Genomic DNA, 84062 nt, shown 5'->3' with positions numbered 1-84062 from the left:
AAAATTTATTAATCAATCCATAACAAGTCGATACTCTAAATAATTCAAGTCACAGCTAGGCGACAAGTGAATGAGTCACTAGGAGCATACACAAGTATGTGACTAGTGCGAATGAACGCAGTCAACAACGCTGTGGCTTGAAGTATGACGAGTATGATGAGTATAAAAAAACAGCCCTCTACAAAATAAAGGGCTGTTCTAAATCAGGGAGGGAGAAATTATGATTTTTTGTCTGCTTTTGGCTGACTTGGTGAAATCAAGTTAAATATTTCACCTAAACCATAAATGATGCCCATAATCAGTACCATTACAACAGGTACCATCAAGAGAGCAAACCCTAAACTTTTCAATAATTCAAGCATGATAACCTCTTTATCATGGTATATTCGGAAAGCCAGAGTTGGCATTTCTTCACGAATGACGAATAATAACGCTATAGATGTATATATTCTAGAGAATTATCGCTTTGTGTCGGCACAAAAAATGCGATAAACACACAAAAAAAGAAGAAGCCTATCATTATGCAAGCAGAAATATTATTAACTCTTAAACTTCAAGATAAGCTCTTTGCCGATCCTCGCCGCGTTGCGTTGTTAAAACAAATCAAAGCGACGGGTTCAATTAGCCAAGGGGCAAAAATGGCGGGCATTAGTTATAAAAGTGCTTGGGATGCCATTAATGAAATGAATCAACTCGCAGACGAACTTCTTGTTGATAGAGCAACAGGTGGTAAAGGTGGCGGTGGAGCAACTCTCACACATTATTGTGAGCGCTTACTTCAACTTTACGATCTGCTCGGTCAAATTCAGCAAAAAGCCTTTGATGTATTGAAAGATGATTCACTCCCTCTGGATAGTCTTTTAGCCGCTATTTCTCGTTTTTCATTACAGACCAGTGCTAGAAACCAATTTTTTGGTACGATTATTGAGCGTGACAACCTGCAAGTTCAACAACATGTTAATGTGCAACTTGCAGATAGAAAAACGATCATTCGTGCTGCTTTAACAGAGAAAAGCGCTGATCGCCTAGGGCTTAAAAAAGGTAAAGAAGTACTGATTTTAATTAAGGCACCTTGGGTCAATATTGAAAAAGGAACTTCTTTAACACAGCAATATGACAATGCGCTTTCAGGCACACTCACTCAAATTGAGACGGGTAGTGAAAACAGCGAATTAGTGGTGACATTAGAAGGTGGGCAAGAAGTTTGTGCCACATGTTCTAATCAGCATGTTAAAGAGCAAAAACTACATATTAATGACAGCGTAACGGCTTTATTTAATGCTGATCAGGTGATTGTCGCAACACTGTGTTAATCATTAATATGATTACTTTTAAATAAAAAATAAAACCATCACTTAGTTATTATTTTAACAATAATATTAAGTGATGGTTTTTAATTGATAAAATTATAAAAAGTTACCTTACACTTGGTTGATATGAGATGATTTTAATATCCATTTAAACTTTTCGACTAACACAACGCGTAAATGCCTCTTTTATTGAGGCACCTAAAACCTCATCACTACAATTGCTTTTTAACGTAATAATTGCACTATCAGGTATTCCTTCACCAACCCAATGATCCATACGTAAATGGTTTTGAGGCTTAATAATAATTTCATTACCTATAAAGCTTAAACCACATAAGTTCATATTTTCAAATAGAGCTGTTTTATTTTTATAACTATATTCTTTAATTATTTTTTTCACCCACTCTGAATAAGATTTTTTATTATTATATATCTCATTAAATTCTTGTGAGTTACTTTCTATTTTTCTACTATTACTTAAAGAAATTTTTGAATAATGACCTAACTTATCATCAGTGATATTCTTAGATAAAACGTTATATCCATTTTTCAAATCCATAAAGTGGATATAGCACCCCGAGATAGTTACTATAATATAGTAATCATAATTAAAGTAAATATCTGCATATAAATTATAGCCCTTCGATATAATCATTAACCATTCCTCAATTACAGTAATATTAAACCTAATATTCTTTGAAGATGCATTTTTAATTGAATAGCTAATTATTTTCCATTGATTAATTCCTGTCATTCAGTAGTTTATAATCATCTTTACTTCCCTTTTTATAAACAACTTAGATAATTATCGTTAAATAAAAAACTATCACCTAATTGTCATATTAAGCAATAGTTTTTGGATTAAATAATTTTCTCATTAAAATTTAGTAACTAAAATTATTTTGAATACATACGAGTAAAATAATCATTAATCTTATTATTATCGAGTAATCTATCTTTAGTAAAATCAATATTATCAGAGACTACAACATATTTTCTTAAATCTTCAGGAATATCTTCAATCGAAGCATAAATACTAGGGACAATAAAACGAAAATAATCACCAATTTTATTTTCTCCTTCATACCCTACTGGGCGGTACTCATATAATTCATTAAAAACTCAAAAAAGAAAAACCCCTATCAATTCAATTAAAAATCAAATTAAAAACATTTAATTATTTATTGCCTAATAATTCACATATATATTATATTTCAATTATACAAAAATACTCACTTTCATTAAGTTAAAATCTCTTCGTAGTACACCGACTAAATGCAAGCCGAATACCCAAACCTATCTCATCAGATGAGCTATCTAGCGATAAAATAACCTTATGGGATGCCCCTATTCCTTCCCATCCTTCAAGACTTGAATGGTGAGAAGGTGAAATTAATATTTTGTTATTAGAAAGATAAACAGAACAATTTAGCATATTAGCTAAAAGTTGACGTTTTGAGCGATAGTTATATTTATACTGTAATAATTCTAGCCATGAATCCCAGTTTTTTTTTATATTTTCCTTTTTAAAGAGTTTGTCATATTCCTCATCTTTGAGCTGAGTTCGACTATTCTCTAAAACTTTAATTAAACTTTCGCCAAGCTCCTTATTTGAACATGTTAAAGAAAGTATAATTGATGAAAAATTAGGATCGAGTGTCATTAGCCCATAGCCAGATTCCGTATTTAAGCAAAAAAATTTATCTGTCATTACTATCAAAGCACAATACTCATTATCGTTAATAAACGTCATCATTTTACCTGCGTTATTTTTACTTCAATATTCATACTTTCTCCATAAGCTACCGCACGATTAATTTCAATCCATTGGGCCTTTGTTGTCGATTGTGGTACAGCAAGCCAAATTTCTCGTTTTGCTATCATTTCTGAATGTAAATTAACTCCTGACAATCTATAACCTTCAAATTTTGCAGCATCATCTATATTACTTTTAATTGTATTATAAATTTGTTTTGGTCGATTAAGTTTACTCATCGTTTGAGTATCTAGGCTTTTTGCACTTATTGCTACTTTATCTTTAGCAATATAAAAATCAAATGTTTTAAAATTTTTTGGCAATCTAGTGTGAACAGGTAAGCTTTTCGCAATAGAGTTTTCCCATGACATTCCTTGTGTATTTATATTTCCTCCCCCAGAAGACCATTTCATACCAATTTCAGAAGCAGAAATTGTTTTACTTGCTGAATTTCTACCAAAATATCTAATAGCAAAATCGCTTAATTCTTTAACTAAAAAACCAGCACTAACAAGAAAAAACTGGTTATCTGGCTCTGAGATCCACGATGAAAACTTTAACCAAGAAGGAGTGTTTACATCTATTTTATCTAAATCTTGCGAATTCCAATATTGAACATATTGTTTAGCTATCTCAGTTTGCATTGTATCAGCACCAAGATAGCTAGCCCAATATGGTCTTTTAGTTAATTCAAGTGCATTTTCAATTCTTTTTTTCTTGATCTCTATAACTGCTAACGGATTAGTATTTAATTCAACATCTAGTTTTAAACTATTTTCATTGCTAAAAACTGTATATTTGTCGATTATCTTTGATAGGCATTCAGCATTAGACCCACATTTATGTATTTCTCGATCGAAATCCATCGAAATATCATGAAATAAATGGTTGAAACGGAATATATTCTCAGCTGAACTAGCACCACTATATACACCACCTGGCTCACCAGTAAAAACACCACCGGCAATACCACCAAATAATCTAACAAATTGCGCTTGTGATTCTGATTTTCTCTGCCATTCCTCAGCCTTAATAGTGTTATCACCCAATGAAATAGCAGCAATTTCAGCAGCTAAGCTACCTATAACTGCACCATTAATATTTCCTCCACTAATTTGGGCAGATAAACCAGATAATGTTGCATGGCTTAAAACCTTTCCTGCATGCCCTAATACCGCGCCATTATCACCAATTAAATTGGCGCCTTCGGCATGAAGCTGACTACCAATATTGCTTAATAGCGCCGTTTTAAAATTATCAATAAAACTGCCACCTTGAATGGCAGTGCCCAATGTTGAACTGACGACTGAATGCGAGGCAACGCGTTGTGCAACTTGATTCCATGTTGCGCTATCGGTCGCAAGTAACTTGCCTGTTGAAGGTAATGTTCCACCTTGGATTGCCTGATCCCAACCCATAAATTGGTCAAGACCCTGAAGTGCCCCTGCAACCACCATACTCGTCACCACAGACTTGACCGTGTCGCTACGCCCCAGTGATTCAAGTGTTTTAGAGATGTTGCCTTGGTTTTCAGCTAAAGAGACCGCCGCTTGCGAAACTAAAGAGGCAAAACCTGCTTGTGCTGCAACCGATGCTGTTGAAGCCACGCTTGCTGAAGCACCCGCAGCAATGGTTGCTTTACTTGCCATTCCACCAATAGTTGCCGCGGTTGCTGTACCGTAAGTGGCAACTCCCACTGCAATAGCGATAACCGCACCAACAACAGGATTTAATTGTTTTGTTTCATCATCCCAATCAGAATAGGTATCTTTAACTAAATTCCAATTGACGTTTTGATGGTGTTGAAGATCTTTAAGCCATGCATATTCTGGAGTGTTACCTAAAACTGTTAATGCTTGTTCTAGTGATTGTCCTTTTTGAGCTTTAATATCAGCAGATATTCCTTTAGGCGCATCAATAGTCAGTTTTCCACCAATATAAAGTGTCGGTAATGCCCAACTCTCTTTTATATATCCCTGATTGCGCTGAGTAATATAAATATCTTTTGAATTAGTAATAACTTGCTTAAATGCTGTATTTTTAACTGCTTTAAAATTAACTTTTCCTGTTTTACTGGTTAATTTTGCATTCTTCGCTGTTTCTAGTTTGCTCGCTTCTAAGGTAATATCATCTTTAGCAAATAAATTAATATCGCCATTAGCGATAAACTCGGTAACTTTATTATTTGTATTATGACGTTTTTTCGTGTATTTCTTTTTGGTAATACATAAAGTCCATCGATTACATTTTTTATTCTCTTCTTCGTAATAACTCGATTCTTCCATCGCTTGTGCGTAAAGAAATCCACCTTTAGCTGCAATATCTATCTTTTTATTGGCAGTCAAATTTGATGCCTGAAATAAAATACTGCCTTCAGATAATAGAGTTAAATTATTGCCACTATTAATTTCAGTACTGACTTGTTTGTGAATTTCTTCTAACTTAGAGCCCGACTCTTTACGAAAATGTGTTTTTACTGATCCCAATTGAATATTACCACCACTGGATATCGTAATGTCACCATCTGATTTGAGTGAGCTTCCTTCTGTTATTAACGCACCTGATGACGCAATAGAAATGCCTTTATTTCCTGTAATAGCCGCTGTGCTATACTGAATATCTTGAGCATCTTCGTGGGGATCTTTGATGGCAGAATAAGCATTTGCACCCAGTTTTATATTCCTACCAGCTAATACAATGACTTTATCTTTTGAATTTAATACTGTTGAACTTAAATCAATATCACGCGCTGCATTTAAGATAAGGTTATTGTCTGAAAATAATTTAGATTGTAATTGAGGATAATAAATATCACTAAAGAAAGGATCGGCTTCTTTTATTGATTTTGAGGCAAGGAAAATATCCTGTCCTGCATTAAAGGTTATAGCTTTATCGCTGTGATATTTTATTCCTTGACTAATAATATCTTTACCTGAAGTAAAAGCTATATTATTACTTTCCCAAAACCCCATATTAATTAAAAATGCTGGAATATATCCACTATCTCTAATAAATGGTACTAAATTAAAAAGAAAAGATTCATCACGATTTATTTTAATATCTTCTAGAGAAGATAAATTTAATTCGTTGGATTTATTAATTATTACATTTGAAATATAAATATTCTTTCCAGAATTAAAATTTATTTTTTCAGAAATATTAATATATGGTGATTTAATACCTTTTAGAGTATAAAAGGTGGTAGGATTAAATAAATGACTAATATCTCCCTTTTTAGTTATAGCAGAAAAATATTTTGCTGTTGCATCTATATTCTCAAATTGTATAGTATCTATTGCTGTCAAACTTATATTTTCATCAGCTAGTAATTTTGAATTGTTTATATTTATATTTTTATCAGCAATAATAGATAAAGAATCGTTTGCTGTTAAATTTAAAGAAACATTCACATTATTAGCATTTAATAATATATTTTTAGCTAATATAGTATTTTCAAAATCAGATAACCCTCTGAATTTTTTTATTTCTTTTTCTGTAAATGGAAGTTTACGCTCTAAATCTATACTATTTTTAAAATCTAATACTAAATTATTACCTGCTTTTATTATATAATCAGAGACATCATTTACAGAAAATTCATAATGGCTACCCGTTTTCACAAAAGGAATAAAATGACTTACCTTATTAAACTTAGCTTCATCAAGCTTATATTTTATTATATCATCCCGATAATAAAAATGAGCATTATCATTATAATAATGATCCCATTTATTAAGATATGCAGAACGATAATAATATAATCTTGCGCTACTTCCTGTTGCAATTAAATTATTATCTGCAATAATTCTAGATTGGTTATTAATAAAATCATTAGATTGTATATATAAATTATTTCCTGAAGAAATAATACTTGGAACATATTTATTACTTTTTTCAAAATATGAACATTCTACATTAACTCCTCCATTATTTTTTAAATCTAAAATATCAAACCATTTTTTATAAGAGAAATTTTTTAACTCAGGAAATACAATAACTAAAAGAAAATCATCAGTAGGACTTCTAGATGGAAGGAGGAGGTGATTACCGATATTTATAGAGAGTTTAGAATCAGGCTCTTGTTTTATCTCTTTAAATAAAGGTGTTATAGATTCATTAACTAATTTCTTAGTTCGAATAATCAAGTCACCCTTTTCTGTTTTTATCGTGGCTGATTGATTTTCAATTAAAGTGCTTGGATCACCCTGCGCATTTCTCTGTATCCATAAATTATCTTTCGCTTGAATAAGTGCCTTTTCACCTTTGTTAGTGAGTTTATCTGCAAATAAACGCATATCTTTCTCTGAGATAACTTCACTATGATTAATCAGCGTATTAGTTGCTAAAGTAATATCTCTTTTTGCTTTTAACTTTGTATTACTATTAATTTGTAGTTCTTTACTACTAACATTAATATCTTGTTCAGATTGAATATTGCCATTAAAGGTAATTTTTCCATCAACAGTTATATTCACACTGTTTTGATTTGTCTGAATATTACTTAAATTAACACCAATACCTTTTTCTGTACTGACTAGACGGATTTGATTGGCATACATTCCACCTAGCGCTTTAGTATCAATAGAAAGTATGGGTTTAACACCTTCACCATTAATGCTATTTACTGTACCTTTATCAAAATCGATACGGTTATTTCCTTGCATTAAAGAAAGGTTTTTAGCGTTAATTTTTCCATTTAACTCAATACTACGGCTGATAATGTCGGCATAATCCTGAGCTTGGAGATCTATACCTTGCGTGCCAATAACAACACCGCCTTTTTTCACTTCTATTGCCGAATAGGCGCCTTGAGGATTAAAAAGAGGTTTTCCTGTTGTGAGCGTAATTGCTGGGGTATTTATAAACGAACAACCATCACACGTAATACCATTTGGATTAGCAATAACAACTTTCGCTTGTTCTCCTGCAACTTCCAATTTTCCTTGTAATTGTGAGCGCCCATTTCCCACCACTTCATTAATAATTAAATGAGCAGCACTTCCTTTTAAATTAGTATTGGCATTCACTTGTTTGGCTAATTGTGTATTAACAGAAGTTGTCGCATTATTAATTACAACACCTTGCTTGCTAACATTGAACGAATGAAACTTATTATGAGAAATACCAAGATTATTAGGTGTTGAAATATTAATAATAGGAACAGTATTTTGCTGATTGACTTTAATCGTTTTATCGGAGGGTGTAATTGCTGAGCTCCAAGCTGGATGTAATGGATAAATAGCAATTACATAAGCGATGCTATAACTTATTAAACGTTGTTTCCAAGAAATATCCTTTTCACACATAAAAACTCCTAACATTTAAATAGAAAGAGAAATAGACCAATAAAAAGACCAGCAATCTGGCTTTAATGATTTTGGATAAAACATAGGTTTATTAATTAATATCTGAGAAGAAAAAGTGGAATGATAGAAAGAAGCACCTATTGCACTTCCAATTATTTTATTCTTTTCTGTTTCATATTGATCTGAATGGGCGACACCATAATCAAGTGCAAAAATAAAATTCCACTTACTTAAAAATGAAGTTATTGGTGATATATTTATTTCATTGCGCCAATAAAACCCACTATTAGCATTAAAATTTATTTCTTTATATCCACGAACAGCCTTTATTCCATCTATTGCTATTTTTTCCGAGCCATAAAGATTATCAGGCGTATATTGACTATGAAATGAAGTGAGATAGGAAAACTGATCAGTCAATAAATATTGATAGCTTAAATTTAAACTCAATTTTCGATAATGACTTCGAGGTGAATTATCAGCAATATCATCAGGTGTCGCACCAAAAAGAGAGATCCCAAACTCAGCAGTTGGATTAATGATTAAATATCCATTATGTAAACTTAAGGTATATTCAGGGCTAAATGATAAAGAAGTCAATGTGGGACTATTTATTAATAATTTTTGTTGTGCTAACTGCGTTTTTGCTTTCTTATGCTTTAACGTTCCCTTTAGTGTTACTCGTTGTTTATTATCTCGATAGACTAAACGACTAATATCAAATTGCTGATCTTTATTTTTGTTTTTATAAATATATTTGTGATTATTTTGGAAGGAATAAGATGAACGACTATCAGATAACTGGTATTGATAAAACCAATAACCATAAGGGATATTCACACTTGCAGTATAAGCACGAGAATAGTGAGCATGAGGGAAATCTGTATTTGTTTTTAGTGAAAAAATCCACTGCTCACCCAAGCCAAACAAAGAATCTATTGTTGTTGTATTAGTAAGTAAGATCTTTCCTGTTGTTTCTGTTCCCGAATTATCAATTGTTAATCGATTCTTTAAAGGAAGTTTTTTAGCTTTTCGATTAATGGTTACAGATGAATATCCCACACTATCGCTTGGTTGAATATCCAAGGTATATTGCGCTGTTGTTAATCGATTAAGCTGTTCTAATCCATGTTCTAAATCTCGTAGATTTAAAATTTTCTCTTTCAAAGAAGGAAAAACAATATCAATTAATCTAGATGAAACACCATTGATAGAAATATCTTTTATTCTACCTTCAATAATCTTTATTACTAACTTATGATTAGAAAGATCTTGCTCTGGAATAATAGCTTGAGAGGTAACATAACCTTTTTCAATATAATTATTAGTAATTGATTTAGCGACCTCATGCATATCATTTAATGTTAGACATTTTTGTAGATACGGTGAAATTAATTTAGATTTCTTTCTATAATCTAATAAAGTATTTCCTGTAAGATCAACTTTATCAATAAGAAAACAATTACTATTTACATTTTTATTATTCAAAGAAAAACTATTTTTGCTAATGAGTAAAAATATAAAAAAGAATAAGTTTATTTTTTTAAATTTATGCATATATAAGTCATCCTTAAAGAGATGTTTATATATTTACATAGGAAACGCATTTTAAAGGTTATCATTAAATAGTAGGTGTATAAGACTTTTGGAAAAAGTTCTTTCAGCAAATATTGACAAGTTTCTATTAACCCTATATTGCTAGATACTTAACTTGCACTTAGCTTACATTAAAAAAATAAGGCTAATAATAATGAAACACTTACAACTCAACAAAACACAATTCCGCTTAAGCGATAAACTTTGTTTACAAATCGACAATTTAGCCATAAATGAAGGTGAGAGTTGGGCATTTGTAGGCAGTAATGGAAGCGGCAAAACCGCCTTAGCAAATGCATTATGCCAAGAAGGTATTTTGCTCTCTGGTGAATTTATCAGCACATTTTCTCGTTCAATTAGTCTCTCTTTTGAAAAACTGCAAAAAATGATTGAAGAAGAGTGGCGTCGGAATAACACAGATTTATTAAGTGAAGGTGAAGAAGATACTGGCTTAACCGTTGCTCAAGTTATTCAAATGCAGGTTAAAGATGATGACAGATGCTTTTTACTAGCAAAGCAATTTGGTGTTGAATACCTTTTATCAAGACGTTTTAAATATCTATCTACCGGTGAGTCTCGAAAAATATTGCTTATTCAACTTTTAATGAATAAACCTGATTTAATTATTTTAGATGAGCCTTTTGATGGATTAGATGTTGATTCTCGCCGTGCTTTAAATGAATTATTAACACTATTACATCAACAAAATCTGACTATCGTACTCATTCTAAATCGTTTTAATGATATTCCTGATTTTATTCAGTATGCAGGTCTACTCATTAATTGCGAATTAGTCGCCAACGGTGAGAAAGAACAGGTTTTATCTGACTCTGTTATTGGGCAATTATCTCACAGTGAAACTCTTGAAAATCTCACATTACCTGAACAAGATTCGCCTGATGCCATTCCTCAATTATCACCGACACTTTCCCCTATCGTGCTAAAAGATGGAGTAGTGAGCTATAACGATAAACCTGTTCTTCACCATTTAAGCTGGGAGGTAAAACCTCAGCAACATTGGCAGATTTTAGGCCCTAATGGTGCAGGAAAATCGACATTATTAAGTTTAATTACGGGCGATCACCCTCAAGGCTACAGCAATGACTTAACGCTATTTGGTCGTAAAAGAGGAAGTGGTGAAACAGTATGGGAAATTAAACGCCATATTGGTTATGTCAGTAATGCCTTACATCAGAGTTACCGTGTTTCTTCAACGGTAAAAAATGTCATTATTTCAGGTTTTCATGACTCTATTGGCATTTATCAAGCGATTACAGATAAACAGCTTAAACTTGCTGATGAATGGTTAGCATTAATTGGTTTAACCTCACATGCTAATCATCCATTTCATGCCTTATCTTGGGGTCAGCAACGCTTAGTGTTAATTGTTAGAGCATTAGTTAAACACCCTACCTTACTTATTCTTGATGAGCCATTGCAAGGATTAGACACAACGAACCGGCTCTTAGTACAGCGTTTTATTGATATCATGATAAGCCACAGTAATACGCAACTTTTGTTTGTGAGCCACCATCAAGAAGATGCGCCATCGTGTATTACTCATCGATTGACTTTTATTAAAGAAGGCGAAATTTATCGTTACCAGCAAGAAATTTGTTAAATGTTCATTTTTACTGTCATAATCAGGGCAATGATTTTAGAAATTAACGCTAAACTTAGGTCTGAATTTTTATTTAAATCGACATTTTCTTGCTTATTATTTGAACAATAATAAATAAAGAATGTGTCGTTTTTACAGGCGCTATTTTCGTCTATTTTTTATACAAAACGGATATTTTGTTTTTTTACGCCGATCCCGCTAGATTAATAGCTTGAACGATTAAGCAAAAGGTGTGACAACTGTACAATAATTCATCGAACAAACGACATTTTTGACTTAATCCCCCTTGTTTTGTCACTTATGTTTGGCGTTCTTGTCGATGATCCATATAATGATTGAAGTGCTAATTTTAAACTTATATTAAGAAAGTAATTATAGGAGTCTAAACTATGGCAGTAACTAAGCTTGTGCTAGTTCGACACGGTGAAAGTGTATGGAACAAAGAAAACCGTTTTACAGGCTGGACTGACGTTGAGCTGTCCGAAAAAGGCCGTAATGAAGCGCAAGAAGCAGGTAAACTGCTGAAAGCTGAAGGTTTCGTTTTTGACTATGCATATACTTCTGTTCTGAAACGCGCAATTCACACCCTGTGGAACATTCTTGATCAAGTTGATCAACAATGGCTGCCAGTTGAAAAATGCTGGAAATTAAACGAACGTCATTACGGTGCTCTGCAAGGCTTAAACAAAGCTGAAACTGCTGAAAAATACGGTGACGAGCAAGTTAAACAATGGCGTCGTGGTTTTGCTATCACTCCACCAGAATTAACTAAAGACGATGAACGTTTCCCAGGTAAAGATCCTCGTTATGCATCTTTAACTGCGGCAGAACTGCCATTAACAGAAAGCCTAGCATTAACTATCGACCGTGTAACACCATACTGGGAAGAAGTTATCAAACCACGTGTTGCTTCTGGTGAGAAAGTTATTATTGCAGCTCACGGTAACTCACTGCGTGCTCTGGTTAAATACCTAGACAACATGAGCGAAGACGAAATTCTTGAGCTGAATATCCCAACAGCTGTACCTTTAGTTTACGAATTTGATGAAAACATGAAACCAATCAAACGTTACTACTTAGGTAATGCTGACGAAATCGCAGCAAAAGCAGCCGCTGTTGCTAACCAAGGTAAAGCAAAATAATTTTGCGTTAAATCTATTAATTTAGGTTTATATGATAAATACCGCTAGAAATAGCGGTATTTTTTTATATTAAATTTCTAAATTTCAATTTTTCATATTATTTTTTATTTTATATAAAAAATATAATATTTAACTCGATAGCCTTAATTAAATAATATTAAATTATCACTTACAGTTATTAAATATATTGTCACCATTGGATTTTAAGTCATTTAATTATTTATAAATATAAAACGCTTATAACAAACGCATACTAAAATAGGGATATTAATATGAAATTAAAAATAGCTACCATTCTATTTATTATTATTATGTTTATAATAATGTTTGTTTTATTTCCGTTTAAGGAGGATAAAATAAATGTTCCTTCTCCCTCTCTATTTAAACAAAGCCTTTCACATTATCAGCTTTACTTAGGCGATATTTATTTTGATAAGAATGATAAAAACAAAGCCCGCAAATTTTATTTATTATCTGCTTATAACGAGAATGCGGAGGCTCAAGCAAAAATAGGTTCTTTCTACATTAATGGAAATTTATATTTCCCTAAAGATTATGAATTGGCCATGAAGTGGCTACTAAAATCGTCTAGTAAAAATAATCCTACTGCACAGTTTTATATAGGATATATGTATGATGATGGTTTAGGTGTTATACAAAATTACTATATAGCAATTGAATGGTATTTAAAATCTGCAGAGCAGAATTTTAGTAGAGCACAGAATAATCTAGGTCTTTTATATTTAGATGGTCTTGGTACTAAACAAGACTACGAAAAAGCAATGGAGTGGTATTTAAAAGCAGTTAGTAATGGGCATATCAAAACAAACAATAATATTGCTTATTCATATCAACATGGCTTAGGAGTTGATCAGGATTATCAGAAGGCAATGACCTTCTATTTAAAGGCGGCTGAAGATAATGATCCCTCAGCTATTTATAATATCGGTTATTTATATGAAAAAGGACTGGGTGTCATTGTTGACAAAGAAAAAGCATGTGAATGGTATCAAAAGTCATATGAGCTTGGATTTAAACCCGCTAAATTCAGACTTGATCTATTAAAAATACATGACTAACTTACTTTCTTTTCCATAAAAAATACCGTTGATTAATTATCAACGGTATTACAGTTTATGTATTAAGATAATATCAGTTAACCGCGACGAGCAACAACCGCATCTGCTAGTTGGCGTAACAGTATTTCAGTATCATCCCAACCAATACAAGCATCGGTGATACTTTTACCGTAAACCAATGGTTCACTGCTTTCTAATGACTGGCTACCTTCCACTAAATGACTCTCAATCATAACGCCGATTAATGCTTTTTCACCTGAGCTAATTTGTTGGCAAATATCAGCACCAACTTCCATTTGTTTCTCAAATTTCTTGCAACTATTGGCGTGACTGAAGTCAACCATCACGTTTTGTGGTAAACCTGCTTTTTTAAGCCCTTCTTTTACCGCTGCTACATGTTCAGCGCTGTAATTTGGTTCTTTACCACCACGTAAAATAATGTGGCAATCACCATTACCTGCTGTGCGCACAATGGCTGAATGGCCCCATTTAGTGACAGAAAGAAAACAGTGTGGCGATCCCGCAGCATTGATTGCATCAATAGCAACTTTAATAGTTCCATCTGTGCCATTTTTAAAACCAACAGGACAAGACAAACCAGACGAAAGCTCACGGTGTACTTGAGATTCTGTAGTACGAGCACCAATTGCACCCCAACTCATTAAATCAGCAACATATTGAGGCGTTATCATATCTAAAAACTCGCCAGCTGTTGGCAAGCCACTATCGTTGATGGTTAATAAAAGATTACGAGCAATACGTAAACCTTCATTAATATCAAAGGTATGATCCATATGAGGATCATTAATTAAACCTTTCCAGCCTACTGTTGTACGTGGTTTTTCAAAATAAACACGCATAACAATTTCAAGTTTATCTTTAAGCTCTTCTCTAATAAGACTTAAACGTTGCGCATACTCCAACGCAGCTTTTGGATCATGAATAGAACAAGGTCCAATTACCACTAATAGACGATCATCTTTTCCTGCTAGGATTTGATGAATAGCTTCACGGGCATGACGAACTGTAAAAGCCGCATTATCAGTTGCTGGAAACTTTTCCAATAAAGCAACTGGCGGTAAGAGTTCATTAATTTGTGTTATTTTAAGGTCATCATTTTGATAATTCATTCCCGTGTATCCACTCTATGTTATCTAGTCAATGTTATTATTGCTTTTCCAATCTAACCATTCATTTTCTATCTGTAAACACCCTTTCAACCTAAAGCACCTATAGTCATCTTTCTAAAAATTTCAATATAAAGGGAAATAGCGCACTTAAGCAAAATAATGATTCAAAATTGCGTTAAGGATAAGAATAAAAATAATGAATAGTAAGGCTGGAGAGAAAGATAACTCTGCCAGCCTTTTTTATTAGGAGAGATAATTATTTCTGCTAGAGCGTTTTGCTGTTTTGATCCACAAACGAGAACCATTAATAGCGATAGCCAGTAAGATAATATATTCAACAGACATTGCATAAACGCCTTGTTTGTAGAATATAACAATACTAATCACATTAATAACTGACCAAACTAGCCAGTTTTCAACTAATTTCCGCGTCATTAAGATCATCGCTACAATAGAAAGAACCGTCATTGTAGAGTCCCAGAATGGGTAAGCATCAGGTTCAAGAACTGGTGTCGCCAAACTTGCGCCAAAGACATTTAATATATCAACAGCAACAACGGCTAAATAACCAAATACAGTATCAATATTAAAAGTAAGAGCAGCAATAGCCGCTATCGAAACAACGATTAAGAAGAGACGATGACTCGATTTCAACCAACGTATTCTCAGCGTAGCTTGTTCAAAGTCATTCACTCTGCTCCATGCATACCATCCATAAATATTAGCGGCAAAGAAAAATATTTGAAGGAGTAAGCTTGCGTATAGCTGAATTTGGAAAAAAATAATGGCAAACAAGGTGACATTAATCAGTCCAAATAAATAGTTGATAATTTTTTCCTGGCTTGCAAGCCAAATACACAATAGACCAGCGATGGTGCCAACAGCTTCAATCCATGAGAGTGGATATCCACCGTCTCCGAGTGGGATATTGACTAAAATATTATTGATACTAAACCAACTCATCACATCCATTTTTACAACCCCGACTTAATCATAGAAAAAAACAAAGAAAATATGGGTTATTGCGACATCTTTGCAAAGTAGTAAAGATATATTATAAATTCATATTTATAATGGTACTTAGTTTTTAATATTAAACATTATGTTTCTGATTTAGAAAAATAACAAACAAATGTTTTATATACTAAACAAATTATTCTAATTTTACTTTTTAAACAATAAAAACGACAAATAACTTTATTACATTTTACTTATTAGAGAGAAATATGGAGCCAACAACACGTTTAATCGATCGCATGCTATCTTTTGCTCTCCTCGATCCTAGAATTGAGGCTGTAGTACTAACAGGATCGTTAGGACGCAATAGAAAGATAGACAGTTATTCTGATATTGATATAGAGCTTATCGGTTATGGTGCGACAGAGCTCGCAAAAAACCAACATTGGTTATCACAATTCGGTGATGCTCTTGTCAGCTTACAGTTGGAGTGTGAAGATCCCAAAAGTAAGTTTTGGCCTATTTATTTACATGTTTTAGCTCAAGGTCGCAAAATGGACATTATGATGGCAGAGCCTGAGCGTATTTTTAACATGAAAACTGAGGGACTTAGCCCAGTTTACCAGCGTGGATATCAAATCTTACTTGATAAAACGAGTTTATGTGACGGGCTTCCTGAAATTAGCACTATAACGCCTCCTACGCTTTCAAAAGAGCAGGCATGTAACAATGCTCAAGAATTCTGGTTTGAGGCGACACAAGTCGCTATAGCCATTCTACGTCATGAATTTTGGTCTGCTAATTATCGTATGAATGATATGCGTGAATGGCTGATGGCATTACTTGAACAAGTTGCGCTGCTCGATACCCCAACACAAGATGTTTGGTATCAAGGGAAAAACTTAAAAGAATGGCTACCTAAATTTTATTCATTGCGTTTATTGGAAAGTACTCTTGCAATGAGTACTCCCTATGAAGCGGCAGCAACACTTTCAATTATGATGGCATTTTTTCTTGATGCATCTAAACGCCTCAATCACCCTATTGATGTAGCAATAAAAACGCAAGAATTAGTCAGTGATTGGTTAATCGATAATGAATTTTTGACTGAAAATGAATACACCCAAATCACGTCATCAATTATTTGTCATTACTGATTTGAATGTCATTTTAGATTAGGGCTAGGTAGTTTTTTCAATTTTGAGAAAACTATCTTCATTGTTTAATAAAGCAATGAATTTCACTATGAAAAGAGAAAAAAGTTACTAAAAATTTATTTATTGTTTAAAGGATGGTAGATATACAGGGAGAGGTTTGAAATGGTGGGTCGTGGGCGATTCGAACGCCCGACCAATTGATTAAAAGTCAACTGCTCTACCGACTGAGCTAACGACCCATTTCAATAAAAACGGATTAGTATTCGAAAATGGTGGGTCGTGGGCGATTCGAACGCCCGACCAATTGATTAAAAGTCAACTGCTCTACCGACTGAGCTAACGACCCTTTTTCGAACTCGCCACATTCTCTGTGGCAACGGCGGGTAATAATACTGATTTAATGTTTTTGTGCAACGTTTTTTTTCAAAAAAAAGTTCAACCGTTGAAAAAACAATCATTTAACCCCGAAAATGCAACATTTTACATTACGGGGTCAATAATTAGAGTGTTCCTAGCTGCTTTTGCGCTAATTTAGCGCCAGCGCTATTTGGATATTGCTTAATCACTTGTTGGTAAACAGCTTTAGCATTATCCTTTTGCCCTTTCTCTTGCATGATCAAACCAATTTTATAAAAGGCTTCACTTGCTTTTTGAGATTTTGGATAGTTTTTAACAACGATAGCAAATGTGCTTGCAGCCTGATCCTTATTACCTTTTAGATAATACATCTGACCCAACCAAAATTGTGCATTTGATTGATAGCTAGACTTTGGATAGTTATTGATAAAGTTGTTTAATTCAACAATTGCCTTATCGTAATCTTTAGAATTCAATACGATATCAATTGCTGCATTATAATCGGCCTTCTCATCACCTTGTCCTGAGCTAGTTGCAGCAGGTGGTGTTGAAGAAGCAGTATTATCAGGTTGAGTGGCTTCTGTTGATGTTGAAGCTCCGCCACCAAGGCTATCTAACTGTTGATAGATATTACGTTGGCGTTCAACAACTTGATTTAACTGATATTGATTTTCCTGAATTTGACCACGTAACATATCAATATCACGCTGAGAATCAGCGAGTTGTTGCTGTAATTGGGTCAAAAGCTGGCTGTGAGCATTTGAAAAACGCTCAAGTTGGGCGAGTCGTTCATCGGTCGAACCTGAACCGATATTACTGATTGGCGCTTGGGCAATAGCGGCTACTGGAGCCGCTACGCCAACCAGTAACAACAGACTCATCAAGAAAGGTCTGAAGTTACTGTTGTTCATGCCGTTCTCTTAGTAATCCAGTACTGCACGACGGTTTTTCGCGTAAGCGGCTTCGTCATGACCCAGTACAGCTGGTTTTTCTTTACCGTAAGAAACGATTGACAGTTGATCAGCTGATACGCCTTTACCTTGCAGGTACATTTTCACAGCGTTAGCACGACGTTCGCCCAGAGCGATGTTGTATTCTGGAGTACCGCGTTCGTCAGCATGACCTTCTACAGTGATACGTACTGATGGATTTGCACGCAGGAATGCAGCGTGTGCGTCTAACAGGTTAGCGTAGTCTGAGCTAATGTCATATTTGTCAAAACCGAAGTAAACGATGTTTTGTTGTTTCAGTTGTTCTAATTGCTGACGTGCTAATTCTTCAGCAGTAGGACCTTGTTCAACAACTGGTACATTGTTTGTATCAGCTTGATCGTCGTTTTTGTTTGAGCTACATGCTGCAACAGCAACGAGTGGTAATGCTAACATCAACCCTTTAAACACTTTGTTTAATTGCATCTCTATTTGTTCCTTTATTTGTTTGCCATACATAATTTTTATGCATCACATAAACGGTGACCAGGCAGGTGATTTAACCTGACCATCAGTCGCCGGAAGACGCGCTTTGAAACGTCCATCAGTCGATACTAGCTGCAAAATGGTGCCTAAGCCTTGTGTAGAGCTATAAATAACCATTGTGCCGTTAGGCGCGATGCTTGGCGTTTCATCCAGAAACGTATCTGTTAGATATTGTACGGAATTCGTTTCCAGATCCTGCTTAGCGATATGTTGCCTACCGCTTTCAGAACTCACCATAACTAAGAAACTACCATCTGGGCTTACTGCTGGGTTTTGGTTTTGTTTACCTTCCCAAGTAATACGCTCTGGTGTTCCACCGTTAATATTAACCTTGTAAATTTGTGGACGTCCACCTTGATCTGAAGTATAGACTAAGGTTTGTCCATCTGGCATCCAATTTGGCTCGGTATTATTACTTCTACCATTGGTTACCTGTGTCATATTCCCACTCGCTAAATCCATAACATACAGATTTAAGCTACCGCTCTTAGAGAGAGCAAATGCAAGTTTAGAACCATCAGGTGAAAACGAAGGTGCGCCATTATGTCTTGGGAATGATGCAATTTGACGAATTTCACCTGTTGCTAATGTTTGTACTACTAAAGCAGATTGACCACTTTCAAAAGTTACATATGCTAGTTTAGCACCATCTGGCGACCATGCTGGTGACATTAATGGCTGTGATGAACGATAAACACGATCTTGGTTAAATCCATCATAATCTGAAACGCGCAATTCATAAGGATATGCGCCACCATTTGTCACAACAACATAAGCAATACGTGTACGGAATGCACCACGAATACCTGTCAGTTTTTCAAAAACTTCATCACTAGCGGTATGTGCAGAGTAACGTAACCATTTAGATGGCACTTTAAACTCACTTTGAGATAAAACTGCACCTGGTGAGCCAGCAACATCCACTAACTGATAGCTAACTAAATATTGACCATCTGCTGATGGTTGCACACGTCCCACAACAACAGAGTCAATACCTAATGCAGTCCAAAGTGCAGGTTGGACTTCAGAAGCAGTAACCGGTTGTTGAGGTATACGAGATACATCAATCGGATTGAATTTTCCGCTATTTCGTAAATCAGCTGCAATGATACCAGCAACATCTTCTGGCATTTGACCAGTACCTTCCCATTTAAAAGGAACGACACCGATAGGGCGTGCAGTATTCACCCCTTGTGTAATTTCAATTCGAACTTCAGCGTTAGCCAGAGTGGTTACGCATAAAATTAAAAGTCCGAAAATAACATTTAATGCCTGCTTCATCATGTCTCCCTTTTATTATTGCGGTTATTACGCAATAACGCACAGAATAGTAACAAACGCTTTTCAACAACACCATACAACGCATCAATAACATTCTAAAATAGCTATAAATTAGTGTATGTTTTCCTACAATCAGACAGTTTTATGGTTTAAACTCAATTACTGATGATTTTACTTGCTCGTAAACATCTTTCGGTGGCTTAGGTAATTTAGCGGTATTCGCTGCTCTTAATGCCACTTGACATAAAGAAGGATCGCCCCCTACAACCTTCGCACTGATTAACAAGCCATCAGGTGCAATACTGACTTTTAGTTCACAAGTTCGCCCTTTATACAACTCAGGGTCAATAAACTTCTGTTCAATAGCCGTTTTCACTTGTCCAATATAAGTAGCAACACCTGCATTATTGGCACCAGTGCGATTTCCACCGCCTTGACCAGCTGCAGCTGCACCGCTTTGTTTGTTACCATCAGCCATTAAACCATCAAGTAAACTATCTACTGCTTTACTTTGCTGTTGTGCTGCCGCTTTTGCTTTAGCCTCTGCTGCGGCTTTGGCTTTTGCCTCTGCAGCTGCTTTTGCTTTTGCATCCGCTTCAGCTTTCGCTTTTGCATCGGCCTCTGCTTTGGCTTTAGCATCTGCTTCAGCTTTAGCTTTCGCCTCTTCCGCTTTTTGTTTCGCTGCTAAATCGGCTTGTTTTTTTGCTTCAGCTTCAGCTTGTTGTTTAGCATCAGCTTGTTCTTTTAAGATGCGATCACGCTCTGCTTTCGCTTGCGCGGCCGCTTCTTCTGCAACTTTTTGTTCTTCTTTTGCTTTCGCAGCAGCTAATGCAGCTTCACGTTTTTGAGCTTCTGCCGCCTCTTTCGCTTGTAAACGTTCAACTTCTAACGTTTTCAAACGTTCTTGTTCTTTCATTTGTTGCTGACGCAACTCTTCTTCTTGTTGCTCTGCACGCTCTTTACGCACTTGCTCGGCTTTTTGGACATTAGCTTGTTGTGCTTTCTGCTGGTTATACTGTTGCACCACAGCATTAGGATCGACCATAATAGCATCAATAACTTGCCCGTCTTCTCCACCGCCACCACCTAAATCCCATTTCTGAGTTAATGACCCCCAGATAAGCAATGCGATAACGAGTAAATGCAAGGCGGTAGACAAGATAACTGAACCGCTCAATTTACTTCGGATTGGTTTCGTCTTCTTTCCCACGCTATCATCCAAACTTATTTCAACCTAATTACATAGGTTGAGTCATTAAACCTACAGATTTAACACCTGCTTGACGTAACATGTTGAGCGCTTTAATTATCTCATCATAAGGAACATCTTTAGCACCGCCAATAAGAAATACAACTTTCGGATTTTTTTCCAATTGTCGTTTGGCTTCAGCCATAATCTGTTCTTGTGGTAATAATTCTAATACTTCCTGATCAACACGAATGTTGTATTGCCCAACACCTGCAACTTCGACAATCACAGGAGGGTTATCGCTACTTGAAACAGTTTGTGTCTCTGTTGCTTCAGGAAGATCAACCTCAACACTTTGCGAGATAATAGGTGCCGTTGCCATAAAAATAAGTAACAGCACTAATAATACGTCTAGCAAAGGAACAATGTTAATCTCTGATTTTACGCCTCGGCGGCTACTGCGACCCCGTGCCATCAGCTCTCTCCTTCTGCGTTAACTATTTCTTTTCTGCGGAGGCAAAAGCTTGGCGATGTAAAATCGTCAGGAACTCTTCCATAAAGTTATCGTAACTTTGTTCCAGTTTATTTACACGCTGCGTAAACCGGTTATAAGCCATAACTGCGGGGATTGCCGCAAATAAACCGATAGCTGTTGCAATCAGAGCTTCAGCAATGCCGGGTGCGACCATTTGTAATGTTGCTTGTTTAACACTACCTAATGCAATAAATGCGTGCATGATCCCCCAGACTGTACCGAACAGACCAATATATGGGCTGATAGAACCGACAGTACCAAGGAAAGGAATATGATTTTCTAAAGATTCTAATTCACGATTGAAAGAGACACGCATTGCCCTTGATGCACCATTAACTACTGCATCAGGCGCATGAACGCTTGCTTGATGCAAACGTGCAAACTCTTTAAAGCCAGAATGAAAAATCTGCTCTGAGCCAGATAACTCATCACGACGAGCTTGGCTATCTTTATATAAACGTGCCAAATCAGTACCTGACCAGAATTTATCTTCAAAATCTGCAGCTTCACGATCGGCGGCATTCAGAACTTTAGTTCGCTGAATAATAATCGCCCAAGATGCAATAGAAAATCCGATTAAAAGCAACATGATCAACTTGACTAAAAGCCCCGCTTTTAGGAAGAGATCGATAACATTCATGTCAGCCACTACTTAAACTCCGCGATAATGGACTTAGGAAGCGCTACTGGCTTCATTTTTGATGAATCTACGCAGACAACGAGCACTTCTGCGCTACACAATACACAACCATCTTCATTAATAATCTTTTGAGAAAATGTCATTGAAGCACCACGCAATGTGGTAATTTCACTTTCTACTTGCAAAAGATTATCAAGTCGAGCTGGCGCAATATATTCTATTGATAATTTACGTACAACAAATACAACATGATCATACTCCCGTAAATCATGCTGATGAAAACCTTTTTCTCTGAGTAGTTCAGTTCTAGCACGTTCAAAATATTTCAGATAACTGGCATGATAAACAACACCACCGGCATCAGTATCTTCATAATAAACACGAACAGGCCAAAGAAACTGCATATTACCTCCCTTACATTTCCCGAGTTAAGTCCATAAATAATGTAGTTATAAGTTACCTAACTATACTTAAGAGGTCGCTCTAAGGGAATCGTAGTAACGTAAAGAATAGAAAACGCAGTTTTCAGCCGCCAATCATAAACTCTTCTTTGCAACACGCAATATGCTTTGTGCTCTGAATAGAAAAAATATTTTTATTAAGACAGCATAAAAATGCTTGCTAATTAGAAATTCATAGATTGTCTTATTTAGTAGTATTATTTTTAATGACAGAAAAAAACCAGTTAAAAAACTGGTTTTTCATATAAATCAATCAATTATTTGAGATTGGAGTTTCATGAAGATAGTGCCACTGCCAACACTCATCATGAGAATTACGTCTCAATAACACCACAGATTCGCGCATAAGAATTTTCTTATTTTCACTGTGTGTTTCTTGATATCTGACAAGCGCCAAACAATCAGACTGATAAATTATTTTATAATCGTCCGTTTTTATTTTCAGACCACTTCTTTTTCCTGCATTTTGTCTGAACATCGCGATAACGTCATCATAACTCACTGCTTTTCCACTGATCCCTACCATTGAAAATTCTTGAGATAAAAGATTTTCTATTTTTGTAATGGCATCGACTGATAGGGGATATTGCGTAAAAACCGTTTCAATCTCATCATGCAAAGATTTAATGCTTTCTATAATTGAGTCAGTATTAAAATTCATCTTGTATTTCCTGTGTAATAACTTTTTTCTTTAGTGTAAATAATAAAGTAAGAGGTAATATGCCTATCAATGCACATATTAAAAAAGTCATGCTATAAGCTGTTTGTGGTAAACAAAAAAGAGAAAGAATATTAAATAACATAGCAACCATAGTTGCCCCGACACTAAAAACAACTTGTCTATTAATATTCCAAATAACACTTGCTTGAACTAATTTTTGTGCACCGAAATCATACAACGCCGTGGTTTGTGCGGTGTTAGCGCCAATCCCACCACCTACGCCGATAATTAGATAAGCAATAATAAGTAATGGAATATCGCTACTGCTATTTACAAATGTTAATAAAGAAATACCAATACTGTGTAATAGCAATGCAATAATAAATAAACGTTTCATCCCTAATTTATTATAAAGCGCACCACTTATTGTCATTGAAATAAAAGCACCTAGTGCATACAACAACATAAAAATACCTGTACCTTGACCTGTAAATTTTAAATATTGTTGTAAATAGAAAATAGCGAGAATATTTACTCCAGTAAAAACACCGGGAATACAGTAATAAATAAAAATAGAGAGTGATAGATTTCTATTTTTTAGTAATGCTAAATTAATAACTGGTGATGAATGGTGTCGATAATGGTAATAGTAAAGTACAGCAAAAATTATTGAGAATACGGCAATCGCTAAAGCGAGTAATGTTGAGTGGTATTCGCCATAAGCAGATAACGCGAATAACCCAGATACAATGATCAGACTAATAAGAATGATACCTTTAATATCAGGCATAGCGTTTTCTTTAGGTAAAGGCTCTTTTACCCAGATAAAAGCTAGAAATGCGGTTAATAATGAGAATGGAATATTGCTATAAAAAACCCAACGCCACGAAACAACATCAACAATAAATCCACCTAATGTCGGCGATATTGCAGGTGCAATTAAGGCTATTGCCATAATCAGTGTAGAGATTTTACTTCTCTCATGCCCTTGAAAATATTGAAAGGTTAATGCTTGCCCAATTGGGATTAACAATCCACCACTCACGCCTTGAATAAAGCGCCAAAAAATAAGCTCATTAAAAGAGTGAGAGTATCCCACTAATGCAACGGATAAACTAAACATCAACATTGACGTTACCATCAATGCTTTAATTCCAAAACGTTGAGATAGCCAGTGACTCAATGGAATAATTAACGTTAATCCCAAAATATAACTATTTGAAACCCATGTAACAGAAACGATAGAGATCTGCATATCATCGGCAATTGCAGGTAATGCAATGGCTGACATAAAAATATTAATACAATCTATAAAGAAACCCAGCAGAAATATAGATGCAATTCGATAGCGGTAAGTCATAAAAATCCTCCGCACATAGAGTACGGAAGATTGACGAATTTCGTCTATCTGACAAAATAGAATTTATTGTTTAATCAGAGTAAACAATCATGCAAAACCAAATTGATCGAATTCGCTCTTTTATTGCTGTTGTTGATACCGGATCATTTACTCAAGCCGCAAAATATTTACGCCTTAGTAAATCGATGGTAAGTATTCATATCAAAGCGTTAGAAACAGAATTGGATGTGTCATTACTCAATCGTAATACTAGACGATTCTCACTCACTGAAACAGGTGAAATGCTTTATCAAGATTTCCGCCTCGTGTTAAGTCAGTTAGAACAAACATTAGATAAGGCACGATTAGGACAACAAGAATTACAGGGATCGTTGCGATTAAGTTCGACTGCGGAATTTGGTGAACACTATATTTTGCCGTTACTTAATCAATTTATGCAATTACACCCAAAGCTAAAAGTACAGTATGCGTTTAATTCTTCTATTGAAGATTTAATAAATCATAAACTTGATCTCGCGATCCGCCTCGGCACATTGAAAGACAGTAATTACCGATCTACAAAGCTGGCTGATTATGAGATAAGTTTAGTTATCTCTCCTGATTTATTGCAGAAGTTCTCAATAAAAACTATCGACGACTTGAGTGCTATTCCTTATTTAGCAAATAGTAATTTACGTCAAAGTAAACTTTCATCATCTTCAGAATTTAATACCCTACTCTCTCAGTTAGCTCAAGATGCTTATTTTGAAACCAATACCATTGCAGCATTAAAAAAAATGGTACTCGCGCACTCTGGGATGACTATTTTGCCTCATTGGTACATTCAGCAAGAGTTATTAGAAAAAAAATTAGTTGTGCTATTCCCTGAAGTTTCCCTGTTAACGCAATCCGTTAATATTATTTTCCCTTATAGCGAATATATCCCAAGAAAAACACGTCTTTTTATTGATTACTTAAAAGAAAATATCCAGCTATAACGCTAGATGTGTGAAGGAATTTAGAAGAGAAATTTAGAAGAAATAGTTAGAAGATAAAATACCTTATTTCTTTCTCATACACTGAGCAGAAATAAGGTATTTTCTTAGAAGAAAAAGTAACTTAGCCCAACAACTAAAATAATAATTGCAGGGATTGGATGTAATAAACATTTTGCTACAACATGTTTAGGGCGAAATGCTAGACCAAAAGTTGCGCCAGCACACACAGACCAAATAAGAAGGATGCCTTGCCAAATTGCAAGTGAACTAGTGTTCGCTGCAAATCGGCTAGGGTCCCACATGACACAAAATGCCATTACCAACGCCATGATTAAAACAAGAGCCCTAATAGGGCCCTTGTCTAGTAGTTGGTAGCTTTTATCCAACATTATTCTTCACTTGCTGAAGTTTTTTTCGCTTCAGCGTGCTCGAAAGCCAGTCCTGCGATCACCGCAATACTACAAGCGAAGAGCGTTCCGAGAAGCCATGCAAAATACCACATTCTCTATGCTCCTTAGTACAGAGTATGATTATTGCCTTCGATAAATTTCTTATCGAGGCGACCATGCATTTTCCAATAACACCAGATAGTGTAAAGGAGAACGATAGGTACGAAGATAATCGCAACAACTGTCATTACCTGAAGAGTAAACAGGCTAGAAGTTGCATCCCACATTGTTAAGCTCACATCTGGGAAAGTGCTTGAAGGCATCACAAATGGGAACATAGTCACACCACAAGTTAAGATGACACAAGCAATTGTCAGTGAAGTGAACAGGAATGCCCAACCACCTTTATTTGCTTTAGTAGCAACAATCGCTAGTAATGGAGATAACAGGCCTAAGGCCGGCAATGCCCATAATACTGGATAGTTGTTGTAATTAGTCATCCAAGCACCCGCTTCATGAGAAACGGTTTTCAGTAGTGGAGATGATGGACCTGCTGTATCAATAGCGCTTGTAATAATAAAGCCATCGATACCATAGATTAACCACACACCTGCTAATGCGAATGCGATGAAAGTAATTAATGAGGTAATGTAAGTTGTTTTACGAGTACGCTCATGTAATTCACCAGTAGTACGCATTTGAAGATAACTTGCACCATGTGCAACAATCATCATTAAGCTAACCACACCTGCTAGTAAACCATATGGGTTTAACAGACTTAACAGGTTAATCAGCGCATTAGTCGTGCCGTTATAAGATACACGTTGCATGCTATCGACTTCTAATGGAACACCTTGTAACAGGTTACCAAAAGCAACACCGATAACTAATGGTGGAACGAAGCTACCAATAAAGATACCCCAATCCCACATACCACGCCATTTTGGAGATTCTAGTTTAGAACGGTAGTCAAAACCTACTGGACGGAAGAATAATGCCGCCAATACGAAGATCATACCAAAATAGAAACCAGAGAATGCCGCAGCATAAACCATTGGCCATGCAGCGAATAATGCACCACCTGCTGTGATTAACCAGACTTGGTTACCATCCCAGTGAGGTGCAACAGAGTTAATCAAAATACGGCGCTCAGTGTCATCTTTCGCGATAACGCGCAATAACACACCGACACCCATATCAAAACCGTCAGTGACTGCAAAGCCAATCAGTAAGATACCAATCAGTAGCCACCAAACAAATCGCAATACTTCATAATCAAACATAGTGGACTCCTGTGTTACTTACTTTGTGCAGAAGAAGCGTTCTTCTGTTCAAAGTGATAGCGACCCGTCTTCAGGCTACTCGGCCCAAGGCGACCAAATTTGAACATCAGGAACATTTCGGCAACTAAGAACAGAGTATACAGACCACAGATAAGACCCATAGATACTAGGATATCAGCCTGTGTCAGTGAAGAAGTTGCTACAGCCGTAGGCAGGATTTCACCAATCGCCCATGGTTGACGTCCATATTCTGCAACAAACCAACCTGCTTCAACTGCGATCCATGGTAGTGGAATACTAAACAGTGCAGCACGCAGTAACCATTTGTAGTTACCAATACGGTTAGACAGAACAGTCCAGAAGGAAATCGCAACAACCAGTAACATCAAGAAGCCAGCGGCAACCATGATACGGAATGACCAGAACAGTGGCGCGACATTAGGAATAGTATCTTTTGCAGCAGATTTGATTTGCTCTTCTGTTGCATCAACAACCTTATCAGTATAACGCTTCAGTAATAAGCCATAGCCTAAATCTTGTTTAGCGTCATTAAATGCAGCACGAATAGCAGGATCAGTATTACCTGAACGCAGTTCGCTTAATAATTCGTAAGCTTTCATACCGTTACGAATACGAACTTCATGCTGACTCATCAGATCATTAAGACCTAATACAGGCGTATCGAAAGAACGCGTTGCAATAATCCCCATCACATAAGGAATTTGTAATGCAAACGAGTTTTCCATTTTTTCTTGATTAGGGAATGCAATCAGATTAAATGCAGCTGGAGCCGCTTCTGTATGCCATTCACCTTCAATTGCAGCCAGTTTGGTTTTTTGTACGTCACCCATTTCGTAACCAGATTCATCACCCAGCACGATAACAGATAATACAGCTGCGATACCAAAAGTAGCGGCAACTGCGAAAGAACGTTTTGCAAAACCGATGTCACGACCTTTGAGCAGGTAGTAAGAGCTGATACCCAGAACAAAGAATGCACCAGTACAGTAACCAGCAGCGACGGTGTGAACAAATTTAACTTGAGCGACAGGGTTTAAAACCAGATCAGCAAAACTCAACATTTCCATTCGCATGGTTTCAAAGTTGAAGTCTGCAGCGACAGGGTTTTGCATCCAACCATTCGCAACAAGGATCCACAGTGCAGAGAAGTTAGAACCGAAAGCAACTAACCAAGTTACCATCAAGTGCTGCTTCTTACCTAAGCGATCCCAGCCAAAGAAGAACAATCCGACGAAAGTTGATTCTAAGAAGAACGCCATCAGACCTTCGATTGCTAAAGGCGCACCGAAGATATCACCGACGTAATGAGAGAAATATGACCAGTTAGTACCAAATTGGAACTCCATGGTCAACCCAGTTGCGACACCCAGAGCAAAGTTAATACCGAATAACTTACCCCAGAACTTTGTCATATCTTTGTAAACTTGTTTACCCGACAGGACATATATCGTTTCCATGATTGCCAGCATAAACGCCATACCTAACGTTAACGGGACAAACAGGAAGTGATACATCGCTGTTAAGGCAAACTGTAACCGTGACAGTTCGACAATATCAAACATCTTGACTCCTTGCTCCTAGCAGGAAGACACCGACTTGCGGCAACCCGACTTTATTAAATTATAAAGCCTCATAACTACCAGCAATAAATGCCTCTAAAAACAACAACGAATATTAAAGACCAAAAACACAATACCTTACAAATAGTACGCTTATATTTACATATAATAAATATATTTTGCGTGACCCAGATTTGAATTCTGAGCTTAGGTCAACAATACGACTTTTAGGTTTGTAACAGCATATTTGATCGTGTGCCAATTTAAGCATATTCAGAAATTTTTGCCACAATTAATAACTTGACCCACATCAAAAAAACACTTTAATGTTAACTAGTTGCGAATAAATTACCCAATAGTTACCATTGTGTTAATGCAATGTTGTTTTTATTTTTAAGTGTAATTTACCTCCTTATATTTTCCATAATAAAATTAACTTTTTATTTTCATAAAAGACTTAAAAATAAACACTTTTAATTGTGTTTTATTAATTTTAATATTAATTCCATTTTTTTGCAGGTAAATAATAAATATTTTAAAAAAATAATCTATTAATTAATAAGTTGAAATTTACAAAAATGTAAATATAAAAAAACACTCTTAATTATTTTATCCAATAAAGATACATTAAAAGTCTAATCTTGATTATCAACTTCTAATATTATTTATTTTTTTATTTCTTTTTTATTCTAGATAAATGAAGTGAAATAAATCTGTATTTAACAAATAAAACGTAAATCCATTATTAACATAAAAAATATATTATCATTAAATTCAATAAGATAACAAAAAAAGAATAAATCATTTATTGAATACAGCAAGAAAAAGTAACAAAATTTTTTATTGAATTTTTGTATTTAAGCAAAGTGTTTTTCAAGATACTACCCAACTTCTTATTATCAATTCTTACAGTGATAAGGAGATCATAATTCCCCTTTAATCGTCATTTTGATGTTCTAACATAATAAAAAGATATATTTTACTATCAAAGCGCTTCCCTCCCCTCTTTTTAACGCATCCATTAACATGTTTAAAAGTCTATCTCCTTAGTAAAAATCAGTGTTACAGCGTGATCCTTGTATAAATTTAAAGCTAATTATTACGATATTTATAGAAGTACCTATATTGAAAACCGTACAAAATAAGTGTTCATTTTTTCTTGTTAACACTCTTTTTTACTAAAAACATGCATTTAAAATATTATTTTTAACAATTCAGGGTATCTATTCATAGCTTATATCATTACATTTAGACGCCACAAGAAAGTTAATAAATAGAAAAATGATGTTTCGTATACAGATCAATTTTCAAAAAAGGCAATATAAAACAGCTTGTTAGAATAAATTTAGGTGGGGTATTAATGCGTTAATGACAATAATAGCTATTGATATAGCTTTTTAAATGAAACTAGAAATAAAAAATGCCAGCTCCTTTTTTAGAAACTGGCATTCTAGATAGTATCAATCCGAAATTATTAACAGAATTGTTACTTACTTGATCAGTGATTTAATCGCTTCACCGATATCTGCTAAGCTACGGACCGTTTTAACACCTGCAGCTTCAAGGGCAGCGAATTTCTCATCCGCTGTACCTTTACCACCAGCAATAATTGCACCCGCATGTCCCATACGTTTGCCTTTAGGCGCTGTTACACCAGCGATATAACCGACTACAGGCTTAGTGACATGATCCTTGATATAAGCAGCCGCTTCTTCTTCTGCTGTGCCACCAATTTCACCGATCATCACAATCGCTTCTGTTTGTGGATCTTCTTGGAATAACTTCAGAATATCAATAAAGTTAGAACCCGGAATTGGGTCACCACCAATACCAACACAGGTTGATTGACCTAAACCAACATCTGTTGTTTGCTTAACAGCTTCATAAGTTAATGTACCTGAACGAGATACAATACCTACTTTACCCGGTAAGTGAATATGACCAGGCATAATACCAATCTTACATTCACCCGGAGTGATAACACCTGGACAGTTAGGTCCAATCATACGCACGCCAGCTTCATCTAATTTAACTTTAACAGTCAGCATATCCAGTGTAGGAATACCTTCTGTAATAGTAATAATTAGTTTAATGCCTGCATCAATCGCTTCTAAGATTGAATCTTTACAAAATGGTGCAGGTACATAGATAACTGTCGCCGTTGCACCTGTTGCTTCAACGGCTTCACGTACCGTATTGAATACAGGTAAACCTAAGTGCGTAGTACCGCCTTTACCCGGCGTAACACCACCAACCATTTGCGTACCGTAAGCAATAGCTTGCTCAGAGTGGAATGTTCCTTGGCTACCCGTAAAGCCTTGGCAAATTACTTTGGTGTTTTTATCAATTAAAATAGACATTATTTTGCCTCCGCTGCTGCAACAACTTGTTTCGCGGCATCCGTTAAGCTTTTAGCAGCAATAATATTTAATCCACTATCTGCTAATTTTTTGGTGCCTAACTCTGCATTGTTTCCTTCCAGACGAACAACCACAGGAACATTAACGCCAACTTCTTCAACTGCGCCAATAATACCATCTGCGATTAAGTCACAACGAACAATACCGCCGAAAATATTGACTAATACAGCACTGACATTTTCATCTGACAAAATAATCTTAAATGCTTCAGTTACGCGCTCTTTTGTTGCACCACCACCTACATCGAGGAAGTTTGCAGGCTCGCCACCGTGAAGTTTAACGATATCCATTGTACCCATCGCTAAACCAGCACCATTAACCATACAGCCAATGTTGCCATCTAATGCAACGTAGTTCAGTTCCCATTGTGCCGCTTGTGCTTCACGAGGATCTTCTTGTGATGGATCGTGCATTTCACGCATTTCTGGCTGACGATACAACGCGTTGCTATCTACGCCTAATTTGCCATCAAGACAAATCAGATCGTCTTCTTTAGTAATAACCAGTGGGTTAATTTCGATTAAAGCGAGATCACGCTCTAAGAAAATAGAGGCTAATCCCATAAAGATTTTAGCGAATTGACTAACTTGCTTGCCTTTTAAACCCAGTTTAAATGCTAATTCTCTTCCCTGATAAGGCATTGGGCCTGTCAGTGGATCAATAATTGCGCGATGAATAAGTTCTGGCGTTTCTTCAGCTACTTTCTCAATTTCAACGCCGCCTTCTGTTGATGCCATAAAGACAACACGACGGGTACCACGGTCAACAACCGCACCAAGATAAAGCTCTTTAGCGATATCGGTTGCTGCTTCGACCAAAATCTGTGTAACAGGCTGACCATTAGCGTCTGTTTGATAAGTGACTAAACGTTTGCCTAACCATTGTTCAGCAAATGCGCGGATCTCTTCTTTAGATTTAACGACTTTTACGCCGCCCGCTTTACCACGTCCACCCGCGTGAACCTGACATTTCACGACCCAAGGGCCTTGACCGATTTTTGATGCAGCTTCTTCTGCCTCGCGCGGTGTGGAGCAGGCGAAACCAGCAGGTGCTGGTAATCCATACCGTGTGAAAAGCTGTTTTGCCTGATACTCGTGTAAATTCATGATGTTCTATCCATAATCTTGTTGAAAGTCGGGCTTTCTTATTTTTTTGACTATAAGCCAGAGAAATCTGGCTTCACGAACACACTGTACTTCTTTGATGCTTGTGTCTGTTGCTAAGTAGGCAGGAGGAGCATCTCCTGCCTAAAAGCGATATTTATTACCTATACATCCAGTAATAAACGAGCTGGATCTTCTAGCATCTCTTTAACGGTTACTAAGAAACCGACAGACTCACGACCATCAATTAAACGGTGGTCATAAGACAGAGCCAGATACATCATTGGTAGAATAACAACCTGACCGTCTACTGCCATTGGGCGATCTTTAATTGCATGCATCCCTAAAATGGCACTTTGTGGTGGGTTGATAATCGGAGTTGACATTAATGAACCGAAAACACCGCCGTTTGTGATAGTGAAGTTACCGCCAGTTAAGTCTTCAACAGTTAACTTACCATCACGACCTTTTACAGCTAACGCTTTGATGTTTTTCTCAATATCCGCCATGCTCATTGCATCTGCATCACGTAATACTGGTGTTACCAGACCACGAGGTGTTGATACTGCAATACTGATATCGAAGTAGTTGTGATAAACCACATCAGTGCCATCAATAGAAGCATTCACTTCTGGATAGCGTTTCAGTGCTTCAACAACCGCTTTAATGTAGAAAGACATAAAGCCTAAACGTACACCGTGGCGTTTTTCGAATGCTTCACCATACTGAGCACGTAAATCTTTGATTGGTTGCATGTTGATTTCGTTAAATGTTGTCAACATTGCAGTGGTGTTTTTTGCTTCTAGTAAGCGCTCTGCTACACGTTTACGTAAACGTGTCATTGGTACACGTTTTTCGCTACGGTGCGATAACAGAGCTTGAGGAACTTCTGCTACCGGTTGTGTAGTTGATTTATTCGCAACATGACCTTCGATATCTTGGCGAGTTAAACGTCCGCCTACACCACTGCCTTTCACATCCGCAGGGTTAATATCGTGTTCAGCCACTAAGCGACGAGCCGTTGGACTTAATGCATCGTTATTGCCTTTTTCAGCAATATCAGCACTTTGACGCTGTGCTGGAGTGCTATCTTGAGCAGGTTTCACATCAGCAGGAATGCCTGTGCTATCACCTAAACGAATGCGACCTAGTAATTGGCGTGAACCAACAGTAGCGCCTTCTTCTTCAAGAATACTTTCTAAAACACCTGCTTCACTTGCAGGTACTTCTAAAACAACTTTATCTGTTTCGATTTCAACCAGCACTTCATCGCGTTGAATGCTATCACCAGGTTTTTTATGCCAAGTTGCGACCGATGCGTCAGCAACTGATTCAGGGAGATCCGGTACTAGAATATCTACACTACTCATTTTCTATCCTTATTTATTCAACTTTCAGTGCGTCTTCAACCAGAGCTTTTTGTTGCTCCTGATGAACAGAGGTATAACCAACTGCTGGAGAGGCTGATGCAGGGCGTCCTGCATAACGTAATGTTGCGCCAGCTGGAATAGCATCACGGAAGTTATGCTGACTACAATACCAAGCACCTTGATTCAGAGGCTCTTCTTGACACCAAATAAACTCTTTTACATGAGCATAAGGTGCGAGAATTTGCGCAATATCTTCGTGTGGGAATGGATACAGTTGTTCAATACGAATAATGGCAACGTTGTTTTGCTCATTAGCACGACGCTGTTCTAATAAATCGTAGTAAACCTTACCGGAACACATCACAACACGTTTCACATCAGCAGGTTTTAAATCATCCATTTCACCAATGACAGGTAAGAATTTACCATTTGCTAATTCATCCAATTCAGAAACCGCTAATGGATGACGTAACAGTGACTTCGGTGACATTACGATAAGTGGGCGACGCATACCACGTAACGCTTGACGGCGTAACATATGGTAAACCTGAGCCGGAGTTGATGGCACACAAACCTGCATATTTTGTTCTGCACACAGTTGCAGATAACGTTCTAAACGTGCAGAGGAGTGCTCTGGGCCTTGACCTTCATAACCGTGTGGTAACAGCATAACTAAACCACACATACGACCCCATTTTTGCTCACCAGAGCTAATAAATTGGTCGATAACGACTTGAGCAACGTTTGCGAAGTCACCAAATTGTGCTTCCCAAATTGTTAACCCACGAGGTTCCGTTGTGGCATAACCATATTCAAATGCAAGTACGGCTTCTTCTGTTAATACAGAATCCCAGACATTAAATTGTCCTTGAGCATTATGAACATTGGCTAATGGTACATAAACAGAACCATTTGTTTGGTTATGAATAACTGCATGACGATGGAAGAATGTACCACGTCCCGCATCTTCGCCAGAAAGACGAATGGTGATACCTTGGTCAACTAAAGTCGCATACGCTAATGTTTCTGCCGCACCCCAATCGAGTAGTTTCTCACCTTCAGCCATAACAGCACGGTCAGCATAAATTTTCTCAACACGAGATTGCATCACGATTTCTGAAGGAACGGTACTCACACGACGCGCTAAATCTTGTAAACGCGCTTTTTCTACTTTATGTGGGTACTCTTCATTCCATTCATGATTCAAATACGGTTCCCATGTGTAAGAATGCAGACCCATAGGGCGGTATTCTTCAACAACACAATCACCACGATCCAGCGCATCACGATAAAGATTAACCAGTTCAGTCACATCATTGGCATCAAGTAGTGATTGAGCAACCAGTTTATCCGCATAAATTTTACGTGGTGTTGGATGTTTTTTGATTTTTTGATACATCAGAGGCTGAGTCGCATTTGGCTCATCCGCTTCGTTGTGACCATGACGACGGTAACAAACGAGATCAATCATAACATCGCGTTTAAAGGTATTACGGAAATCCAATGCTAAGCGAGTCACAAAAGCTACCGCTTCAGGATCATCTGCATTAACGTGGAAAATTGGTGCCTGAACCATTTTCACAATATCAGTACAATATTGTGTTGAACGGGCATCTTTTGGATTTGAAGTTGTAAAACCAACTTGGTTATTGATAACAATACGAACTGTACCACCTACTTCATAACCACGTGCTTGAGACATGTTCAAGGTTTCTTGTACAACACCTTGACCTGTCACTGCCGCATCACCATGAATAGTGATAGGAAGAACCATATTGCTACGCGCTTCATCTAAGCGATCACGACGAGCACGAACAGAACCAATTACAACTGGGCTAACAATCTCTAGGTGAGATGGGTTAAAGGCTAATGCGAGATGGACTTGAGCCCCTTCAGTCGCAAAATCAGATGAGAAGCCTTGGTGATATTTAACGTCACCGGTTCCCAAATGTTCTTTGTGAATGCCTGCAAATTCATCAAATAAATCAGCCGGTTTTTTACCTAGGATATTAACTAGAACGTTTAAACGCCCGCGGTGCGCCATACCAAGAACCACTTCACGAGTGTCTTGTTTACCTGCATGGCGAATTAAATCTTTTAACATCGGAACTAATGCATCACCACCTTCTAAAGAGAAGCGTTTTGCACCCGGGAATTTCGCACCTAAATAGCGCTCTAAACCTTCAGCTGCTGTTAGCTCTGTCAGGAAGCGTAACTTTTCTTCTTTAGTAAATTGATCTGCAACATTTACTGATTCTAAACGTTGTTGTAGCCAGCGTTTTTCTTCAGTATTAGTGATATGCATATATTCAGCACCGATTGAACCACAGTAAATGCGTTTCAGTGCTTCATATAACTCACCTAATTTCATCGTTTCTTTGCCAATAGCAAAAGAACCGACGTTGAAGGTTTCTTCAAAGTCTTCTTTAGTTAGATTATGGAAAGCAGGATCTAAATCTGGAACAGATTCTTGTTTCCATAAACCAAGCGGGTCGAGATTAGCATTTTGATGACCACGAAAACGGAAGGCATTGATGAGCTGCAAAACTTTAACTTGTTTTGAGTCCATTGCCGGATCGCTTACCGAGGTATGATATCGAGTGGATTCTTTTGCGAGGCGTCTGAAGTAGTCGCGGGTTTGAGAATGCGACTGTTCTATGCCTTGACTTGCGGGCAGTTGTTGAAAAATCTCTCTCCAACTTTCGTCAACAGAGTTTGGGTCAGTTAGGTAATCTTCATAGATATCTTCTATGTAAGACTGATTCTCTCCTGCTAGAAAAGTTGATTCTAGCCAGTCCTTCATTGCGCCGTTCTGCATTATGATCCCTTAAGCTATACAGCTTTAGTTCGCCGTGGATAACTAATACCGTGATTAAACGGTGTCGATTGCAAGGTTCTCTTATGACCCGCTATCTCGCAGGTTCTTTAAATATGGAGCTTTAGCTCTCAAGGAACCTTTAAGCACTGTCTAACAGTGTTTAAAGGTGCCTTACTATTTTTACCGCAAACGTCTAACTTAGTTTTTCCATTAACCGCCCTAACTATTTTAGGGCGGTTATTATTTTATGCACTACGTTTTAACAACATTGACTTAATATGACCAATCGCTTTTGTCGGATTGAGTCCTTTAGGACATACGCTGACACAGTTCATGATGCCATGACAACGGAACACACTGAACGCATCGTTAAGATCATCAAGACGAGATTCAGTCTCTGTATCACGACTATCAATCAAGAAACGATAAGCCGCTAACAATCCAGCTGGCCCGATAAACTTATCTGGATTCCACCAGAATGACGGGCAAGAGGTTGAACAACAAGCACAAAGGATACAATCGTAAAGTCCATCAAGCTTTTCACGCTGTTCTGGTGACTGTAAGTTCTCACGAGCAGGAGGATTTTTGCCATTATTAATTAAATACGGACGAATTTTCTCATACTGTGTATAGAACTGAGTCATATCCACTATTAAATCACGAATTACTGGTAAACCGGGTAACGGTCTGATCACAATTTTCTTACTTCCTTTCTGTAAAGATGAAATAGGTGTGATACAAGCCAAACCATTTTTACCATTCATGTTCACGCCATCAGAGCCGCAAACACCTTCACGACAAGAACGACGGAACGATAAGGTAGGATCTTTTTCCTTTAATTGAATTAATGCATCCAATAGCATCATGTCACGCCCTTCAGGAACTTCGAGGGTGTAATCTTGCATATGCGGCGCATTATCAACGTCGGGATTGTAACGATAAATCGAAAATTCAAGTTTCATATTTAAGTCTCCGCAACTTCAATAACACCGCTAATTAATATGTACGCACTTTTGGTGGGAAGGCTTCACGCAGTTTCGGCTGCATATTGACTTCACGTCGTGTCATTGTTTCGGTTTGCGGTTGATATAATGTATGGCATAACCAGTTCGCATCATCACGCTCTGGGAAATCGAAACGGCTATGAGCTCCACGACTTTCTGTACGGAAGTTAGCAGACACCGCAGTGGCATAAGCAGTTTCCATCAGGTTGTCTAATTCTAAGCATTCAATACGCTGTGTATTAAACTCACTTGAATTATCATCCAGTCGTGCATTTTGTAAGCGCTCACGAATAACTTTCAGTTCTTCTAAGCCTTTTGCCATTGCATCGCCTTCACGGAATACCGAGAAGTTATGTTGCATACAAGATTGCAGAGCTTTACGGATTTCAACTGGATCTTCACCAGAACGGTTGTTTTCCCAGCGATTTAAGCGTGTCAATGCTGCTTCAACATCAGAATCGCTCGCATCACGCATAGTGCCTTGTTCCATCAGTGACTCTTTTAAGTGAACCCCTGCTGAACGACCAAATACAACGAGGTCTAACAATGAGTTACCACCTAAACGGTTTGCACCATGAACAGATACACAAGCAATTTCACCGACTGCGAACAATCCAGGAATAACAACATCTTCGCCTTTCTCGTTCACACGAATAGCTTGACCCGTTACTTTTGTTGGAATACCCCCCATCATATAGTGACAAGTAGGTATAACAGGAATTGGTTCTTTAACTGGGTCAACGTGTGCGAAAGTACGAGAAAGATCAAGAATACCCGGTAAACGAGACTCAAGAACCTCTTTACCCAGATGGTCTAGTTTCAATTTCGCATGAGGACCCCAAGGGCCATCACAACCACGACCTTCACGAATTTCAATCATGATTGAACGTGCAACCACATCACGACCAGCAAGGTCTTTGGCGTTTGGTGCATAACGTTCCATAAAGCGTTCACCGTCTTTATTCAACAGATATCCGCCTTCACCACGACAACCTTCGGTCACTAACACGCCCGCACCCGCAATACCTGTTGGGTGGAATTGCCACATTTCCATATCTTGCAGAGGAACACCTGCGCGAACCGCCATACCTACACCATCACCGGTGTTGATATGCGCATTTGTGGTTGACTGGTAAATACGACCTGCACCACCAGTCGCTAAAATTGTCGCGTTTGCTTTGAAATAAACGACTTCACCCGTTTCGATGCAAATTGCAGTACAACCGACAATATCGCCATCTTGATTTTTCACTAGATCCAGTGAATACCACTCTGAAAAGATGGTTGTGTGATTTTTTAAATTTTGCTGATAGAGGGTATGTAACAATGCATGCCCAGTACGGTCAGCAGCGGCAGCTGTACGTGCGGCTTGTTCACCACCAAAGTTTTTTGACTGACCACCAAATGGACGTTGATAAATACGGCCATCATCTAGACGAGAAAATGGAAGTCCCATATGTTCCAGCTCTAAAATTGCTTCAGGGCCGGTTTTACACATATATTCGATAGCGTCTTGGTCACCAATATAGTCGGAACCTTTTACCGTATCGTACATGTGCCATTCCCAGTTATCCTCATGGGTATTACCTAGTGCAACAGTAATACCACCTTGAGCGGAAACAGTATGAGAACGAGTAGGAAAAACTTTAGAAATCAGTGCACAAGACAGACCCATTTGAGAAATCTGTAAAGCGGCACGCATACCTGCACCACCCGCACCAATAACAACAGCATCAAACTCTCTTACTGGCAGATTCATTACACACCCCACACCACAATTGTTCCATAAATAAGATAAACCAACAGCGCAACAACAATAATCAGTTGTAAAGTCAGGCGTAATGCCAGCGGTTTAATATAATCCGTTAACACTTGCCACATTCCGATCCACGCGTGAATAAGAATCGAAAGCAAGGTCAAGATGGTGAACACTTTGGTTAAGGATGAGCTAAAGAATCCGCGCCATACCTCATAGGTTATTTCTGTTGTAGCAATAAATCCCACAAGATAAAGAACATATAAAACGATAATAATGGCTGAGGCACGAAGGAATAACCAATCCTGGATGCCAGTACGGCCTAAAGTAGAAGAATTACTTACCATACTAATACCCCCGCCAATATTGATAAAATCACGGTAATAACCATTGATGCAGCCGCTGAATTGCGACCTACAATCAAGGTTTCATCAATAAAGCCGAAGTCCATTAGCATATGACGAATACCACCACAAATGTGATACGCCAATGCCGTTAGGATGCCCCACAAAATAAATTTTGCGAAGAAGCCAGTCATAATTTCAGCAGCTTGCTGAAATCCTTCAGGAGAGGAGAGAGAGGTGCCAAGTAACCACAGTAAGATGCCTACTGCGACTAACATGATAACCCCAGAGACACGATGCAAAATCGATGCGATAGCAGGGAGTGGAAACTGTATCGTCTGTAAATCCAGATTGACAGGTCTTTGTTTTTTCACAATTTATGCCCACACAGCTTTTATAATTTTTCCTTCCTCCGGACCTGGATGGAAATCAAACAGCGAATGGGGTACAAAGGCACATTTTAAGTAAAATGTTAAATCCGTCTATTTTACAAAAAGTGTGGATTCGTTACGCTGGTTCTCCATACAACAACGGTTCCGGAGACCTGCGCGCAGTATAAGTGCTTCACAAACTTATTACAATTACCACACAACTTGTGTGCCCGACATTTGCCTCGAACAGTGAGAGGGATCACTATTTAATACATCTGATGCAAAAATGATTATCATTTTTGACACATACACAACATTTTTCTTACATTTACTGCATTATTTTAATGTTTATGTTTTTTTTGTGCGCAAACACGCTTCCAGAAACCTCAAACTTATGTAAAAGTGATAGCAGTACTAATTCTAAGTGCATTGCATAAAAAAGCACCTAAAAAAACATAACATCAAAAGCTCCTTAACATAAGTGACACACTATAGACCTAGACATTACGGGCATTAAATAAAACTCGGCTGGGTACCTTACATCAACTATAGTTTCACTATCGAAGTGCATCTTTATGAAGATACCCTCGACTTTGTTAGGAGACATATAAGCGCTAAGGAGATTATAAATGGCTGATAACAAAGCTAAGCTAACGATTGCTGAAACATCTGTAGACTTGGACGTTCTATCCCCTACACTCGGTTCCAAAGTTATTGATATTCGTACTCTCGGCTCCAAAGGTTATTACACCTATGATCCCGGCTTTACCTCAACCGCCTCTTGTGAGTCAAAAATCACTTTTATTGATGGTGATAACGGTATCTTACTTCACCGTGGTTTCCCTATCGGGCAATTAGCGACTGAATCAACATACTTGGAAGTCTGTTATATCCTGCTGTACGGTGAAGCACCGACCCAAGAACAATACGACAATTTTAAAACCACAGTAACTCGTCACACCATGATCCATGAACAAATTACCCGACTGTTCAATGGCTTCCGTCGTGACTCACACCCAATGGCAGTACTGTGTGGTGTTACAGGGGCTTTAGCTGCGTTCTATCACGATGCATTGGATGTTAGTAATCCTGTTCACCGCGATATCACGGCATATCGCCTACTATCAAAAATGCCAACAGTGGCAGCGATGTGTTACAAATACTCGATTGGTCAACCTTTCGTTTACCCAAGAAATGACCTCTCCTATGCAGGTAACTTCTTGCATATGATGTTTGCAACACCATGTGAAGAGTATGTCGTTAATCCAGTCCTTGAACGCGCAATGGATAGAATTTTCATCCTTCACGCTGATCACGAACAAAATGCGTCAACCTCAACGGTGCGTACTGCGGGCTCTTCTGGTGCAAACCCATTTGCCTGTATCGCAGCAGGTATCGCGTCACTTTGGGGACCAGCTCACGGTGGTGCTAACGAAGCTTGTCTACGTATGCTGGAAGAGATCAAAACGGTTGAACACATTCCTGAATTTATTAAACGTGCAAAAGATAAAAATGATTCCTTCCGTTTAATGGGCTTTGGTCACCGTGTTTACAAAAACTACGATCCTCGTGCAACGGTAATGCGTGAAACCTGTCATGAAGTGTTAAAAGAATTAAACCTCAATGACAGCCTGCTTGAAGTGGCAATGGAATTAGAACGTATTGCTCTAAATGACCCGTACTTTATTGAGAAAAAACTGTACCCTAACGTTGACTTCTACTCTGGTATTATCCTGAAAGCGTTAGGTATTCCGTCCAATATGTTTACTGTTATTTTTGCTATTGCACGTACAATTGGCTGGATTGCTCACTGGAATGAAATGCACGAAGATGGCCTGAAAATTGCGCGTCCTCGTCAGCTTTATACCGGTTATGATGCACGCGATTTTAAAAGTGAAATTAAAAAGAAATAATTGAATTTTATTAATTATTTATCTTACTAAGCCCCGTTTAAATCGGGGCTTTATGTTTTAAAATTATCGATAAAATTCAATCAGCTTTTCAAATATTCTTGCGGTGTTTGCCCTGTCATTTTTTTGAAAAAGGTAATAAAGGCACTGTCACTGGCAAATCCTAATATCTGGCTAATATCAATATAGCGATGATGGGTAGCTAATAATTCAATGGCTTTCATTAATCGCCACTGTTGACGCCATTGTTGATAACTCAGTCCCGTCTCTTTGTAAAATAAGCGTGTGATCGTTTTTTCACTCGCCCCTACATGCTTTGCCATTTCTTGTAATGCTGGCGGTAAATCATCAAAGGATAAACGACTTAACCGTCTATCTTTAGGCATAAATAAATGATTGGTTTGCCGCGGTGCTTGGGCGATTTCATCAAAAAAAACGGCCAATAAATTTGCGTAGCGCCCTTCATCCCATTGAGTATTAAAATCAGCAATAGAAATTCGTTCTAATATTTCTCGTAAAAGAGGTGAAATCGTTAAGATCTCGCTCTCACTTGGAAAATTATCATGGAATTTATCACTAATATAAACAGAACGATATCCAACAGAGGCATACATTTCGACTCGATGTTCAAGTCTTGGAGGGATCCACGCAATCCTCATGGGAGGTAATACAGAAACACGGGAAGCCAAAGTAATTCGCATACACCCTGACTGCGTAAATAATAGCTGCCCTCTATCATGAGAATGAAACCCTGAGTCGTGCTTTCCCATTTCTGCTGCAATACCAACGACTGATGCAAGATGCTCTTCTGGCACAAAGTGGTCGTATTGATTAAGCCAAGCCATCACTTGTCCTATTTGAAAAATAATATGTCTTTATGTTTATAACAAGACATTCATTATCTCTGTATTCTGTTCATCAAGATTTAAGGATGTAGGAAAAAAAAGATGAACAAAAAACTCTCTTTATGGTTAGCAATTGCGTTAATGATGTTTCCACAAATTGCAGAAACCATTTATAGCCCAGCACTTACTGATATTGCAAACGGCTTTCATGTCAGTGCAAATAAAGCTGGGCAAACACTTTCGCTCTATTTCTTTGCGTTTGCATTGGGCGTCATTATATGGGGTCGATTATGTGATGTCATTGGTCGTCGTCCGACAATGTTAGCTGGATTGCTTATTTATGCTGTTGCTTGTCTTGGCGTTTTTATGACACAAGATTTTTCAGTATTACTTGGATTGCGTATGCTTTCTGCTTTTGGTGCGGCGGTAGGCTCAGTAGGCACACAAACCATTATGCGTGATGTATATAGTGGCGATGAACTGGCTAAAGTTTTCTCAGTGATGGGAGCGGCTATCGCCCTAAGCCCAGCAATTGGTATGTTAAGTGGCTCATTATTAGTGAGTTATGCTGGTTATCAAGGTGTGTTTAGTGGGCTTGCCCTTCTTGCTGTGATTTTACTGTTATGGAGTACTTTTGCTTTACCTGAAAGTCGCCCTGAAACAATAAAAACAGCACCATTAGGAGAAACTGCAATAAAAATGCTTAAGGATAAGCAAATTGCCAAAACAGTATTATTAATAGCCTTTTTTAATATCAGCCTTTTTGCCTATTATCAGTTAGCACCTTTTATGTTTGATAAACAAGGTTATAGTGCAAGTACCTTTGGTTATAGCGGTATTGTATTAGCAATAGGTGTCGGTATTGGCTCTTATATTAATAAAGCACTATTAAACCATCATTGGCAATGTGGAAAACTCGTTTTACTCGCAAGTTTTATTGCACTAGTTAGCGCTGTGGGTGTTTATTTATTACGTAACCACATTAGCTTTATTATTCCAATGATGACGAGTGTTGTTGCTTATGGCGTTGCTATTCCAAATATCTTAGCCACAGCATTAGCACAATATAAAGACAGATTAGGTACTGCGGGTGCATTATTAGGCTTGTTCTACTATTTGTTAATTGGTGGTGGGCTTGCACTTGCAGGATGGGGACAAAGCTTAGCAATTACTTTACTAATTTGTAGTCTAGGTTCATTGCTACTCTCTTTTTCTCGTCAAACGACAAAATAATAAACCGAAAAGAGCTCCTTATGTTTAATGTGAGCTCTTTTTATTTTGCTCTTTTTATATAAAATCAGGAGGTGTAGAGTTAAAAAATGAAAAATAAATAAGGATAAAATATGTCAAATGGAATAAGTGCTGCTCAAAAAAATCTTGAAAAAAAATTAGCCCTATATAATAACGAAAATAATCATTATCCACTTGAATTGCCTAAATTAACTCAACTTAAAGACACTCTCTTACCTGATAATATTTATGAGCACATTGTTCACTCATATAAAGAATTATTAAAAGAGATGAAGCAAAAGGCAATTAATGAGAAAAATTGGAATAAGCACTCTTCATTTGTTCATAAAAAAGCACAAGAGTCTTATGAAGAATTGTCTCAATACAATGAAATCAGCCTGAAAAATATTTTAAATCAGCTTAATTCGCCTAAAGGCTCACTCAATGAATTAGATCGTGAAATTATTAAGTATGAAAATATTATTACAAACTTACCTGAATTCACGATTTTTCATCTTATTCGCTCAATAGATGATTATCTTAAACCTCAATATATGTCGAGTTATGCGATTAATCACTATAACACCAAGCATATTTTCGAGCATATTGAATTACGTCATATTGAAGAGATCTTAATTCAGCGAAATTATTCTGATCCAGCACGCATTATCGCTAGTTTTTTTCTTGGACAATATGGTATTGAGGATTTATCAAAACCAGAGCAAATCTGGCCTTTTTATTACCAACATCCCGAATATCTCGCAGAAGCCTTACAACTTATTCCTAGTCAAAGTAATACTAATAATGACTTTTTTAGCCTTGATAATGCAATTCGTGTATTAAAAACCTACCCTGTTATTCCATCACAATTTATTCCTAAAATATTACAACTCGCTTTAGGTGATATACAAATTTATCGCTTTGATGCACAAGAGCTTATTGAAAAACTTCCTGAGCCTCACTTATTTATTCAAGAAGGTCTGACATCAAAGAAAAAGAATGCTCGAGTGATTGCAATAAATTGGCTAACTGAACTCAATAATCATGATGCTGTTCCAGCACTAATCACCTTATTAAAAACAGAAAATGACGAAGTTGTTCGCACACTTTTAATTACTGCTCTAGAACATTTTGGTGAAGATATTTCAGACTTTCTCGATCCTCTTACCTTACTTGCAGAAGCTGAAATTGGCTTAAAAAATAAGATCCCAGATAATTTATCTTGGTTTGATTTTAATGCTGTACCTCAACTCACTTGGAAAAATGATAAAGTCGTTGAACCCAGAATTATTCAATGGTGGATAGTGTTAGCGGTAAAATTAAAACTTCCGGCAGGTAACACACTATTACATCGTTATATCAGTTTGCTTTCTCTAAAAAGCCAACAAGATCTTGCCCAATTTTTGTTAATTAAATTTATTACTCAAGATGTTGATACACCATCAGAAGACAAAGTTTATCTAAGTTCAGGATTATCTTATTCTGCTCCTATGTCAGCCATTAAAGAAAAAGGCATGTTAGGGCTTATTTTTGCTATTGAAGGTTATATTGCTGTACCTTTATTGCGAAATTATATGCGAGACCACTACGAGCGCCGAGCACAAATAGAAGCAATGATTGATGCTATTGGTGGAAGTAATGACCCACTTATTATTCAATTTTTACTCTCTATTTCACGTCGTTATCGTGCCGCATCTATTCAAGCTAAAGCACGACAATTAATTACCCAGATAGCGCAACGTAATAATTGGACTGAAGATGAACTGGCAGATAGAACCATACCAACAGCAGGACTTGATGATTCAGGCGTACTGACTTTAGATTATGGTGAACGCTCATTCACTGCAAAAATTAACGATAAACTGCAATTTGTCTTATTTAATACCGAGGGCAAAGTAATAAAAGCATTACCAGCACCTCGTGTTAATGATGACAGCACACTGATTAAAGAGACCAAAAAATACTTCACATCAAGTAAAAAAGAGTTAAAGCAGATTATTGAATCTCAGACATTACGCTTATACGAAGCGATGTGTGTTCAACGCCAATGGTTAAGTGCTGACTGGCAAGAATTTCTTCAAACTAATCCGATTATGCATAAATTAATGGAGCGATTAATTTGGCAAGAAATTAAAGATGACAAAGTCATTAATACATTTCGCCCTTCAAATGATGGTGCTTTATTAAATATCGAAGATGAAGAAATTACCTTACAAAGTAATTCATCTCTTCGCTTAGCACACCGCGTACTTTTAAATGAAGATGAAAAACATGCTTGGCTAACACATTTTAAAGATTACAAAATGGCGTTTTTATTTTCCCAGATAGAGCATGACACACCAATCTTAGAAGACAAGCAAACTCAGATCGCAGAGAAAAAAGGTTGGTTAACGGATGCCTATACCTTGAGAGGTGCCATGACAAAATTAGGCTATCAACGTGGTTCGGTAGAAGATGCTGGATTTTATAACTGTTATTACAAATATTTTTCTGGCTTAGATCTCAGTGTCATTATCAACTTCAGTGGTAATTGTGTGCCAGAAGACAATATTACTGTCGCGCTATTAGAGTTAGTTTTTGAAAAAGGTCGCCAAAGTGGATTAGATAGACATAAATTAGCGATTAAAAATATCCCACCGATTTTATTGGCAGAAAGCTACGCTGAATACCTAAAAATTGCAGATGCCTGTGCTGGTTTTTCTCCTGATTGGGAAAAGAAATTACCTTGGTAGACACTATTCACTGATGATTTTCTTATCCCGTACTCCATTAAAAGTACGGGATTTTTTCTTACAATATTAAGCCTATTTTTTGTTGTTAATTTTTTAATCAATCTAGCTAAGTGTTAACGCTTATTTTGCTTAGCAGACAATTCTTAAACTTTTTAAATGCCACAAAAAATGCCTTTATTATCATTTATTCATTTTTAGCACTTTTTCCTGATATACCTCTTTATATAAAGCCAAATTGAATATTAATAAAGTTCAGTTAGCTTTTTTAGCGTTTATCTCTATAAATTTGATAAATGGTATGCGTTGATTTTATTTTCACCAGTAATAATCAAATTGTTCGTTACGCCGTTTCATGGTAAAAAAAACTGTTTATCCATACATAGCTTAAGGAACTGGCGTGATAAAAAAAATCTTAGACATTTTCCCTCTTTTTGGGAAAAAAGACGTCGCAATTACCGAAAAACATCTCCAAGAATCACTGGTATTGCTTGCAGTATTTGATGAGAGCTTACCTAAACGTACATTAAATTATGTACTTACAGGTGAAAATCCGGAGATCCTTTTCGAATTAAACAAGCTGGATGCTTCAAAAGCGGCGGTTTATTTTGATAAACCAGGTACTCTAGAGTGGTGGTATGCACACAATAATGTGAATACTGGCCAATATAGCAAAGTGATCACTCAAGGGCTAAACGCACGACACAAACTCTATTCTAAAGTCGGCGATGGCTTTTCATCAGAACAAGTAGCGCGTTTCGGTAAAGTCCTTGCGGCTGCTTGCCAAGATATCAATATTAAAGTTATTACAAAAGAAGTACCAACTTGGGTGCTTTATCTTTTAATTGATGTGTTTTACAACACTTATGAAAATGCGCGTAATCTCAATTTAGAGCATCGCAAACATTGGAATATGGAATTTATCGCTAATATGGTCGAAAAAGAGGCCAATATTGCGGGTGAAAATGCCTTATTCGCGGTGTTTGATAGAAAAGATGTTTCTGAATACTATGCATCTAATCTGAAGCGTATTTATGAATTAAGTGATTTAAAAGACTACCTACTTTCACATCAAGAGTTTGTTAGAACAGAATTAATTGAAAAACTGTCAGCAAATGGCTTAGTTGAGTTAATTAATTATCTTAATAAAAACACTGTGTTACGTGACAATTTTGCTGACATTATCGTGTTACTTGCCACCAGCAGCTTAAAAACTGTTAAAAAAGCCGCAGAGCCTATTTTAGTCACCTTACCGCCTGAAATTGTTAAAGAAAATCTTACTCATGTTTTAATGAATGGTACGCCAAAACAACGTACTCAAGCAGCCGATTTATTTGCACGCCAAGGTGAAAACCGTGAGGTACTTGAAGAAGCGTTAAAACATGAAACTTCAAAAGCGGTCATGAAAAGTATTGAAAGCGCCCTACTACGTTTTAATGTTGCAGATGATGCCAATACCGTAGAGGCTATTGAGGCTCCTGATTTCACGCCATTAGAAGACACTCCATTACCTGATAGCGTTCGCGATATGATGGTCAATAACTTCAATGAGATCTTGGTCAAAGCCAAAGAAAATGCTGAACGTGAAATTGAAGAAAATAAAACGGCTAAACACACTTATAATTGGGCACAGCGCCATTTAAAAGATTTGAATAAGATTGATGAAAAACAGTGTCGCGCATTAGTTGATAAACTCAATAGTGGACAAGGTTCGATCCAATCAAATGAAATTCAAATCATTAAACATAAAAATCGTGTTTTAAACTTGCCTGAATATACGCTATTCCACGCTGTGCGTGTGATAGTTAATAATCGCCAACATGCCGATCACTTCTCTTCTCACTATTTTAATGGCGAAATTCCTGAACGCTTATTTAGTGATATTGAATTACGTCACCTTGAAGATGTATTGCAACGTTGCAACTTTAAAAATGCAGCCCGCCTGACTGCTGCATTATGTTTAGAATCTTATGAAGATGGTTTAAAACGCTTCCGTAGACCGGAGCAAGTTTGGCCTTTCTTCTCTCAACATACCGATTATATCGCTGAAGCCCTGAATTTAATGCCAAGTCAAAGTGAGCGTCGCTATCGCCAGTTTGAGATTTCACAAGGTATTAAAGTATTAGGTCGTTTCCCTACCATTCCAGCACAATTCGTGCCTCGAATTATGGAACTGGCATTAGGTGAAAATAAAATGCACCGTGTTTCAGCGCAGAATTTACTTGAGACACTGCCAAATATTCATACAAGTGCTCAAGAAGGTTTATCTTCTGCGAAACAAGAAATTCGCGTTACCGCTATTGAGTGGTTGGCACGTTTAAAAAATCCAGAATCATTACCTGCACTGAATGCCTTATTGAAAAAAGAGAAGCGCGAAGTTGTACGTGCCTCTTTATTAACGGCGTTAGAGCAACTGGGTGAAGATATCTCAAGTTATTTATCACCAAAAACCTTATTAGCTGAAGCTGAAAAAGGCCTTAAAGCCAAAGCTCCAGCAAGCCTTGCTTGGTTTAACTTTGATGCTATTCCTGCATTGACATGGGAAAACAAGAAAGCGGTTGACCCGGCGATTATTCGTTGGTGGATTATTCTGGCAGTGAAATTAAAAATGCCAGGAGGAAACGCGTTATTACAACGTTATATCGGTCTGCTCTCTACTGATAGCCAGCATAAACTTTCAAGCTTTATTCTGCATACCTTTGTTGCTCAGGATATTAAAGGTCCATCACTTGAAGAAGCAATGGTCGAAGCACAACGTGAAGCTCCGGGACGTTTAAGCAACTATCAAAACTGGGCGAAACGTTATCCTGAATATTACGCTAAATATGAAAACTACACGTTAGAGCAAGTGGTTGAAGAAATTAAAAACGAGGTGTTACGTCGTTATTTAGGCTCTGCAATCAGCGATAAAGGCATGTTAGCGCTTATCTGCGGTATTGAAGGCCATGTTGCAGTATCTGTATTACGTAACTATATGCGTGATCACTATCAGCGCCGTGCTCAAATTGAAGCCATGATTGATGCAGTAGCATCAAGCAATGATCCAATTATCATTCAGCTTCTTCTTTCATTATCACGCCGTTATCGCACCGCATCGGTTCAAGAAAAAGCCCGTAATTTAGTCACGCAAATTGCTGAACGTAATGGTTGGAGCTCAGATGAATTAGCAGACAGAACTATTCCGACTGCTGGCTTTGATGATACGGGTACATTAGTGCTGGAATATGGTGAGCGTATCTTTACTGCGAAGATGGATGCAAAACAAAAACTGGTCTTGTTTAATCCGGAAGGTAAAGAAGTTAAAGCCTTACCTGCTGCGCGTAAAAATGATGATGCAGAGCTTATCAAAGAAGCGAAAAAGCTCTTCACTTCGAGCAAAAAAGAACTTAAACAAGTTATTGAGCTGCAAAGTGTACGTTTATATGAAGCCATGTGTGCTCAACGTCAGTGGTTAAGCGCGGATTGGCAAGAATATATCTTAGCTCACCCAATCATGCATAAACTGATTGAACAATTGGTTTGGCAAGAAGTGAAAGATGGCAAGATTATCAATACATTCCGCCCTTCTGATGACGGTGCATTGCTCAATCTTGAAGATGATGAAGTGACTTTACAAAACGATTCGTTGATCCAACTTGCTCACGCAGCATTGGTTAATGAAGATGAACGTAAAGCATGGATTGCTCATTTTAAAGATTACAAAGTGAAATTCTTGTTCTCTCAAATGGAGCATAAGATCCCAGAATTAGATCTGAAACAAACGGAAGTGGAAGATAGAAAAGGCTGGATCACAGACACCTTCACTTTACGTGGTATTTTAACCAAAATGGGTTATCAACGAGGTCCAGCAGAAGATGGTGGCTCGTTCTCTCACTATTACAAATTCTTCTCTAGTTTAAACTACTACGTGAATATCGGTTTCAGTGGTAGCTATGTTCCAGAAGAAAACATTCCAGCGGTCTTATTTGATTTAAGCTTTGAGAAAAATCAGCAAGATTACTGGGATCGCAATAATGTTGAGCTAAAAGATGTACCACCTATTCTATTAGCAGAAAGCTATGCGGATTATCTAAAAGTCGCTGAAGCTTGTGCAGGATTTGATCCTGAATGGGAAAAGAAAACACCTTGGTAAAAGATAGGGATAATTAGGAAAGAATATGGCTAAAAAAGCACCCGCAGATCAACAAGCAATTAGGGAAAGTGCTGAGGTTCGATTTGCTCAAGAGTTAGAGCGTTTAACAAAAGCTGATGCTAATAATCCTAAACCACAAGGATGGCTTCGCTCACCCCGTGCTGTACGCCAATTTATTTTAGGTGATGATGCATTAGGCATCACACCTAAGTTTTTCGGCGATGATGCATTGGTTGATCGTGCAATTGTCACATTATTGGGTAAACAAGGTTTAATGTTGGTCGGTGAACCGGGTACGGCAAAATCAATGCTCTCAGAGCTTTTTGCTGCTGCCATCAGTGGTGATTCAGGTTTAACCATCCAAGGAACAGCGGGTACAACAGAAGATCATATTAAGTATTCTTGGAACTATGCATTGCTATTAGCAGAAGGCCCAACAGAACGCGCTTTAGTGGGGTCGCCGCTTTATCAAGGTATGTTACAAGGTAAAATTGTTCGCTTTGAAGAGATAACTCGTTGCCCTCCTGAAATTCAGGATGTGCTAGTTTCCTTAATGTCAGAGAAACAATTGATGATCCCTGAAATGGGTGATGGTGCGCGTATTAGTGCAAGACCGGGATTTAACCTTATCGGTACAGCAAACTTACGTGATCGCGGTGTTCATGAAATGTCGGCTGCATTAAAGCGCCGTTTTAACTTTGAAACTGTGAAACCTATTCGTGATCCTGCATTTGAAATCAGCCTGATCCAATCACAGCTTGAGAACGAATTAGGCTCCTTAGCCAATGAAGTCACTGTACCGGCGGATGTTGTGGAATTACTGGTCACAACATTCCAAGAGTTGCGCTCAGGTAATACGAAAGATGGCGGTAATATCAAAACACCTGATGCGGTTATGTCAACCGCAGAAGCCGTGAACATCGCTTATGCTTGTGCCTTAGAAGCGCATTATTTAGGTGATGGAGTGATGAATGCAGGCGCAATTGCCCGCCAATTAATCGGTGTTGTATTAAAAGACAATGCTGATGATATCAAACGTATTCGTTATTACATGGACAACGTCGCTAGAGAGAGAGCAAGAAACAGTAAAGAGTGGAAAGCTTTCTTTGATGCATCAAAAGAGTTTTGGCAATAAAACGCTAAAGCTTGTAGCTACACATTAAAATACGTTATTTATCTATTAAAGGCAGAGTTAACTTACTCTGCCTTTTCACCCAGAAAAGGGATCGACACGGTGACGCTACCTTCAATACCTTTGCCAGAAAGAATTGACCAAGCACGACTGAAATGGACGTCGTTACAGCAACAACATCTCTATTTTGCCCCTGTACGCCACCATAGCCCTGCTTGTGCTTATGCGGTTTTATCATTAATTGATTCTGTAAAACCTGACTATATTTTAATTGAAGGCCCAGATACCTTTAATTCACTTATTCCTAGCCTAACAGATAAAGATACCCTACCTCCCGTTGCGATTATGGGGCAAGCGGAGTATTTGCATAACGATGGAAACCAAGAGGAGCGTGAGAAATCACTGCACTCTGCTTATTTTCCATTTTGTGAATATTCGCCTGAATGGCAAGCTTTGCGGGGTGGTTTGCGCATCAATGCCAAAACACGTTTTATTGATTTACCTTGGGCTGCACAAGTTAATAACGAAGAGTATAGCGACTCGCAAAGTCGGAGCTTACAAAAAGAACGTTATTTAGCACATAGCCAGTTTATCGCGCAACTAGCTAAAAAATGCCACTGTCGTGATCATGATGATGTTTGGGAGCATCTTTTTGAATTACGTAGTATTGAAGCCTTGGCTGATTGGCAAACACTTTTTAATGACACCTTTATTTGGTGCGCACTTGCACGTCTTGATTATGAACCTGAAGTGCTTGAATCTGAGGGCTCTTCACAGCGTGAAGCACATATGCTCGCTCATATTCAAACCATCAAACAGCAAGAGCCTAATGCTAAAATTTTAATCGTCACAGGGGGATTCCATACCCTTGCATTAATTGAAGGTCTAGCTAACTCACAATCTCAATCTTTCGCCATTTCTAGCACAGAACAAAAGCAATTCACTAAAATGCAAAAAATGGGCGAAAATGAGCAAGCTTGGCTTATTCGCTACAGTTTTGACAGACTAGATGCGCTTAATGGTTATGCTTCAGGAATGCCTTCTCCTGCATTTTATCAACAAGCTTGGCAAAGTTTGATGCAACAACACCATGATAAATTAGAAAATAATGATGTTGCAAAGCAACCAACCCAAGTTTATCGCAATAAAATGGGGATTGCTTTTCTAAGCTCTATTGCCCAAGCGATTAGAGAAAAACAGTTTGATAATCCACCGAGTTATTTAGCTGTAAAACTCGCAGCCGAACAGAGTTTACGCCTCGCTTTATTAAGAGATCACGCAGGTACAGGTCGCTATGATTTGCTTGATGGTTTACAAAGTGCCTTTATTAAAGGCAGTTTAGATGATAGCCAAAGTGAATTATGGGCTGAAATCAAAACCTGCTTTTCAGGTTATCTCTTAGGTAAAATTCCATTAGGCACAGCAACGCCTCCTTTAGTTAATGAAACTTATGAGCGAGCTAGAGCGTTTCGTTTCAAACTTGATGATACTTTAGCAAAAACAACTAAATGCGATGTTTATCGTAACCCACAACATCGCTTAAGAAGCCGTTTTCTACATTTATTGTCTTTCTTAGAGATCCATTTTGCACACCGTGTAAATGGTCCTGATTTTCTTTCTGGTCATCAATTAGATCTGTTATTTGAAGAGTGGCAATACGCTTGGACACCCAATGTAGAAGGCGAGCTAATTTCATTATCAGAGAAAGGCTCTCAACTTGAAGCTATCGCCTTAAATAAGCTGTTATCAATGGAAAAACAGCTTGAAGAACAAGGGCAAAGTCGTTCAAGCCAGAGTGCGGTTACATTATTAATCCAAGCAGCATTAATTGGGCTCCACCAGCGCATTCCTTCACTCTTTAAACTGTTAGATAGCTATATTCAGCAAGATTTTCGGCTTGAATCACTGACCCAGTGTGGACATAAACTGATCCATTTATGGCGAGGTCGCCAATATCTTGATATTACCGATGAGCTTTCACTTGAAAATCGCCTACATCAAGTTATTCCGCAAGCTTTCTTTTGTTTAGAGCAATTGGCTCAAGGTGATGAGCAACAACAAGAAAGCAATTTACAAGCTCTACTCTCTTTACGTGAATTGATTGAATTTATGCCATCGCTCAATAATCAGCATGATTATAAAAGTGATTTCTATCAGCAACTCAATCGCCTTGATGGTCAATTAGATACAGTGCCTTTATTAAAAGGTGCAGTAGATGCCTTACGTTATTTAGGTTCATATATTGATGAAAATACGTTGGTCACCGCGCTAAATACGACCTTCAGTACAGGCAGTTCTCCTGAACATGCCATTGGTTATTTCGTTGGTATGATGCGAACAGCACCAGAGTTAGTTATTCGCCTTCCGTTATTGGTCGATCACTTAAATACCTTGCTACAGCAATGGGATGAAGAGCGATTTATTCAGATCTTGCCTGATCTGCGTTTTGCCTTTAGCCAACTTAATCCCAAACAAAATGCAGAGCTGGCGCAATATATTGCCAACGATATTGGTTTAGATACCCAAGCGTTATCTTTATGGCAGTCAGAATTTAGTGCTAAACAGATGCTTGAAGCCACTAAACTCAATCAAAAATTACAACAGCGAATAATGGAACAAGGCATGATTTCTTGGTTTGACGCTAAGAAAATAGAGAAAGGAGATACGACTCATGAGTCAGCATAATGACGATGTGCCTGAAGATAAAATAAAACAAGCAAAACGTTGGCGCCTGATTTTAGGTCAATATGCTGATGATGCGCTTGGGCAAGCGACTTTTAATGCTGATGATTTAAAAGTGGAGCGTACACTCGACTTTCTCTACCGCCGAGAATATCAGCGCCGAGGTCTTCGCCAAGAGCGAGGACGTCATGGATCACTCGATGCATCGCAACTTACTGCGGTAAACTGGCTAAATCAAGCGCGTAAGCTATTTCCTAATAGCACCTTTGAACGTATGCAATCACAGGCTATTGAACGTTATCAAATCAGTAGTTTTCTTAAAGATCCCAATACGTTAAAAGCGATGGAGCCAACAAAAGCGTTAGCGAAAACATTATTAAGTTTACGTGGACGTATGAGTGAAGAAACGCGAGATGCAGTTAAAACGATTATTCGTAAAGTGGTCGATGATATTTTGCGTCAAATTCGCAATAACTTTCGCCAATCATTAACAGGTCGCCGTAATCGTTTTAGACGCTCTTTAGTGCCTAATAGCCGTAACTTTGATTGGCGTGCCACCATCGCTGCAAACTTAAAACACTACGATACTCAAAATCGCCGTTTAGTGATTGAAACTCCTTACTTTAACTCACGGATGCAACAACATTTTCCGTGGGATGTCATTCTTTGTGTTGACCAAAGTGCGTCAATGTCTAGCTCAATTATGTATGCGGCTGTTTGTGCCAGTATTTTAGCCTCTTTACCTGCTGTTAATGTCTCTTTAGTGGTTTTTGATACCCAAGTTGTCGATTTATCGCATTTAGCAGACGATCCCGTTGAAGTTTTAATGACGGTACAATTGGGTGGCGGTACTGATATTGCAGGTGCAATGCAATACTGTGAAAGTTTGGTCAAAAACCCTAAACGCACAGTTATTTCACTTATCAGTGACTTTGAAGAAGGTGGCTCATTAAACCGTTTATTAGATTGCACGCAACGTCTTAATAGCCAACAAGTTAAATTATTGGGTCTTGCAGCACTTGATGATGAGGCTCAACCTGCTTATGACTCTGCTATTGCACAAAAGCTTGCAGATAGAGGCATGCAAGTTGCAGCGTTAACACCTGAACATTTCGCACAATGGTTGGCAGAGGTAATGCAATGAGTTGGCAAACTGTTTACTTTCATTACGATGAAGATGCGCTCACTGTATTTGCTAATGCAGGATTATTAAGACGCGCAAGAAAAGATGTTGATAACGAAAAAGTTTCTCTCACTGATGCCAATACTGGGCAATTTAGCAGTGATGGACAAAATGTTGTTTTACACGAAGCGGGAATTCAACAAGCCAGTTGCGATTGTTCTGCATCTGGTTGTTGCAAACATATTTTAGCCGCTGTTTTATGGCTACAAGCTAATAATAGTGCTGATAATTCAAGTAACGATAATAGTGATGAAACTTCATCAGAAGCTATTGCAGAGCCTGTTGAAATTTCTCCACTGTTACCCGCGCTATTCACGCTTGATCCGGAAACATTAGTCAAAAAAGCAGGAAAACCAGCCTGTCGTGTGGCGATTAAATTAGTTGAGCAGTGGGAAACAATAACATTGGATTTAGAAGACACAGGGACACAGTTAAAAATTCAACTCCCTGATGTTGATGAGCCTGTTATTTTCTTACAAGGTAGTGGTTACGATGGCATGTTATCGCCATTTTCTGACTCACAGAAAAAAGCATTCCACCTTGCTATTGTGGCTAAAATATTTGAACAACATGCTCAACCATGGAGTTGGCCTGAAGATTTAATCATTGTGCAATCTTCAAAGCGCCCTCTCAATGAAGAAGAAACAGCGTTAATTACGACGGTTGAACAATTTATTTATGATTTATTGCGCCAAGGGCTATCACATATCAGCTTGAGCAGTGCCACACAATTACACTTATTGAATATGTCCGCTCGAGCAGAAGGTTTACCTCGTTTGGCATCTTATTTACGAACATTGAGCACTCAAGTCAAACTGTTGGCAGAAAGACATTTCACTATGGATGAAAGTAATGTCTTGCGCTTACTGGCGCATATTTCAGCCTATCTATTTCAATTATCCAGTGCGACGCCAGAACAGCTAAAAGTGTTACGAGGACAACTTCGCCGTCAATATGACGATAAAAAAGCGAGCCTCTCTCTGATCCCTGTTGGCGCAAATTGGTGGACAGCGCAAAGTGGTGCATTAGGCGCAACCTTTACCTTTTGGGATAAAGAAGAGAAACAGCTCTTACAAGCGACTCAAGCTCGCCCTAATCAACTTGATACTCTGTTTAATCGTTATAGTGTTTGGAATAGTTTATCCTTATGGAAACAAACATCCGATAAATTAATGCGTCGCCCTTTTTTATTACAAGAGCCTCGTATTTCTGATGAAGGAAAACTGGCAACTATTGGCGAAAGCTTCGCACAAAACCAAACGGATTTTCTTGATATTACCGATTACTACAATCTACAAACTGAATTAGGGATCAACAATTGGCAAGAGTTACCAGACTATTTTGCTAATCAGCCTGAAGGGTTTCTTTCTCCTCTCGTCTTACATATCAAAAGCTATAAGCCTTTAATTTGGTATGAAATAGAGCAATGTGTTATTTGGGATGTTTCAGATAATCATGATAATTCAGCCTTCTTACGTCTTTATTGGGAAGGAACAATGCAAAATAATCTGGAAGAATTACGTTATCTCACTAAGCGAGAATTAGAGATAGTTGCAGTCACCGTGCAGCCTGTTCGACGTGATTTAAATATGGATTTATTGCCAACGACTATTTGGCTCAAAACAGAAAAAGGCATTGAAATGTTTTATCTCGATTTTGACCAATTTCCACGAAAGAAAAAACAATCAGGGTTTATTAGTCGTATTCAAGAATATATGGCTAAACGTAAGCAACAAACGGCAATGCATCACAGTGAACCGACATTAGCACAAAAATTTTGTCGCCCTATTTTGTCTGTATTAGAAGCCCAAGCATGTACCGGACGGGAATTACTTTCTGAAATGCAAAAAGAGCAGTTAGAAATAAGCAAGCATACTGCTGATGATTTAGGAATGACATTAATTGCCAACCAATTGGCTCGTTATCTAGCATTAACTACACGTGACTCTCAGGCTTTATTACAGTTAATTTGGCTATGCGATAATCTGCAACAATTACAAAGTCCGTTACCCATTCAGCTTAATGAGTAATAAATATCTCCCGATATAGCTGAGGATGTATATATACAAAAAAGCTATCTCTCTTTAATTAGAGAGATAGCTGATAAAATAAGAATAAGTAAGCTTATGCTGGATTATCAATATCAACAAACGTCACATCAAAATGATGTGTTTGAGCAAGCCATTCACCTAATGCTTTAATACCATAGCGCTCTGTCGCATGGTGTCCCGCTGCAAAAAAATGAACGCCCATTTCTCTGGCGATATGAATAGTCTGTTCCGAAACTTCACCCGTTACAAAAGCATCCACACCCTGCTCAGCTGCATCTTGAATAAAGCCTTGTCCGCCCCCCGTACACCAAGCAATATTACGAATAGTTTCAGGTGCATTATCACCACAATGTAATACATTGCGTTGTAATGCTTTTTCTAAACGTTCTTTTAATTCAAGAGGCGTTAAAGGCAAATCAAATACACCTTTAGGCACTAAAGGTAATATTTCACCTTCAACTTTAACGCCCATTTTTAACGCTAATTGAGCATTGTTTCCTAAGATTGGGTGGGCATCTAACGGCAGATGATAACCAAAAAGATTAATGTCATTACAAAGCAATGTCTTTAAGCGATTACGCTTCATTGAACGAATAACAACAGGCTCATTTTTCCAAAAGTAACCATGGTGTACTAAAATTGCATCAGCGTTTAATCGTACTGCTTCATCAAGTAATGCTTGGCTTGCAGTCACACCCGTTACTATTTTTTGAATATGAGGGCGTCCTTCGACTTGAAGTCCATTAGGCGCATAATCTTGAAAGTTCTCAATGCTTAACTTCTCATTAATCACTAATTCCAGATCAGTATTCTTCATTTCATTTATTTCCCTGTTATCACGAATGCCACTATTTATATAACAATAGTACAAATAGCAATAGGTTAATGGCATTCGTTTAAATGACTCATTATTGTTTATTGTAACGTAAAAATTGAAGATTATTTGAGGATAAGAAAAAACAAAAAGATAGCACAGGAAAAGTGCTTAAAGCGGGATAAAAATAACGCCTACTTTTGCAGGCGTTATCTTAATATTCTGTTATTTGTGACTATTGAGTGCCACTTCTGATTTTGCCAGCCAAACTGGTTTATCACTTGTTTTAGACCATACACGATGTATATAGCTATAAAATTGTGCGCGTTTAGGATGGAAAATCATAACAGGAAATGCCACAACACCTAGCGCAACAGCACCAGTACGACGGGCTAAAACATGTTTTTTTGTATATTCGTTATAAGCTGGCATAGTGCTCTCCTGTATAGAGATTAATTTGATGACTGAAATTTTACCTCATTTGATGAAATTTTACTACTGATCAGACCACTTAATTCGTGCGAAAAATCACCTTTATTTTGCTTGATATGTAATTAAATTTCATAAAAGAAACAAAAATGAAACATAAATGACATATTCATTAACAAAACCAGATCGGTATTTTTACTTAATAAAAGTGGTAGTAAATAATTTCGAGGATAAATTATCAAAAAAGAAAAAATCAAATAGAGAAGAGAAGATAAGAGAAGTAGGATATTCAAAAATGCGGGTTTTAGTATTAATAATATAGATCTACTACTAAATAATATACAACTGAATAATACATTTAGCAGTAAGTAATAAAATACTTATTCAGGGAAATCAAGAAAATCCACATCCATTGAATGATGGATAAGGCGAGCGATAAATAAGGTATCATTTTTTGGTAGATAATAAATTGAGTGTTTTTTAAACTCAAATCGTCTCATACCGTCACATACCCAATTACACTCTCGCTCAATCCAAGGTGCTCGAGCAAGTAGCTCAAAAGTCTGTTGTAACTCATTATGATATTTTTTTGCCTGAGTTACACCAAATTGCTGAATGGTATAACGTGCAATTTGATAAATATCTTCTTCTGCTAATTTAGAGAGTTTATACATTTAAGTCCTTTTCAGCTCTTGAAAAAATATCATCCATGTTGTTTTCACTCTCTGGTGAATTCACACCATCTAGTACCATTTTGCGAACTATTTGGAGCCGTTCTTCTCTGATTTCCATCATACGTAAAGCATCTCTGATTACCTCAGAGGTATTTCCATAACGTCCTGAATTAATCATTTCACCAACAAAACCATTAAAATGTTCACCCAAAGTTACGCTAGTTACTCGTGCCATAAATCCTTCCCACATTGTATTACTTAGTAATACAACAGTAGCAATAAATTTATTAATTTGCCAGCTAATACCATAAAAAAACACCCCAATATTGAAAACCAATTTTGGGGTGTCACAGTAAATAGAGAATTTTATAGCTTAAAATACCCTGAACTTATTTCTTAACTGCTTTACCTTTACCGCGTAGGGTTTCGGTTAATCCTTTCAGGAAATATCTTACAAGCTGATCGCCACAATTACGGTAGTTTTTATGTCCTGGTTTACGAAATACAGCACTTAATTCAGGCTTAGAAACACGGAAGTCCGCAAGCTCATAAATCTTTAGAATATCCACATCTTTTAATTCAAAAGCGACACGCAGTTTTTTTAGGATGATGTTATTTGTAATACGCTTTTCAACTTCAGGTGCTGGGAAGTTTTCATCTTTTCCACGACGATAAAAAATTAAACCATTTAAAAAATGCCCCATTGCATTATCGTCACACTCGACAAATTCAGGTTCATCGTCTTTTTTCAGCCAGCTATTTACTAACTCTTTTGTAACTGTGTAATCAGCCAGTTTCATGATTTCAACAACATGTGCATCACTTAGGTCCAGCATGTAACGTACACTTCGTAAAACAAAATTATTTTGCATTGTATTGATTATCCACTCTATTTTTAATTCTAAATCAACCTCAATGATGGATATCAATGCTGTGATCTAAAAATATTTAATAATTAAAAAAATACACTCTACCTTTGGGTAGAGTGTATTCTATATAAATAGTTTATTGCACTAACTTATTTGTTAGCAAAAACATTATTTACTATTTCAATCGCTTCTTTTTCAATTAATTCACGATGCTCAGGGCCTCGGAAGCTTTCACAGTAAATCTTATATGCTTCTTCAGTGCCAGAAGGACGAGCCGCAAACCAACCGTAATCGGTCATCACTTTTAAGCCACCAATAGATGCGCCATTACCTGATGCATGTGTTAAACGTGCAGTAATCGGGTCGCCGGCTAATGTGCTTGCGGTTACCATTTCTGGTGATAAGCGAGACAACAGCGCTTTTTGTTCATGAGTTGCTGATGCTTGAATACGGTTATAGCTTGGTGAACCAAAGCGTTGTGCCAATTCGTTATAATGCTCTTGCGGATCTTTACCTGTGACGGCTTTCATTTCAGCAGCTAACAGACATAAAATGATGCCATCTTTATCGGTTGACCATGGTTTGCCATTAAAGCGTAAGAAAGATGCACCTGCACTCTCTTCACCACCAAAGCCAAATTCACCACTAAATAAGCCTTGAACAAACCATTTAAAACCAACTGGCACTTCAACAAGTTCACGACCTAAGTCAGCGACAACACGGTCAATCATTGCACTTGAAACCAGTGTTTTACCCACTTTTACATCTTTAGCCCATTGTGGACGATGACGGAAAAGATAGTTAATTGCAGCCGCTAAATAGTGGTTTGGATTCATTAAACCAGACGGTGTCACAATACCATGACGGTCATAATCAGGATCGTTGGCAAAAGCTAAGTCAAATTTATCACGCAGTTGTAATAAACCTTCCATTGCCCATGGTGACGAACAGTCCATACGAATAACGCCATCATGATCAAGCGTCATAAAACGGAATGTCTGATCAACTTGATCGTTAACTAATTCAAGATCAAGGCCATAATACTCACCAATACGTTTCCAGTACTCGATACCGGAACCACCTAATGGATCAACACCTAATTTTAAGCCTGCTTTCTTAATAGCTTCCATATCAACAACGTCACCTAACGCTTTGACATAAGGCATAATTAAGTCTTGAGCTTCAATATAACCACTTGCTAATGCTTCATCATAAGAAAGACGTTTGATGCCCGCTAAATTGTTTTCAAGCAGTTCATTGGCACGTTTCTCAATAACTGAAGTTAAATCTGTATCCGCAGGTCCACCATTTGATGGGTTATATTTAATACCGCCATCTTCAGGTGGATTATGAGATGGTGTTATCACGATACCATCAGCAATATCTTGATGTGCTTCGTTGTATGTCAAAATAGAAAAAGAAACTGCCGGTGTTGGTGTATAGCCATTATTTTCTTGAATAATCACCTTAACTTTATTGGCAGCAAGTACTTCTAAAACAGAAATAAATGCAGGCTCTGACAGTCCATGGGTATCTTTACCCACGTAGCATGGCCCTGTTACTCCATTTTTAGCACGTACTTCAGCAATAGCTTGTGCAATTGCCAAAATATGCGCTTCATTGAAGCTATGGCGATTTGCACTTCCGCGATGACCAGATGTACCAAATTTCACACGATGAGCGTTATTGCTAGCTTGTGGTTTAAGTGAATAATATTGAGACGTTAATTGCGCCACATTAATCAGATCACTTTGACGAGTATGCTGCCCTGCTCTTGGATGAATTGCCACAAATCTTCTCCTATTTGACATCACAATCACGCTTTAAACAAAAGCCTTTGCAATGCATCAATTAACAATAGTGGTTAGATAGTTCCACACACCTTATCAATCTCATTTGCAGGAAATTGCATATCCTGCATGATGCTTTGTACCATCGTTCTCTTACGCTCTGTGTTCGAGTTAGTAATAACCCAAAACGGCGTGCCTGAAATATGGCGCGGTTTTGTATGACGTCCACTATCGAGTAATGTTTGTTCATCACCAGCAAAATAGATACGTGTTCGTCCATGTACTGTTTCAGCAGATTGAGTAAAAGTAGCGCTATCTAGGCTATATAACGTAGAAAGGATCTGTAAAAAGCGATCAACTGATTTTGTTTTTTCTGCATAACTGTCAGATAACAGCAGTTCTCGCATTTCACGGATCGGATTTTTTGCTGGTGTAATAGCTGGTGTTATAGGTGTAGGTTCAGCTTCCTGTTTAATAACAGGTGCTTGTACTGACTCAGTGACAACGACTGGCTGTACGGGCTGTTTGGCATCGAGCTTCAGTAGACGCCTTAAAATATCTGAAGCGCTTTCACCGATATGTCTAGTTTCGCTAGCAATATAGCGGTAAAGTTCGTCATCAATTTCTATCTTTTTCATTGCTACCCAGTACTATTTTCAAAAAAAAGTAATTAGGATTATAAGATATAATCTTTAAAAACAAAATAGGTAAAATTTCAATAACTTAAAGAGGATCTATTCAAGATCCTACCGTTTTAAAGGCTAAGCTCGGTATTTATCCTATTGTTTATCTCGGTATCATCTTCTATTCTTTGAACTTATTCGCACAAAGCCAGCTTTAAATTCCGCTATATCACACCACCCAGCCCCCAAATAATATAAAATTCTAATTATTTATTTTTGAGCAATGTCAAGATTTCAACTTTTTAAATAAGTTTAGAATATATATCTAGATAATGGTGTTTTTATGGTTTTTTATAAATTTCTCTTATTAATTATTTCTGAACTTCATCACTCTTTCATATTATTGCGATAAGTTGGCTTAGCACCTTGCGCATGTCATCATAGAAGAAAATCGTAATTATTTTGGTCATTAATATGAAACTCAATACATTATTAAATTATCAATTACACCAACCTGAAACGACACCTGCATCCAGTTTACCTATCGTCTTGATCCACGGCCTTTTTGGTGATCTGAATAATTTAGGCGTTTTAGGTCGCGCACTTCGCCAAGATAATACCGTGATACAAATTGATGTGCGTAATCATGGGCATTCTCCTCATAGTGAAAGTATGAATTATCAAGATATGGCGCAAGATGTGCTTACATTGCTTGATAGTTTAAATATCCCAAAAGCCATTATTATTGGTCACTCAATGGGAGGCAAAATTGCGATGGCGATGACAGCATTAGCCCCTGAGCGTATCGCAAATATTGTTGTGATTGATATGTCACCTGTTGCCTATAATGTTCGCCGTCATGACAAAATCTTTGCTGCACTTGAAGCTGTAACTAAAGCCCAAGTCACGCGCCGTCAAGATGCGGTGGAAATCATGCGTCCTTTTATTAAAGAAGACGGTGTGATCCAATTTTTACTTAAATCCTTCAAAAATGGTGAGTGGCTATTTAATTTACCTGCAATAAAAAATGCCTATTCAGACATTATTGGCTGGCAAGAAGTACCAGCTTGGCATCACCCTGTATTATTTATTCGGGGAGGTTTATCACCTTATATTTTGGATGAGTATCGTGAAAACATAGCTCGTCAATTCCCTCTCGCAACCGCCTTTGTTGTTGCAAACACGGGGCATTGGGTGCATTCAGAAAAACCAGATACCGTCATTAAGGCAATTCGTCGCTTTTTAGAGAAAGCTTAGTGAATAAATTTAACTGCTTAAAATAACGCCACTGAAAAAATGATAACTTAATAGAATGTATAATTATTGTACTTAAAAACAGTATCTGTTGATAAAAAGACCAAATCACAATAGGTTAAAGTCAGGAAGCAGTGGCGAGACATCACTATGTGGGGTATTATTGGGCGTTTCGCAATTTAGTCATTGGTATACGCCCTTTCACAGCAAAATTTATGGCAAAAGAACAAACTGATCGCACCACACTGGATTTGTTCGCAGATGAACGCAGACCTGGGCGACCTAAAACAAACCCGCTTTCTCGGGATGAACAGCTTAGAATTAATAAACGCAATCAATTAAGACGTGACAGAGTTAATGGCTTACGTCGAGTTGAGTTAAAATTAAATGAAGATGCTGTGAATGCTCTCAATGAGTTGGCGACAGAAAGAAACGTCAGTCGTAGTGAGCTTATTGAAGAAATATTACTAGAGCAATTGGCGCAAAATCACGCCTTAAAAATGCATCAAAACAAAAATAGCTAGCAGATAAACCACACAAATTCGACAGAATTAGCCTGCTATTTTCGTCAAAATACGTTTTTAGTTTTCTATTATGAAAACACAATGCTTATCTTTCACTAGTAATTGTTCAAACACAGACAAATATACTCTAAATATTTTGAAGTGTAGCTAGGTGACAAGTGAATGAGTCACTGGAAACATACAAGAAAGTATGTAACTTGTGAAAATATACGTAGTCAATAACGCTACAATTTGAAATATAACGAATTTAGAATAAAAGAGGTTATCTCACTTTATGGCAATCATAGGAATATTCTTCGGCAGTGATACTGGCAACACTGAAAATATTGCCAAAATGCTTCAAGAAAGACTGGGCGCTGATAATGCCGAAGTTCATGATATTGCAAAATCCAGTCAAGAAGACATCGAAGCGTTCGATATTCTGTTACTAGGTATTCCTACTTGGTATTATGGTGAAGCACAATGTGATTGGGATGATTTTTTCCCAACACTAGAAGATATTGATTTCAATGGTAAGCTTGTTGCACTATTTGGTTGTGGTGACCAAGAGGACTACGCAGAATATTTCTGTGATGCAATGGGTACTATCCGCGATATTATTGAGCCTCGTGGTGCAGTTATCGTAGGACATTGGCCAACAGAAGGTTACCATTTCGAAGCCTCTAAAGGGCTTGCAGATGATAATCATTTTATCGGTCTTGCGATTGATGAAGATCGTCAACCAGAATTAACTGAAGAGCGTGTTGACGCTTGGGTTGCTCAAATCAAAGAAGAAATGAGCCTAGACGAAATTCTGGGATAAAATAAATACTCAATATTGAGAATGATAATTATTCAATGGTGTGCTAAGATAGTGTGATAGGTGGGGTGTTTATTTTTAAATATCATGCCTATAATCAATGAGGTTATTTATTCACCCGAGTATTAATGAATAAAACCTATTTGTGAGCACAAAAATTAAATTCACCATTAGCAACAGGATTAAATCCGCATGACCGACAATAATAAAGCGTTAAAAAATGCTGGGTTAAAAGTTACACTTCCTCGCTTAAAGATCTTGGAAGTGCTCCAGGATCCTGAGTGCCATCATGTCAGTGCTGAAGATCTCTACAAAAAACTCATCGATATCGGTGAAGAGATTGGTCTGGCAACAGTGTATCGCGTCTTAAACCAATTTGATGATGCTGGTATTGTTACCCGACATAATTTTGAAGGTGGTAAATCAGTATTTGAATTAACTCAACAACACCATCATGACCATTTAATTTGTCTTGATTGTGGTAAAGTTATCGAGTTTACAGACGATGCAATTGAATTACGCCAAAGAAACATCGCTGAACGTCATGGTATCAAGCTTTCCAATCATAGCCTTTACTTATATGGCCACTGCGCTGAAGGCAATTGCAAAGAAGATAGCCACGCACATGATGAGAAATAATTCATTCTGGATGATCTCTCAGTAAAAAAAAGGAACTGTTCACAGTTCCTTTTTTATTGCTTTTAAAAATAACAGAAGTATTAACGTGTAACGAGTTCTCGCTCTAATAACTGAACAATAAACTGATTTTTTGAAATAGCATGAGCCGCAACTGTTGCATTTAAGCGTGCTTCTAGCCAAGCAGGATAACGTAAAGTAAATGCTTTAAGCTTATCTTCTTCCTTAAAAGGTGCTATTCCTTCTTCAGTGCAAGTTTCAATAAATTCAGTTAAAGAAATCGCCCCTTCTTTTTGTAATCCATCAATACTATCAGCAACAAAATCGCAGTACCCATTCACATCTAAAAATTGCCCACGGAAAGCTTTAATTTCAGATTCATAAACAACCGATGCAGGATGTCCGCTTATTATCATGATATTCGTACTTTTAATCATGCTTTACTCCTATCATATTCTCAAACCATTCACGTAGACCATTTAATTCCTGATTTTGGAGGCACAGTGGGTATATCAGATAGTGTTTTGTAGTGTTTGGAACTCAGGTCGTTGGCCTTTATCATTTCTCATTCCATTGACGTCACATGATGACATCTATTTAACACAAAAAATAATGACGTCAAAGAACGACGTCATTTTAAATCTGACTATATTTTCTAACTCTACTTAGCCACACTGATACTGTGCTTAATATGTTTTAAATGAACCACAATGGTAAATGTGACAATAACCAATAGTGACCAAGAGCCCCATTTGCCTGCATGTACAGCAGACCAAGCACCAATTTGGTTAGGATATTGCCAAACACCAAAAAATGTACCGAAATTCTCTGCAAGCCAAATAAAGAAACCTATTAGAACAAAAGCGAGTAATAAAGGCATTTTTCGCTCTGTATCATAAGGCGTAAAATAAACCACACTACGAGCATAAAGACCTAAAATAAAGGCAGTTAAATACCAGCGATAATCACCGATAAAGTGATGAGAAAAGAAATTAATATAGATAGCGAGCGCAACCAAAGTTGCCATCCAATAAGGTGGATAATGTCCAATTCGTACTTTTAAAAAACGCCATGCTTGAATTAAATAACTTCCTACCGCAGAGTACATAAACCCTGTAAACAAAGGGACTTCCCACAATTTTGTATAAGCAAAATCAGGATATTTCCATGAACCAATTGCCGCTGATGTTTTAAATAATTCCATCACAAAACCAACAATGTGGAAAAAACAGATCGCTTTTAATTCATCCCATGTTTCGAGCTTTCCCCACACCATCCATAATTGAAAAGCGATAGCGAGAATAAGAAGCACATCATAACGAGGTATACCAAAGATACCTTTACTTGGTGTTGCAAATAAAATAAAAAAGAAAAATCCGGCAAATAAACAGGAACGTGCTTCTTTCACACCAAAGAAAAGAAATTCAACAATAAATCGCTTTATACCTTTAAAGGGCTTCAATGGTGGTTCTAATAAAAAATCATCCAATCGCTTTAACATGCTTCTTCCTGAAAACTCGCATTATCGAACAGCATTCAATGCAGAATAATAAATAAGGTGAGATAAAATGAATGGCAAGAAATTTGCCATAGAATAAAAAAACCTACAAGGATGAAAAGGACGAAAAAGAAAGGAATAAAAAAAATAAAGGTATTTACCCCCCACTACGATACCCACTCTGACTGCCTTTACTTAGGGTAAATACCTTACGCAAATTTTGCGAAATAACTGAAGCACAGGAGATAAACATAACCCACTCACATTTATCTCAGACGACATGACATGACGACTTTACTTCATTACTTTTACTGCATACTGCGATTTTAAAACGACTCTTTACTACTTTTTGCTTCTACTCTTTTACTTCTTACTTCCACTTCTTACTACTGCTGACAACTTCACTTTATTAACGAGGCTTATTTGTAAGGCTCTTCTTAATTACCGCATCCCTACCTTTTTACTACTTATTTTTACTTATCGTAATCGTATTTAACTTTTTTAGTTTTATTCAGGATAAAGTGCAATTAATACACTTTATCCTTATGCTGATATTAGAAAATAGTAAATGGCATTATCACGTTAAACTTAACGTCTTTTTCATCTTGGAAAATATTACCAAAACCACCTTCATAACTTGGAATATCGGAGTGGTTATCATAACGGGTATAGTGAAGCTTAAAGAGAGTGCCTTTAGCGCGACCTTCTTGAACCGTATACATAATATCCGCATTCCATGCACTTTCTCTGATACGCTGACCTTGGTCATAAATAGCTTTACCACTTGGCTTAGCATCCCACGCGTAAACATAAGAAGTACCTACTGCCCAGCCTGACAGATCCCAGTTTTTCAGATCATACATAACGCCAGCATAAAGTGCTTTTTCACCATTGGCGTTAAAGTCAGAACGACCATCCCACCAGACATCAAGACGACCATTAGATGTTGCCCAGCCCGGAGTCATACGTTGTAAGAAATAACCTTGATTACCTTCAGCTTTAACCCACGTTCCTTCTACTTTGAAGTCAAATACATTGTAGGTATAACCAAAAGTCAGTGCTTGTAACCATGCCAGCCCATCATAAACATCATTAACGCCACCACCGGTAACTTTATCTTTAGCACCGTAGAATTGGTAAGACGTTCTTAATGCATTGTCAGCAATTGGGAAATCATAAGAAACTTTACCAAAATACTGATCGATATAACCATCAGCCTGACCAAATGCAGCTTCTAACACTAGGCTGTTTTTAAAATCATATTTGGCGCCGAAAGAGTGAAGATAGCTGATATTGGTTTCTAGATCAGCTTTACGGAAATTGTACATATTCCGATACCATGGTGCTTTGTATTCATCTGTCCACATATAGGAGAAAGATAATTCACCACTTTTATCGAAATCAAAGACAGCACCCGCTTCAGCACCGCGGTAAGTTCCCGGTAAGAAGCTCCAGTGTGGGCGCAATAAGCTTTGGCCTTTAGGTTGAATATATCCACCTTGAGCCCAGAAGTTGCCTAATTTGAATTTTGCAGCCGCTTTATAAACACTCATGCCACTGCGATCGCCAGTCCATTTTTCATCCCAGCGACTTTTTGCATCACTAAAACCGATTTCGTTAGGTGCAGCAGGGCCACTGTTATTCAGTTCAGCCGCACCAAAGGCAGCTAAATCAATACCAATAAAATCACCAAGGTAACCTGATGAGAAATCGAGATTAGCGTTGAAAGTAGAATGGTGTAAGTTAGCTTTGTATTTGCCGTAATCAGGGCTATTTGGTGTTAACTCTTTTCTATCACGGTCACGTTGCCAATAAAAAAGACCGCCTGTTAAGGTTGAGTCATCAATAAACCCTTCAGCATGAGACATTTTTGCAGGTAGTGCAGTTACAAGCAATGCGCCCATAACGGCAAGTGCCACCCTGCCTGGTTTAGCATTTTGCATAACCATAGCATTGTTTCCTCTTTGACTTTGACTAAAAAAGAAATAAGCACAATGCCTATTTCCAAATATAAAACCCCAAGTGGGGAAAAAACCTAAATTAGGTTATAAACAGCATATTTTTCGCGACGCGAATTATCAACCAAAAAAAAAGAATTTTTATCAAAATATGACAAAGGGCACATAACTAAATGATCGTTTCATTTTCTTGCTTTTATAAGGATTGATTAAAAATAAATATAATCACTTGATTTAATTGTATTTTATAAACCAATCTTTAAATGATATAAAATTTCGTTTTTATAGAAAGGAATAATAAGTAGTATTTATAAATAATCTTTTTTAATGATGTAAAATATGTGGTTTGAATCACACTTTTCTTATTACAGTTTTATTTAGCGTGATGATATGAAAAAACAAAAGAATAAAGTGATAGTGAATAAACTATTTCAAACGAAATAAATGAAAACTAATCACCTAAAAAAGATAAAACGAGAGGCTAATCAAATTAAAAATAGTAAATATTTAATATCAATAGATGAAAAATTAGGCAAAATAAGCTGTAAAACAGATAAAAAAATGCTCGATAAATAAATTACCGAGCATTTTATTCATTAAGGCACTAATGTGACTTAAAGAACGTCAAATTAACCTTGTTGAGAAATCTTCGCCCAAGTATCACGTAAGCCCACAGTACGGTTAAACACAAGTTTATCCGCCGTTGAAAGCTTATCAGCACAGAAGTAGCCTTCACGCTCAAATTGATACGCTTTCTCGATAACCGCATCTTTTAAGCTACGTTCTACAAAACCTTCACGAATAACTAATGATTCTGGGTTAATTGTTGATAAGAAATCATCTTCTGCCGCCGGGTTTGGTACGCTAAATAAACGGTCATAAAGACGGATTTCAGCTGGGATCGCATGTGGAATGCTTACCCAGTGAATAACGCCTTTTACTTTACGTCCATCAGCAGGATCTTTATTTAAAGTCTCTGCATCATAGGTACAGTAAATAGTCGTAATTTCGCCTTGTTCGTCTTTCTCAACACGTTCTGCTTTAATAACATAAGCATTACGTAAACGTACTTCTTTACCTAGCACCAGACGTTTATATTGACGGTTTGCTTCTTCTTTGAAGTCAGCACGATCAATATAGATCTCACGGCTAAATGGCACTTCACGCGTTCCCATTTCTGGTTTATTCGGGTGATTTGGTGCAACAAGAATTTCTTCACCTTCTGGCATATTTTCAATCACTAAACGAACAGGATCGATAACAGCCATTGCGCGTGGTGCATTTTCGTTTAAGTCATCACGAATACAAGATTCCAGAGCTGCCATTTCGACGTTGTTTTCTTGTTTCGTCACACCAATACGTAGACAGAATTCACGAATAGATTCTGCGGTATAACCACGGCGACGTAAGCCTGAAATTGTTGGCATACGAGGATCATCCCAACCATTCACAATGTTTTCTGTCACAAGCTGATTCAGCTTACGTTTTGACATCACTGTGTATTCAAGGTTAAGACGTGAGAATTCATATTGACGAGGATGGCAAGGGATAGTGATATTATCCAGCACCCAATCATATAAACGGCGGTTATCTTGGAATTCTAAAGTACATAAAGAATGTGTGATATTTTCCAGTGCATCAGAGATACAGTGGGTAAAATCATACATTGGATAAATGCACCATTTATTTCCAGTTTGGTGATGTTCAGCGAATTTAATACGATAAAGCACAGGATCACGCATAACAATAAATGGTGATGCCATATCAATTTTCGCACGTAAGCACGCTTTACCTTCTTCAAAGCCACCAGCACGCATTTTTTCAAACAGCGCTAAGTTCTCTTCTACGCTACGTGAGCGATAAGGGCTGTTTTTACCTGGCTCTTTTAATGTACCGCGGTATTCACGAATTTCTTCAGCGCTTAACTCATCAACGTAAGCTAAGCCTTTATTAATCAGCTCAATCGCATATTGATAAAGTTGATCAAAATAATCTGAGGAGTAATGAATGCTACCTTCCCATTGGAAACCTAACCACTGAACATCTTTTTGAATTGAGTTGATGTACTCAATATCTTCTTTTACTGGATTGGTATCATCAAAACGTAGATTACATTTTCCCTGATAATCTTTAGCAATACCAAAATTCAGGCAAATTGATTTCGCATGGCCGATATGAAGATAGCCATTAGGTTCAGGTGGGAAACGCGTTTGAACGCTATTATGTTTCCCAGTAGCCAGATCTTCGTCAATAATTTGACGAATAAAGTTCGTTGGGCGGGCATCTGCCTCATTCATGGTCATTTTTTCCTCAAAGCAAAACGCATAATTAACCCACTATAATCCAATAAGCAGGTTTCATAAATACCTTAGCTAAATACACCCCTGAGATATTTATCAAAATAGAGATAAAAAAACGGGAAGTTTGAAAGACTCCCCGTTTTATCGTCTTATTTAACCATCTCTTTATAGAGGATTAAATATCTAGATAGAATTTATTTTAACACGTTGTAGATAACCGTTTTATTTCCGACCACAACACCATCAACTTGTTCAGCAATCTTATCAAAATCATCGATATTGCTAACAATGACAGGGCTTATCATCGATTTGGCATTAGCGTTCAGATATTCAAGATCTAATTCTAAGATAGGTTGGCCGACTTTAACGTCTGCACCTTCTTCAACTAAACGCTTGAAGCCTTTGCCACCTAATGCAACGGTATCAATTCCCATGTGTACGATGATTTCAACCCCATTGTCAGTCTCGATACAAAATGCATGATTAGTATCAAAAATCTTAACAACAGTACCTGTTGCAGGTGCCATCACGATATTAGAGGTTGGTTTGATTGCTACACCATCCCCAACAACACCACTAGAGAACGCTTCATCAGGCACATCTTTCAATGCCACGACTTCACCATCAAAAGGCGCAATCATTTCAAGTAACACTTTTGCATTTGTGTTGGCTTGTTTTACAGGTGCTTTTTCAGTAGATACTGTAGAGGTAGCTGGCGCTTCATAAGCTGGCACAGGGCCTTGAGTCAATACATCACGCATAGCGTTAGCGACTAGTTCAGCACGTGTACCTACAATCACTTGAACACTTTGTTTGTTTAAGCGAATAACACCTGATGCACCTAAGCGTTTTGCATAGGCATCATTAACAACAGTGGCATCTTTTACATTTAAGCGTAAACGGGTAATACAAGCATCAATACCCGTTAAGTTATCAGAACCACCGATAGCTGCGATATATTGACGAGCTTCTTGTTGAATACCTTCTTTACTATTTGCTGGCGCTGTTTTGATATCTTCATCATAGCCATCAGCAGTTTCATCACCCATCACATCATCTTCACGACCCGGAGTTTTCAGGTTAAATTTGGTGATAGTGAAACGGAAAATACCGTAATAGATAAAGAAGAAAACAATACCTTGAACAATCAGCATGTACCAATGAACAGCCAGTGGGTTACGTGAAGATAAGAACATATCCACTAAGCCCGCACTAAAGCCGAATCCTGAAATCCACTCCATGCTTGCTGCGATATAAACAGAAATCGCCATTAAGAATGCGTGAATAACATAGAGCACAGGCGCCACAAACATAAAGGAGAATTCAAGTGGTTCAGTAATACCTGTGAAGAAGGCAGCAAATGCACCTGCAATCATGATACCAGCAACTTTTGCTTTGTTCTCTTTACGTGCGCAGTGATAGATAGCAAGCGCTGCACCCGGTAAACCAAACATCATTACTGGGAAGAAACCTGCTTGATAACGACCTGTTACACCCACAGTTGCTAAGCCAGAATCGATAGCTTGCTGACCTGCAAGGAAGTTAGGAATATCGTTAATACCGGCAACGTCAAACCAGAATACAGAGTTCAACGCATGGTGTAAGCCAACTGGAATTAATAAACGGTTAAAGAATGCGTAGATACCCGCACCTAATGCGCCCATATCTTTAATGCTTTCACCAAAGCTGACTAATCCGCCATAAATCACAGGCCAGATATACATCAGAATAAAGGCGACGATGATCATTAAAAATGAGGTTAGGATAGGAACTAAACGGCGGCCACTAAAGAATGACAGTGCGCGAGGCAGTTCAACGCTACTAAAGCGGTTATAAAGCTCGGCAGAAAGTACACCAACCAAGATCCCAACAAACTGGTTATTTATTTTACCAAAAGCAACTGGAACCTCTTCTAAAGGCAGGCCTTTGATCATTGATACCGCTGCTGGAGAGCAAAGCGTTGTCACGACTAAGAACCCAACAAATCCTGTTAAAGCGGCAGCACCGTCTTTGTCTTTCGACATACCATAAGCAACACCAATGGCAAACAAGACTGACATATTGTCGATGATGGCAGCACCAGATTTGATAAGTAAGGCAGCAAGCGCGTTATCGCCACCCCAGCCTACTGGGTCGATCCAGTAGCCAATCCCCATCAGAATTGCTGCTGCAGGTAATGTAGCAACAGGCACCATCAGCGCCCGTCCTATCTTCTGCAGATAACTTAAAATATTCACAAACTCCCCCTTGGATAGCCCCTATGCGGGATCTTATTCATACTCATTCATATTTTATAATAAAATTGATGAGCTAATTATTTAATTCCATTTTTAGTCTAAAAAAATTATTTCGTATCGCAAATTAATTAGTCATAATTTGTGATTAAAGTCACTAATATCGTATAATTTTTAGCTGAAATGCTGGCTAAGTCAGAAAGCTTATTTTATGATTAAAAATATCTTTTGGCGGGACATTTCGATCATCAGCTAAAAATGAAAAGAAATTCGTGTTATAGATGAGCCACTGATAATCACACGATGAAATAACACGTTACTGAGTTATCAGATTTGTCTTTTTTCTATGAGGTTACTATGAGGTTAATCCCCCTATCCACGGCAAAACAAGTTGGTAAGTGGTCTGCAAATTACATCGTTGAGAAAATCAACGCGTTTAATCCAACTGCAGAGCGCCCTTTCGTACTTGGTTTACCGACTGGTGGCACGCCATTGGCGACATATAAAGAATTAATTGAGTTACATCATGCAGGAAAAGTCAGCTTCCAACACGTTGTGACGTTCAATATGGATGAATATGTTGGTATTCCATCAGATCATTCACAAAGTTATCGCACATTCATGTACGAAAACTTCTTTAATCATATTGATATTAAAGATGAAAATATCAATTTATTAAATGGTAATGCTGAAGATCCACAAGCAGAATGCGAACGCTATGAAGCTAAAATCAAGTCTTATGGCAAAATCAATCTGTTTATGGGCGGTGTAGGTAACGACGGTCACATTGCATTTAATGAACCTGCGTCTTCACTCTCTTCACGCACTCGAATGAAAACGCTAACTGAAGATACACGCTTAGCAAATTCACGTTTCTTCGACAATAATGTTAATCATGTTCCTAAATATGCACTGACAGTCGGTGTAGGCACATTATTAGATGCTGAAGAATTAATGATTTTGGCGACCGGCTTTAATAAAGCGCAAGCAGTACATGCAGCAACAGAAGGCGCTGTTAACCATTTATGGACGATTTCCTGTGTTCAACTTCACCCTAAAGCAATTTTAGTGTGTGATGATCCTGCAACAATGGAATTACGTGTAAAAACATTGCGTTATTTCCAACAGATTGAAGCGCAAGAGTGTCAGAAATACCAAGACTAAGTTTAGTAAAATAAGTACCTACTGATTAAGTAGCGGAAAAGGCTAAGCTCTCTTACTTATCAGCCAGAATTTGCTGGCTGATATCGGCTTTTTAGATTGACTTCCCTTATCAGGAGACAAAGGTATGTTTGCCTTAACAAATGCTGTTATTTATACAGGTTACGACCGTTTAGAAAACCACGCCATTATTATTAACGGCTCCCGTATTGAGCAGGTTTGCCCACAGGATCAACTGCCAAAAGATATCACTGTTCGTGATATGAAAGGTGCAATTGTCTCTCCTGGTTTTATTGATTTACAGGTTAATGGTTGTGGCGGTGTGCAATTTAATGACACTCCTGAAAATGTCACCGTTGAAACGTTAGAAATTATGCAAAAAGCGAATGAACGCTTAGGTTGCACTAGCTATTTGCCAACGCTAATTACCTGTTCTGATGAATTGATGAAAATAGGCATTGAAGCAACTCGTGCTTATATGAAGAAACATGAAAATAAAGTATTGGGATTACATTTAGAAGGCCCATATATCAATGTGATTAAAAAAGGGACTCACGATCCACAATTTATTCGTCAACCAAGTGCTCAGATGATTAGCTATTTGTGCGATAATGCGGATGTCATCGCCAAAATCACCCTCGCGCCAGAAATGGTTGATGAAAAGTATGTTCGTCAATTAATCAAAGCAGGTATCATTGTTTCTGCGGGTCATTCTAATTCGACTTATGAAGAAGCACGTAAAGGATTCCGTAATGGTATCTCATTATCGACTCACCTTTACAACGCAATGCCTTATATTACAGGCAGAGGCCCAGGGCTTGTAGGTGCCATTTATGATACACCTGAAGTTTATGCTGGTATCATTGCTGATGGTTTACATGTTTCATGGGCAAATATTCGTAACAGTAAGCGTTTGAAAGGTGAAAAATTACTTTTAGTCACAGACGCAACTGCGCCAGCGGGGCTTGATCCTAGCAAAAATGAGATGGATAGCTTCGTTTTTGCCGGTAAAACCATATATTATCGTAATGGTCTTTGTGTCGATGCAGATGGCACATTAAGTGGATCATCACTAACCATGATTGGTGCAATTAAAAATAGCGTGATCCATGTAGGTATTCCATTAGATGAAACATTGCGGATGGCAACACTTTATCCTGCTCGTGCAATTGGAATGGAAAAAGAATTGGGAACAATTGAAGCTGGAAAAATTGCTAACCTCGCTTCTTTTGATAAGGACTTCAACCTTTGTACAACGTTTGTCAATGGTATCGAAATAACTGAATAACTAATGGATGTATATGCTGATGAGTCATAACAACACTGAAACGCAAATTGGCAATATCGATCTTGTTAAACAACTTAACAGTGCGATTGTGTATCGACTGATTGATCAACACGGGCCAATTTCCCGTATCCAAATAGCCGAACAAAGCCAGCTAGCGCCAGCCAGTGTGACTAAAATTACTCGTCAGTTGCTTGAACGAGGCTTAATTAAAGAAGTTGATCAACAAGCATCAACAGGTGGACGTCGCGCAATTTCTATTATTGTTGAACACCGCAATTTTAATACAGTTAGTGTGCGATTGGGGCGTAATGATGCCACTGTTGCTCTTTATGATCTAAGTGGAAAAGTCATCATTGAGCAACACTACCCTTTAGAACAAAGTACTCAAAATGAAGTTGAAGCTCTGCTTATCAATGCAATTGATGATTTTATTAAACAAAATCAGCGTCGTATTCGTGAGCTTATTTCAATTTCGGTGATCCTACCCGGTCTTGTTGATCCAAATAAAGGCATTGTTCGTTATATGCCTCATATGAAAGTGGATAATTGGGCTTTGGTAAATAGCTTAGAAAAACGCTTTAGTCTGCCTTGTTATGCAGGACATGATATTCGAAGCCTAGCTTTAGCTGAAAACTATTTTGGTGCTACAAGAGATTGTGAAGACTCATTACTCGTCCGTATCCATCGGGGTGCAGGTGCTGGTGTTATTATTAATAATAAAATTCTGCTCAACCAACGTGGTAACTTAGGAGAGATTGGTCATATTCAAATCGACCCTCTAGGTGAACGTTGCCATTGTGGTAACTTTGGTTGTTTAGAAACGATTGCATCCAATACAGCAATCGAGGCGAAAGTACGCTATCAATTAGAGCAAGGCTATCCAAGCCAGTATTTATCGCCAACACAGTGCCAAATCCAAGATATTTGTCGAGCCGCTGTTAAAAATGACCCGCTAGCAGTCGAAACCATCAAACAAGTGGGTTTACACTTAGGTAAAGCTATTGCGATTGCCATTAACCTATTTAACCCACAAAAAGTGGTTTTAGCGGGTGAATTGACTGAAGCAGCTGAAGTTTTACTTCCCTCAATTCAAAGTTGCATTAATACACAAGTATTAAAAGAATTCAGAGAAGAGCTTCCTGTCGTCACATCAGAGCTTGATCATCGTTCTGCCATAGGGGCTTTTGCCTTGACTAAACGCGCAATGCTTAACGGAGAATTGCTTCAACAGCTATTAGAAAAGTAATTTATTGTTGATAAATTACACTTTTTGCGTTGAATGTATACTTTTCTGAATTTCATTGTGAAATAAGTCTAAAATTCAATCAGTAATATTCAAAGAAAAAGAAATGTAGCGTGAGTTTCTCACCTCATTTCTTTTTTTATACTCATTATTCTCCATCCTTTCCCGCTTTGACTTAATATCATTTCTCTTACTGCTTTGTTTTTTCTTTTTATTCACACACTATTGCGCCTTATTCTTTGAGATATTTTTCATCAATAAGGTTGTTTTTTGGATCTTTTTTCGACAAAATGATTAACCATCGAGCAAACGGACACGTTTCTCGAAAATTAATGCAAAAAGCAGTTGACGGATTTGTCTGTAATACGCATAATGCGCCCCGCAACGCCGACGAAGGTTATGCAAAAAAAGATGGCTATGTAGCTCAGCTGGTTAGAGCACAACACTCATAATGTTGGGGTCACAGGTTCGAATCCCGTCATAGCCACCATCTTTTTGCGGGAGTGGCGAAATTGGTAGACGCACCAGATTTAGGTTCTGGCGCCGCAAGGTGTGCGAGTTCAAGTCTCGCCTCCCGCACCATTTTAACCTCGTCAAGAATTTATCAGTTGGGATATCGCCAAGCGGTAAGGCACCAGGTTTTGATCCTGGCATTCCCAGGTTCGAATCCTGGTATCCCAGCCATATTTCTGATAAATAAGTGTGTTGACAATTGAATTAGCGGATGGGGTATCGCCAAGCGGTAAGGCACCAGGTTTTGATCCTGGCATTCCCAGGTTCGAATCCTGGTACCCCAGCCATCTTTCAAAAGAAAGACAGCTAGATTCAATACGGCTATGTAGCTCAGCTGGTTAGAGCACAACACTCATAATGTTGGGGTCACAGGTTCGAATCCCGTCATAGCCACCATTTTTTGGGATATCGCCAAGCGGTAAGGCACCAGGTTTTGATCCTGGCATTCCCAGGTTCGAATCCTGGTATCCCAGCCATATTTTGAAAGAGAGACTCGCTGAGCGAGTCTTTTTTTCTCCAAGTTGTTGCGGGAGTGGCGAAATTGGTAGACGCACCAGATTTAGGTTCTGGCGCCGCAAGGTGTGCGAGTTCAAGTCTCGCCTCCCGCACCATTGATTACTAACGTGTTAAGCACGAAATCAACAGATAAGACTCGCATTGCGGGTCTTTTTTGTTTTTGTCTCTTACGTTTTTCTTGTCTCGATCTTTTCTCTCAACTTCATCACCCCTTTATCTTCTTACACCTCTGCTCTCAAAAGCCAACATTCTCCACACCATCATTTTTATTTATTCTCATCATTTCACACTTTCTTGATCTCTCTGTACATATATCTCCCTAGATACTATACTCCCCCATAGTATATTTAAGGATTATGTATGCCACACTCACCAGCAGAAAAAAAAGCCGCGTTAACTCGCGTAAGAAAAATTAAAGGGCAACTTCTTGCATTAGAAACTGCCCTTGAAAATGAAAATGAATGCGGTCAGGTATTACAACAAATTGCCGCCATCAGAGGTGCTATCAACGGTCTGATGGCAGGTGTGCTCGAAAGTCATTTACGTGAAGGTCTTATGGATGCTGTCGCTTCTCCTGAAGATCAAAAAAATTCCGTTGATGATGCCATTTCACTTATCCGCACTTACCTGCGTTAATAACAAAAAAAGGATACACCATGAAATCTCGTGCAGCGGTCGCATTTGGACCAGGAGAACCTTTAAAAATCGTTGAAGTTGATGTGATGCCACCAAAAGCAGGTGAAGTACTCATAAAAATCAGCCATACAGGTGTTTGCCATACAGACGCTTTTACACTCTCAGGTGATGATCCTGAAGGTGTATTCCCTGCTATTCTTGGTCATGAAGGCGCTGGTGTGGTTGTCGAGGTCGGTGAAGGTGTCACCAGTGTTAAACCGGGCGATCACGTTATTCCTCTATACACTGCCGAGTGTGGCGAATGTCTATTTTGCAAATCAGGCAAAACAAACTTATGTGTTGCAGTCAGAGCAACGCAAGGTAAGGGTTTAATGCCAGATGGGACAACACGTTTTTCTTACAACGGACAACCTATTTATCACTATATGGGATGCTCTACTTTTAGCGAATACACTGTGGTGGCTGAAGTTTCTCTGGCAAAAATCAATCCAGAAGCCAATCACGAAGAAGTTTGCTTATTAGGTTGTGGCGTAACAACCGGTATTGGTGCAGTTCACAATACGGCAAAAGTACAAGAAGGTGACTCTGTTGCTGTATTTGGTTTAGGCGGTATTGGTCTTGCCGTTCTTCAAGGTGCAAGACAAGCCAAAGCAGGTCGTATTTTTGCTATCGATACAAATCCTGAAAAATTTGCATTAGCGCGCCAGTTTGGTGCAACTGACTGCCTAAACCCTAATGACTACGACAAGCCTATCCAGCAAGTCCTTGTTGAAATGACACAATGGGGTATTGACCATACTTTTGAATGTATCGGAAACGTCAATGTCATGAGAGCTGCATTAGAAAGTGCGCATCGTGGTTGGGGTCAATCCATTATTATTGGTGTAGCTGGTGCTGGGCAAGAGATCTCAACTCGTCCATTCCAATTAGTTACAGGGCGCTCATGGAAAGGTACTGCTTTTGGCGGTGTTAAAGGCCGTAGCCAATTACCCGGTATGGTTGAGGATGCAATGAAAGGTAATATCGAACTTAAGCCTTTCGTTACCCATAAACTACCGTTAGACAAAATTAATGAAGCTTTTGATTTAATGCACGAAGGTAAATCAATCCGAACTGTTATTCATTTCGATTAATCATTCTCAAGCTTATGTCTCATAGGTTTGTCTTTGTTTTTAAAGGAGTCAAAATGGAAAGGATTGAACGTCACGCCTGTTTTGGTGGTTGGCAAGAAGTTTATCAACATACATCAAAGGTGTTAAATTGTGAGATGAAATTTGCTATCTATCTTCCTCCTATGGAAGAAGAGCAAAAATACCCTGTTTTATATTGGTTATCAGGCTTAACCTGCAACGAGCAAAATTTTATTACTAAATCAGGTGCTCAACAATTTGCAGCACAACACGGTATTGTTTTAGTGGTACCTGATACTAGCCCTCGCGGTGAAAATGTCGCTGATGATAGTGCTTATGATTTAGGGCAAGGTGCTGGTTTTTACCTTAATGCGACACAATCGCCATGGAATACTCATTACAATATGTATGACTACATTGTTGATGAACTTCCTGCACTAATAGAAACACATTTTCCTGTAACTCATCAACGTGCTATTAGTGGGCATTCAATGGGGGGTCATGGTGCATTAACGATTGCATTGCGAAATTCGGCACGTTACAGCAGTGTGTCAGCGTTTTCTCCAATTGTGGCACCATCAGTTGTTCCTTGGGGTAAAAAAGCGTTTAGCGCTTATTTAGGCGATGATACGACACAGTGGCAACAATATGATGCGGTTGAATTAATTAACCAAGCAGAAAGTGTGTTACCTATGCGTATTGATGTCGGACTCGATGATCCTTTCTATCAAGAGCAACTGAAGCCTGAATTATTTGCTCAAGCTTGTGATGCAAAACAGTTCCCTTATCAATTGAATTTACATCAAGGGTACGATCACAGTTACTATTTTGTGGCGAGTTTTATTGGTGAGCATATTGCTTTTCATGCCAAGCATTTAAAAGCGTAACAATTATGCGATGATCTTATTGTTGATATCTAACTCAGATCATCGCATTTCTAATTATTTAATACCTAACGCATAACGCAATGCCGCTTCTTTCGCTTTTCCTGCATGTTGTGCTGCTAAAAGGCCAATATTTCTAACGACTTTTAAACCCGGTAATTGGTGACTAAAGGCGTGATAAAATACGTCCATACCCGCTTGCATAACTAGATTATCAGGCATACGACGGCGCTGGTATTTTTTCAATAACGCCATTGAATCCCAAGGCTCGAAATGTTTTTTAGCCTCAGCCACTAAGTCTAAGAAACAATCTACATCACGATAACCTAAGTTAACGCCCTGTCCTGCTAATGGATTAATGGTGTGAGCCGCATCTCCCAACAAAACAATCCCTTTATCAACATAACGACTTGCATGCTGACGAGTTAATGGGAATGAACCTGCTGCAATAGGTGTCGCTTTGCCTAATCGCTCTGGGAAAGCGTGTTGAATTTCTTTTTCTAACTGCGCCATCGACATGTTTTGCAGTTTTCTAATTCTGTCAGGCGAGTCATACCAAACCAAACAAGCCCAATTATCAAAAAGCGGCAAATAAGCACGAGGTCCTGAAGGGTAAAAGCGTTGCCATGTACCCTTTTCAGGGGGTAATTCTGTTTTCACCGTGATCAGCATACAAGATTGGCGATATTGCCAGCCATTGCTACCAATACCCGCAAATTGGCGCACTTGAGAATTTGCACCATCCGCACCTACCACTAAATTTGTAGTGACTTCACTGCCATCAGAAAGCGTTACTTTCCATTTATCATCTAAATAAGTCATTTTACTTAGACTATTTGGACATAATAAGGTGATATTGCTATAACGTTCAGCCTCTTTCCAAAGCGCTAATTGCAAAATTCGGTTTTCAACCATATACCCTAATTCAGGTAAACCTAGGCTTTTAGCATCAAAAATTACATGGGCATTTTCTTCTTCCCATGTTTCTAAGGTAAGATAAGGCGCAGAACGCATAGCTAAAACATGTTGCCATGCACCTAATTGTTTTAATAGACTAACGGACGCGCAACTAATCGCAGAAATACGGATATCAGGATGAGATGACGCATCAAAAGGTGCAGGAGACTGTCGTTCAATCATTGCAACACGCAATCCTTCTTGCGCCAGCCCAATTGCAACAGCAGCGCCAATCATCCCGCCACCAGCGATGATTGCATCAAAATCGTTTTTTACATTACTCATCATTGTTATGCCATAACTCATTACTTTAAATAATAGGTAAGCGCTGTTTCAGTTTATTTCTATTAAACTAAACGCCATAGAGAATTAGCGCCGACTTGCTCTAGTCACTGACCACACAAATGACTACAATAACCGCCTTATTGGCTTATTACACGCAACGTTTTCCAATGATTAGCTATTGTCTCACTGAAAATACCGGATTTACACAATGTCGACGATAAAAAAACTGTACATTAAAACTTGGGGCTGTCAGATGAATGAGTACGATTCATCCAAAATGGCAGACCTACTCGAAAGCACCCACGGTTATCAGTTAACCGATGTCGCCGAAGATGCGGACATTCTACTGCTAAATACCTGTTCTATCCGTGAGAAAGCACAAGAAAAAGTCTTTCATCAGTTAGGACGTTGGAAATATTTTAAAGATAATAAACCCGATATTATCATTGGCGTCGGCGGTTGTGTTGCTTCTCAAGAAGGTGAATACATCCGTCAACGTGCGCAGTGTGTCGATATTATCTTCGGACCACAGACTTTACACCGTTTGCCTGAAATGATTAATCAGGTTAAAGGGACTAAAAGCCCAGTTGTCGATATCAGCTTCCCTGAAATCGAAAAATTTGACCGTTTACCAGAGCCTCGTGCTGAAGGCCCTTCGGCTTTCGTTTCCATCATGGAAGGCTGTAATAAATACTGCTCTTTCTGCGTAGTGCCTTACACACGCG

67 protein-coding genes and 9 tRNA genes (1 of these 76 only partly in view) are annotated in these 84062 nt (G+C 37.8%); 32 read left to right on the top strand and 44 right to left on the bottom strand.

Translation table 11 applies throughout. The annotated features are described in order from the left end of the window. Positions 1-218: 218 nt before the first annotated feature. Positions 219-362 carry an AcrZ family multidrug efflux pump-associated protein gene (locus tag ABN236_RS00640; protein ID WP_088493390.1) on the bottom strand — a complete coding sequence of 48 codons (144 nt, stop codon included), beginning with the start codon at positions 360-362 and terminating at the stop codon, positions 219-221. Positions 363-521: 159 nt separating this feature from the next. On the opposite strand from ABN236_RS00640, the gene modE reads away from it, so the two are divergent. Continuing rightward, a complete protein-coding gene (gene modE, locus ABN236_RS00635; RefSeq protein ID WP_087803643.1) occupies positions 522-1313 on the top strand; it encodes a molybdenum-dependent transcriptional regulator in 792 nt (263 codons plus the stop codon). Between the two features lie 145 nt (positions 1314-1458). Here modE and ABN236_RS00630 read toward each other — a convergent pair whose 3' ends face one another. From ABN236_RS00630 to ABN236_RS00615, 4 genes are all read right to left on the bottom strand, one after another. Then, a complete protein-coding gene (locus tag ABN236_RS00630; RefSeq protein ID WP_349473410.1) occupies positions 1459-1965 on the bottom strand; it encodes a contact-dependent growth inhibition system immunity protein in 507 nt (168 codons plus the stop codon). A 591-nt stretch (positions 1966-2556) separates the two neighbouring features. After that, positions 2557-3063: a contact-dependent growth inhibition system immunity protein gene (locus ABN236_RS00625; protein WP_036938372.1), complete on the bottom strand. Its 507-nt coding sequence runs from the start codon at positions 3061-3063 to the stop codon at positions 2557-2559. After that, positions 3063-8372, bottom strand: coding sequence for a DUF637 domain-containing protein (locus tag ABN236_RS00620; protein WP_349473154.1), 5310 nt, complete (start codon positions 8370-8372; stop codon positions 3063-3065). Before ABN236_RS00620 ends, ABN236_RS00625 begins: the two co-directional genes overlap by 1 nt. A 15-nt stretch (positions 8373-8387) precedes the next feature. After that, positions 8388-9929 carry a ShlB/FhaC/HecB family hemolysin secretion/activation protein gene (locus ABN236_RS00615; RefSeq protein ID WP_349473153.1) on the bottom strand — a complete coding sequence of 514 codons (1542 nt, stop codon included), beginning with the start codon at positions 9927-9929 and terminating at the stop codon, positions 8388-8390. Positions 9930-10122: 193 nt separating this feature from the next. Here ABN236_RS00615 and modF point away from each other — a divergent pair, with 193 nt between their 5' ends. The 3 genes from modF to ABN236_RS00600 all read left to right on the top strand — a co-directional run bounded on the left by modF (position 10123) and on the right by ABN236_RS00600 (position 13810). Next, positions 10123-11589 (top strand): molybdate ABC transporter ATP-binding protein ModF, encoded by a 1467-nt coding sequence (gene modF, locus ABN236_RS00610; RefSeq protein WP_349473152.1) that lies wholly within the window; start codon positions 10123-10125, stop codon positions 11587-11589. A gap of 389 nt (positions 11590-11978) precedes the next feature. Further along, positions 11979-12731 carry a 2,3-diphosphoglycerate-dependent phosphoglycerate mutase gene (gene gpmA / locus ABN236_RS00605; protein WP_036938379.1) on the top strand — a complete coding sequence of 251 codons (753 nt, stop codon included), beginning with the start codon at positions 11979-11981 and terminating at the stop codon, positions 12729-12731. Between the two features lie 272 nt (positions 12732-13003). Continuing rightward, positions 13004-13810, top strand: coding sequence for a tetratricopeptide repeat protein (locus tag ABN236_RS00600; RefSeq protein WP_349473151.1), 807 nt, complete (start codon positions 13004-13006; stop codon positions 13808-13810). A gap of 77 nt (positions 13811-13887) precedes the next feature. Here the strand turns inward: ABN236_RS00600 and aroG are convergent, their stop codons facing one another. Both aroG and pnuC read right to left on the bottom strand, forming a co-directional pair. Next, positions 13888-14940 (bottom strand): 3-deoxy-7-phosphoheptulonate synthase AroG, encoded by a 1053-nt coding sequence (gene aroG, locus ABN236_RS00595; RefSeq protein ID WP_088493400.1) that lies wholly within the window; start codon positions 14938-14940, stop codon positions 13888-13890. Positions 14941-15183: 243 nt separating this feature from the next. After that, positions 15184-15912 carry a nicotinamide riboside transporter PnuC gene (gene pnuC / locus ABN236_RS00590; protein ID WP_088493401.1) on the bottom strand — a complete coding sequence of 243 codons (729 nt, stop codon included), beginning with the start codon at positions 15910-15912 and terminating at the stop codon, positions 15184-15186. Positions 15913-16166: 254 nt separating this feature from the next. Between pnuC and ABN236_RS00585 the strand changes: the two genes are divergently transcribed. Further along, positions 16167-17054, top strand: a complete 888-nt coding sequence (locus ABN236_RS00585) for an aminoglycoside 6-adenylyltransferase (RefSeq protein WP_349473150.1) — start codon at positions 16167-16169, stop codon at positions 17052-17054. A 163-nt stretch (positions 17055-17217) separates the two neighbouring features. Here the strand turns inward: ABN236_RS00585 and ABN236_RS00580 are convergent. The 11 genes from ABN236_RS00580 to ABN236_RS00530 all read right to left on the bottom strand — a co-directional run bounded on the left by ABN236_RS00580 (position 17218) and on the right by ABN236_RS00530 (position 25013). Beyond that, positions 17218-17293, bottom strand: a tRNA-Lys gene (locus ABN236_RS00580). Between the two features lie 31 nt (positions 17294-17324). Next, positions 17325-17400: transfer RNA gene (locus ABN236_RS00575), tRNA-Lys, on the bottom strand. Positions 17401-17554: 154 nt separating this feature from the next. Beyond that, positions 17555-18322: a cell division protein CpoB gene (cpoB, locus tag ABN236_RS00570; RefSeq protein WP_088493403.1), complete on the bottom strand. Its 768-nt coding sequence runs from the start codon at positions 18320-18322 to the stop codon at positions 17555-17557. A 9-nt stretch (positions 18323-18331) separates the two neighbouring features. Next, positions 18332-18826 (bottom strand): peptidoglycan-associated lipoprotein Pal, encoded by a 495-nt coding sequence (pal, locus tag ABN236_RS00565; protein ID WP_075672729.1) that lies wholly within the window; start codon positions 18824-18826, stop codon positions 18332-18334. Between the two features lie 45 nt (positions 18827-18871). Beyond that, positions 18872-20167 carry a Tol-Pal system beta propeller repeat protein TolB gene (gene tolB / locus ABN236_RS00560; protein ID WP_099075927.1) on the bottom strand — a complete coding sequence of 432 codons (1296 nt, stop codon included), beginning with the start codon at positions 20165-20167 and terminating at the stop codon, positions 18872-18874. A 142-nt stretch (positions 20168-20309) separates the two neighbouring features. Then, positions 20310-21377: a cell envelope integrity protein TolA gene (tolA, locus tag ABN236_RS00555; RefSeq protein ID WP_088493404.1), complete on the bottom strand. Its 1068-nt coding sequence runs from the start codon at positions 21375-21377 to the stop codon at positions 20310-20312. 28 nt (positions 21378-21405) lie between these two features. After that, positions 21406-21831, bottom strand: coding sequence for a colicin uptake protein TolR (gene tolR / locus ABN236_RS00550; RefSeq protein WP_023581195.1), 426 nt, complete (start codon positions 21829-21831; stop codon positions 21406-21408). A gap of 22 nt (positions 21832-21853) precedes the next feature. Then, on the bottom strand, positions 21854-22540 hold the full coding sequence (tolQ, locus tag ABN236_RS00545) for a Tol-Pal system protein TolQ (protein WP_075672726.1): 687 nt from the start codon (positions 22538-22540) through the stop codon (positions 21854-21856). Continuing rightward, complete coding sequence (gene ybgC / locus ABN236_RS00540; protein ID WP_006537646.1) at positions 22540-22935, bottom strand: tol-pal system-associated acyl-CoA thioesterase; 396 nt, start codon at positions 22933-22935, stop codon at positions 22540-22542. The genes tolQ and ybgC overlap by 1 nt, the downstream gene beginning before the upstream one ends. A gap of 310 nt (positions 22936-23245) precedes the next feature. After that, positions 23246-23653: a DUF4440 domain-containing protein gene (locus ABN236_RS00535; RefSeq protein ID WP_165125180.1), complete on the bottom strand. Its 408-nt coding sequence runs from the start codon at positions 23651-23653 to the stop codon at positions 23246-23248. Beyond that, the gene (locus ABN236_RS00530) at positions 23643-25013 is read right to left on the bottom strand and encodes an MFS transporter (protein WP_349473149.1); all 1371 of its coding nucleotides are present in this window, start codon (positions 25011-25013) and stop codon (positions 23643-23645) included. Before ABN236_RS00530 ends, ABN236_RS00535 begins: the two co-directional genes overlap by 11 nt. 89 nt (positions 25014-25102) lie before the next feature. Here ABN236_RS00530 and ABN236_RS00525 point away from each other — a divergent pair, with 89 nt between their 5' ends. Further along, positions 25103-25990, top strand: a complete 888-nt coding sequence (locus ABN236_RS00525) for a LysR family transcriptional regulator (protein WP_349473148.1) — start codon at positions 25103-25105, stop codon at positions 25988-25990. Positions 25991-26094: 104 nt separating this feature from the next. Here ABN236_RS00525 and ybgE read toward each other — a convergent pair whose 3' ends face one another. From ybgE to sdhC, 12 genes are all read right to left on the bottom strand, one after another. Beyond that, complete coding sequence (ybgE, locus tag ABN236_RS00520; RefSeq protein ID WP_075672722.1) at positions 26095-26379, bottom strand: cyd operon protein YbgE; 285 nt, start codon at positions 26377-26379, stop codon at positions 26095-26097. Continuing rightward, positions 26379-26492: a cytochrome bd-I oxidase subunit CydX gene (cydX, locus tag ABN236_RS00515; RefSeq protein WP_088493409.1), complete on the bottom strand. Its 114-nt coding sequence runs from the start codon at positions 26490-26492 to the stop codon at positions 26379-26381. Before cydX ends, ybgE begins: the two co-directional genes overlap by 1 nt. A 12-nt stretch (positions 26493-26504) precedes the next feature. Continuing rightward, positions 26505-27662, bottom strand: a complete 1158-nt coding sequence (gene cydB, locus ABN236_RS00510) for a cytochrome d ubiquinol oxidase subunit II (protein WP_088493410.1) — start codon at positions 27660-27662, stop codon at positions 26505-26507. A 14-nt stretch (positions 27663-27676) separates the two neighbouring features. Next, positions 27677-29245 carry a cytochrome ubiquinol oxidase subunit I gene (cydA, locus tag ABN236_RS00505; RefSeq protein WP_088493411.1) on the bottom strand — a complete coding sequence of 523 codons (1569 nt, stop codon included), beginning with the start codon at positions 29243-29245 and terminating at the stop codon, positions 27677-27679. Between the two features lie 1487 nt (positions 29246-30732). After that, on the bottom strand, positions 30733-31602 hold the full coding sequence (gene sucD, locus ABN236_RS00500) for a succinate--CoA ligase subunit alpha (RefSeq protein ID WP_006537657.1): 870 nt from the start codon (positions 31600-31602) through the stop codon (positions 30733-30735). Then, a complete protein-coding gene (sucC, locus tag ABN236_RS00495) occupies positions 31602-32768 on the bottom strand; it encodes an ADP-forming succinate--CoA ligase subunit beta (RefSeq protein WP_075671649.1) in 1167 nt (388 codons plus the stop codon). The genes sucD and sucC overlap by 1 nt, the downstream gene beginning before the upstream one ends. 161 nt (positions 32769-32929) lie before the next feature. Beyond that, positions 32930-34135 carry a 2-oxoglutarate dehydrogenase complex dihydrolipoyllysine-residue succinyltransferase gene (odhB, locus tag ABN236_RS00490; protein ID WP_088493413.1) on the bottom strand — a complete coding sequence of 402 codons (1206 nt, stop codon included), beginning with the start codon at positions 34133-34135 and terminating at the stop codon, positions 32930-32932. Positions 34136-34148: 13 nt separating this feature from the next. Next, a complete protein-coding gene (gene sucA / locus ABN236_RS00485) occupies positions 34149-36953 on the bottom strand; it encodes a 2-oxoglutarate dehydrogenase E1 component (RefSeq protein ID WP_349473147.1) in 2805 nt (934 codons plus the stop codon). A 245-nt stretch (positions 36954-37198) separates the two neighbouring features. Further along, the gene (locus ABN236_RS00480) at positions 37199-37915 is read right to left on the bottom strand and encodes a succinate dehydrogenase iron-sulfur subunit (RefSeq protein WP_006537662.1); all 717 of its coding nucleotides are present in this window, start codon (positions 37913-37915) and stop codon (positions 37199-37201) included. Positions 37916-37949: 34 nt separating this feature from the next. After that, on the bottom strand, positions 37950-39716 hold the full coding sequence (gene sdhA, locus ABN236_RS00475; RefSeq protein WP_023581183.1) for a succinate dehydrogenase flavoprotein subunit: 1767 nt from the start codon (positions 39714-39716) through the stop codon (positions 37950-37952). Then, a complete protein-coding gene (sdhD, locus tag ABN236_RS00470; protein ID WP_006537664.1) occupies positions 39716-40060 on the bottom strand; it encodes a succinate dehydrogenase membrane anchor subunit in 345 nt (114 codons plus the stop codon). Before sdhD ends, sdhA begins: the two co-directional genes overlap by 1 nt. Beyond that, positions 40054-40434: a succinate dehydrogenase cytochrome b556 subunit gene (sdhC, locus tag ABN236_RS00465; RefSeq protein ID WP_129586864.1), complete on the bottom strand. Its 381-nt coding sequence runs from the start codon at positions 40432-40434 to the stop codon at positions 40054-40056. The genes sdhD and sdhC overlap by 7 nt, the downstream gene beginning before the upstream one ends. Before the next feature lie 623 nt (positions 40435-41057). Here sdhC and ABN236_RS00460 point away from each other — a divergent pair. After that, positions 41058-42341 (top strand): citrate synthase, encoded by a 1284-nt coding sequence (locus tag ABN236_RS00460; RefSeq protein WP_088493417.1) that lies wholly within the window; start codon positions 41058-41060, stop codon positions 42339-42341. 80 nt (positions 42342-42421) lie between these two features. Here ABN236_RS00460 and ABN236_RS00455 read toward each other — a convergent pair whose 3' ends face one another. Beyond that, entirely contained in the window at positions 42422-43183 is a 762-nt protein-coding gene (locus ABN236_RS00455) for an AraC family transcriptional regulator (RefSeq protein ID WP_349473146.1), read from the bottom strand. Between the two features lie 102 nt (positions 43184-43285). On the opposite strand from ABN236_RS00455, the gene ABN236_RS00450 reads away from it, so the two are divergent. The 7 genes from ABN236_RS00450 to ABN236_RS00420 all read left to right on the top strand — a co-directional run bounded on the left by ABN236_RS00450 (position 43286) and on the right by ABN236_RS00420 (position 58301). Next, positions 43286-44416: a multidrug effflux MFS transporter gene (locus tag ABN236_RS00450; RefSeq protein WP_349473145.1), complete on the top strand. Its 1131-nt coding sequence runs from the start codon at positions 43286-43288 to the stop codon at positions 44414-44416. Between the two features lie 110 nt (positions 44417-44526). Next, positions 44527-47145 (top strand): DUF4132 domain-containing protein, encoded by a 2619-nt coding sequence (locus tag ABN236_RS00445; RefSeq protein ID WP_349473144.1) that lies wholly within the window; start codon positions 44527-44529, stop codon positions 47143-47145. A 397-nt stretch (positions 47146-47542) separates the two neighbouring features. Continuing rightward, a complete protein-coding gene (locus ABN236_RS00440) occupies positions 47543-51274 on the top strand; it encodes a DUF4132 domain-containing protein (protein ID WP_349473143.1) in 3732 nt (1243 codons plus the stop codon). Between the two features lie 25 nt (positions 51275-51299). Beyond that, positions 51300-52409: an ATP-binding protein gene (locus ABN236_RS00435; RefSeq protein WP_088493422.1), complete on the top strand. Its 1110-nt coding sequence runs from the start codon at positions 51300-51302 to the stop codon at positions 52407-52409. Between the two features lie 99 nt (positions 52410-52508). After that, positions 52509-55091, top strand: a complete 2583-nt coding sequence (locus tag ABN236_RS00430) for a DUF5682 family protein (RefSeq protein ID WP_349473142.1) — start codon at positions 52509-52511, stop codon at positions 55089-55091. Beyond that, positions 55078-56232: a VWA domain-containing protein gene (locus tag ABN236_RS00425; RefSeq protein ID WP_088493424.1), complete on the top strand. Its 1155-nt coding sequence runs from the start codon at positions 55078-55080 to the stop codon at positions 56230-56232. The genes ABN236_RS00430 and ABN236_RS00425 overlap by 14 nt, the downstream gene beginning before the upstream one ends. After that, positions 56229-58301, top strand: coding sequence for an SWIM zinc finger family protein (locus tag ABN236_RS00420; protein WP_349473141.1), 2073 nt, complete (start codon positions 56229-56231; stop codon positions 58299-58301). The genes ABN236_RS00425 and ABN236_RS00420 overlap by 4 nt, the downstream gene beginning before the upstream one ends. 94 nt (positions 58302-58395) lie before the next feature. Here ABN236_RS00420 and ABN236_RS00415 read toward each other — a convergent pair whose 3' ends face one another. From ABN236_RS00415 to seqA, 7 genes are all read right to left on the bottom strand, one after another. Then, complete coding sequence (locus ABN236_RS00415; protein ID WP_165125216.1) at positions 58396-59139, bottom strand: type 2 GTP cyclohydrolase I; 744 nt, start codon at positions 59137-59139, stop codon at positions 58396-58398. A 222-nt stretch (positions 59140-59361) separates the two neighbouring features. After that, positions 59362-59568, bottom strand: a complete 207-nt coding sequence (locus ABN236_RS00410) for a YbfA family protein (protein WP_036912074.1) — start codon at positions 59566-59568, stop codon at positions 59362-59364. 377 nt (positions 59569-59945) lie between these two features. Further along, the gene (locus ABN236_RS00405; protein WP_349473140.1) at positions 59946-60239 is read right to left on the bottom strand and encodes a type II toxin-antitoxin system RelE/ParE family toxin; all 294 of its coding nucleotides are present in this window, start codon (positions 60237-60239) and stop codon (positions 59946-59948) included. Beyond that, positions 60232-60474 (bottom strand): type II toxin-antitoxin system ParD family antitoxin, encoded by a 243-nt coding sequence (locus ABN236_RS00400; protein WP_311755107.1) that lies wholly within the window; start codon positions 60472-60474, stop codon positions 60232-60234. The genes ABN236_RS00405 and ABN236_RS00400 overlap by 8 nt, the downstream gene beginning before the upstream one ends. Before the next feature lie 154 nt (positions 60475-60628). Continuing rightward, positions 60629-61111 (bottom strand): YehS family protein, encoded by a 483-nt coding sequence (locus ABN236_RS00395; protein ID WP_036938475.1) that lies wholly within the window; start codon positions 61109-61111, stop codon positions 60629-60631. A gap of 146 nt (positions 61112-61257) precedes the next feature. Next, positions 61258-62898 (bottom strand): phosphoglucomutase (alpha-D-glucose-1,6-bisphosphate-dependent), encoded by a 1641-nt coding sequence (gene pgm / locus ABN236_RS00390; protein WP_088493428.1) that lies wholly within the window; start codon positions 62896-62898, stop codon positions 61258-61260. Positions 62899-62972: 74 nt separating this feature from the next. Further along, entirely contained in the window at positions 62973-63536 is a 564-nt protein-coding gene (gene seqA / locus ABN236_RS00385; protein WP_194952049.1) for a replication initiation negative regulator SeqA, read from the bottom strand. A 459-nt stretch (positions 63537-63995) separates the two neighbouring features. Here seqA and ybfF point away from each other — a divergent pair, with 459 nt between their 5' ends. The 4 genes from ybfF (at position 63996) to fur (ending at position 66737) form a co-directional block, all read left to right on the top strand. Beyond that, positions 63996-64778, top strand: a complete 783-nt coding sequence (gene ybfF / locus ABN236_RS00380) for an esterase (RefSeq protein ID WP_349473139.1) — start codon at positions 63996-63998, stop codon at positions 64776-64778. 212 nt (positions 64779-64990) lie between these two features. After that, positions 64991-65299 carry a LexA regulated protein gene (ybfE, locus tag ABN236_RS00375; RefSeq protein WP_036912278.1) on the top strand — a complete coding sequence of 103 codons (309 nt, stop codon included), beginning with the start codon at positions 64991-64993 and terminating at the stop codon, positions 65297-65299. Positions 65300-65573: 274 nt separating this feature from the next. Continuing rightward, complete coding sequence (gene fldA / locus ABN236_RS00370) at positions 65574-66101, top strand: flavodoxin FldA (protein ID WP_004244384.1); 528 nt, start codon at positions 65574-65576, stop codon at positions 66099-66101. A 189-nt stretch (positions 66102-66290) separates the two neighbouring features. After that, the gene (gene fur, locus ABN236_RS00365; RefSeq protein ID WP_023581171.1) at positions 66291-66737 is read left to right on the top strand and encodes a ferric iron uptake transcriptional regulator; all 447 of its coding nucleotides are present in this window, start codon (positions 66291-66293) and stop codon (positions 66735-66737) included. A gap of 80 nt (positions 66738-66817) precedes the next feature. On the opposite strand, the gene ABN236_RS00360 is transcribed toward fur, so the two are convergent. The 5 genes from ABN236_RS00360 to nagE all read right to left on the bottom strand — a co-directional run bounded on the left by ABN236_RS00360 (position 66818) and on the right by nagE (position 74727). Then, a complete protein-coding gene (locus ABN236_RS00360) occupies positions 66818-67171 on the bottom strand; it encodes a type II toxin-antitoxin system HicB family antitoxin (protein ID WP_270756635.1) in 354 nt (117 codons plus the stop codon). A gap of 224 nt (positions 67172-67395) precedes the next feature. Beyond that, positions 67396-68235 carry a DUF817 domain-containing protein gene (locus ABN236_RS00355; protein WP_349473138.1) on the bottom strand — a complete coding sequence of 280 codons (840 nt, stop codon included), beginning with the start codon at positions 68233-68235 and terminating at the stop codon, positions 67396-67398. 551 nt (positions 68236-68786) lie between these two features. Continuing rightward, the gene (gene chiP / locus ABN236_RS00350) at positions 68787-70181 is read right to left on the bottom strand and encodes a chitoporin ChiP (protein ID WP_088493431.1); all 1395 of its coding nucleotides are present in this window, start codon (positions 70179-70181) and stop codon (positions 68787-68789) included. A 638-nt stretch (positions 70182-70819) separates the two neighbouring features. Further along, positions 70820-72487: a glutamine--tRNA ligase gene (gene glnS / locus ABN236_RS00345; RefSeq protein WP_088493432.1), complete on the bottom strand. Its 1668-nt coding sequence runs from the start codon at positions 72485-72487 to the stop codon at positions 70820-70822. 197 nt (positions 72488-72684) lie between these two features. After that, positions 72685-74727: an N-acetylglucosamine-specific PTS transporter subunit IIBC gene (gene nagE / locus ABN236_RS00340; RefSeq protein WP_270756640.1), complete on the bottom strand. Its 2043-nt coding sequence runs from the start codon at positions 74725-74727 to the stop codon at positions 72685-72687. Between the two features lie 354 nt (positions 74728-75081). On the opposite strand from nagE, the gene nagB reads away from it, so the two are divergent. The 13 genes from nagB (at position 75082) to fghA (ending at position 82098) form a co-directional block, all read left to right on the top strand. Next, positions 75082-75888 carry a glucosamine-6-phosphate deaminase gene (gene nagB, locus ABN236_RS00335; protein WP_099660177.1) on the top strand — a complete coding sequence of 269 codons (807 nt, stop codon included), beginning with the start codon at positions 75082-75084 and terminating at the stop codon, positions 75886-75888. Between the two features lie 124 nt (positions 75889-76012). Continuing rightward, on the top strand, positions 76013-77173 hold the full coding sequence (gene nagA, locus ABN236_RS00330) for an N-acetylglucosamine-6-phosphate deacetylase (RefSeq protein ID WP_270756642.1): 1161 nt from the start codon (positions 76013-76015) through the stop codon (positions 77171-77173). 13 nt (positions 77174-77186) lie between these two features. Continuing rightward, entirely contained in the window at positions 77187-78419 is a 1233-nt protein-coding gene (gene nagC / locus ABN236_RS00325) for a DNA-binding transcriptional regulator NagC (RefSeq protein WP_088493435.1), read from the top strand. A gap of 410 nt (positions 78420-78829) precedes the next feature. Further along, a tRNA-Met gene (locus tag ABN236_RS00320) sits at positions 78830-78906 on the top strand. Positions 78907-78913: 7 nt separating this feature from the next. After that, positions 78914-78998: transfer RNA gene (locus ABN236_RS00315), tRNA-Leu, on the top strand. A gap of 27 nt (positions 78999-79025) precedes the next feature. Further along, positions 79026-79100, top strand: a tRNA-Gln gene (locus ABN236_RS00310). 41 nt (positions 79101-79141) lie between these two features. Further along, positions 79142-79216: transfer RNA gene (locus ABN236_RS00305), tRNA-Gln, on the top strand. Between the two features lie 32 nt (positions 79217-79248). Next, positions 79249-79325 (top strand) — tRNA-Met (locus tag ABN236_RS00300). 5 nt (positions 79326-79330) lie between these two features. Then, positions 79331-79405 (top strand) — tRNA-Gln (locus tag ABN236_RS00295). A gap of 50 nt (positions 79406-79455) precedes the next feature. After that, positions 79456-79540, top strand: a tRNA-Leu gene (locus ABN236_RS00290). A gap of 265 nt (positions 79541-79805) precedes the next feature. After that, positions 79806-80081 carry a metal-sensing transcriptional repressor gene (locus ABN236_RS00285; protein WP_036938507.1) on the top strand — a complete coding sequence of 92 codons (276 nt, stop codon included), beginning with the start codon at positions 79806-79808 and terminating at the stop codon, positions 80079-80081. 20 nt (positions 80082-80101) lie between these two features. After that, entirely contained in the window at positions 80102-81214 is a 1113-nt protein-coding gene (locus tag ABN236_RS00280) for an S-(hydroxymethyl)glutathione dehydrogenase/class III alcohol dehydrogenase (protein WP_088493436.1), read from the top strand. Between the two features lie 53 nt (positions 81215-81267). Continuing rightward, positions 81268-82098, top strand: a complete 831-nt coding sequence (fghA, locus tag ABN236_RS00275) for an S-formylglutathione hydrolase (protein WP_349473137.1) — start codon at positions 81268-81270, stop codon at positions 82096-82098. A gap of 54 nt (positions 82099-82152) precedes the next feature. Here the strand turns inward: fghA and ubiF are convergent, their stop codons facing one another. After that, entirely contained in the window at positions 82153-83340 is a 1188-nt protein-coding gene (ubiF, locus tag ABN236_RS00270; RefSeq protein WP_270756645.1) for a 3-demethoxyubiquinol 3-hydroxylase, read from the bottom strand. 205 nt (positions 83341-83545) lie between these two features. On the opposite strand from ubiF, the gene miaB reads away from it, so the two are divergent. Continuing rightward, positions 83546-84062, top strand: partial view of a tRNA (N6-isopentenyl adenosine(37)-C2)-methylthiotransferase MiaB gene (miaB, locus tag ABN236_RS00265; RefSeq protein WP_088493439.1) — the 5' end (the start) only. 914 nt of this gene lie beyond the right edge of the window; 517 of the gene's 1431 nt are visible here — the first part of the coding sequence; the start codon lies at positions 83546-83548; its stop codon lies beyond the right edge, outside the window.

The organism is Proteus sp. fly-1013, from assembly GCF_040140245.1.
In the GTDB taxonomy this organism is placed as follows: Bacteria; Pseudomonadota; Gammaproteobacteria; order Enterobacterales; family Enterobacteriaceae; genus Proteus; species Proteus mirabilis_B.
Note: the sequence above shows the minus strand (reverse complement) of the source record. Positions and strands in the feature narration are given on the sequence as shown.

Excerpts from the sequence above, each read along its gene's own strand:
- ABN236_RS00640 (WP_088493390.1), bottom strand. The coding sequence starts at position 362 with ATGCTTGAATTATTGAAAAGTTTAGGGTTTGCTCTCTTGATGGTACCT.
- modE (WP_087803643.1), top strand. The coding sequence starts at position 522 with ATGCAAGCAGAAATATTATTAACTCTTAAACTTCAAGATAAGCTCTTT.
- ABN236_RS00630 (WP_349473410.1), bottom strand. The coding sequence starts at position 1,965 with ATGATTATATCGAAGGGCTATAATTTATATGCAGATATTTACTTTAAT.
- ABN236_RS00625 (WP_036938372.1), bottom strand. The coding sequence starts at position 3,063 with ATGACGTTTATTAACGATAATGAGTATTGTGCTTTGATAGTAATGACA.
- ABN236_RS00620 (WP_349473154.1), bottom strand. The coding sequence starts at position 8,372 with ATGTGTGAAAAGGATATTTCTTGGAAACAACGTTTAATAAGTTATAGC.
- ABN236_RS00615 (WP_349473153.1), bottom strand. The coding sequence starts at position 9,929 with ATGCATAAATTTAAAAAAATAAACTTATTCTTTTTTATATTTTTACTC.
- modF (WP_349473152.1), top strand. The coding sequence starts at position 10,123 with ATGAAACACTTACAACTCAACAAAACACAATTCCGCTTAAGCGATAAA.
- gpmA (WP_036938379.1), top strand. The coding sequence starts at position 11,979 with ATGGCAGTAACTAAGCTTGTGCTAGTTCGACACGGTGAAAGTGTATGG.
- ABN236_RS00600 (WP_349473151.1), top strand. The coding sequence starts at position 13,004 with ATGAAATTAAAAATAGCTACCATTCTATTTATTATTATTATGTTTATA.
- aroG (WP_088493400.1), bottom strand. The coding sequence starts at position 14,940 with ATGAATTATCAAAATGATGACCTTAAAATAACACAAATTAATGAACTC.
- pnuC (WP_088493401.1), bottom strand. The coding sequence starts at position 15,912 with ATGGATGTGATGAGTTGGTTTAGTATCAATAATATTTTAGTCAATATC.
- ABN236_RS00585 (WP_349473150.1), top strand. The coding sequence starts at position 16,167 with ATGGAGCCAACAACACGTTTAATCGATCGCATGCTATCTTTTGCTCTC.
- cpoB (WP_088493403.1), bottom strand. The coding sequence starts at position 18,322 with ATGAACAACAGTAACTTCAGACCTTTCTTGATGAGTCTGTTGTTACTG.
- pal (WP_075672729.1), bottom strand. The coding sequence starts at position 18,826 with ATGCAATTAAACAAAGTGTTTAAAGGGTTGATGTTAGCATTACCACTC.
- tolB (WP_099075927.1), bottom strand. The coding sequence starts at position 20,167 with ATGAAGCAGGCATTAAATGTTATTTTCGGACTTTTAATTTTATGCGTA.
- tolR (WP_023581195.1), bottom strand. The coding sequence starts at position 21,831 with ATGGCACGGGGTCGCAGTAGCCGCCGAGGCGTAAAATCAGAGATTAAC.
- ybgC (WP_006537646.1), bottom strand. The coding sequence starts at position 22,935 with ATGCAGTTTCTTTGGCCTGTTCGTGTTTATTATGAAGATACTGATGCC.
- ABN236_RS00535 (WP_165125180.1), bottom strand. The coding sequence starts at position 23,653 with ATGAATTTTAATACTGACTCAATTATAGAAAGCATTAAATCTTTGCAT.
- ABN236_RS00530 (WP_349473149.1), bottom strand. The coding sequence starts at position 25,013 with ATGACTTACCGCTATCGAATTGCATCTATATTTCTGCTGGGTTTCTTT.
- ABN236_RS00525 (WP_349473148.1), top strand. The coding sequence starts at position 25,103 with ATGCAAAACCAAATTGATCGAATTCGCTCTTTTATTGCTGTTGTTGAT.
- ybgE (WP_075672722.1), bottom strand. The coding sequence starts at position 26,379 with ATGTTGGATAAAAGCTACCAACTACTAGACAAGGGCCCTATTAGGGCT.
- cydX (WP_088493409.1), bottom strand. The coding sequence starts at position 26,492 with ATGTGGTATTTTGCATGGCTTCTCGGAACGCTCTTCGCTTGTAGTATT.
- cydB (WP_088493410.1), bottom strand. The coding sequence starts at position 27,662 with ATGTTTGATTATGAAGTATTGCGATTTGTTTGGTGGCTACTGATTGGT.
- cydA (WP_088493411.1), bottom strand. The coding sequence starts at position 29,245 with ATGTTTGATATTGTCGAACTGTCACGGTTACAGTTTGCCTTAACAGCG.
- sucD (WP_006537657.1), bottom strand. The coding sequence starts at position 31,602 with ATGTCTATTTTAATTGATAAAAACACCAAAGTAATTTGCCAAGGCTTT.
- sucC (WP_075671649.1), bottom strand. The coding sequence starts at position 32,768 with ATGAATTTACACGAGTATCAGGCAAAACAGCTTTTCACACGGTATGGA.
- odhB (WP_088493413.1), bottom strand. The coding sequence starts at position 34,135 with ATGAGTAGTGTAGATATTCTAGTACCGGATCTCCCTGAATCAGTTGCT.
- sucA (WP_349473147.1), bottom strand. The coding sequence starts at position 36,953 with ATGCAGAACGGCGCAATGAAGGACTGGCTAGAATCAACTTTTCTAGCA.
- ABN236_RS00480 (WP_006537662.1), bottom strand. The coding sequence starts at position 37,915 with ATGAAACTTGAATTTTCGATTTATCGTTACAATCCCGACGTTGATAAT.
- sdhA (WP_023581183.1), bottom strand. The coding sequence starts at position 39,716 with ATGAATCTGCCAGTAAGAGAGTTTGATGCTGTTGTTATTGGTGCGGGT.
- sdhD (WP_006537664.1), bottom strand. The coding sequence starts at position 40,060 with ATGGTAAGTAATTCTTCTACTTTAGGCCGTACTGGCATCCAGGATTGG.
- ABN236_RS00460 (WP_088493417.1), top strand. The coding sequence starts at position 41,058 with ATGGCTGATAACAAAGCTAAGCTAACGATTGCTGAAACATCTGTAGAC.
- ABN236_RS00455 (WP_349473146.1), bottom strand. The coding sequence starts at position 43,183 with ATGGCTTGGCTTAATCAATACGACCACTTTGTGCCAGAAGAGCATCTT.
- ABN236_RS00450 (WP_349473145.1), top strand. The coding sequence starts at position 43,286 with ATGAACAAAAAACTCTCTTTATGGTTAGCAATTGCGTTAATGATGTTT.
- ABN236_RS00445 (WP_349473144.1), top strand. The coding sequence starts at position 44,527 with ATGTCAAATGGAATAAGTGCTGCTCAAAAAAATCTTGAAAAAAAATTA.
- ABN236_RS00435 (WP_088493422.1), top strand. The coding sequence starts at position 51,300 with ATGGCTAAAAAAGCACCCGCAGATCAACAAGCAATTAGGGAAAGTGCT.
- ABN236_RS00425 (WP_088493424.1), top strand. The coding sequence starts at position 55,078 with ATGAGTCAGCATAATGACGATGTGCCTGAAGATAAAATAAAACAAGCA.
- ABN236_RS00420 (WP_349473141.1), top strand. The coding sequence starts at position 56,229 with ATGAGTTGGCAAACTGTTTACTTTCATTACGATGAAGATGCGCTCACT.
- ABN236_RS00415 (WP_165125216.1), bottom strand. The coding sequence starts at position 59,139 with ATGAAGAATACTGATCTGGAATTAGTGATTAATGAGAAGTTAAGCATT.
- ABN236_RS00410 (WP_036912074.1), bottom strand. The coding sequence starts at position 59,568 with ATGCCAGCTTATAACGAATATACAAAAAAACATGTTTTAGCCCGTCGT.
- ABN236_RS00405 (WP_349473140.1), bottom strand. The coding sequence starts at position 60,239 with ATGTATAAACTCTCTAAATTAGCAGAAGAAGATATTTATCAAATTGCA.
- ABN236_RS00400 (WP_311755107.1), bottom strand. The coding sequence starts at position 60,474 with ATGGCACGAGTAACTAGCGTAACTTTGGGTGAACATTTTAATGGTTTT.
- ABN236_RS00395 (WP_036938475.1), bottom strand. The coding sequence starts at position 61,111 with ATGCAAAATAATTTTGTTTTACGAAGTGTACGTTACATGCTGGACCTA.
- seqA (WP_194952049.1), bottom strand. The coding sequence starts at position 63,536 with ATGAAAAAGATAGAAATTGATGACGAACTTTACCGCTATATTGCTAGC.
- ybfF (WP_349473139.1), top strand. The coding sequence starts at position 63,996 with ATGAAACTCAATACATTATTAAATTATCAATTACACCAACCTGAAACG.
- ybfE (WP_036912278.1), top strand. The coding sequence starts at position 64,991 with ATGGCAAAAGAACAAACTGATCGCACCACACTGGATTTGTTCGCAGAT.
- fldA (WP_004244384.1), top strand. The coding sequence starts at position 65,574 with ATGGCAATCATAGGAATATTCTTCGGCAGTGATACTGGCAACACTGAA.
- fur (WP_023581171.1), top strand. The coding sequence starts at position 66,291 with ATGACCGACAATAATAAAGCGTTAAAAAATGCTGGGTTAAAAGTTACA.
- ABN236_RS00360 (WP_270756635.1), bottom strand. The coding sequence starts at position 67,171 with ATGATTAAAAGTACGAATATCATGATAATAAGCGGACATCCTGCATCG.
- ABN236_RS00355 (WP_349473138.1), bottom strand. The coding sequence starts at position 68,235 with ATGTTAAAGCGATTGGATGATTTTTTATTAGAACCACCATTGAAGCCC.
- chiP (WP_088493431.1), bottom strand. The coding sequence starts at position 70,181 with ATGGTTATGCAAAATGCTAAACCAGGCAGGGTGGCACTTGCCGTTATG.
- glnS (WP_088493432.1), bottom strand. The coding sequence starts at position 72,487 with ATGAATGAGGCAGATGCCCGCCCAACGAACTTTATTCGTCAAATTATT.
- nagB (WP_099660177.1), top strand. The coding sequence starts at position 75,082 with ATGAGGTTAATCCCCCTATCCACGGCAAAACAAGTTGGTAAGTGGTCT.
- nagA (WP_270756642.1), top strand. The coding sequence starts at position 76,013 with ATGTTTGCCTTAACAAATGCTGTTATTTATACAGGTTACGACCGTTTA.
- nagC (WP_088493435.1), top strand. The coding sequence starts at position 77,187 with ATGCTGATGAGTCATAACAACACTGAAACGCAAATTGGCAATATCGAT.
- ABN236_RS00285 (WP_036938507.1), top strand. The coding sequence starts at position 79,806 with ATGCCACACTCACCAGCAGAAAAAAAAGCCGCGTTAACTCGCGTAAGA.
- ABN236_RS00280 (WP_088493436.1), top strand. The coding sequence starts at position 80,102 with ATGAAATCTCGTGCAGCGGTCGCATTTGGACCAGGAGAACCTTTAAAA.
- fghA (WP_349473137.1), top strand. The coding sequence starts at position 81,268 with ATGGAAAGGATTGAACGTCACGCCTGTTTTGGTGGTTGGCAAGAAGTT.
- ubiF (WP_270756645.1), bottom strand. The coding sequence starts at position 83,340 with ATGATGAGTAATGTAAAAAACGATTTTGATGCAATCATCGCTGGTGGC.